Annotated in this window: 88 protein-coding genes, 2 pseudogenes and 1 riboswitch (2 of these 91 cut by a window edge); of the genes and pseudogenes, 33 read left to right on the top strand and 57 right to left on the bottom strand. The window is 40.9% G+C overall.

The window, feature by feature from the left end; genetic code table 11:
• A protein-coding gene (locus DXB58_RS03365) for a 3'-5' exonuclease (RefSeq protein ID WP_122135906.1) crosses the window boundary here: on the top strand, positions 1-363 show its 3' portion. The gene continues 186 nt to the left of window position 1, outside the view; the window shows 363 of its 549 coding nt (coding positions 187-549); its start codon lies beyond the left edge, outside the window; its stop codon occupies positions 361-363.
• Here the strand turns inward: DXB58_RS03365 and DXB58_RS03360 are convergent.
• The 7 genes from DXB58_RS03360 to DXB58_RS03330 all read right to left on the bottom strand — a co-directional run bounded on the left by DXB58_RS03360 (position 341) and on the right by DXB58_RS03330 (position 8,379).
• On the bottom strand, positions 341-2,293 hold the full coding sequence (locus tag DXB58_RS03360) for a sensor histidine kinase KdpD (RefSeq protein ID WP_122135905.1): 1,953 nt from the start codon (positions 2,291-2,293) through the stop codon (positions 341-343). The two genes, DXB58_RS03365 and DXB58_RS03360, sit on opposite strands and share 23 nt — an antisense overlap.
• Positions 2,290-4,128: a sensor histidine kinase KdpD gene (locus DXB58_RS03355; protein ID WP_122135904.1), complete on the bottom strand. Its 1,839-nt coding sequence runs from the start codon at positions 4,126-4,128 to the stop codon at positions 2,290-2,292. The genes DXB58_RS03360 and DXB58_RS03355 overlap by 4 nt, the downstream gene beginning before the upstream one ends.
• A gap of 142 nt (positions 4,129-4,270) precedes the next feature.
• Entirely contained in the window at positions 4,271-5,440 is a 1,170-nt protein-coding gene (gene uxuA / locus DXB58_RS03350; RefSeq protein ID WP_004304108.1) for a mannonate dehydratase, read from the bottom strand.
• 63 nt (positions 5,441-5,503) lie between these two features.
• Positions 5,504-6,316 (bottom strand): SDR family oxidoreductase, encoded by an 813-nt coding sequence (locus tag DXB58_RS03345; protein ID WP_004304110.1) that lies wholly within the window; start codon positions 6,314-6,316, stop codon positions 5,504-5,506.
• Positions 6,317-6,337: 21 nt separating this feature from the next.
• The gene (locus tag DXB58_RS03340) at positions 6,338-7,411 is read right to left on the bottom strand and encodes a substrate-binding domain-containing protein (protein WP_122135903.1); all 1,074 of its coding nucleotides are present in this window, start codon (positions 7,409-7,411) and stop codon (positions 6,338-6,340) included.
• Positions 7,412-7,801: 390 nt separating this feature from the next.
• Positions 7,802-8,089 carry a YtxH domain-containing protein gene (locus tag DXB58_RS03335; protein ID WP_004297124.1) on the bottom strand — a complete coding sequence of 96 codons (288 nt, stop codon included), beginning with the start codon at positions 8,087-8,089 and terminating at the stop codon, positions 7,802-7,804.
• 44 nt (positions 8,090-8,133) lie between these two features.
• Positions 8,134-8,379: a GlsB/YeaQ/YmgE family stress response membrane protein gene (locus tag DXB58_RS03330; RefSeq protein ID WP_004304114.1), complete on the bottom strand. Its 246-nt coding sequence runs from the start codon at positions 8,377-8,379 to the stop codon at positions 8,134-8,136.
• Positions 8,380-8,586: 207 nt separating this feature from the next.
• On the opposite strand from DXB58_RS03330, the gene DXB58_RS03325 reads away from it, so the two are divergent.
• Positions 8,587-9,792 carry an MFS transporter gene (locus tag DXB58_RS03325; RefSeq protein WP_117937556.1) on the top strand — a complete coding sequence of 402 codons (1,206 nt, stop codon included), beginning with the start codon at positions 8,587-8,589 and terminating at the stop codon, positions 9,790-9,792.
• A gap of 92 nt (positions 9,793-9,884) precedes the next feature.
• On the opposite strand, the gene DXB58_RS03320 is transcribed toward DXB58_RS03325, so the two are convergent.
• From DXB58_RS03320 to DXB58_RS03300, 5 genes are all read right to left on the bottom strand, one after another.
• The gene (locus tag DXB58_RS03320; RefSeq protein ID WP_147338715.1) at positions 9,885-10,682 is read right to left on the bottom strand and encodes a hypothetical protein; all 798 of its coding nucleotides are present in this window, start codon (positions 10,680-10,682) and stop codon (positions 9,885-9,887) included.
• Positions 10,683-10,787: 105 nt separating this feature from the next.
• Positions 10,788-11,114 (bottom strand): type II toxin-antitoxin system RelE/ParE family toxin, encoded by a 327-nt coding sequence (locus DXB58_RS03315; protein WP_117937560.1) that lies wholly within the window; start codon positions 11,112-11,114, stop codon positions 10,788-10,790.
• The gene (locus DXB58_RS03310; RefSeq protein ID WP_122135901.1) at positions 11,105-11,362 is read right to left on the bottom strand and encodes a hypothetical protein; all 258 of its coding nucleotides are present in this window, start codon (positions 11,360-11,362) and stop codon (positions 11,105-11,107) included. Before DXB58_RS03310 ends, DXB58_RS03315 begins: the two co-directional genes overlap by 10 nt.
• Positions 11,363-11,543: 181 nt before the next feature.
• Entirely contained in the window at positions 11,544-13,025 is a 1,482-nt protein-coding gene (locus DXB58_RS03305; protein ID WP_122135900.1) for a RagB/SusD family nutrient uptake outer membrane protein, read from the bottom strand.
• A gap of 14 nt (positions 13,026-13,039) precedes the next feature.
• Positions 13,040-16,168, bottom strand: a complete 3,129-nt coding sequence (locus DXB58_RS03300; protein WP_122135899.1) for a TonB-dependent receptor — start codon at positions 16,166-16,168, stop codon at positions 13,040-13,042.
• Between the two features lie 157 nt (positions 16,169-16,325).
• Here DXB58_RS03300 and DXB58_RS03295 point away from each other — a divergent pair, with 157 nt between their 5' ends.
• From DXB58_RS03295 to bioD, 6 genes are all read left to right on the top strand, one after another.
• Positions 16,326-17,435, top strand: a complete 1,110-nt coding sequence (locus DXB58_RS03295; RefSeq protein ID WP_122135898.1) for a DUF4421 domain-containing protein — start codon at positions 16,326-16,328, stop codon at positions 17,433-17,435.
• Positions 17,436-17,527: 92 nt separating this feature from the next.
• The gene (bioA, locus tag DXB58_RS03290) at positions 17,528-19,942 is read left to right on the top strand and encodes an adenosylmethionine--8-amino-7-oxononanoate transaminase (RefSeq protein WP_122135897.1); all 2,415 of its coding nucleotides are present in this window, start codon (positions 17,528-17,530) and stop codon (positions 19,940-19,942) included.
• 221 nt (positions 19,943-20,163) lie between these two features.
• Positions 20,164-21,318: an 8-amino-7-oxononanoate synthase gene (locus DXB58_RS03285; protein ID WP_122135896.1), complete on the top strand. Its 1,155-nt coding sequence runs from the start codon at positions 20,164-20,166 to the stop codon at positions 21,316-21,318.
• Positions 21,315-21,965 (top strand): DUF452 family protein, encoded by a 651-nt coding sequence (locus tag DXB58_RS03280; protein ID WP_122135895.1) that lies wholly within the window; start codon positions 21,315-21,317, stop codon positions 21,963-21,965. The genes DXB58_RS03285 and DXB58_RS03280 overlap by 4 nt, the downstream gene beginning before the upstream one ends.
• Before the next feature lie 82 nt (positions 21,966-22,047).
• Entirely contained in the window at positions 22,048-22,890 is an 843-nt protein-coding gene (gene bioC, locus DXB58_RS03275; protein ID WP_122135894.1) for a malonyl-ACP O-methyltransferase BioC, read from the top strand.
• Complete coding sequence (gene bioD, locus DXB58_RS03270) at positions 22,887-23,540, top strand: dethiobiotin synthase (protein ID WP_122135893.1); 654 nt, start codon at positions 22,887-22,889, stop codon at positions 23,538-23,540. Before bioC ends, bioD begins: the two co-directional genes overlap by 4 nt.
• Before the next feature lie 108 nt (positions 23,541-23,648).
• On the opposite strand, the gene DXB58_RS03265 is transcribed toward bioD, so the two are convergent.
• The 4 genes from DXB58_RS03265 to DXB58_RS03250 form a co-directional block, all read right to left on the bottom strand.
• Positions 23,649-26,006 carry a PAS domain-containing protein gene (locus DXB58_RS03265; RefSeq protein WP_074557983.1) on the bottom strand — a complete coding sequence of 786 codons (2,358 nt, stop codon included), beginning with the start codon at positions 26,004-26,006 and terminating at the stop codon, positions 23,649-23,651.
• 88 nt (positions 26,007-26,094) lie between these two features.
• Positions 26,095-26,619 (bottom strand): biotin/lipoyl-containing protein, encoded by a 525-nt coding sequence (locus tag DXB58_RS03260; RefSeq protein ID WP_004297139.1) that lies wholly within the window; start codon positions 26,617-26,619, stop codon positions 26,095-26,097.
• 44 nt (positions 26,620-26,663) lie between these two features.
• Positions 26,664-28,175 carry an acetyl-CoA carboxylase biotin carboxylase subunit gene (gene accC, locus DXB58_RS03255; protein ID WP_074557985.1) on the bottom strand — a complete coding sequence of 504 codons (1,512 nt, stop codon included), beginning with the start codon at positions 28,173-28,175 and terminating at the stop codon, positions 26,664-26,666.
• Between the two features lie 41 nt (positions 28,176-28,216).
• Positions 28,217-29,761 carry an acyl-CoA carboxylase subunit beta gene (locus tag DXB58_RS03250; protein ID WP_122135892.1) on the bottom strand — a complete coding sequence of 515 codons (1,545 nt, stop codon included), beginning with the start codon at positions 29,759-29,761 and terminating at the stop codon, positions 28,217-28,219.
• Positions 29,762-30,010: 249 nt separating this feature from the next.
• Here DXB58_RS03250 and DXB58_RS03245 point away from each other — a divergent pair, with 249 nt between their 5' ends.
• The 3 genes from DXB58_RS03245 (at position 30,011) to DXB58_RS03235 (ending at position 33,666) form a co-directional block, all read left to right on the top strand.
• Positions 30,011-30,598, top strand: a complete 588-nt coding sequence (locus tag DXB58_RS03245; RefSeq protein ID WP_099147611.1) for a DUF3575 domain-containing protein — start codon at positions 30,011-30,013, stop codon at positions 30,596-30,598.
• A gap of 24 nt (positions 30,599-30,622) precedes the next feature.
• Positions 30,623-32,074 (top strand): DUF3868 domain-containing protein, encoded by a 1,452-nt coding sequence (locus tag DXB58_RS03240; protein WP_122135979.1) that lies wholly within the window; start codon positions 30,623-30,625, stop codon positions 32,072-32,074.
• Positions 32,075-32,166: 92 nt separating this feature from the next.
• Positions 32,167-33,666 carry an L-lactate permease gene (locus DXB58_RS03235; RefSeq protein ID WP_099147612.1) on the top strand — a complete coding sequence of 500 codons (1,500 nt, stop codon included), beginning with the start codon at positions 32,167-32,169 and terminating at the stop codon, positions 33,664-33,666.
• A gap of 956 nt (positions 33,667-34,622) precedes the next feature.
• On the opposite strand, the pseudogene DXB58_RS03230 reads toward DXB58_RS03235, so the two are convergent.
• The 3 genes and pseudogenes from DXB58_RS03230 to DXB58_RS03220 form a co-directional block, all read right to left on the bottom strand.
• A pseudogene (locus DXB58_RS03230) lies at positions 34,623-35,732 on the bottom strand (AAA family ATPase).
• Between the two features lie 2 nt (positions 35,733-35,734).
• Complete coding sequence (locus DXB58_RS03225) at positions 35,735-36,442, bottom strand: RNA ligase family protein (protein ID WP_122135891.1); 708 nt, start codon at positions 36,440-36,442, stop codon at positions 35,735-35,737.
• A 41-nt stretch (positions 36,443-36,483) separates the two neighbouring features.
• Positions 36,484-37,881 carry an RtcB family protein gene (locus tag DXB58_RS03220; protein ID WP_122135890.1) on the bottom strand — a complete coding sequence of 466 codons (1,398 nt, stop codon included), beginning with the start codon at positions 37,879-37,881 and terminating at the stop codon, positions 36,484-36,486.
• A gap of 512 nt (positions 37,882-38,393) precedes the next feature.
• On the opposite strand from DXB58_RS03220, the pseudogene trxA reads away from it, so the two are divergent.
• The 3 genes and pseudogenes from trxA to DXB58_RS03205 all read left to right on the top strand — a co-directional run bounded on the left by trxA (position 38,394) and on the right by DXB58_RS03205 (position 41,595).
• A pseudogene (gene trxA, locus DXB58_RS03215) lies at positions 38,394-38,891 on the top strand (thioredoxin).
• Positions 38,892-39,107: 216 nt separating this feature from the next.
• Positions 39,108-40,325, top strand: coding sequence for a radical SAM/SPASM domain-containing protein (locus DXB58_RS03210; RefSeq protein WP_122135889.1), 1,218 nt, complete (start codon positions 39,108-39,110; stop codon positions 40,323-40,325).
• Positions 40,326-40,344: 19 nt separating this feature from the next.
• Positions 40,345-41,595: a glycosyltransferase gene (locus DXB58_RS03205; RefSeq protein ID WP_122135888.1), complete on the top strand. Its 1,251-nt coding sequence runs from the start codon at positions 40,345-40,347 to the stop codon at positions 41,593-41,595.
• A gap of 93 nt (positions 41,596-41,688) precedes the next feature.
• Here the strand turns inward: DXB58_RS03205 and DXB58_RS03200 are convergent, their stop codons facing one another.
• The 10 genes from DXB58_RS03200 to DXB58_RS03155 form a co-directional block, all read right to left on the bottom strand.
• Entirely contained in the window at positions 41,689-42,837 is a 1,149-nt protein-coding gene (locus DXB58_RS03200) for a metallophosphoesterase (RefSeq protein ID WP_074557988.1), read from the bottom strand.
• A gap of 20 nt (positions 42,838-42,857) precedes the next feature.
• Entirely contained in the window at positions 42,858-44,024 is a 1,167-nt protein-coding gene (locus tag DXB58_RS03195) for a metallophosphoesterase (RefSeq protein WP_117937589.1), read from the bottom strand.
• 24 nt (positions 44,025-44,048) lie between these two features.
• Positions 44,049-45,506 (bottom strand): RagB/SusD family nutrient uptake outer membrane protein, encoded by a 1,458-nt coding sequence (locus DXB58_RS03190; protein ID WP_122135887.1) that lies wholly within the window; start codon positions 45,504-45,506, stop codon positions 44,049-44,051.
• A 26-nt stretch (positions 45,507-45,532) separates the two neighbouring features.
• Positions 45,533-48,910, bottom strand: coding sequence for a TonB-dependent receptor (locus tag DXB58_RS03185; protein ID WP_122135886.1), 3,378 nt, complete (start codon positions 48,908-48,910; stop codon positions 45,533-45,535).
• A gap of 10 nt (positions 48,911-48,920) precedes the next feature.
• The gene (locus DXB58_RS03180; RefSeq protein WP_004300558.1) at positions 48,921-50,090 is read right to left on the bottom strand and encodes a FecR family protein; all 1,170 of its coding nucleotides are present in this window, start codon (positions 50,088-50,090) and stop codon (positions 48,921-48,923) included.
• An 84-nt stretch (positions 50,091-50,174) separates the two neighbouring features.
• On the bottom strand, positions 50,175-50,723 hold the full coding sequence (locus DXB58_RS03175; RefSeq protein ID WP_004304159.1) for an RNA polymerase sigma-70 factor: 549 nt from the start codon (positions 50,721-50,723) through the stop codon (positions 50,175-50,177).
• A gap of 64 nt (positions 50,724-50,787) precedes the next feature.
• Complete coding sequence (locus DXB58_RS03170) at positions 50,788-51,504, bottom strand: LytTR family DNA-binding domain-containing protein (protein ID WP_004300562.1); 717 nt, start codon at positions 51,502-51,504, stop codon at positions 50,788-50,790.
• Positions 51,501-52,580 (bottom strand): sensor histidine kinase, encoded by a 1,080-nt coding sequence (locus DXB58_RS03165; protein WP_004300564.1) that lies wholly within the window; start codon positions 52,578-52,580, stop codon positions 51,501-51,503. Before DXB58_RS03165 ends, DXB58_RS03170 begins: the two co-directional genes overlap by 4 nt.
• Positions 52,577-53,653, bottom strand: a complete 1,077-nt coding sequence (locus DXB58_RS03160; protein ID WP_004300566.1) for a sensor histidine kinase — start codon at positions 53,651-53,653, stop codon at positions 52,577-52,579. Before DXB58_RS03160 ends, DXB58_RS03165 begins: the two co-directional genes overlap by 4 nt.
• A gap of 81 nt (positions 53,654-53,734) precedes the next feature.
• Positions 53,735-56,212 carry a TonB-dependent receptor gene (locus DXB58_RS03155; RefSeq protein ID WP_122135885.1) on the bottom strand — a complete coding sequence of 826 codons (2,478 nt, stop codon included), beginning with the start codon at positions 56,210-56,212 and terminating at the stop codon, positions 53,735-53,737.
• Between the two features lie 278 nt (positions 56,213-56,490).
• On the opposite strand from DXB58_RS03155, the gene DXB58_RS03150 reads away from it, so the two are divergent.
• Positions 56,491-56,970 carry a hypothetical protein gene (locus DXB58_RS03150; RefSeq protein WP_122135884.1) on the top strand — a complete coding sequence of 160 codons (480 nt, stop codon included), beginning with the start codon at positions 56,491-56,493 and terminating at the stop codon, positions 56,968-56,970.
• Positions 56,971-57,106: 136 nt separating this feature from the next.
• Here the strand turns inward: DXB58_RS03150 and DXB58_RS03145 are convergent, their stop codons facing one another.
• The 12 genes from DXB58_RS03145 to DXB58_RS03085 form a co-directional block, all read right to left on the bottom strand.
• Complete coding sequence (locus DXB58_RS03145) at positions 57,107-57,697, bottom strand: sugar O-acetyltransferase (protein WP_199487891.1); 591 nt, start codon at positions 57,695-57,697, stop codon at positions 57,107-57,109.
• A gap of 20 nt (positions 57,698-57,717) precedes the next feature.
• Positions 57,718-58,263, bottom strand: a complete 546-nt coding sequence (locus DXB58_RS03140; RefSeq protein ID WP_122135883.1) for a hypothetical protein — start codon at positions 58,261-58,263, stop codon at positions 57,718-57,720.
• Between the two features lie 191 nt (positions 58,264-58,454).
• Entirely contained in the window at positions 58,455-60,536 is a 2,082-nt protein-coding gene (locus DXB58_RS03135; protein ID WP_122135882.1) for a glycoside hydrolase family 3 protein, read from the bottom strand.
• Between the two features lie 62 nt (positions 60,537-60,598).
• The gene (locus DXB58_RS03130; RefSeq protein WP_004326615.1) at positions 60,599-62,170 is read right to left on the bottom strand and encodes a PKD domain-containing protein; all 1,572 of its coding nucleotides are present in this window, start codon (positions 62,168-62,170) and stop codon (positions 60,599-60,601) included.
• Between the two features lie 298 nt (positions 62,171-62,468).
• Entirely contained in the window at positions 62,469-63,629 is a 1,161-nt protein-coding gene (locus DXB58_RS03120) for an exo-alpha-sialidase (RefSeq protein WP_122135880.1), read from the bottom strand.
• Positions 63,616-65,070: a RagB/SusD family nutrient uptake outer membrane protein gene (locus DXB58_RS03115; protein ID WP_122135879.1), complete on the bottom strand. Its 1,455-nt coding sequence runs from the start codon at positions 65,068-65,070 to the stop codon at positions 63,616-63,618. The genes DXB58_RS03120 and DXB58_RS03115 overlap by 14 nt, the downstream gene beginning before the upstream one ends.
• Before the next feature lie 19 nt (positions 65,071-65,089).
• Entirely contained in the window at positions 65,090-68,380 is a 3,291-nt protein-coding gene (locus tag DXB58_RS03110; protein WP_122135878.1) for a TonB-dependent receptor, read from the bottom strand.
• Between the two features lie 36 nt (positions 68,381-68,416).
• Positions 68,417-69,649 carry an MFS transporter gene (locus DXB58_RS03105; RefSeq protein ID WP_004304167.1) on the bottom strand — a complete coding sequence of 411 codons (1,233 nt, stop codon included), beginning with the start codon at positions 69,647-69,649 and terminating at the stop codon, positions 68,417-68,419.
• A gap of 6 nt (positions 69,650-69,655) precedes the next feature.
• Positions 69,656-71,296, bottom strand: coding sequence for a sialidase family protein (locus DXB58_RS03100; protein WP_122135877.1), 1,641 nt, complete (start codon positions 71,294-71,296; stop codon positions 69,656-69,658).
• A 116-nt stretch (positions 71,297-71,412) separates the two neighbouring features.
• Positions 71,413-72,324, bottom strand: coding sequence for a dihydrodipicolinate synthase family protein (locus DXB58_RS03095; protein WP_122135876.1), 912 nt, complete (start codon positions 72,322-72,324; stop codon positions 71,413-71,415).
• A gap of 35 nt (positions 72,325-72,359) precedes the next feature.
• Positions 72,360-73,376 carry a hypothetical protein gene (locus DXB58_RS03090; protein WP_122135977.1) on the bottom strand — a complete coding sequence of 339 codons (1,017 nt, stop codon included), beginning with the start codon at positions 73,374-73,376 and terminating at the stop codon, positions 72,360-72,362.
• A gap of 47 nt (positions 73,377-73,423) precedes the next feature.
• On the bottom strand, positions 73,424-74,176 hold the full coding sequence (locus tag DXB58_RS03085; RefSeq protein WP_004304171.1) for a FadR/GntR family transcriptional regulator: 753 nt from the start codon (positions 74,174-74,176) through the stop codon (positions 73,424-73,426).
• Between the two features lie 296 nt (positions 74,177-74,472).
• Here DXB58_RS03085 and DXB58_RS03080 point away from each other — a divergent pair, with 296 nt between their 5' ends.
• Positions 74,473-75,036 carry a prolyl-tRNA synthetase associated domain-containing protein gene (locus tag DXB58_RS03080; RefSeq protein ID WP_122135875.1) on the top strand — a complete coding sequence of 188 codons (564 nt, stop codon included), beginning with the start codon at positions 74,473-74,475 and terminating at the stop codon, positions 75,034-75,036.
• Between the two features lie 626 nt (positions 75,037-75,662).
• Here DXB58_RS03080 and DXB58_RS03075 read toward each other — a convergent pair.
• From DXB58_RS03075 to DXB58_RS03060, 4 genes are read right to left on the bottom strand one after another with little or no spacing between them, the layout of a single operon-like run.
• Positions 75,663-78,083: an ABC transporter permease gene (locus tag DXB58_RS03075; RefSeq protein WP_122135874.1), complete on the bottom strand. Its 2,421-nt coding sequence runs from the start codon at positions 78,081-78,083 to the stop codon at positions 75,663-75,665.
• Positions 78,080-78,796 (bottom strand): ABC transporter ATP-binding protein, encoded by a 717-nt coding sequence (locus DXB58_RS03070; protein WP_004304173.1) that lies wholly within the window; start codon positions 78,794-78,796, stop codon positions 78,080-78,082. The genes DXB58_RS03075 and DXB58_RS03070 overlap by 4 nt, the downstream gene beginning before the upstream one ends.
• 12 nt (positions 78,797-78,808) lie before the next feature.
• Complete coding sequence (locus tag DXB58_RS03065; RefSeq protein ID WP_122135873.1) at positions 78,809-80,056, bottom strand: efflux RND transporter periplasmic adaptor subunit; 1,248 nt, start codon at positions 80,054-80,056, stop codon at positions 78,809-78,811.
• Positions 80,057-80,062: 6 nt separating this feature from the next.
• The gene (locus tag DXB58_RS03060) at positions 80,063-81,364 is read right to left on the bottom strand and encodes a TolC family protein (RefSeq protein ID WP_195637176.1); all 1,302 of its coding nucleotides are present in this window, start codon (positions 81,362-81,364) and stop codon (positions 80,063-80,065) included.
• A gap of 326 nt (positions 81,365-81,690) precedes the next feature.
• Between DXB58_RS03060 and DXB58_RS03055 the strand changes: the two genes are divergently transcribed.
• From DXB58_RS03055 to DXB58_RS03040, 4 genes are read left to right on the top strand one after another with little or no spacing between them, the layout of a single operon-like run.
• Positions 81,691-83,055, top strand: a complete 1,365-nt coding sequence (locus tag DXB58_RS03055; protein ID WP_122135872.1) for a sigma-54 dependent transcriptional regulator — start codon at positions 81,691-81,693, stop codon at positions 83,053-83,055.
• A gap of 5 nt (positions 83,056-83,060) precedes the next feature.
• Positions 83,061-84,314, top strand: a complete 1,254-nt coding sequence (locus DXB58_RS03050; RefSeq protein WP_122135871.1) for a PAS domain-containing sensor histidine kinase — start codon at positions 83,061-83,063, stop codon at positions 84,312-84,314.
• Between the two features lie 57 nt (positions 84,315-84,371).
• The gene (locus DXB58_RS03045) at positions 84,372-85,397 is read left to right on the top strand and encodes an AI-2E family transporter (RefSeq protein ID WP_004300618.1); all 1,026 of its coding nucleotides are present in this window, start codon (positions 84,372-84,374) and stop codon (positions 85,395-85,397) included.
• Between the two features lie 56 nt (positions 85,398-85,453).
• Complete coding sequence (locus DXB58_RS03040; protein WP_122135870.1) at positions 85,454-86,626, top strand: glycosyltransferase; 1,173 nt, start codon at positions 85,454-85,456, stop codon at positions 86,624-86,626.
• Between the two features lie 27 nt (positions 86,627-86,653).
• Here the strand turns inward: DXB58_RS03040 and rimI are convergent, their stop codons facing one another.
• The 4 genes from rimI to DXB58_RS03020 all read right to left on the bottom strand — a co-directional run bounded on the left by rimI (position 86,654) and on the right by DXB58_RS03020 (position 91,190).
• Positions 86,654-87,106, bottom strand: a complete 453-nt coding sequence (rimI, locus tag DXB58_RS03035) for a ribosomal protein S18-alanine N-acetyltransferase (protein WP_199487890.1) — start codon at positions 87,104-87,106, stop codon at positions 86,654-86,656.
• A 2-nt stretch (positions 87,107-87,108) separates the two neighbouring features.
• A complete protein-coding gene (locus tag DXB58_RS03030) occupies positions 87,109-88,575 on the bottom strand; it encodes a RimK family protein (protein ID WP_117933914.1) in 1,467 nt (488 codons plus the stop codon).
• 130 nt (positions 88,576-88,705) lie between these two features.
• Positions 88,706-89,950: an ABC transporter permease gene (locus tag DXB58_RS03025; protein WP_199487889.1), complete on the bottom strand. Its 1,245-nt coding sequence runs from the start codon at positions 89,948-89,950 to the stop codon at positions 88,706-88,708.
• A 40-nt stretch (positions 89,951-89,990) separates the two neighbouring features.
• Positions 89,991-91,190, bottom strand: coding sequence for a pyridoxal phosphate-dependent aminotransferase (locus DXB58_RS03020; RefSeq protein WP_004300623.1), 1,200 nt, complete (start codon positions 91,188-91,190; stop codon positions 89,991-89,993).
• Positions 91,191-91,370: 180 nt separating this feature from the next.
• Between DXB58_RS03020 and DXB58_RS03015 the strand changes: the two genes are divergently transcribed.
• Both DXB58_RS03015 and DXB58_RS03010 read left to right on the top strand, forming a co-directional pair.
• Positions 91,371-92,606, top strand: coding sequence for a fucose isomerase (locus DXB58_RS03015; protein ID WP_117933916.1), 1,236 nt, complete (start codon positions 91,371-91,373; stop codon positions 92,604-92,606).
• 26 nt (positions 92,607-92,632) lie between these two features.
• The gene (locus tag DXB58_RS03010; protein ID WP_117934138.1) at positions 92,633-92,848 is read left to right on the top strand and encodes a hypothetical protein; all 216 of its coding nucleotides are present in this window, start codon (positions 92,633-92,635) and stop codon (positions 92,846-92,848) included.
• A 106-nt stretch (positions 92,849-92,954) separates the two neighbouring features.
• Here DXB58_RS03010 and DXB58_RS03005 read toward each other — a convergent pair whose 3' ends face one another.
• The 4 genes from DXB58_RS03005 to DXB58_RS02990 all read right to left on the bottom strand — a co-directional run bounded on the left by DXB58_RS03005 (position 92,955) and on the right by DXB58_RS02990 (position 97,965).
• Positions 92,955-93,803 carry a histidinol-phosphatase gene (locus tag DXB58_RS03005; protein ID WP_117933918.1) on the bottom strand — a complete coding sequence of 283 codons (849 nt, stop codon included), beginning with the start codon at positions 93,801-93,803 and terminating at the stop codon, positions 92,955-92,957.
• Positions 93,804-93,958: 155 nt separating this feature from the next.
• On the bottom strand, positions 93,959-95,827 hold the full coding sequence (locus DXB58_RS03000) for an ABC-F family ATP-binding cassette domain-containing protein (protein WP_117933920.1): 1,869 nt from the start codon (positions 95,825-95,827) through the stop codon (positions 93,959-93,961).
• Position 95,828: 1 nt separating this feature from the next.
• A complete protein-coding gene (locus DXB58_RS02995) occupies positions 95,829-96,629 on the bottom strand; it encodes a DUF3805 domain-containing protein (protein ID WP_117933922.1) in 801 nt (266 codons plus the stop codon).
• Positions 96,630-96,771: 142 nt separating this feature from the next.
• Positions 96,772-97,965, bottom strand: a complete 1,194-nt coding sequence (locus tag DXB58_RS02990; protein WP_004300629.1) for a hypothetical protein — start codon at positions 97,963-97,965, stop codon at positions 96,772-96,774.
• Positions 97,966-98,206: 241 nt separating this feature from the next.
• Between DXB58_RS02990 and DXB58_RS02985 the strand changes: the two genes are divergently transcribed.
• The 9 genes from DXB58_RS02985 to DXB58_RS02945 all read left to right on the top strand — a co-directional run bounded on the left by DXB58_RS02985 (position 98,207) and on the right by DXB58_RS02945 (position 110,005).
• A complete protein-coding gene (locus DXB58_RS02985; RefSeq protein WP_004300631.1) occupies positions 98,207-98,896 on the top strand; it encodes a response regulator transcription factor in 690 nt (229 codons plus the stop codon).
• Positions 98,897-98,923: 27 nt separating this feature from the next.
• The gene (locus DXB58_RS02980; protein ID WP_122135869.1) at positions 98,924-100,705 is read left to right on the top strand and encodes a cell wall metabolism sensor histidine kinase WalK; all 1,782 of its coding nucleotides are present in this window, start codon (positions 98,924-98,926) and stop codon (positions 100,703-100,705) included.
• Between the two features lie 156 nt (positions 100,706-100,861).
• The gene (locus DXB58_RS02975) at positions 100,862-101,806 is read left to right on the top strand and encodes a DUF5106 domain-containing protein (RefSeq protein WP_122135868.1); all 945 of its coding nucleotides are present in this window, start codon (positions 100,862-100,864) and stop codon (positions 101,804-101,806) included.
• A 676-nt stretch (positions 101,807-102,482) separates the two neighbouring features.
• A riboswitch (cobalamin riboswitch) is annotated at positions 102,483-102,683 on the top strand.
• A 182-nt stretch (positions 102,684-102,865) separates the two neighbouring features.
• The gene (locus tag DXB58_RS02970) at positions 102,866-104,908 is read left to right on the top strand and encodes a TonB-dependent siderophore receptor (RefSeq protein WP_122135867.1); all 2,043 of its coding nucleotides are present in this window, start codon (positions 102,866-102,868) and stop codon (positions 104,906-104,908) included.
• Between the two features lie 23 nt (positions 104,909-104,931).
• Entirely contained in the window at positions 104,932-106,905 is a 1,974-nt protein-coding gene (locus DXB58_RS02965; RefSeq protein WP_122135866.1) for a YncE family protein, read from the top strand.
• 36 nt (positions 106,906-106,941) lie between these two features.
• On the top strand, positions 106,942-107,727 hold the full coding sequence (locus DXB58_RS02960; protein WP_004300637.1) for a DUF4465 domain-containing protein: 786 nt from the start codon (positions 106,942-106,944) through the stop codon (positions 107,725-107,727).
• A 288-nt stretch (positions 107,728-108,015) separates the two neighbouring features.
• Positions 108,016-109,389, top strand: coding sequence for a tryptophanase (locus DXB58_RS02955; protein ID WP_122135865.1), 1,374 nt, complete (start codon positions 108,016-108,018; stop codon positions 109,387-109,389).
• An 80-nt stretch (positions 109,390-109,469) separates the two neighbouring features.
• Entirely contained in the window at positions 109,470-109,772 is a 303-nt protein-coding gene (locus DXB58_RS02950; protein ID WP_004316210.1) for a GNAT family N-acetyltransferase, read from the top strand.
• An 8-nt stretch (positions 109,773-109,780) separates the two neighbouring features.
• On the top strand, positions 109,781-110,005 hold the full coding sequence (locus DXB58_RS02945) for a (4Fe-4S)-binding protein (RefSeq protein WP_122135864.1): 225 nt from the start codon (positions 109,781-109,783) through the stop codon (positions 110,003-110,005).
• Positions 110,006-110,166: 161 nt separating this feature from the next.
• On the opposite strand, the gene DXB58_RS02940 is transcribed toward DXB58_RS02945, so the two are convergent.
• From DXB58_RS02940 to mutY, 4 genes are all read right to left on the bottom strand, one after another.
• Positions 110,167-110,799, bottom strand: a complete 633-nt coding sequence (locus DXB58_RS02940; protein ID WP_117933934.1) for a 4'-phosphopantetheinyl transferase family protein — start codon at positions 110,797-110,799, stop codon at positions 110,167-110,169.
• The gene (locus tag DXB58_RS02935) at positions 110,777-112,132 is read right to left on the bottom strand and encodes a gliding motility-associated protein GldE (RefSeq protein WP_122135863.1); all 1,356 of its coding nucleotides are present in this window, start codon (positions 112,130-112,132) and stop codon (positions 110,777-110,779) included. Before DXB58_RS02935 ends, DXB58_RS02940 begins: the two co-directional genes overlap by 23 nt.
• 77 nt (positions 112,133-112,209) lie before the next feature.
• Positions 112,210-112,689, bottom strand: a complete 480-nt coding sequence (locus DXB58_RS02930; RefSeq protein ID WP_117934141.1) for a single-stranded DNA-binding protein — start codon at positions 112,687-112,689, stop codon at positions 112,210-112,212.
• 163 nt (positions 112,690-112,852) lie between these two features.
• Complete coding sequence (gene mutY / locus DXB58_RS02925; protein ID WP_122135862.1) at positions 112,853-113,887, bottom strand: A/G-specific adenine glycosylase; 1,035 nt, start codon at positions 113,885-113,887, stop codon at positions 112,853-112,855.
• Between the two features lie 211 nt (positions 113,888-114,098).
• Between mutY and DXB58_RS02920 the strand changes: the two genes are divergently transcribed.
• Together DXB58_RS02920 and DXB58_RS02915 are read left to right on the top strand one after the other, a co-directional pair.
• Positions 114,099-114,374: an HU family DNA-binding protein gene (locus DXB58_RS02920; protein ID WP_004300646.1), complete on the top strand. Its 276-nt coding sequence runs from the start codon at positions 114,099-114,101 to the stop codon at positions 114,372-114,374.
• Positions 114,375-114,657: 283 nt separating this feature from the next.
• Positions 114,658-115,343 carry the beginning of an Rne/Rng family ribonuclease gene (locus DXB58_RS02915; RefSeq protein WP_099147022.1) on the top strand. It continues 889 nt past the right edge of the window, so the window shows 686 of its 1,575 coding nt (coding positions 1-686); the start codon lies at positions 114,658-114,660; its stop codon lies off the right edge, out of view.

The raw sequence follows: 115,343 nt of genomic DNA, 5'->3' as shown, positions 1-115,343 counted from the left end.
ATGGAAGCCGATGAATTTCCGGAAGTATGGGCGGAAATCAAACCATTGATAGACGGTCTGCCACTTGTAGCGCACAACAGTCCTTTTGATGAAGGGTGTCTTCGGGCAGTTCACGAACTATGGGAAATGACTTACCCTAATTACAAGTTTCACTGCACATGCCGCGCGTCGAGAAAGGTATTTGGAAAAGAGTTACCCAATCATCAATTACATACGGTAGCTGCCCGGTGTGGATATGACTTAACGAACCATCATCACGCACTTGCTGATGCGGAAGCCTGTGCACAGATAGCCATGCATATTATTCCCGAACCGGATAATACCCTATCGGCATCCATGCTTAGCTTTGGTCAAACGAAGTAAGACGCCCTCTAACTGTAAAATAGATATAAGGAGTCTGCGCCTCTGTTTTGCTTTCATATACTCCTTCGAAATGATTAATAATCATGCGATTTATCTCATTGCAAATAATCATATCCTGCGACAGCCCCTGACTAGCCAGTAATGTGCCATATACTTTAATCATCAATTCTGTTTCCTCTTCGTTTACCTCTATAGAAACTTGTAGTTCTTTCCCCGGAATAGCAACAGCAAACAAATTATTGAAAACATTCAGCAATCGCGGACCATCAATGTGCGACCAAAACAAAACTGACTGCGGACACACTACATTTATTTTCCTTCCAGACTCAATTGAATTTCCTGCTACGGCATCCTGAATCAGAGAAAACACTTCGACATCACTCAATACAAAACGCATCATACCTGCTTCTAAACGTGAGAGGTCCAGAATGTTATTAATCAACTGCATCAAATCCGCCGAGGTTTTATTGATAACTTCGGAGATCTCGACACGCTGTTTATCCTCAATCTGCTGCTCTGAAGCTAAAAGTAAAGAACTCTCAACCACCATATCCAAAGGTTGGCTGATAGAAGTGCTGATATTGGACAAAAAACGTTCTTTTGCAGAGTTGGCAAGTTCAACTTCGTAGGCCATTTTACGCATTTCAGCTTCATCCCGTTCTAATTTTCTACGAGCACGATAAGTATAAATTATAAAAACGGTAATTGTGATAATAGAGACAACTAAAAAAGATATGATAATGATCTGTAGATAACGATAGTTGCGATCTTTTTCCTGTTGCAACACATAAACGTCATGTATACTCTTTACTTGCTCCGTTTGTGTATTCAAAAGTTCTATTTGCAAAGAATCACGTCTTTTCTTTGCCACTTTTAATAAATCAAGCGCTTCCGCATCACGCCCCATCAAATGCAAGATTTCCCCACGTTCTTCAAATGCCGCATTATAACTCAAAGGCGATACCGGACGGAATAGCATCATCAACGTATCAACCTGCGGCAAGGCTTTCTCATACTGTCCGGATTTTCGCAAATAATCACTGCTCACCCGTGCATGATACTCCTGATATAATCCTGCTTCCGGTAACGTACGATAAGTACTATCAGCCAAATGATAGTAATATTTCGCCATATCCATGTCTCCCACCTTTGTATAATACGCCACATAGTGGATATACATCATAAGGATGCAACTTTGCAACGAGAAATTCACTTTTGAATGACGTATACTCTCATTTATACAGTCTTCTTCGAGCTTGACATACTTAAGCCATTTAGGATAATCTTTTATCTTTTGAATGACCTCTGTCACCGAATGGATTATTTCAAGTGTTAATGCAGGATTATCAATTTTGCAAGAAAGGACATACGCTTTTTCGTATGCAGCCAATGCTTCTTCATCCCGGTATGTGACAATATATGCATTTCCCAAAGACTGAAGAGCAACAACCATTCCTATCATGCTACCAGCCTTTTCTGCTTCTTGCAATAACAATTTAGATTCACTTTCTTCTTTCTCATAGTCACCACTCAACTGAAAGAAATCGATCACACACCTTTTACCCTGAAACTGTAAATCGTAAAAGTTATTTTTCCTCGTTAAAGGTTCAAGAAGGGAGAACCAATAATGCAATGCCAGGGTATCCAGAGAGTTATATGCCATAAATATCCGATTCAGATAAGCCTGACATTTAAAAAAATCGTTTTTTTGTTTATCCGCCTCCTTCATCAACTGGTCGAGATAATAAATCCGAACCAATGGCTGATACTTTGTAGCCACCGACAACTCATACAAAATAGTAAGGCGGGTAGTATCTTGGGGGGATTTTACTAATTCACGCAATAACTCTTTCTTCCTCGTTTCCTGTGCCCTGACACCTAAAGAAAGCAATAAAAACACGCCAACTAATATATAGAATAAATGCTTCATAAAGTCTGGTTATTAGATAGTGATAATGGATGAGTGAAAATAAATCTTGCTCCTACCGTATATGTAGAATCAATCCATATTTTTCCACCAAAATGTTCGACAATCAACTGACAGATAGATAATCCCAGACCGGCACCTTGCACTCCTTCATGCAATTTTTCAAAACGCCCGAATATATGAGGCTGTTTTTCCAGTGGTATGCCACAACCTGTATCTTCAACTGCAAAAACAGCTTCTTGCCTTTCTGTATCCACATCCAGTCTTAATATAATATTGCCTTGTTTGGTAAACTTGGTAGCATTAATCAATAAATTAATCAGTACTTGTTGCAAACGCCCACTGTCCGTATATAATGACAACTCATCCACAGAAGAGGAAAACTGGATAGCAGCAGATGTCTGCTTGACTTTATCTACCGTATCAACAACCATACGGCAAATGTTTACAACATTATAAGTATTGCAAGTGTATCTTATTTCGTTAATATTCAACTCCGACATATCCATCACATCCTTAATCAACTTCAGCAAAAGATCTGCATTCTGCTGAATGCTTTCACCACACTGCTGTTTCGTTTCTGCATCTATCTCTCCACAGTTCACCAGAATCCCCGAAAAGCCAACAATAGCATTCAAAGGAGTTCGCAACTCATGGCTCATATTAGAAAGAAACATGCTCTTTGATTGAATGGAGCGAGTGGTTTCTTCACGCACGACTTGTAACTTATTACGGGAAACGACCAACATCTTATTCTTCCGCCAAACCATATAAAAGATAGCAATACCACCCAACAGAATGATGGTGCAACAGATGATAGTCCATTTATATAATGAACTGTATACCGATTCATTTTCACTTTTTAGCTGATCGACCAAATAAGTGGTATGAAGATGTTCAATCTGACGTGTATAGCGTTGCATATCCAAGGAGTCTGTCAATTTCCTGACTTCGGTATACATATTACAAGCCTCGGTTATATCGTTCATTTTCTCAAGGAACATGGCTTTATCAATCATTACATTCCGATATTCATTTAAATTACCGCTCTTCCTTATCTCAACCAAATTAGAATCAACAAAAGCCAACGCGCTTTTATAATCCTGCTCCAGCTCATTATATTTAAACTTCACCCAATAATACCAACGCTTATAGAATGGATTGGTATCTTTTATCAAATCTAAACGATCCAAAAGAGCCAAAGCCTTTATCTTATCCTTCACCTCAATCTGATAGAGGGTCTCATAACATAGTGCATAATAATCATAGTACTCATTTGCCACAATCGAAGTATGCTGCAATTTTGAAAGCTTGTCTAAGTAAATATGCATAACGGCCGGTTCCCCCAACAGGTAAGAGACATGAACTATCTGTAAATATAGCCGCACAAGGACCGGGTCCGATTCATAAAGCTTCAGCCGCTTCTCTGCCTCAACAAACGCATCAAAAGCCTGTTTCAGCTGATCCAAACTCATATACGTGCTACCTATTGCCTGAAGTGATAATGCTATTCCTATAGTTGAATTCATTTTCTGCGCATGCTCGTACATAAGTTCCGCTTCATTAGTGGCAACTCCTATATCCCCTTTCAGACAGTAAGAATTTACCTTGATCTGGCCTATTCTGAAATAGTTCTCAAAATCTCCTGCTTTGGAAGCTTCTGACTCAAGTCGAGTGGATAAACGGATTATACTGTCTTCCGGAATTATGCTACTTAAGATAAAATTCTTACCGGATAATTGATAAAGAAGCTCTAACTCTGATGGGTATTTCATAGCATAAGCAGTCATGCTTCCTGAAATGAATAATAATAGAGTTAGTATTAAGTGTTTTATCATCTGTTTCTTTTGTTAGTGTGGTACAAGGGACAAATATAACTAAAAAAGAAACATGTGCAATTTACATAAATAGAAAAATAACCCTCATCCAGCATAATAAGTTGCTGTGATGAGGGTTACTCAAATATAAAAAGTATTCTGCTTACAGAATAGATTTTGCAATACCCATTTCCAAGCCGCGAAGTTCTGCCAATCCGCGAAGACGGCCCAGGCAAGAATATCCCGGATTCGTTTTCTTTTTCAAGTCATCAATCATTTGATGTCCGTGGTCGGGACGCATAGCGATAGAGCATTTACGACGCTGTTGTAGAAGAATAAGGCTCTTCATTACGTTATACATGTCTACATTTCCTTCCAAGTGATTAGCTTCGTAGAAGTTTCCTTCCTCGTCACGTTGTGTACTGCGCAAGTGTACGAAGTTCACACGGTCGCCAAAACGTTCCATCATACCTGCAAGGTCATTATCGGCACGCACACCGAAAGAGCCTGTACACAAGCAGAGGCCATTAGATTCGTTAGGTACGGCTTCAATCAATTTCTTGAAATCCTCTTCCGTACTCAAAATACGAGGCAAACCTAAGATGGTGTAAGGAGGATCATCCGGATGAATTACCAGTTTCACTCCTACTTCATCGGCAACAGGAGCAATTTCTTTTAAGAAGAAAATCAGGTTGGAACGAAGCTTCTCTGCATCAATATCGTCATAACGATCTAATGCTTGCTGAAATTGTTCTACCGTGAAACTTTCTTCCGAACCCGGAAGTCCGGCAATCATATTACGAACCAACAATTTCTTGTCGTCTTCGCTCATCTGTTCAAAACGAGCTTTCGCTTTAGCTATTTCTTCCGGAGTATAGTCTTTTTCAGCATTCGGACGTTTCAAGATGAAAAGATCGAAAGCTACAAAAGCTGCTTTTTCAAAGCGGAGTGCTTTAGAGCCGTCCGGCATTGTATAGGCAAGATCTGTGCGGGTCCAGTCCAATACAGGCATGAAGTTATAAGTAACTACCATCACGCCACACTTCGCCAGATTACGGATACTTTCCTTATAGTTTTCGATGTATTTCATAAAGTCGCCCGTCTGTGTTTTGATATGCTCGTGTACAGGTACACTTTCTACCACAGACCATGTCAGACCCACTTCTTCAATCATTTGCTTACGCTTCATGATCTCTTCTACTGTCCACACTTCACCATTTGGAATGTGATGAAGAGCATTTACTATACCAGTGGCGCCTGCCTGCTTAATATCCCACAAGCTAACCGGGTCATTAGGACCATACCAGCGCCAAGTTTGTTCACATAAATACATATTATTCTTTCCTGATTACAAGTTACTAATTATGATTAAAAACAGAATGATACCATCCCAATATTAGATAGAGAATGCATCAAATCCACCGTCGATAACAGCTACTGTACCTGTTACGAAGTTAGAAGCATCGCTAATCAAATAATGGATTGTTCCATAAAGGTCTTCCGGTTCACCGAAACGGTTGAATGGAGTATGAGCGAGAATGGTCTTTGAACGGTCAGTCAGAGAACCATCCGGATTAGTCAATAACGCACGATTCTGATCGGTCAGGAAGAATCCCGGAGCAATGGCATTTACACGCAGACCGTTACCGAATTTCAAAGCCAGTTCGCCAGCCATATATTTAGTAAAGTTGGCAATAGCTGCTTTTGCCGCACCATAACCTACCACACGGGTCAATGGACGAAGAGCCGATTCAGAGCAGAAGTTTACAATAGAACCTTTCTTCTGTTCTACCATAATTTCAGCAAATACCATTGTAGGCAATACTGTACCGAAAAGGTTCAGATCCACCACTTTCTTGAATGCATCAATCTGCAAATCGAAGAAAGTCTTATCCGGAGCGATAGTTGCACCTGCCATGTTACCTCCGGCAGCGTTCAACAATACATCAATACGGCCATAAGCCTTCATGATTTCTACTTTGTTACCTTCCAGCACTTCCTTATCCATTACATCCGTGTAAAGGAACATAGCTTCATTTCCTTCGGCTTTGATACTATCTACCAATGCTTTTCCTGCTTCTTCACTTCTGTCGAGCACAACTACTTTTGCACCTTCCTTTGCGAGATACGCAGCAATACCTTTACCTAAAATACCAGCTCCACCGGTGATAACAACTACTTTGCCTTTTACGTTAAATAATTCATTCATGGTTCTTACAAATTTATATGTTTATAATTTATTGTTCAGATAATATTTCAGATTCTCTTTGAGAAGAATATCGATAGGCATCAAATTAACCTTTTCACTGCTCTGTTTGAACAACAGATGATTACACAATGATTTAATACCATCATATCCCTGACGCTCCGGACGCTGCGCAATCAATGCGGTTATGACACCTTCGGAAAGCAACTGTGTATTTCTCCCGATAAGGTCATAACCAACCAGTTTAACAGACTGCATTCCTCTCGCTTTCAGGTAATTCCCTAAAATATAACAAGTTGAATTGAAGATAACAGCCCCATTTATATTTGGATTAGCTTCAAATATTTCATCCAGTTTCATGAAGTTATACACTGAATCATTTATTTTCAGCTCCACTTCATGCAGATTTCCATTGAATCCTGTTTGCGTAAGATAATGGCAGAAACCTTCCCGCCTGTTCTTTCCCTGATTAGAGTCATTCTTCCCACTATGAATAATTCGCGCCATCAATATATCGGAAGACGAAGAAAGCCGGTCCATCAACAATCTGGCAGCAATCACTCCGGCATCATAAGACTCCGTTCCGAAATAAGCCAGTTGATGTTGCCCTCCAATGTTGGAGTCAACATACACATAAGGTATTTCATTCCTGTCAAGTTCCTGCGAAAGCCGGATAACAGAATCCGTAAACAAAGTCGCAATCAATACACCATCCACTTTCTCATTCAGCAGATTACGGATGATATCATCAAAAGTCTTGTTATTATATTGATCGAAAAAGAGTTTGGTAATGGTGATGTTATACGATTCCATTTCCGACGCTGCTTTATCTATGCCTTCCGAAATAGCTTCCCAATACTCTCCCTGAACAAAAGAAGGAGTAATCGCAAGAAGATGATATTGCTTTTTGGAGGCCGCCAATGAACGTGCCATCAGATTGGGCTGGTAATGTACCATCTCCAGAATCGCCTGTACCTTTTTCCTGTTTTCTTCAGATACCCTGCCACGATTATGGATTACACGATCTACTGTGCCAACAGAGACACCTGCCATCTTGGCAATGTCTACAATCCGAATATTTGAAAACTCTTTATCCATCTATTGATAAGTATCTTGTTTTTCATTGGCAAAAGTAAAATGAATTATTGAATTAAGCAATAATGTGTGCGCACACACATAACACACTATAAAGAACATACCACTAATAATCAGCAAGTTAACCACAACAGTAAAGAAGTATACATGTTGTTAAACATAAGAAAAAGTAAAGATAGTATAGATAAAAAAGCACTTATCAGATGAGAAACCAGAGGGAAAATAGCTTTTGATTCTTGAAGGAAGTGAAAATAATGGGGAAGATACACCAATATGTGTTCGTGCACACATCATTCAGATAGTGACTGATAAGGCTAGAAATAAAAGATTAAACACATATAAAATAAAACAGGTAACCGATTCTATTTAAATCGATTACCCGTTTTGGAGTTCTTATTTCCCCCACTTATCTTTTGCTTTTCCGGCCACTTTATCGGCTTCATCTGCTACTTTATCAGCAATTTCCGCACCGGCTTCTACTGCTTTAAGTCCAAGATCCACTGCTTTTCTTTCAGCATGAGCAGCAGCTATTTCAGCATCACGACCTATGCGATGGATAGCATTATAAATTTCACTTTCTAATTGTTTTGCTTTTGCTGTACGTGAAAGACGATAAGCTACTGCGCCAAGGATTGACCCAATTCCGAGTCCAATCCAGAAATTTCCATGTCTACATTCCATAATCAAGTTCTGTTTTTAGGATTAAAAATAAATTATATAAATATCTATTTAGATTTCGAGAATAAGGAAGCAATCCACAATACAAGGATAGCTCCTACGGTGGAAGTTATCAAACTTCCGATCAGTCCTGAAGCTGCCAGTCCGAAAAGGGCAAACACCCAACCGCCCAGTACACCTCCAAGAATACCAAGTAATAAATTTATAACAAGACCAAAACCTCCGCCGCGCATTATTTTACCTGCGAGGAATCCAGCCACAATACCAATAATGATATACCATATAAAGCCCATATAATCCTCCTTTTTTATTTAACAACAGTAGGTATGAAGAATAGTTCAGTCACTCAAAACTGAATTAACGACAATTTACAATCCTTAGTCTTAGAGCTTTATTCCTATCATATTGAATTAATCACAGCAAATATATATTGAGAAACGGGAAGTTTCCGTACCTTTGCAGCCGATTTTTCAGGAACACTTCAATAGTAAATAGGTATTATGGTACAGAATCAGGAACAACCCGTAGGAAAAATTACATTTTCCATTTTGATTGCATTGAGTCTTTCGCATTGCCTCAACGATCTTTTACAGTCGGTGCTATCAGCATCTTATCCTTTATTTAAAGATGATTTAGGACTTAGTTTCGCGCAAATCGGACTTATCACACTAGTTTATCAACTTTCCGCTTCAGTTTTTCAACCGATTACCGGAATTTTCTTTGATAAGCATCCCGTCGCATGGTCATTGCCTATCGGAATGAGCTTTACACTGATTGGTTTGATAAACTTAGCATTCTCTGATAATCTATACTGGATATTAGCCTCCGTATTCTTAATCGGAATTGGCTCTTCCGTACTGCATCCGGAAGCCTCCCGTATCACGTTCCTTGCCTCCGGTGGAAAACGTGGACTGGCACAATCACTCTTTCAGGTAGGTGGTAACTTCGGAGGTTCATTAGGCCCTTTGCTGGTTGCTCTGTTGGTGGCTCCTTATGGCAGGCAACATCTCATCGTATTTGCATTTGTGGCTTTAGCTGCTATCGGAGTGATGTACCCAATTTGCAAATGGTATAAATCATATCTAAACCGGATGAAAGCACAGACTGTCAGTGTCAGAAAACCAGTTCATCTTCCTTTGCCTATGGATAAGACAGCCCTTTCAATCGCGATATTGCTGATTCTGATTTTCTCCAAATATATTTATATGGCAAGTCTCACCAGTTATTATACTTTCTACCTGATTCATAAATTCAATGTAAGTGTACAAGATTCGCAGCTATATTTATTTATTTTCCTGGTAGCTACTGCTATCGGAACATTAATTGGCGGACCTGTCGGTGACCGTATCGGTCGGAAATATGTGATTTGGGCTTCTATTTTAGGAGCGGCCCCATTTAGCTTACTAATGCCACATGCCAATCTGCTGTGGACTATTATACTTAGCTTCTGTGTGGGATTGATGCTTTCTTCCGCTTTTCCTGCCATATTGCTTTATGCACAGGAGCTGCTTCCTACCAAACTTGGATTGATATCCGGTTTGTTCTTTGGATTTGCTTTCGGAGTGGCCGGTGTAGCATCTGCCGTACTTGGCAATTTAGCGGATAAAACGAGCATTGAATATGTATATAATATCTGTGCTTATATGCCACTACTGGGATTAGTCACGTTCTTCTTGCCTAATTTGAAGAAGAAAAAGATTGGATAGAAATCTATATAAATAAAACCGCCCTGCTATAATGATTCTAGTGGGGCGATTTATATTATTTATAATCTGAACTCGTCTTCACATTTTTAGCTTCAATATCTACTTAATTGCCCTTCATAGATACGTTTCACAGAAGTGACATTGGGATATGTTTTATTATATATTTTCGTTACATCTTCTACTAACCAACAATACAGTGGGCCAAGAGCGCGAGTAGCATCATCTTCTGATGGAGTTTTTTCCGGAGAGGTGAAATAAAGCACATGGTCTATATCATTATAATTCACATAAATAAAAGAAGTAAATGTCTTTTCATCCGTTTGCCTTATCTCTCTGGTAAAAGAAGCAGTAATAACGTTAGATATATCATCCTTTGAAGGAATTACAGTAAGCGTACCACTATCTTTTGTATCATAAATAAATTTAATTCCGCCAGTTACATGCATATCCGAGCTTGCGATAACTTGATTTTCTAAATCTACTTTCTCATCACCCTCAAGTCCTTCGACTTTTACACTTACTTTCTTTGTAGTAAACGATTTCGTACCTTTGATTATCTTTATATCAATTTTAGCAGTCAGTCCATTCGCATCTTTCACTACAAGAAATGTTGTTCCCAATTGAACGGGAGCTATCATCACATAACCATATTCTTCCTGAATCTTAGCTTTTGCTATCTCTTCATCACCAGTTTCTACAGTATAAGGAGCTACCCCACCTGTCATTCCTACAGCAGCACCATCAGTTATCTCCATTACTATATCACTAATAGGTTGATCTGGGAAATAAATATCATCTATTTCATAAAGAAAGAAACGTTCATCATCGTTATCACAGGATACTAATCCTAAGCCAATGAACAACAATAAAAATAAAAGTCTAGTTTTCATACTTTAATTTGTTAATTTGTGAGTGTGAGTAATAATTATCCTACAAAAATACTAATATTCACCATACGGTATTCCAATAAGTCACTATATTATTTATTCTAATTATTAACGAAGTCTTCCTTTAGCCTCATGTTCTAAAGTTTTGGGATTACGACGAGTGTCCCAAAGGGCGATAATAAAAACACGATCATTCATAACTGCATACACAAGTTTGCATAGTCTATCAACAGGAATAGAGTGTAATTCCATCTCTTCAAAATCCTCCAGCAAAGGCTCTACTTTTCCAAGAAATGGAAACTCACATAAATTCCGAGTAACATGTACAACTTGTTGTCTGAAAAGGCGAGCCTCTTTCATCGAAAACTGGGTTTCAATATAACAAAGGATGACCTCTAAGTCATCCAATGCCTCGTAATCCCATACTATTTCCATCGTTCCGTACGCTTCAACATCTCATCCTGCGAAGCATATTCTCCTTGTTTATAGCGTACTAAAGCACTTTCTGCACGTTTCTTTATACATTCTATTTCATCTTTGCAGGGAGATTCCGCTTCCTGCTCTTTACGCGCAACACGCGATTTGCGACGCAAAGCTTTTAAGGCTTTTAAAGCTTCAGCCGTCAGATCATCATCAGCAATAATAGCAGCCACCTCTTTAAGAAGTGAAGCCCTAAGTTCCATTGTAGACATATTAATTATCTCCTTTCTTTATAATACAAAGTTACAATAAAACAGTTACATAACCTACGAAACTCTATTCTATTAACATACTTAACAGAAGAAAGAAAACGACCGGTATGCATCGTCACGACGTATACCGGTCTACAAGTTAAGGTCAAAGTCAAAAAATTAAGAGAGCTATTTATATGTTAGGGTTAGCGTTTATTTCTTTCTGGGGAATAGCATACAAATAATAGGTGCTATTTACTGTAAACGGTTTACCGTTCGGGAAGTTAAGGAACCAATGTCCCAGAGGATTTCGTTTTTCAAAGCTACCACCCTCCTGCCAACAATCGACTTCTGTCTTCTGCATTTCATCAGATAAAGCAGTACGTACTACGGAACCCTGTGTACGAAGTACATCTGTAATACCGAATCCCTCTCCCCAAAGTTCGCGGCGACGTTCCATCAGAATCTCATTAAGAACATCTTCCTGCGATTTCCCTGTCACGTCATAATCTCCCACTCCACGGGCATTGCGCAACGTATTCAATGGAATGACAGCCTGATTCAAAGCTACTCCATCACGAACTTTCGCCTCCGCTTCTATCAAATACATTTCAGAAGCACGCATCAAGACCAGATCAGCTGTATCATCTGCACGCATGTGGAATTTCTTATATCCCAGATACCCTTCACGCATCCACTGAAACAAAGGCAGACGAATGTCACCCTCAATAAAGGTATCTTTTAGATGAGGATCGGCCATAAAGCTACTATAAGCTCCGACGTATGTTGCATCCAGATAATAGAAGTTGTAGCTGGCATCCGATTGAGAAGGTATTTGAGGAAATCCCCATATCCATTCTTTATTGGAAATATTATTGAAGCCTTCGTATTCGGCTGTCGTTGTCATCAACGCATATCCTGTACGTGCGGCTTCAGCTGCTTTCGCTGCTTCTTCCCACTGCCCTGTCAACAGATAAGCACGAGCCAAGAGGCCATCCACCACGGCAACATTCGGTTTGAATTTCTGGTTATCACCACTCCTGACATAGTTCTTCAAATAATCCTGTGCCAGGTTTAGATCATCAAAAATACGCTGATAAACCTGTGCCACCGTTGATTTTCCTTTCGGAACTGTCGAACTATTACTCGGTTCGGTATATATAGGAACACATGGAGCATCTTTATCTTTCAGATAAGTGAATTGATAATGCTGCACCAAGTGTAAATAACAGAAAGCACGCAGCGCCAATGCCTGTCCCTGCGCCTGCCGGAGTTCCTCCGAATCTCCCTGAATGGAAATGGCAGTATTACAGTTATCGATCGTTTTATATATCAGATACCAAGCAAATTCTGTTCTATTGTTCGAAGGCAACGCTATATCGTTAAACTGATACGAAGAGTTGAAACCGTATTTCGGACGGGAAACAACATCACTTGCCATCATGTCATCCAGACACTGAAGTGCCCGATAACCGATATTGGCATAGGTACTTGAATAATCAAACAGATTATACCAGGCACCATTCACAAGTGCCGCTGCATTTTCGGGCACAGGTACTTTTTCCGAACTTACCGCATCCGTTGGGTCCGTATCCAAAAAACTGCTGCTACAACTCGTTACCAGGAAAAGTCCGGCAACTGCGGCAAGAATGGATTTAATTTTTATTTTTCTCATAATTTAGTCTGAATTTAGAAAGAAACGTTGATACCTCCGGAGATCGTTCGCATAGCCGGATAACGATAATAAGTGATACCGGTAATTCCCTGTTCAGGGTCTAGTCCCTGATTCCGGTGAATGGTAAACAGATTATCTCCTTGTACATATACCTGCACACTGCTCAATGATAACTTACTAATCCATTGTTTGGGTAAGTTATAGGAAAGAGTCAGGTTTTTCAATCGCATATACGAATTATTCTGCAAGAAACGGGTAGAAGCCGAGTTCCAGTTATTAGTGGTAGTACTCAAAGCGGGAACATCTGTATTACGATTGTCGGGAGTCCATCTTTTTAGAATCTCCGTCGACCAGTCGCGTCCTTCCAGACTTCCATTATGCAGAATCATTGTAATATCACGATTGTAGATATATCCACCGATACTATAAGCAAAGATGGCAGAAAGATCAAATCCTTTCCAGGAAAGAGAGGTATTGAATCCACCATACACTTTCGGGAGAGAAGATTTATTGACGTAATAATAGTCAGCCGAACCGTAATCGTTTGTTGTGACACGTTTTCCGGTCGGATTGTGATTTTCATCTTCTTCATCCATATACCACAACGGATCTCCGTTTTCCGGATTTACTCCCGCCCACTCTATCATATAGAAATCATAAACAGAACGGCCTACCTGTAACTTGTTCACTCCACTTTGCGGCATATCTTTCAAAGGAAGGTCCGTCACCTTATTCTTATAATGTGTCAGATTCATCCCCAGTTTCCATACCCAACCATTCTGATTGATAATTGTTCCGTTCAACACCATTTCTATACCTGTATTCTTCAAGGCTCCTACATTCTCGTCAATAGAACCATATCCCAGGGAAGGAGCTATCGGACGTGAGTAAAGCAAATCTTTCGAACGACGTGTAAAGAAGTCAAACGAACCGGAAAAACGGTTGTTGAACAGGGAGAAGTCGATACCCACGTTAAAGTTGAGGTTCGTTTCCCATTTCAGATTCGGGGTCGCCATACGATCGGACACTAACGCATTTTCTCCCAGATTGGAAACAATGGTATAAAGCCCTTTACTCGCATAATACGTACCCAAGTTATCGTTTCCCTGTGCACCATAGCTCATTTTCAGAGTTAAGGCAGACAACCAGTCGGAAGTGCTTGCCATAAACTCTTCCCGGTCGATACGCCAGGAAGTACCCAACGACCAGAAATTTCCCCAACGGGTTTCGGGCGCAAAACGTGAAGAACCGTCGCGACGATAAGATGCCGAGAAGAAATATTTATTTTGATAATCATATAACGCTTGAGTCAGATAACCTACCAATGCATAGTCGATACGATATCCCGAACCTCCGGTCAGCTGTGAGCCGACTACCAATTCCGGCATATCAGGCTGCGCCATTTTGGAACGTGATGCTGTCAGTTCATCGTAACGGTAAGAATAGGCTTCCACACCGGCAAGGACATTAAAATGATGTTCACCGATTGTCTTGTCATACGTAGCGATATTGTTCCACGTCCAGGAGAAAGTGCGGGTATTCATTCGGCTGACGCCGCCTCCGTTCTCTTTAGCCGGACCTAACTTCGGATTCGTATAATCCAGCGTATTATAATTAATCAAGTCAAAATTGAAACTTGTCTTGAATTTCAGTCCTTCAATAATCGTAGCTTCCAGAAAAGTACGACCAGAGACTTCATCTTTCATTCGTTCCGATTTATCCAAAGGCAAAGTAGCGGGCAGGTTCCAGTTTGCCATCGAACCGGAAGGACGATAGGAACCAAAGTCATAAATACGATCTCCACTCTCATCCAATTTGTAGCTACCATCCGTATTCATTTCATAAATAGGATAAAATCCCGGCATGGTACGTCCTGCGGTAATCACATTACTGGTTTTGGAATCGGAAGAAACCGGATAATTCTGCATGGAATGTGCGAAACTCAAGTTGACGCCTCCCTTCAACCAGGAAGTCATCTCGCTGGTGATATTGGAACGAAGATTGAAACGCTGGTAACCGGATTCGAGTGCAATACCTTTATCATTCAGGTATCCGGCAGAAAAGAAATACTGATTCGCTTTTCCACCTCCGGAAACACTTAGATTTAACTCTGTGCGAAGTGCCTGTTGCTCCATGGCGTCACTCCAGTCAGAATTCCATAACGGACGGGCACCTGCCACCAGCTTTCCATCTGTACCGACCGGTTGCGCATATTGAGGACCATAGGGGTTCGGGCCACCTCCCATTAATTTCGTTACCAAGTCTTTGGATGCTTGCGTCGCGGCAGTTGCCGGAGTATAATCCGCACTCTTGGCATACTGATTGCGAAGTGCTTCCCAATATAATTCGAAGTATTGGTCGGTACTGACACGATCATAATCGCGTACGGCACGGTTGGAACCTCCTAACGAAGCTTTCACCTTTACTGTTGCTTTGGTATTCTGGTCTCCCTGCTTGGTCGTGATAATAATCACACCGTTTGCACCACGGGAACCATACAAAGCAGCAGAGGCCGCATCTTTCAATACTGTCATCGAAGATATGTCATCCGGATTGATAGAGTTCACACTACCATCGAACGGAACACCGTCCACTACATAAAGCGGAGCGCTGGAAGCGTTGATAGACCCGATACCACGAATACGGATTTCCGCATCCGTACCCGGCTGGCCGCTTGCCGCACTCGCCTGTACTCCGGATACCGTACCCTCCAATACACGTGATATGCTGGAAGTCTGTAACTTTTCAATCTCACCTGCTTTCATCGTCGAAGCTGCTCCGGTAAAACTATACTTTTTAGCGGTAGCATAAGCTACTACCATTACTTCTTCCAGTTCCTTACTTTCCGATTCTAACGTGACATTAATCACATTCCGGTTATTCACCGGTTGTTCTACCGTTCTCATTCCTACAAAACGGAACACTAAAGTGCCGGTCGCAGGAATCTCAATCGAATACTTTCCATCAATATCGGTAATGGTGCCGGAAGATGCTCCTTTCAATTGTACGGAGACACCAGGCAAAGGTTCTCCTTCAGAAGTCACTGTGCCTGTCACGCGTTTCTCCTGCTGTGCTTCCGCATATACTATATTTCCTGCAAAAAGCAGAAGAGACACGACTAATAAACGTAAATAGATTCTCATAATTTTGTGGCTTAAGATTTATTTGCTTGTTGTAACTAACAGTATATTGAACTTTTTTGTTTAGGAAACGAAACATTTTTTAGAAGATTGCTAGTATAAATCAACGAAAGGTAGTACATTCGTGAAACAAAAAATATCTATACCAACAAAGAACCACATGGGGAAACGGGTTATTCTATATCTTTTTCTGTTATTTTCACTGTCCTTACAGGCACAGACTGAAGAGAAAGTCTCTTTAGGCAACGATAGTACAGAAGTAGATTCCACAGCAACCGCCAAGCCAAGTGCTTTTAAAAGAGCGATCAAGAAGTTTATGAACTTCAGTGATTTCGATACGCTCTATATCAGTCCCAACCGTTATAACTATGCGCTGATGGTTACTCATTTCAGCAACTTTGAGTATTATTCTATCACCAGTGAATTGCCGCAGCCACAGAAACTTAGTTTTTCTCCCAACCCGCACAACAAGATAGGACTGTATTTCGGCTGGCGATGGATTTTCCTGGGATGGTCTGTAGACGTAAACGATATTTTCAAAAAAGGCAACCGAAAGAACAGAGGAACAGAATTCGATCTTAGCCTATACAGTTCCAAACTGGGGGTGGATATCTTCTATCGCCGCACCGGTAATGATTACAAAATACATAAAATCAGAGGATTTTCAGACGATATCCCCTCCAACTATTCCGAAGATTTCAGCGGAATAAAGGTAGATATCAAAGGACTGAATCTATATTATATCTTCAATAACCGTAAATTCTCCTACCCTGCCGCATTCAGTCAGTCCACCAATCAACGGCGCAATGCAGGTACATTTATTGCAGGTTTTTCCATTTCAAAGCATCATCTCAACTTCGACTATACAGCACTTCCGGGATTTATCCAGGAGGCGATGAATCCTGCCATGAAAGTCAAGAATATTAAATACACCAATGCCAATATCAGTTTCGGCTACGCCTACAACTGGGTCTTTGCCCGCAACTGTCTGGCATGCCTGTCTCTCACCCCTGCCATTGCCTACAAAGCCTCCGATGTGGACGCAGAAACAAATGAAGCAAAAGCATGGTACGGTAAATTCAATCTGGATTTTCTGGTTCGTGCAGGGATTGTCTACAACACAGGCAAGTATTACGTAGGTACTTCTTTTGTTGGAAAAAACTACAATTATCATCGCAACAATTTCTCTGTCGACAATGGATTCGGTACTCTCCAAATATATGCCGGATTCAACTTCAACACCCGCAAAGAATACAGGAAAAAGAAATAATTCCACAGAAACTAGAAATCATCAACTTGCTTGCTTATCCAAAGAATCTTTGTACATTTGCCACGTTCTAACGAGCAAAAGTAAAAAAATCAATGAAGCAACAACGCCACATACAGACCACACGTACTCTTCTTTCCCGCTTTCGCTACTGGGGAAGAAAGAACTATGCTGCCTTTGCAAGTATGGGACGCGAATTCCAAATCGGTCATCTGCATACCAATGTAGTGGACGTTGCTCTTCGTAAGCAGAATGCTGCACAAACTATCCCTTATCATACATTTATGACACTTCAGGAAATCAAAGACCAAGTGTTGGCGGGTATCGACATATCACCCGACCAAGCTGCTTGGCTAGCCAACATGGCTGACAGCGAGGCGCTTTATGCCGCTGCGCATGAGATTACCGTTGCGCGTGCTTCGCACGAGTTCGACATGTGTTCCATCATCAACGCCAAGTCCGGCCGATGTCCGGAAAACTGCAAATGGTGTGCACAATCCTCCCACTACCAGACTAAAGCCGAGATTTACGATCTCCTTCCCGCTGAAGAATGTCTTCGACAGGCCCAATACAATGAAGCCCAGGACGTCAACCGATTCTCCCTCGTTACCAGCGGACGAAAACCATCTCCCAAACAGATTACCCAACTTTGCGATACAGTCCACTATATGCGTCGACATTCGTCGATTCAACTTTGTGCTTCTCTGGGACTGCTCAATGAAGAAGAATTGCGTTCCCTGCATGAAGCCGGAATCACCCGTTATCACTGTAATCTGGAAACTGCCCCGTCTTATTTTTCCAAACTCTGCTCTACGCATACACAAGAACAGAAACTGGCTACTCTCGATGCAGCCCGTCGTGTAGGCATGGATATCTGTTGCGGAGGTATCATCGGCATGGGAGAAACGATGGAACAACGGATTGAATTTGCTTTCACATTGGCAGAACTGAATGTTCAATCCATACCTATCAACCTGCTTAGTCCGATTCCGGGAACTCCACTGGAAAACGAGCAGCCTCTAAGCGAAGAAGAAATACTTAAAACCATCGCACTCTTTCGTTTTATCAATCCAACCGCTTTTCTGCGTTTTGCCGGAGGACGTTCACAACTTTCTTCCGAAGCGATGCGCAAGGCATTATATATCGGAATTAACTCGGCTATCGTAGGCGACCTATTGACAACACTCGGCTCCAAAGTATCGGAAGACAAAAAGATGATTCAGGAAGAAGGCTATCATTTCGCCGGTTCCCAATTTGATCGCGAGCACATCTGGCATCCGTACACTTCGACTACCGATCCGCTTCCTGTATACAAAGTGAAACGGGCAGACGGCGCTACCATTACCCTCGAAAACGGACGAACGCTCATTGACGGAATGTCTTCCTGGTGGTGTGCAGTGCATGGATATAATCATCCGGTATTGAATCAGGCGGCAAAAGAACAATTAGATAAAATGTCTCATGTCATGTTCGGGGGACTGACGCATGATCCGGCCATTGAATTGGGGAAATTGTTATTGCCTTTGGTTCCTTCCTCCATGCAGAAAATATTCTATGCAGATTCCGGTTCGGTAGCCGTAGAAGTGGCACTGAAAATGGCTGTACAATATTGGTATGCAGCAGGAAAACCGGAAAAGAACAATTTCGTGACTATCCGTTCCGGCTATCACGGTGATACGTGGAATGCCATGTCTGTATGTGATCCGGTGACGGGTATGCACAGTCTTTTCGGTTCGGCATTGCCTGTACGTTATTTTGTCCCGTCCCCCACTTCCCGGTTCGACGGAGAATGGAATCCGGAAGATATACTACCTCTACAAGAGAGGATTGAAAAACATTCAAAAGAGTTGGCGGCACTTATCCTGGAACCGGTGGTACAGGGAGCAGGCGGAATGTGGTTTTATCATCCGCAGTACCTGCGTGAAGCTGAAAAGCTTTGCCGGAAGCACGATGTTCTTCTTATCTTCGACGAAATAGCAACAGGATTCGGACGTACCGGCAAACTTTTTGCGTGGGAACACGCCGGAGTAGAACCGGATATAATGTGCATCGGCAAAGCACTGACCGGAGGATATATGACACTTTCTGCTGTATTGGCCAGTAACCGGATAGCAGATACCATCTCCAACCATGCACCGGGAGCTTTTATGCACGGACCTACATTTATGGGGAATCCACTTGCGTGTGCAGTGGCCTGCGCTTCCGTCCGCCTATTACTCGAATCCGGTTGGCAAGAGAATGTAAAACGAATCGAAACTCAACTAAAAGAAGAATTGGCACCTGCACGGGAATTTCCGGAAGTGGCTGATGTACGAATACTCGGAGCTATCGGAGTCATTGAAATGAAGCGTCCGGTAAATATGGCCTATATGCAACGACGATTTGTGGAAGAAAGAATCTGGGTACGTCCCTTTGGAAAACTGGTATATCTGATGCCGCCTTTCATCATCACTTCGGAACAATTAAGCAAGCTGACTTCCGGGTTACTTAAAGTTATTCAAAAAAGATGACAGACAAGAAGAAAATTACCGGATTTTCACCCAAGAATCTGTTCCTCGGTGAGCAAAAGGGTGTTCCTCGGTGAGGAACGGGCCTTTCCTCACCGAGGAAGGATGCCTTGGTCGGTGAGAAACTTTCGGAATAGTTCTTCTGATGATAAACATCTTATAAACAACTGATTACATTTTCAATCATTCATATATCAAATACTGATTACTTAAAACAATAATTCATGACATTAGAGTATATAAACCAGAAACTCCAGACCTTGAAAGAGAGAAAGAATTACCGTTCTCTCCCACCGCTAATCCACGAGGGCCGAGATATTCTGCTGAACGGACAACGAATGTTGAACCTATCTTCTAATGATTATCTCGGACTGGCCAATGACATCTCATTGAGGGAGGAATTCTTAAAGACACTCACTCCCGAAACATTCCTGCCTACCTCCTCTTCTTCCCGGTTATTGACCGGTAATTTTAGTGACTATCAGAAGCTGGAACAACAGCTAGCCACCATGTTCGGAACGGAAAGTGCACTCATATTCAATAGTGGTTATCATGCCAATACAGGAATACTTCCTGCCATTTGCAATACTCACACACTGATTCTTGCTGACAAGCTGGTACATGCAAGCCTAATAGACGGAATTAAATTATCATCAGCTAAATGTATCCGGTATCGTCACAATGATATTTCCCAGTTGCAACGACTGATTGCTGAAAATCATAACGCTTATGAGCAGATTATTATTGTTACCGAAAGTATCTTCAGCATGGATGGCGATGAAGCTGATCTTCGCGCTCTCATTCTGCTCAAAAAGAGTTATTCCCATGTTCTTCTTTATGTAGATGAGGCTCATGCTTTTGGTGTACGGGGAGAAAAGGGATTAGGATGTGCTGAAGAACAGGACTGTATCAACGATATAGACTTTCTGGTAGGAACATTCGGTAAAGCCATTGCTTCGGCAGGAGCTTATATTGTCTGCCGACAACTCATTCGGGAATATCTCATCAATAAAATGCGTACGTTTATATTCACCACTGCACTCCCTCCTATCAATATTCAGTGGACTTCATGGGTATTAGAACACCTTTCAGCTTTACAACATAAAAGAACTCACCTGCTACAAATCAGTGAAAAGCTAAAGGTAGCCCTTACAGACAAAGGATATAATTGCCCATCGGTGAGCCATATTGTACCTATGATTATAGGAGCCAGTGAAGATACCATATTAAAAGCAGAAGAACTCCAACGCAAAGGATTCTATGCGTTGCCCGTCCGTCCGCCTACCGTACCCGACGGAACTTCACGCATCCGTTTCTCACTGACAGCGGACATCACAGAACATGAAATTGACCAACTCATCAAACTGATAAACGAATGAAGCAGCATTTTATCATAAAGAATAATCAGAAGCATCTATTGCTTTTCTTCGCCGGTTGGGGAATGGACGAAACTCCTTTCCTGACCATTCATCCTGCTAATAAGGACTGGATGATTTGCTATGACTACCGTTCATTAACATTTGATGCCAGTTTATTGGAAACCTATTCCCAGATTACACTCATCGCCTGGTCGATGGGAGTCTGGGCAGCTTCGCAAATCATGAAGCAGTATCCACATTTGCCTGTCTCCCAACGTATCGCCATCAACGGTACCCTCTATCCCATACACGAAACCAAAGGTATTGCTCCCTCTATTTTCGATGGTACACTCCAAGGATTGAACGAACAAACCTTGCAGAAATTTCAAAGAAGAATGTGTGGTTCAATAGCTGACTATAAAGCTTTTCAAACCGTATCCCCCCAACGTCCGGTTGAAGAACTTAAAGAAGAACTTGCCGCCATACAACAACAATATTTATCATTGCCTCCCTCTGATTTTAAATGGCAAAAAGCTATCATAGGAAAAGGCGACCGCATTTTCCTCCCGGATAACCAATATTTGGCATGGGAAAACCAAGTGGACTCTCTTGAACAAGTGGAAGCGGCACATTACCAACAGGAGCTTTTTAATACAATACTCATGTAGCCGGAGACTGATGCATCCATCATTTTAGAATAAAGTAATTATCATACCATCAGTATATCAGCATATTAAATAAAGATTGATTATGAATAAACGACTAATCGCAGAACGTTTTTCAAAAGCTATCACTACCTATCCAAAGGAAGCAAACGTGCAACGGCAAATAGCAGATAAAATGATTCGTTTGCTTGCGAAACACATATCTTCTCCCTGCTCGAAAGTGATTGAATTTGGCTGCGGAACCGGTATTTACTCCCGTATGCTGCTCCAAACCCTCCATCCGGAAGAGTTATTACTCAATGACCTTTGCCCTGATATGAAATATTGCTGCGAAGACTTATTAGAGAAGAAGCAAGTTTCTTTTCTTCCGGGAGATGCCGAGACAGTCTCTTTCCCCGCCGAAAGCACACTGATTACTTCCTGCTCCGCCCTGCAATGGTTCGAGTCACCGGAAAACTTCTTCGAAAGGTGTAATACCCTGCTCGATAATCAGGGTTATTTCGCTTTTAGCACTTTTGGAAAAGAAAACATGAAAGAAATACGTGAACTTACCGGCAACGGACTTCCTTATCGTTCACGGGAAGAGCTTGAAGCAGCTTTGTCACCCCATTTTGACATACTATATTCAGAAGAAGAGCTTATCCCGCTTTCGTTCGAAGACCCGATAAAAGTGCTATATCACTTGAAGCAAACCGGAGTCAATGGTTTATCAACGCAATCCTCTCCTGCCGGAAAACAAGAGAACGATTTGTGTTCATCAGACGACAATTCAAAAAATAATTCTAAGAACAATCTTCCCCAACAGCAGTGGACTCGTCGTGACTTGCAACTCTTCTGTGAACGTTACACGCAGGAATTTACTCAGGGCACTTCTGTGTCCTTAACATATCACCCTATTTATATCATCGCAAAAAAGAAAAAAGTATGAAACAGAATGTATATTTCGTAAGCGGTATCGATACGGATGCCGGAAAGAGCTATGCCACCGGCTTTCTAGCCCGTGAATGGAACAAGAACGGCCATCGCACCATCACCCAGAAATTTATTCAAACGGGAAATGTAGGTCATTCCGAAGATATTGACCTACACCGGCAAATCATGGGAATCCCTTTCACCAAAGAAGACCAAGAGGGACTAACCATGCCGGAGATTTTCTCTTATCCCGCCTCTCCGCATCTTGCTTCCCAGCTGGATAACCGTCCCATCGACTTTAATAAAATAAAACGTGCAACCGAAGAATTGAGTGAACGGTATGACTCTGTTTTACTCGAAGGAGCAGGCGGCCTTATGGTTCCTCTGACTACCGAACTCTTGACCATTGACTACATTGCTCAAGAGAAATATCCACTTATCTTTGTTACTTCGGGCAAACTGGGGAGCATCAACCATACCCTGCTTAGTCTCGAAGCAATACAAAAACGCGGCATTATACTAGATACCGTATTATATAATTTATACCCTACCGTAGAAGACAAAACGATTCAGAATGATACAATGGAATTTATCCGGACCTGGCTGAAAAAGTATTTTCCGGAAACGAAGTTTATACTGGTTCCGGAAATAAAAAAGAATCTATAGAAAAGCAATCACCGACTACTTTCACTCGACAACAATCGTACTCTTTTGTGGATTATGGCTATCATAAGTAACTTTCACCGGATACATATAGCCATAATCCTTTATTTTTTAAACAGTAGTCGAATATTTATCCAAAGCCTTTCTCAATGATCTTTCCGAAATTGGTTTAGTCACATAATCGTTACACCCCATCTCTAAGGCCTGTTCCTTATCAGTCCCGAAAGCATAAGCGGTCAAGGCGATGATAGGAATCTCTTTAGAATAAGAGCGGATAATGTGGGTTGCTTCCAGTCCATCCATACGCGGCATTTTTACATCCATCAGGATTAAATCCGGTTGGTACTGCTTATACATTTCGATAGCTTCCACTCCGTCTTTAGCCCAAAGCAATGTATATTCCCTGCCAATCAGATTCTTCAGCAAGATGAAATTGCTCTCTACATCTTCTGCTACCAGAATCTTCTTAATCTGTTGTACACGATTGACAGTATTTCCTTTAGATTCCACCTTTGTCTCTTTGAAGAATTTACCGAGTTCTCCGGTTTCTTCATAAGGAATTGTGAAGTAGAAGGTAGAGCCTTTACCCAGTTCGGAAGTCACCCCGATTTCTCCACCGATCTTTTCGATAATCATTTGACAGATAGAGAGCCCTAATCCTGTCCCTTGCGCAAAAGAGTTCAGTTTGACAAAACGTTCGAAGATACGATCCACCTTTTCCGGTTCTATTCCTATTCCTGTATCTTTCACATACACACGAATAGCTTTATCCATCCGTTCAAAGCCAAATCGAATTTCCCCCTCATAGGTAAACTTACTCGCATTAGTCAGGAAATTCGTTATCACCTGCATGATGCGGTTCTGATCTCCCTCAATGAGCAAATCCTCCTCTTCATTGTCCAAAACAAGAGTTACCCCTTCTTTCACACGTTCTTTATGAACAGCATAAATTGTCCGGCAAACCTCTCCCAGATTCATTGGACGTTTGATATATTCAAGTGTTCCAGCCTCTATCTTCGATAAATCCAGAATATCATTAATCAATTGCAACAAGATATCCGAGTTCTGATTGATAATACCCGAATAGAGCTTTTTTTCTTCAGCAGTTTCGGCAGAAGGCAATAATTGGGAGAATCCTACAATAGCATTCAACGGAGTCCGGATCTCATGGCTCATGTTAGCAAGAAAAGCACTTTTCAATCTATCGGATTGCTCCGCTTTAATTCTTGCCTTGATTAGTTCCTGCTCAATATTCTGAAGATTAGTAATATCCCACGAAATGCCAATCAGCAAAGGTTTACGTCCCTCCATCGGTACGAGTGCTTTCAAAGTCTGCACGATACGCGCTTCTCCATTAGCGGACAGATAAGTTTCCTGCATATCAATACGCTTATGAGTCTGGAGTAATTCCAAATCATCCTTACGGAATTTCTCCGCGTCTCCGTGCACCGGAAATATCTCATAATCCGTATGCCCGATAGCTTTAGATGCCGGAATACCCGAATGATCGGCAAATGCCTTATTCCAATATAAATATCTAAGATCATCTTCCGGATCTTTCACAAACAAATAGACCGGAATATTATTTAAAATGCCATCTAATAACAGATTCAGTTCACGGAGTTCATCGCGTTTCTTGATAACATCGGTAATGTCCTGCGTAAAGAACCAGGTGAGTTCCTGATTATTTTCACGAATCAGGAAAGTAGATACCTGATGTACTCTCTCCTTCGTATGCCCGTAAGGTATATAAGCCGCCCGATAAGCCAGACTTCCTTCATGATCGCGTATCACTTGGAGCTTTTGTTCCCATGCCTCCTTGTCGGTCATAGAGACACGCAAATCATATATTTTTTGTGTACCCAACTCCTGCGTTACACCGTATTCTTCTATAAATTGCTTATTTGCATAAACCAGCGTTCCATCTTCCGCCACAGCAAGAATACTGTCACTCACCTTATCAAGCACACTTTTAAAAACTTCCAATTGTCTTTGGGTAGCCACTCGTTCCGTTATATCACGACACATAATCAGCACGTATTCCTCATCCAACGGAAAAATACGGTTCTCATAATAATGGCGTTCACCATTAAAATCCAGTTCGTGATGTGCAGTTGAAACAGTTCCGGTGGTGATAGCCTGACGCATATTGGAGTGAATATTCTGATACGCTTCCGGTGGAACCATATCCTGCATGCGCATCCCTCTAAAATCCTTGTTTGATATTCCTACATGGTTGGTTTCTTCATTGGAAACAACTTCAATGCCTACCTCACTCTGATTGAAGACAGTCAGCATATCGGGAAGAGAGTCTAGTATTCTAACAGCATATTTCTCTTTAAAACTAACAGGACGATCGCTATGCTTCTCATCCCTAAGAACAGAAAGTTCTTTTCTAAGCTGCTCGTTTTCTTTTTTAAGTGCTTCTAACTGTTCTAGTAATGCTTCTTTGCTTTGTTCGATGCTCATGATGTAACGGGGTAAATACGTACTTATCTGCCAAAAGTAAATATTTTTTTGAATAAAAGCATGTATTTACCCCGTTTTTTTCAAAGAATTACTCAATTACCATAATCCTGTCGTTCAATCCCACCTTCATGCCATCTTCCACGAATACTTCTTTCACAACTCCATCCGTCACCGAACGTATCTCATTCTCCATTTTCATCGCCACCAATACACAAAGCGGATCACCCCGCTTCACGAGATCTCCCTTCTTTACATACGTCTTCAGGATAACTCCCGGCATCGGTGCCTGTACCACCTGACGCCCTACGGATTCAGCAGCAGTGCGGGCATTATGTATCTTCTCCATTTCTCCCTGCAATTCAATCTGATAAAGCTCCCCTTTATTCATAATCGTATACGAATTATTGGAAGAAGGAGAAATCTGCACTCCATGCGAATGATGATCGATGATGATCGAATGGATAGAGTCGCCACCCATGTTATAATCGACCTCATATATCTTACCATTGACTGCAATCTTCTTGATTGGTCCGTCCTCCAGAATCTCCACCTTATATTCACTGTCCGGCATATCCTGGAGCTTGGCGTAATATGTAGCTAATGTTGTACCCATAACCAATTCCGTTATTTTTTAATTTTTAATTCTCAATTTTCAATTTAATAATTATTAGCAGTCATCTGCAATTTACCGTAATACTTCCAGAGCGATTCGCCTACTACCGGAAGCGTAGTGGCACGGGAAGCCGCTTCTTTCTCCCTCTCGTAGTGTCTCACTGCGGCAGCAATGACAGCCACTGTCGGATCGGTATTCTGACGACGTTTCAGGTCTTCCTTATCAAAACGCGTATCGATAAATGTCGTATCGTATTCACCTTTCAGGAAAGCCGCATTCTTCAATACACGTTGATGAAAAGGAATCGTCGTTTTGATTCCCAGAATCTTATACTCGCGCAGAGCACGTGCCATATTAGAAATGGCCGAAGCACGGGTACGTCCCCAACAACAAAGCTTTGCAATCATCGGGTCATAATGCAAAGAGACTTCAAATCCCGCATAAGCGGCACTGTCAAGACGCAGGTTACGTCCCTCGGGAGCTTCACGGACAGTAATCACACCGGGAGAAGGCATGAAGTTATTCTCCGGATCTTCGGCGTAAATACGACATTCGATCGCTGCTCCGCTAAACTCAATATCATCCTGTTTATAAGGCAACGGATTTCCGGCAGCAACAGTTATCATATCCCGTACCAGATCAACACCTGTGCATTCCTCCGTCACAGGATGCTCCACCTGCAAACGGGTGTTCATCTCAAGAAAGTAAAAATTCTGGTCTTTATCCATCATAAACTCCAATGTCCCGGCACTGTAATAACCTATTTTCTTACAGGCTTCCACAGCTACCTTCAACATCTTCTTTCTCGTCTCCTCTTTCACAAAAGGAGAAGGACTTTCTTCTATCACCTTTTGGTTACGACGCTGAATGGAACATTCACGTTCATACAGATGAACGACATTCCCATACTTGTCTCCCATGATCTGAACTTCGATATGATGCGGATTCTCAATATATTTTTCAATATAAACCGCATCATTGCCAAAGGACGTCCCTGCTTCGGATTGCGACAAACGGAGAGCTGTTTCCACCTCTTCCTCCGTACGTACCAGACGCATACCTTTTCCTCCACCTCCCGCAAGTGCTTTCAGCATAATGGGATAGCCAACTTCATTAGCGACCTTCTTCACCTCATCAATGCCCTGTACGGGTGTTTCGGTTCCGGGCACAATGGGTAATCCTGCTTCCCGCATAATCTTACGGGCCTCCGTCTTGATTCCCATTTTGGAAATAATATCCGCACTCGGTCCGATAAAAATCACTCCTTCTTCTTCGCAACGGCGGGCAAAATCCGCATTCTCCGACAGGAAACCATATCCCGGATGAATAGCGGCTCCGGTCTTTTTGGCAATGGACAATATCAATTCCGGCTTCAGGTAAGAGGTATCTTCCGGCGAATTGGAAATGCAATAGGCTTCTTCTGCATAACGGACATGCAAAGCCCCGCGATCTACATGGGTATAAACAGCCACTGTCGAGATATTCATCACCCGGCAAGTCCGGAAGATGCGCATCGCTATCTCACCCCGATTGGCTACTAATATTTTCTTTATCATAATCTTTGATTCTTTTTAATAAACACTCACCTATCATCTACCTAAAGCGGAATATTCGAATGTTTCCTGGGAGGATTCGATTGCCGTTTGTTGGCAAGCATCTCGAAACTTCGAATCAACCGCAAACGGGTTACCGCCGGATCGATCACTTCATCCACATATCCCAGTTCCGCCGCCCGGTAAGGATTGGCAAACTTTCCGCGATAATCATCCTGAAGTTCTTTCCGTTTCTCTTCGGATTTCTCGGCTTTATCTATTTCCTTACGGAAAAGGATATTAACAGCTCCATCCGGTCCCATCACCGCGATTTCGGCAGTAGGGAAAGCAAGATTTACATCTCCACGGATATGCTTGGAACTCATCACATCGTAAGCACCACCGTATGCTTTGCGGGTGATAACCGTCACTTTCGGCACCGTAGCCTCGCAATAAGCATAAAGTAGCTTTGCCCCGTTACGGATAATTCCACCATATTCCTGGTCGACTCCCGGAAGGAATCCCGGCACATCTACCAGTGTCAGTAAAGGAATATTAAAAGCATCACAAAAGCGGACAAAACGGGCGGCTTTGATAGACGCATTGATATCCAGTGTGCCAGCAAGCACCAATGGCTGATTAGCCACCACTCCCACTGTTTTTCCATTCAGGCGGATATATCCCGTCACAATATTCGCAGCATATTCTGCCTGAAGCTCGAAGAAACTATTATCATCAGCTACCGCTTCTATCATCTCTTTTATATTATACGGCTGATTCGGATTGGACGGAATCAAATCTGCCAGTTCCGGAGTCAGGCGAGTCGGCGAATCGCTGGTCGCTACAAACGGAGGCTCTTCCATATTATTCCCCGGCAGATAGGAGATCAATTCACGAATATAATTGATGCACTCAATATCGTTCTCCGCAGAAAGATGGGCTACACCGGACTTTGTCATGTGCACGCCTACTCCACCGAGTTCTTCTTTTGTCACTTCTTCCTGTGTCACGCTTCTCACCACATCCGGTCCTGTAATAAACATATAGCCGGAGTTTTTCACCATCAGAATAAAATCGGTCAATGCAGGAGAATAAACAGCACCACCGGCACAAGGTCCCATGATCGCGCTAATCTGTGGAATCACTCCGGATGCCATAGAATTGCGCAGGAATATCTCGGCATATCCGGCCAAAGAACGTACTCCTTCCTGAATTCGTGCACCTCCCGAGTCATTCAATCCGATGATAGGCGCTCCCATCTGCATAGCCATGTCCATCACCTTGCAGATCTTCTTTGCATGCGTTTCCGAAAGAGCTCCTCCAAACACGGTAAAATCCTGTGCGAATACATAAACCAGGCGCTTGCCAATCATACCATATCCCGTCACAACCCCGTCTCCGGCAAATTTCTGCTTTTCCATACCGAAATCGGTACACCGATGGGTTACCAACTTATCCAGTTCGATAAACGAACCTTTCTCCAATAATAAATCGATGCGTTCACGGGCGGTCAGCTTGCCCACAGAATGTTGTTTTTCAATGCGAGCGTCTCCGCCGCCTTTTTCTGCTTTCCTGTTCAGTTCTTCCAGGTTGCTAATAAGCTCTTTCATAGGCTGTAATTATTAAAGTTGTATGTGTGTGTAAAAATAAACAGTAATAAATGAAATCATTGTCATATTGATTACACAAAAGTACTTTTATATAATGAACGCATCATGCGTGGAAATTGTTAGCATTTATGCCTTAAAACATCTTTATCCATTTATTTAGGGAGCTTTTTTTTGCAGGTTGCGACAACAAACTTCCATGCTTTTCTGTTTATCGCTTATCATTTTTAATAAAACCTATACCCTAACAAAATGAGAACAATTAAAATCTTATTAGCAGCCGGTTTCCTGCTCGTGTTCGGTACAAGTATTCATGCACAGGTACAACGGAATGAAACCTATCTACCCAAATTTGCCATCAAGACCAATGCTCTCTATTGGGCCACTTCTACGCCCAACTTAGGAATCGAAGTGGGACTGGCAAAGAAACTGACTCTCGACATATCCGGTAACTACAATCCGTGGAAGTTTGGTGACGACCGTCAAATCAAACATTGGCTCGTTCAGCCGGAATTACGCTATTGGCTCTGCGAACGTTTCAACGGAAGTTTCTTCGGTTTGCACGGACATTACGGAGAAATGAATGTCAGCAATCTGAATATATTCGGAATGGGACATGACCGTTACGACGGCAATCTGTACGGAGCCGGTATTTCCTACGGATACCAATGGATCATAAGCAAACGATGGAGTATGGAAGCTACCATCGGAGTGGGATACGCCCGTCTGGAATATGATAAGTATGCCCGTGGTGACGGAGGTGAAAAGCTGGGACATAACACCCGTAATTATTTCGGCCCGACCAAAGTCGGTCTTAGCTTCATTTATGTCATCAAATAATCGAACTTTCTAAAACTTACAATGATGAAAAGAAAACTTATTTATCTATTTATAGCTCTTGCAGCCACTATCCTGCCGGCTCATGCACAAAAATTCCTGAACGATGCGCTCACTCTCTCGAACGTATCTTTATGGCAACAAGGTAACTCTCTTTATGTCGGCATGACTTTCGACATGAAGAATCTGACAATAGGTTCCGCCCGAAGTTTAAGCCTTATTCCCCTGCTGACGGACGGACAGCATAATGTACCCTTACAAGAAATCATCGTCAATGGTAAAAGACGCGAAAAAGCATATATCCGCGGTCTGGCAATCACTAAACAAGAACCTACCGCCATTATCGTTCCTTATAATAAAAGGGAAACTTTTAATTATACGCAGGTGATTCCTTACAAACCCTGGATGGCTAATGCCAGTTTGCAACTTGTAGAGAATCTATGCGGATGCGGCAATTATCAGGAAATGAATGCACAGGAACTGATTACCAATGATGTATCTACTGAAGCCAAACGTTTAAGTGCCATGTCTCCTATCATTGCCTATATTCAGCCAACCGTAGAAGTGGTCAAAAACCGTAGCGAACAATATGAAGCTCATCTGGATTTTCCGGTCAACAAATCGGTGATCCTTACCGACTTCATGAACAATCATGCTGAATTGGTGAATATCCACGCCATGTTTGACAAAATACAGAATGACCGGAACCTGACTGTGAAAGGTATCAGTATCGAAGGTTTCGCCTCGCCGGAAGGACCTCTTGCCTTCAATGAACAGCTTTCCAAAAAACGTGCGGAAGCTTTGAAGGATTATCTGGTTAAGAACGAAAAAGTGTCTTCCAAACTATATAAAGTGACTTTCGGTGGAGAAAACTGGGATGGATTGGTAAAAGCACTCCAATCTTCTTCGATGAAGGAGAAGGAAACATTCCTGAACATCATCAAAAATACAACTGACGATGCCAAACGTAAACAGGAAATCATGCGTGTAGGCGGCGGAGCTCCTTACCGTAGTATGCTGAAAGAGATTTATCCGGGATTGCGTAAAGTGAACTGCAAGATTGACTATACCGTTGTCAATTTCGATGTTGAACAAGGCCGTATCATTATCCGGGAAAATCCGAAATATCTTAGTCTGAACGAAATGTATCAGGTGGCCAACAGTTATCCGAAAGGCAGCAAGGATTTTATTAATGTATTCGATATTGCTGTGCGCATGTATCCTACTGACGCCGTAGCTAACCTGAACGCAGGAGCCGTCGCATTATCACAAAAGGATTTGGATGCAGCAGTGAAGTTTATGGAGAAAGCCGATCACAATACCGCCGAATTCATAAACAATACCGGAGTCTACAATTTCCTTAACGGAGACATTAACCGTGCCATGGCTGCATTCGAGCAAGCAGCAAAGCTAGGTAATGAAGCTGCCCTTGCCAACTTAAAACAATTACAACAAATTTTAAGTGTGAAGATGAAATAAACAGAAAAATCTATTTATTCAACCGACCAAAGTGGGGCGTTCGTTTGTTATATCAATAATAAACGACGTTCCACTTTTTAAATCTGATAATTATGACCTTGATCCTTGCTGTTATTCCGGTGTTACTGTTGATTATACTGATGGCATTTTTTAAAATGTCAGGTGATAAAAGTAGTATCATTTCTCTGATTGTGACGATGCTGATTGCTCTTTTCGGCTTTGCTTTCTCGGTAGACAATCTGTTTTACTCCTTTTTATATGGAGCATTAAAAGCTGTCTCTCCTATCTTAATCATTATTTTGATGGCTATTTTCAGTTATAATGTATTGCTGAAAACTGAAAAGATGGAGATTATTAAACAGCAATTCGCTTCTATTTCTACCGATAAAAGTATTCAGGTGTTATTACTGACTTGGGGATTCGGAGGTCTATTGGAAGCTATGGCCGGCTTCGGAACAGCAGTAGCTATTCCGGCGGCAATTCTTATCAGTCTGGGATTCAAGCCTATCTTTTCGGCAACGGTGAGTCTGATTGCCAATAGTGTAGCTACTGCTTTCGGAGCAATCGGAACTCCGGTATTAGTATTGGCCAAAGAAACGAATTTGGACGTATTGCATCTTAGTACGAATGTCGTATTGCAATTATCCGTTTTAATGTTCCTGATTCCGCTGGTTCTACTTTTCCTTACTGACTCCAAACTTAAATCGCTCCCGAAAAATATATTCCTGGCTTTATTGGTAGGTGGAGTCTCTTTAGCCAGCCAATATGTGGCAGCAAAATATATGGGTGCTGAATCTCCGGCCATAATCGGCAGTATTCTTTCTATTATCGTAATCGTTGTTTATGGAAAACTTACTGCATCCAAAGAAGAGAAAGCACGAAAAAGTCATCTGAAAACGAAAGATATATTAAATGCATGGAGCATTTATTTACTGATTCTGTTTCTGATTATCCTGACCAGTCCGCTCTTTCCGGGATTGCGTCATACTTTAGAGAACAATTGGATTACGAGAATCAGTCTGCCTATCAATGCGTCCACCGTCAATTATACTATTTCCTGGCTGACTCACGCCGGAGTATTGCTTTTCATCGGTACTTTTATCGGTGGATTGATTCAGGGGGCTAAAGTAAAAGATCTGTTCATCGTTCTTTGGAATACCGTGAAGCAGTTGAAGAAAACATTCATTACGGTTATCTGCCTCGTGGGGTTATCTACTATTATGGATAGTTCCGGAATGATCGCTGTGATTGCCACAGCACTGGCTACGGCTACCGGAAGTTTGTATCCGTTATTTGCTCCGGTTATCGGTTGTCTGGGAACATTTATCACCGGAAGCGATACATCTTCCAACATCCTTTTCGGAAAGTTGCAAGCAAGTGTGGCAGGACAGATTCATGTTAGTCCGGATTGGCTGTCTGCGGCAAATACAGTAGGTGCCACAGGTGGTAAGATTATCTCCCCGCAAAGTATTGCTATTGCTACTTCTGCCGGAAACCAACAAGGAAAAGAAGGTGAAATACTGAAAGCGGCTATTCCGTATGCATTAGTATATGTAGCGATTACCGGAATTATTGTTTATATTTTCAGTTAATTCCCCCAAAATAGAAGAAGATAATAGCACCGTTAACAAAGCGCGATAATGATTGACAATATTTCCGTTTAGCCATTAGATAGCAAAGCATTTAGCTCATTTTCGTACTGATTTGAACACCAATAAAAACTATAACTCTCTGCCACATTTTTGTCTTTTATTCAAGTATTATACGGGGGAAAACAAAAATGTGGCAGTGCTTATAATCAATGACTTGGTTCTAAAAAAGCGTAGAAATAAGAGAAGTTTACAGAAAACGTATATAGAGTTTTTGCTTTTTGGAGAAGATAAAATGCACTTTCTTTTTAATCATTTGAGTTTTAATGTATTGGATGTATCGTTTTATCCTTTTCATCACACTTCGGTCTCAACGCATCCATTTCTTTGTTGTCGGTAAAGATATCTTTTAGATAATCACTGTTTGCTTGCAGTTGAGTAATTTACCGAATGGACAAGTGCTACTTAGCTGTTGCACAAGTGTAGATGAGTAGTTACTCAAGTACAACAGATTAACTTATACGGATGAATTAGCTAAAAGATAAGGAGAAATTAGTAATAGATGCAATATAACTTATTATATCTTCTGCATAATATAACTAAAACATCCAGTCGCTCGTGATAAGTTGTAAAGGTGGAAAAGTATTAATACTCTATCGCTAGGATATTAATACCTGAATTGTCGGGTATATATACCCAACACATTGGACATATATATCCAACACGCTGCGCATATATACCCTATATATTGGATATATATATCCAATAATCTATATGAAAGACATTTTCAGAAGTTTAGTGTTGAGTTTATTGCTATAAGCTCTAAATTATCTAGATTTTCTTTCTTCTTTTTGATTTATATTCTATCTTTACAATGCTCTTTATCAAAGTTCACAGCAGGAGAACCTGCTGTATCAATGTGGCAGGCTTTTTTATGTTTGTCCCATTTTTCTAGTTACTTATACCACATGATATACGACTTCATGCGCTTCCGCCAGTTGAGGAACCTCCAGTTTATCCAACATTTTATCTAAAACAGATTCAGGAAGTGCATATTCCCTGCTTTTATTTTGTTGACGCCAAATGTGGTATGGTTGTTCCAGATAGACTATCTTTACTTTTGCACCATAATCAACAAACAAATCAATCAATTGAGCACGCATCTGACGAGTTATGTTAGTAGCATTCCAAACAAAGTCCTGACCTTTGCGGAGATACGTTCTGGCTTACTCTTTCGCTGTTTGCACTACCCATCCATTCGCAGACTTATCCGTAGGACTCAATTTGTGTTTTCGACGAATGACGTCCAAACTCACCACAGGAACATCTATGCCAGCAGATTGAATATAATAATCCTTCCCCATTCCCGGAAGTCCTGACAACATCGTCACTTCACATTTAAACTGTTCGTGAGGGACATAATCAATATAACTGTCTTCAGTATGGAAGTAATGAAAACGTGCATAATCAGTGGCAAATTCTCTTGGTTTCTTCCAACAATCCTGTTCACGGCAGAAAATCTCAAACAGTTCCAGTGCTTCCAGCAGTTCATTCTTATCTTCACAAATGCGTCCTCTGATATCAGCATCGGCCAACATCTTTAGCAATGAAGTATCTACCCGTAAAGAAGCTTCACAGAGTTTCTTCACAGAGTCAGGCTTCTCCATCAGCCAAACAGGTAATCCATGGTACCGGACTAAAGATGCAATCTGTTCCCGGATATGGAATGGAGCAGGACAATCCCGGTATAAAATAGTGCGGACAGTGTACTCTCCTTTTCTGGCATGTCCTTTAGCAGATACCCGCCCCTCTCCTTCATCCACGGAAGTTGAACGTTTTTCAACATCATGCAACAAGGCAGATGTCCAAATAAGTTCTTTCTCCAAAGTAGAAAGAGAATGATAAGCGGAAGACTGCTGCAATGCCTCCAACACCATACGGGTATGTTCGGCTACACTGCCCTCGACATGATAACGAATATCCTGCTGAACAGTATTCATTTCGCGCACCCACTCGAACTGTTGTTCGAGTGAGCACCACGATTTATCTTCTATCAATTTCCAATTCATCTTTATTCCTCCTTTTCATTATTAAATTCCCAAACAAGCGGGGCACGCTTCCAGTTACGTGTCCAATGCTCGTCTGTTTTAACATGTCCTTTCCGCACATACTTAAATACATTATGTGCAAATTCGCTTACCGGATATTCTCCGACATTGCGGCTGACTACTCCCTCACGGGTACAAACCTCTTTCGTCCACGGATCACAAGAGCCGAAGATAGCCGGTTCTTGTGACATACGGATGATTTCCTGTTTTAATAGTTCCGGTGTCAAACCGGAAACAGGCTCTATCTTCAACTCCGGAACAGTAGGAAAGTCGAATAAAGCTGCATAAAACTTTACTTCTTCCCACGACAGCCACTGATCCATACAGCGGACTGCAAAAACATAAAAATGCGTTTCTAATCGCTGATATTCTATGGAATGTACGGCATATAGATTCTCTCCAAAGATTTCTATATCACCCAAATCATTCTTTATCAATTCCCAACGCTCACGCAGTTGCCTCGTCCAGGGTGAAGTAGTAGGAGCAACATGCGAACGGGCAAAAACACCCCACTGACTTAAACAATTATTCTCTCCATCCAGCTTCTCGGTATGCACCAATGTCCGAATCCGTTGGATGTCCTCCCAATACGTATGGTTAATCCGGTCGTCACTAGTCGTTCCGGGAGAGAACGGATAGTGATAAGTGCGACCATATTTCTCTGATATCATTTTCTTCTTTTTTCAATTAAATACTAATTTCTTTCATCGCATCACTCCTTATTCATTCGAACGATGCGAGGCATAAATTTACCCTGCACTTCCACCAGCGTTTCCTGTGTATACATCACTCTGTCAATATCCTTATATGCCAGTGGCATTTCTTCCACGCTCCCACCAATCAAAGTCACTCCCGCCTGCGACAGTAGTTTCTTCAAAGCCGATTGCGTAAAACTATCTTTTGCCTTCTGGCGGGACATCGCCCTGCCGGCTCCATGAGAAGCCGAATTTAAAGCAGCTTCCATCCCTTTGCCACAAACCAGATAACCTGCAGTAGCCATGCTACCGGGAATCAATCCCGCTTGTCCTTTCTGTGCCGGAGTAGCCCCTTTACGATGCACGATTGCCATACGCCCCGGTGCTATTTCCTCTCTCCAAGCGAAGTTATGATGGTTGTTGACATTAGCAAGCGGCTTCAACCCTAATGCTTTCGCCAAATTCAAATGAATCCGCTCATGACAAGCACGGGCATAATCGCCTGCCAGATTCATACTCATCCAATACTCCTGCCCCGCTTCAGTGTTTAAATCCAGCCAGGCAAAATGCTGTGCTTCACGGGGAAGCCTGCACACTTCACGTGCCAACAGGCTGTAATGTTTGGCAATGGCAGCTCCCAATCCTCGTGAACCGGAATGTGACAACAATGCCAGATAATTTCCTTCCGGAAGATTCAACACGTTATTTTTTTGCAGAGCGATCTCGCCGAACTCTACAAAATGATTGCCACCACCGGAACTCCCCAGTTGACGTACTGCCTTTCCATGCAAATCTCTCAACAAAGGCGTCAAACGGAATTCTTCCCTATCCAACACCTCATGTTCCTGCTCAAAAACCAATCCGCCATCCATACCGAAATGGGTAAAATCTTTCAAGGCTTCTTTCATCTGATAGATATATCGTTTCAAGAAGTCGGCGCTGGCATCAAATACCGTCAGGCTCATCCGACAACCGATATCAACGCCTACGGCATACGGAATCACTACATTATCCGTAGCAAGCACTCCACCGATAGGTAACCCGTATCCGGCATGAGCGTCAGGCATCAATGCTCCGGCCACCGTTACAGGTAAGCGCATAGCCAGGTTCATCTGTTGTTTGGCAAGCGTTTCGATAAATTTACCTCCATAGGTTTTATACATCAACGGCTCATCCAATAAATCATAAGCTATAAACTCTTTTGCTATGATAGTAGGCGAAAGGCGTTCGGCCAGCTTATTCCAAGTTTCATTATTTTTGTAAGATTCGGGATGCTCGAGTATATCGCTCAATGTCATTTCAATCTGTTCTTTAGTGTCGTATTTGCAATGTTTGCTCACAATGTCCACTACCAGACTACGGGCAACATTATCCCGGTATCCCAGTTTGCTTAAATCTTTTAATCGTATTCCCATACTCTTTTTTCGTTCGCATACAGCATTCCCTGTCGGCCTCACCGGCAGACAACAATGCAATACACGTGATACCAATGCTTTGGATATGGATATGAAATACCTCACCACCGCATTGAAGTGATTAATTTAAAATATAAAAAGTGATTGCAGGACTAATCAACGATTACCGCTTGTTAGTAGAATTGCGGTCAATATAAGAACCATAGGTTCAGTGTAAAAACAATAAGTTGCAAAGCCTCATCCTCCCGACGAGACAACTTAGTCCTAATTTGAAAATATTATAGCTCCAACATAATTAATACCCTTTCCATCTGTTTTTAAAGGGTGAATACTCATTTTATCGCGGCAAAAGTAGTGCTTATTTTTATTTCCTCCAAAGAATAATAGACAAATTTTAGCGTTCGGTAACTATCCGAGGGAAGTTTTGCCAAGAGTTTCTGTCAAATTGCTATTTTTTACTCCCTTTATATCCCCTATCTTTGCAACAGAGAAAACAAAAAGAAAGATAGTATATGAAACTAATGAAAGGTTTATTGAGTGCTTTTGCCGTTGTATTGGCAACCACAGCTTGTGCAGGCAACAGCGGAGAAAATAAAAAGAGTAATGAATCAACAAAGGAGGACAATAAAATGGAAGTAGTAGCATTAAATAAAGCAGATTTTTTAAAGAAAGTATATAATTATGAAACCAATCCGAACGATTGGAAATTTGAAGGCAGCCGTCCTGCTATCGTAGATTTCTATGCTACCTGATGTGGTCCATGTAAGGTGATGCACCCGATTCTGGAAGAACTGAGCAAAGAATATAGCGGTAAAGTAGATATCTACCAGATTGATGTGGACAAAGAACAAGATCTGGCAGCGGCATTCGGTATCCGCAGCATCCCTACCCTATTGATGATTCCGATGAAAGAGGAACCTAGAATCATGCAGGGAGCTATGCCCAAAGACCAGCTTAAAAAAGCAATTGATGAATTTCTTCTGAAACAAAATAACGAAGCAAAGCAATAGACTTCGACTTTTTTCTCGTCATGGTGACTGCCCTCTATTCGTCTTTTGAAGATGGATAGAGGGCTAGTTCTTTACAATAGGTTGCCTTATGGTATTCATTTACAGTGAAAAGGTAAGAATTTTACTTTTCACCACTGGACTTCGAATTGAAGATTTATGTACTTTTGTCTCATATAGATATGTATTAGCCAATAATTAAAGCAATATTCTAATAATATGAAGACCAAACGTACAAGAAGTTCTTTTCGTTCTATGAATTCGGAAAGAAAGTTAGAGTCCATCTTTTTATTTGTTACCGGAAAGTGTAATGCCAAATGTGCCATGTGCTTTTATGCCAATGATATGGCTAAGAAAGAAAAGGATTTGACTTTCGAAGAAATCAGGAAAATATCAGAGACGGCCGGAGAAATCAACAAGTTGTGGGTATCTGGAGGCGAGCCGACGCTCCGGGAAGATCTTCCTGAAATTCTTGAAATGTTTTACCGTAATAACCAAATCAAAGATGTCAATATGCCGACAAACGGACTGAAGCCGGATCGTGTCATCGAATGGGTGAAACGGTTCCGCACCAACTGTCCGGATTGTAACATCAATGTCAGCATCTCACTGGATGGATTCGGAGATACACATGATACACAACGAGGGGTACCGGGCAATTTTTATAAAGCGGCAGATACCATACGGAAAGTAAGCGAACATTTTAAAGACGATGGAAAAGTATTGCTCAATGTAGCCACGGTTATCACTAAATATAATATAGACCAGATTAATGATTTCATGACGTGGATGTATGGACGTTTCCATTTATCTACTCATACGATTGAAGCAGCCCGTGGCGTCACCCGCGAAGACGGAGTCAAAGCATTGGACGAATCCACCCTCCGACGGATTCAGGATGAAGCAGCCCCTATATATAGAGCTTATGCCAAACGAATGGTGAGTAACACTTCCGGTTTGCGCAAACCTATCACAAAGTTCTTCTATATAGGTATTATCCGAGCTTTATATGATATCCGGGCAAGTAATATCGACCAGCCAACTCCCTGGGGTATGGACTGTACGGCAGGAGAAACGACATTGGTTATTGATTATGACGGTCGATTCCGTTCCTGTGAATTGCGTGAACCGCTTGGCAACGTAAAAGATTACGATTGCGACGTACAGCAAATCATGAAAAGTGAAGCTATGAAACAAGAAATAGAAGCGATCGGACATGGATATAAAGCAAACTGCTGGTGTACACATGGTTGCTTTATCACTTCTTCCTTAACTTTCAATCCTCGCAAAATGATTAAGAAAGTATATAAAGGTTATCGTGAAGTGAACAAGCTCGACAAACCCATTGATTTCGGCGAGGACAATATGTCTAAAATGGAAGAGCATTACCACCTCGACCGGGAAAAATTACGTCTGCTCGGCATTATCAGGAATTAATCACTATAAACGTTCCGCCATGAAAATACTTTTGGTTACCAGAGGATCACAAGGAGATATCTATCCTTATCTGACCATTGCCTCCGCGCTGATAAAACGAGGGCATCAAGTCACATTGAATCTTCCACAAATATTTGAAAAAGAAGCAAAAGCATATCAGCTGGATTATGTCTTACAGGATTTTGATGATATACAAGGAATGGTATCGAAAGCAGGAGAGAAATCGGAAGGAGCCAAACCTTATCTAAAGTGGATGCGCGATGTGATTGACGTACAGTTCAAGCAACTGATTCCTCTACTGAAAGAGCATGATATACTGATAGCCACCAACTCCGAATTTGCAGCAGCCAGTGTTGCTGATTATTGTCAGAAACCATTTATCCGGACTGCCTTTGCCCCTTTTATACCCGGCAGGCATATCCCCCCTCCTATCTTCCCTTATCCAAAGCCTCATCCAATTTTCACTCCCCGGTTTATCTGGAAGCTGCTCAATATCGGCAACAACTATATGACGCAGAAAACCATTAATAAAAATCGGAAACAGTTAGGACTGAAGCCTTTAAAGAACTGTGGTTATTATTCCACGGAAAGAGCCTTTAATTATATGCTGTACAGCCGTTATCTCGGTAATACAGATCCCGATTGGAAGTATAAATGGGATATTGGAGGATACTGTTTCAATGACGCACTACACTATGATACGGATGCCTATCAGCAACTTCTGGATTTCATTCAGCAAGAACAAAGACCTGTTATCTTCTTTACATTAGGGAGTTGCAGCGCAAAAGAAAGCGATGCTTTTTGTAATCGGTTAATCCATATCTGCCGACAACTGAATTTCCGGCTGATTATCGGCTCCGGCTGGTCGGGTACAGGAAAGTCCTTAGCAAACGATAAGGATATCTTCCTATTGACACACACCATTCCGCACAGTCTGATATTTCCTCACTGTGATGCTGTCATGCATCATGGAGGAAGCGGAACAACACACAGTGTAGCCCGTGCAGGTAAACCACAAGTTGTCATGCCGCTAATCATCGACCAGCCCTATTGGGCTTATCGTGTTCAACAGTTGAGAATAGGACCTAAATGCATCAAAATCAATAAAGTTTCCGACCGGGAATTAAAAGAAAAAGTGAATGATTTGGTGACTAATCCTGTGTATAAAACAAAAGCGACAGAATTAGCCAAACAAATCCGCAATGAAAAGTCTGTAGATAATTTCTGTGATTTTATAGAATCTGTGGTGATGAAAAACAATAGCATATAAATGAATACACTTATATAGAATACCAAAAGTCACAAGAATGATAGAGGTACAATGAAAGCCTCTATTGTTCTTGTGGCTTTAACTTTGGATTTATCATAGTTTTCTCTGAACACCGTCGTCACCAACGACGTAATAAACTCCATTGTCTATCAATACAGCCCGTCCACGCTTTTTCTTCCGATTCTCCTTATTGTCAACATTGACAGCGATGACTTTACCATTATAAAAGGTTGAAATATCCTTGAAGATAGTGTGCCCCACAAGGATATGTTTTACCATATAACGATCCAACATCATTTGTAAAGAGTCCTGTACCAACGGTTTATACTTGGGATCTTCTCTCACCAGACCGCGATACCAGATCGGACCGTCATTGCCATACAGAAAATCAGTCAATGGAGAAAGTGCCTTACGCTCTTTTTTGCTCATGAAAAGTGCCCGGCTCATTTCCTCGTTCACAGTGGGGATATTCAAGTCCTTATCATAGAATAATTTTCCTAATCCGGCATGTACATATAAATCGGTTCCAATAATTTGCATTGTATTACGTGTTGCAAGCCAACGGCCCAATTCGGTATTTGTGCCGAATAATGAAGGATATTCCACTCCCAGTTTTTCTGCCAGCAATTTATATTTATCTTTTGTATAGCGAAGATCGTTAGACAACACCAAAGCCTCATGGTTTCCCAAAAGGAAAGAGACATGACCTCCCGCTTTAACCGCTTCGTCTTCTAATTTATAGAACAGCCAGAAGATCTGCAGTACATCCTTGCCACGGTCGAAAATATCTCCGATAATCACCAAATGATTGCTACCGAAATTCCACTGATAGTTATCATTAATCACTCCGTTTCCTTGCAGTAGGCTAATCACACAATCTAGCCGCCCATGAGGATCGGACATCACAAAAACTTTTTCCGGACGGGTATATTGCCACTCCGGTCTTTTCAATGGATGGAGTTTTACATCAAATGGATACCGTCCCTCATGATCCGTCACACGGAAACTGAAATCTTTAGGTAATGTCGCATAAGTCTTGTCTGTAATCCGTCCTTTCTTATTGACATTAATAACCCGTGTACTACCGTCTGCCTGATAGAGTATATAGGGTCCGTCACCAGACAATTTCTCTTTTTTCTCTTTCTTCTTATCTCCTGAATGATAAGTTCCGGCCTGAATGCCGGAACTTATTAAAACGAGAACAAGAGTAGAAAGAAATAATCTCAAAAAACGAGTGCTCATATTCTTTTCTTTCTTGAAGTTTATTTTTTAATCGTTACTAATTCTCCTTCGTCATTGATGGCTTTAATATCATCTCCTTCAATAACCACGGCACGAGTCTCTTTTTCAAAAGCCTTGGGATGATTAACACAAATATCATATACCTTTTTATTATAGGTATACTTCACACGACTATTTTCCGTATGGCCGATAATAATACGTTTGACATCATATTTAGCCAGAAGTTTATCTACATCCGCTTCCTTTATCGGACTGTACTCACTGCCAGTCTTAACCATTCCACGATACCACAACGGACCGTTATAACTATCACTATAAAGGAAATCGGCAATCTCCGGATATTGTTTTTTCCGTTCCTCTTTTGAAAGGTAAATGCTCTTGCTCACCAGTTCATTGATTTCGGGAATCGTCTCTTCGCGTTCCATAAACGCCTTACTCAATCCTGCATGAACATAAAGGTTTTCACCTACAATCTGAATGGTGTTTTTAGAACGCAGCCAGTTACCCATCACATTCGTCAGTCCCCACATTTTTCCATAGGTCATGTTCATCGCTCTTTGCGAAAGAGTGTTGTACTTGGCATACGTATATTTCAGATTATCACGCATTATCATTTCTTCGTGATCCCCTAAGATAGTTGTCACTCTGCCACCAACAGCTTTCGCCTCAAATTCCAATTTGTATATGAGCCATAAAATAGGAAGTACGTCTGCTCCACGATCGAAAATATCACCATCAATCACCAAATGGTTACTGCCATATATCCATTCATATTTATCATTAATCACTTCCCCTGTTTTCAGAATAGCGGCAAACAAGTCGAAACGCCCGTGAAGGTCGGATACGGCAAATGTTTTAGCATACTCGGTACGGTCTTCCCATGCCGGACGTTCGAAATTCTCAATCTTATTAATGGGTACCTGAAAAAGGAGTTGATTATCATCCGAATACACATCCAGTTTCAATCCGGCCGGTAATCCGGACTCTTCACGAATGTTCAATGCATTATCTTTAGTCACTTCCAGGATTTTAAGTTTACCGTTTTCATAGAAAAGGTAAGGGCCATCATTACGGAAATGAGTGATTTCAGCTATATCCGGTCCCACAGGAGTCAGATCTTCCCCGCACGAATAAAAGGCCGTGATGAACAAACCCAAAAGGAAATAGATGCTATATATCTTTTTCATAATTTCTATACGTTAATGCGTTAATTAATGCAATTCATATTCCGGATTCTGAACCATATTCTCATTGTACTCCATTTCGTGGTTAGGAACAGGAAGAACAATTTTATAATAACTCCAATCAAACTCTACTGCTTCATTGGGAACTTCGCTCAAATAATCTTCACGTATCACTTTCTTGTTATTTCTAAGTAAATCAAAGAAACGTTGTCCCTCTCCCCAGAATTCAATGCGACGCTGTTCAAGCACCAGATCCAGATTTATATCTTCATCTGCCACAGCATCCAGATCCTTACCCGTACGTACATAAATAGGTTTCAGATACTTGCGCGTATTAGGTATATCATTCCTCTTAATCGCAGCTTCAGCCGCATTCAGATAGAGTTCCGACAGACGGAAAACCGGAATATTGGCATCTTCATACGATTTAGAACCTTGTGCCGGATATTTCAAGCAATAAGGTTTACTGCTACTCTCCGTAGACACCATCTTACTACGAACATCATCGGAATTGTCTTTCATGTAGTCTTTCCAATACTTTTCGGTGGCTATCAGATTATACTTGGTGCTAAGATAACCGATGGATGATTTTCCCGGACTATCAGTTGTCAGATTCACAATTTCGAACAACAGTTCACTATTGAACGGAGTAGCCCATATCTTGGCATATTCATCATTGGTCCACAACTTATAGCCTTGTTTTTCTGCACCTTTAATAGCTTCGGCAGCCACATCGTATGCCTCTTTGTCATTCCCCATATAGAGGTAAACCCGGCTTAATAATGTCATTGCCGCCCATTTATTGATTTTACCCTCTTTCTTTACCGAACGAAGCAGCTTCACCGCATCTGTCAGGTCGTCTGTGATGGCCTTATAACATTGGGCAGTCGTATTGCGGGAAGGTTTGATATTCTTATCTTCTACCACTTTATCAATGATGGGCACAGCCAATGATGCCCCGTTATCTTTTAGATAAGGATACCCGTAAATACGTGTCATATCGAACAGCAACAAGGCACGTATTGCCAAAGCCTCTCCTTTCAAGTCATTATAATACTCCTGCTCTGTCAGCTTCTCCAGTTTCGGAGTTGTAATTTCCCGATCGGGAACAAGCTTTATCTTTTCAATATCCCTGAATAAAATGTTCAGGTTCTTACCAATACCGTAGTACATTCCCCAGAAGCCACTAGGTCCATTCGTCTTATTGTACTTGAATGTATAGAAACTGACATTGGTGCTGGAAGACTTATAAGATTTCATGTCATCTCCCCTCAAATCACCATAACAGAACATATCTGCTCCATAATAACTGGATGACTGCATACTGCTGTATGCACCGTTCAGCACAAATTCAAAATCTCTTAATTCGGTCAATGAACCATCGGTTTCTATAGCTGTGGAAGATTGCAAATCCAACCAGTCATTTCCGCAACTACTCAATAAGGTTGCAAAGACACCTAAAGCTATATATTTTATCTTTTTCATACTTATTCATTTATAGATTAATGCACTTAGAATTTCACTTCCAAACCGAATGTATAAGTTCTCATCGGAGGAGTATCCCAACTAGGTGATGAACCCGATTCGGGGTCAATATAATCGTATGCCGCCCAAGTTAACAGGTTATTGCCCGATGCATACAGACGTATATTGTCTATACCCACTTTCCGAGTCCATGTCTTCGGCAGTGTAAAACCGAAAGTCAGATTCTTCAGACGAACATAATCTCCACTGTATAAACGACGTGTGGTAGCATAATCGGTCATGGAAATTGATCTACCGACTACAAAACGTTCAATACTCGTTTCATCCCCCTCCTTCTGCCAGCGTTTCCGGTAATAAATAGGAATATTCAGTGTTCCGTCGCCACCATGTTCCAGTTTGCCTGCCGCGCCGTCATAGTTCCATGCCCCAAAAGAGAAATTCACGTTAAAATTCAGATCAAACCACTTATAAGAGATGCTGTTACCTAGTCCACCGGTGATAGTAGGATCGGCACATTGCAGTATCACTTTTTCCGCACTACGCGGATCTTTAGTAGTTTCTTTGTTCAGATTTCCATTTTCATCTGTCGTATTCTTATAGAACATCGGCTCACCGTCTGCCGGGTCGATGCCTGCAAATTCAATCATATAATAGGTAGAATAGGGCAAACCTACCTTATGAATAGATGTTCCGCTGGTTACTTGTTTCAAATCTCCGTCCAACTTCAGGATTTTATTGGAATTATGTCCCAGATTCAAGCTTGTGCTCCAACGAAAATCTTTTGTCTCGATATTAGTTGAACGAATTTCCAATTCATATCCCTTGTTTTGTAATTTACCAATGTTGGCAAGATAACTTGAGAAACCTGTTGCAAGAGATAATGGCCGGCTGTAAAGCAGATTTTTCGTTGTACGGACATAATATTCAAATGTAACATTCAGTCTGTTGTCGAAGAATCCCAGGTCGATACCGGAGTTGAAGTTATAGTTGGTTTCCCAAGTCAGTTCCTTGTTTTCCAGTTGCGACTGCGTGATACCCGGATTATCGTTATAATTACTGGTCAGACTGCTCAATCCCATATATCCATAATAAGAAGACGGCAGAGTTCCGTTCACACCATAAGAAACTCTAAGTTTCAGGTCGCTTAACCAGTTCTGAAGAGGTTTCATAAAACTCTCGCTACTCACTCTCCATGCACCGGACAACGACCAGAAATTTCCCCAACGATTCTCTCTCGCCAATCGCGAACTTCCGTCTGTTCTCCAACTCGCTCCCAGATAGTATTTGTTGTCATAATCATAGTTGGCACGCGTAATATAAGAAACAATACGCGTCGTACTGTTAGAACCTCCCATACTCTGATACACTACACCATTGTTGACTTCCGGTTTATCCCAGCGTGCAAAATTAGAGATAGTAGTTCCCAATCCATCCGACTCCTTACTGTTGATTTCATAACCAGCCAAAAGGTCCAGATTGTGTTTTTTCTTGATCTTTGTCTGATAAGTCAGAATATTAGACCATGTCATATTGGTAATATCATTATAATCTTTGCTGAAACGTCCGTTATCATCGTCACCGTCACTGGTACGCGGGTCTTTCCATGCACGAGACTTGTTCATCACAAAATCATAACTGAATGTAGACGCAAACTTGATTCCTTTCCAAATGTCGAATGATGCATATACGGTATTGAAAGAACGAGTCGCATATTCTCTCTTAAAATTATAAGAATTTGATAACATCGGGTTACGGTCATCCAATTTGATTAATGCACGGTTCCAGGTGCCGTCTTCATTCCATATAGGGTCAGATGGTGTAGCTCCATTACGCGTACCGTAAATTGGAGAAGTATACGATGTACCCTCCGAATAAGTATCCTGATTCACTTTGGAGAACTGTATCTTTGCACCGATATTCATCCATTTAGCCATCTGATAGTCTACATTCAAACGTGCAGAAATACGTTCCAGACCGGAGTTTATCGTAACACCATCCTGCTTCATATAGCCGATAGATGTATAGTATTTAATCTTTTCCTGTCCGCCGGAAGCTGAAAACTCGTAATTCTGGTGGCTACCGTTACGGAACAGATAATCATCCCAATTCACAAAACCACACCAAGGGATCGGTGCATACTGGTCAATATTCGAATCGGCATAAGCCCATGCTTCATTCTCGGTCATCCCCTGATGAAGTCCTACCTCATCATCGGTCTTACCGCTATAAGTTAAAGCATAATTCCGAAGCCCCTCGTGGATCAGGTTACGACGTTCCTGTCCGCCCATCAATTCGCGGAAAGGCATGGCAAAATTAGAGAATCCCCAATCCGATTTCAATTTAAAGACCGGTTTACCTGCTTTTCCTTGTTTCGTGGTAATAATGACAACGCCATTCGCTGCACGTGAACCATAAAGTGAAGCAGCAGCGGCATCCTTGATAACAGTGATGCTTTCAATATCCGATGTATTCAAAGTAGACATTACATCCAAACCAGAATCACTACCGGATGCACCAATATTACCCGACAATACGGGAACACCATCCACTACATACAGCGGAGAATTGGAGGCATTGAACGAACCCATACCACGGATACGGATGGACGTTGACGAACCCGGTATACCCGAACCGGTATTTACGCTGACACCGGGAGCCGCCCCCTCCAACATCTGTTGGAAAGATACATTAGGCACATCTTTCACAGCATCTGTCTTTACGATACTGGCAGAACCTGCATAAGCCGATTTCTTGAAAGTACCATATCCCGTTACAATCACTTCGTCCAACAGGTTATTATCCACTTTCAGGATTATGCTCATCGGCTTGCCGGGAGTTGCAACGACTTCCTGTGACGTATAACCGATATAAGAAACCATCAGAGTCACTTTCTTGTCTGTAACTTCCAGATGGAAATTACCGTCCATATCAGTCATCATACCGTTAGTTGTACCTTTCACGATGACATTAGCTCCGATTATCGGCTCTCCACTATCTTCAATTACTTTCCCTGTAATCGTATATTTCTCACGTGCAACAGTTTCCGTCCTAACGGGTTCAGCCTTACGGATGGCAATTACTCCATCATGAACCGTATAAGTCAGTCCGCTATTTCGCAGGCATTTGTTTAGCACTTCAGAAATCAGTTCATTCTTCACATCCAGATTTTCCACTCTGACTTTCTTCGCATCATTTGTGCTGTAGATAAAGGTAAAGTCCGTTTGTTTCTGAATTTCCCAAAGAACTTCATTCAGTGTTACATTTCTGAATTTGGCTGTAACCGTGGTCTGTGCGAATACAGATGCGCGCATCAGCCCTGAAGTCGTAATACAGAGAAAAAGGAACATCATACAAAGACGTTTTCCATATTTCCCAAATCTGGCAACATTACGTAGTTTTTCCATAAAACAGGGATTAATGATTAGTGAATATTTTGATAGTTTTTCCTTCTACTGTGACTGTTACTCTACCCGTTTGCTCCAACAATTTCACCAATGGGGTAATCTCATTATAGCGGTTAACATAGCAGCCGAAGCGTAACTCCTTGGTTGCTTCATTCTCATAGACTACATCCATATCATACCATCTGGCAAGAGTTTTCATGATGTCGTCCAATCGCTGATCTTTGAAATTGATCTTTCCATGTATCCATGAAGTATAAAATGCAGTATCTACATTGCGTACATTGATCTGGTTGCTGCCCGGAGTAATGCAAGCCTGTTCCGATGGTTTCAGAATCCGGTTACTTCCATTTTCAGTCTGTACTTTTACCGAACCGCTGACAAGTGTAGTTTGATATTCTTCGTTTGCGTAAGCTGATATATTAAAAGTAGTTCCTAATACTTCTATTTTCATCCCTTTGGTTTGTACAATAAAAGGCTGTCCGGTTTTGCTTACTTCGAAATAGGCCTCTCCCTCCAATTCTACCAGACGGCAATCCTGTGCAAACTGAACAGGAAAGCGGATGGAACTCATAGAATTCAACTGTACCTTGCTTCCATCGCTCAACATTAGCTGATATTCACCACCACGAGGAACGTTTACCTTATTATATGCAAGTTTTTCGGATGTCCGGGCGGGAGCCTGCTGATAATTCAATACGGTAGAATCCACCTGAATGACTGTACCATCTTTTTCTTTCAATTCCACGCCGGAAGTGGACTTCAAATCAATTGCTTCTCCATTATCCAAAATAAGAACGGCTTTCTTACCACCCGGAACAATTTGTTCCTCTACTTGAGATAACGGCTGGGGTTCATTACCGCTCTTATATATTGCCACAGTAGCAATAGCCACCGGAAAAATGAAAATAGCAGCATATTTACATATATTCAGTATCCGATGTCTGAACCGATGGCGTTGGATTTTTCTTTGCACTCCCTCCCATCCGTCCTCTGCATGGAAAGTTTGCCGCTTCTGCATATTCTGCTTTATGTTTTCTTCCTTGCAGATTTCCTGAAAAAGGCGTTCGTTTTCGGGCGATTCATCTCTCCACCGGGTCAGTTCCGCCTGTTCTTCTTCCCCGATTTCATCAGATAAGTATCTGGCAATAAGTCTTGCAATATAGAAATGTTGGTTTATCATAATTCACATGTTTTAATCGTTGTTTATACTAAAACAGGTGAATTGAAAATCAGGGTGTATTAAAAATGATTTTTTTAAAAGAAACTATAAAAAGTAAAAAACCAAGTAGTAATAGTCTTTCAAATATACGCGTAATTTACGGTAGGCAATCTTTTTCTGGGAGTGTACCGTTTCGCCGGAAATATTCAGTGTTTCAGCAATTTCCGGATTGCTTTTTCCCTCAAGCGCCAGTTGCATAATGCTTTTCATCTGCGGCGGTAGTTTTTCAATGGCATCCACTAATATCCGGTAACTTTCTTCTGCTATGACCTTGTCTTGGAAAAAAGAGTCTTTACTCATTTCCTGAACTTTCTGTGCATACTCGTTCATGACCTTGGTATGTTCCAGTTCATTTAAAGATTTATTGCGTACCGACGTATAGAGGAATGATTTAATCTGATGCACATACATGAAATCATCGCGCAACTGCCACAACTTCACAAAACACTCCTGAACAATATCAGCCGCTAATGCATCATTTTCGACATACTGATTAGCAAACATACATAGAGATATGTAATATTTGTCGAATATAGAACGAAACTGAGTCTCATCAGTTAACTTAATACTAATATAGTCTGTTGTGCCAATCACGTATTCTTTATTTTGGTTACAAATATACCATTTGAAAATTATGTAACCAAACAAAAATGAAAAATCACAATCTTTGTTTCATTACAAAACCCTCAAAGAAGTCGTCCCGGTAACTATTACCGATAGCAATTTCATACGATTTGATAAATATATCATTATTGTCAAATGACTCGATGTGATCGGTATTGACAATATAGGATTTATTCACCCGCAAAAAAATAGATTTTGGTAATAAATCGAATATGGCTTTCAGGCTCATGCGAGTAATGATACGCTGGTCGTTCAGTTGAAGAATGACGTAATCTTTCAATCCCTCAATAAAGAGAATATCGGAGAAATTCACCTTGAAATACCGACGCTCTGCCTTTACGAAGAAATATTCAGCGGCAACAATCGTTTCGATAGCTTCTTTCTCTTCTTTCAATAATAGAGAATGATAGGATAACGCTTTATCCACCGCCTTTTGAAAACGTTCCGCTTCGACGGGCTTAATCAGATAGTCGATTGCATCTACTTCATAGCTATCCAGCGCATATTCTGTATAGGCTGTGGTGAAAATAACCAGTGTTTTTTTGGAAATCGTACGGGCAAACTCTATTCCTGTAATCCCAGGCATCTGAATATCCAGAAAAACCAGATCGACTCCCTGTTGTTCCATAAAGTCGGAAGCAGTTGCAGCACTATTAAAGCTGCCTATCAACTGGAGATTATCGGATTCTTCTATCAATAATTTCATGGCCTCACGTGCCAAGGGTTCATCATCTACAATGATACAATTCATAATGTTATACTTAAAATTACAGAATAGAGATTTTCATCTTCTTTTTGTTCCAACTTATAATGTTCAGGATACAGTAATCCTAACCTACGCTGAATATTGGCAAGTCCGATTCCACCGACTTTACCCTGCTGGACTGCAACAGCCGGTTTAGAATTCTCACACCGGAATTCCAGCCGGTGAGCCTCCACCTTAAAAAAGACATGGACATACGAAGAATGCTCACTATCAAAACTATGTTTCACCGCATTTTCCACAAAAGGAATGAATAATAAAGGCTGAATCCAAATGGAATCCACTTCTCCCTCCTGCCTCAACGTAAACTGGAAATTGTCACGGCGTATCTTTTCCAAATTCAGGTAGTCATTCAGGAAACGGATATCCGAAGCCAACGAAACTCTTTCACGCGAACTGTCATTAATCTGATACCGTAGCAAATCTTCCAGTTTGAAAAGTACTTTGGAAGCTTCTTCCGGATTTCTCTTTATCAGGACATTGGCATTATTCAGCATATTGAAAAGGAAATGCGGGTTAATCTGATTCTTCAGAAATGTCAGTTCGGATTGCAAAGTAGTGGACTCAAGTTCGTCAATACGCAGGTTGTAACGCAACCAATGGGTAAACAGTGATATGGCTGCCGAACCTGCGGTAACAAAACCGATGGTCAGTATCCCCGAAAAAGTATTAATGAAAGTAGCGAATCTGCCAGGATCTTTTCCGGGCAGAATTACTTCAAAGAGTAATCCCTGGGTGATTGAAAGGAAGACGATGACTACCAAATTCGTCAGGACAGCCGCCAGGACATAATGACCTAAGCGGTTCTTCAACAGAAAGCAGGGTACTAATATATACAGGTTCATATAGATTACTGTATTAATGGAAACAAAATATGCCAGGAATCCACCAAAACGCCGCCAAAAAGAAACTGACTGCAAAGGTTCGTACCAAAAGACATTAATAGTCATCAAAAGAACTATTATTTGCAGTAACAGATGTCTGCATGTCCGGTAATGAGGACTTAACAAAAAAGCTGTAACACTTTTATCTTCCATTCTTCTATGTTCTGTATTCAGGTTCATACTTCACCTCCTTTCAATTCCAACCAGATGCTTTCTGTCGTCAGGAATAGTCTGTAACGATTGCCATATAATAAGTTCAGTCTTTGGCGGATTCTTTCAAGTCCTTTATCTTCCAAAAGATTCACTTGTAGGCAAAGACAGGTGAATATAATTGTGTTCTCTTCTACTTTCAAATGGATTTTGAGAGAAACAGGGATTGATGTTCGCTGTTCGTTGATTGATTTTACAATATATTGCACAAATGGAATGAAAAGCAAGGGTGGAACCAGTGTTCTATTTACTTCTCCATCCGCAAGCAGTTCATAATTGAATTGTGCCTGGGAATTCTGTTCCAAGGTCAGGTAATTATTCAGGAAATTAATTTCACTACTAAGCAATACCTTTGTTCTGCTGCAATCATATAGTTGATAGCGAAGTAGTTGACTTAATTTCATCAGCATCTTCGAGGCTTTTTCCGGTTCGCTCAATGTCAGTTCCCCCGAATGATGTAATGTTTTGAAAAGAAGTTCGGGGCTGACTTGTTCTTTTAGCTGTTCCACTTCCGAAAGTACGTGAACCTTTTCCATTTGTGAGACACGTTGATGGTCTATCATCCATTCTTTCAGGAGAACAGTCATTGTTCCTCCTATCATGCAGAGTGTGGACAACATGAAAGAAGATATATAATCCATCACTATAGGTATGGAAAAATAAGAGGCACGTTCGTAAAATTCCGGCCAGCAGGAATAAGATACATATTCCGTTGCCATTTGTATTGCCAGGGCAAGCATCATTGCTACTGAAAGTAAGGATATGTAGCTTAGATAGCGTCTTTTCAGCAAAAACTTTGGAAAGAGCCAGAAAAGATTCAGATAAATAACTCCTATATAAGTCAGTAGATATAAGAAAGTGAATGTATAAATCCATCCTCCCAATATATCCCGGTAATCGAGGAATATAATAAAAACCTGATTGAATGATATGGTAGCCAACACCATAATGAGCACCAGATAACGCGCCCATCGAAGTTCCGGGCTAACGAGAAATCGATATAATAAAGTAGATTTATTGTCTGTTGTTATTGTTTCAGCCATCGTGTATTTAATCAGGGAAGATGTTTTATCTCCGGGGACGAAGATAAAACATTTTTCCGGTTGGACTTCTATATCGGTTATCTAAAATTCAAGTTTATAACTCACATTTGTCAATGTTGTAGAACCGTCGCTAACATCAATTTTTCCAGTTTTCACATTATATTCATGTCCATAGTGTTCTTTCGCACCGGTAAAGTTAAGTCCTTTCACTGCAAACTCATGAGAGACTTTCTTCTTGTTGATGCGGTAACTCACGGTATAGTTGCCGATAAGCATGGGAGAATATTGTTTAGAAAATGCTTTCGTTTCGTCATATTGCACCTCTTTATCAGGATGATTCATCGTTGCTTCCCTGTCAATCGGAGAATACCGGTCACCTCCTTGTAAGGTCAATTTCAGATTGATGCTAAGAATATTCTGTCTATTACGTCCCAGCATCCATTCCTTTCCAATCAGTCCGTTGATGACATAATTCCGATTAAACTTCGTATTGTACCACACACCGTCTCCGCCCCGATAGCGGGAATCGAAAAGAGAACCGGAAATCATGTAATAGAGTCCTTTTTCCAGGAAACGTTCTAAAGTGATATCAATACCTATGTTGCGTCCTCTTCCTTTATTAACCAATGCGTCTTCCACATAGAAATCAGAGCGGTTGAGTACGGAATAAGAGCTGTCAGCCATCACAGGCACATCATGGAGAAATTGGATATAAGGTTCTATTTTCAGATTCATGCGATCGGATATTTTGTATCCAAAAGATAACATGACGTGCTGCGCTTTGGTGAAATCGAGTTCCTTGTTGACGGATTTGTCTCCTGTACTTTTCGTTTTCACAAAATAGACGTCCATTTTCTCCATACGGCTGTACATACCATAAGCCAGTGCGAAAGTTGCTTTCGGAGTAGCTTGCCATTTCAAACCAATACGGGGTTCAACAGACCACTTTTTATTCAGGGTCAGAAATTGCCCGTAAATACCTGCATTGAGCGTCCAACGTTCCGTCAATCCTACAGAAGAACTATTGTAGGCAGATATCAGACTCGTATTGCCTTTTCCTTGAGATACGGTTTCCAGTGATTCGGCTTCATAAGGAGCAATGGCAAGGTTCATTTGATAGAACATGGCATTATACGTAAATCCTGTCTTATTAGTAAAACGGTTACTGAATTTACGGTTGAAAGTCGAAGTCAGTATCAAGTTGGTATGTTTCGAGTTAAGATCCATGTAGGGAGTAGATTCCAGAGAGTGGTTAAACATGGTTGCTCCTCCGTCCAGTTGCGAATAAGTACCGGCAATAGTGGTTTTCAATGATGCGTCATTGTTGAAGAAATAACGGTGGCTGATACCTCCGGCAGCCATATACTGTTTGTCTTTTGATTCGCTACGGTCGCTCATATATTCCCATTTATCCGTATTCTTTTCAAAATCACTGCCGAATTTATCAATCAGGCTGGTTCCCCAGATAGAGAATGTTCCTGCTTTCTGTGTCGGGAAATTCAGTTTGAAGTTCAAGTCCTGATAGTCCATCTTTCCGCCCTCCAAGTTCAGAAGTCCCGTTGTGGAATACCGGTAATTGAAAATATAGGATGCTTTGTGCTTCTTGCTTAACGGTCCTTCGGAAGCTACATCAATTCCCATGATGCCCACTTGAAGCGTATTCTCATTCTTCTGGTTATTTCCATTGCGCAATTTCATATCAAACACACCGGATACCGCATTTCCATATTCTGCCGGAAAAGCTCCGGTAAAGAAATCGGAATTACCCAATACCTGCGAACTAAGAGATGAAAGTATTCCTCCACCCAATGTGGCAATATCCGCAAAGTGATTCGGGTTGGGAATTTCAACGTCTTCCAATCGCCACTGCAACAGATGGGGAGCATTGCCATGAATGGATATTCCATTAGAAGATACACTGGGGGCCACTCCGGCAAAGGAGGATACCAAACGGGCAGGGTCGTCAAAACCTCCGGCGTAGCGGCTCGCTTCTTCCACACTTAACATACGGGCCCCGGTAGTAGCCATCTTATTCATCGCCTCCTCTTTATTGGTTCTGGCACGAATCACTACTTCATTGAGTTCGTTTACACTTTCTTTCAAAGGAATTTCCAGATAAACCTCCTTGGCGGAAGTTACCAGTATCTCTCTGAAAATACCCGGCTCATATCCCATAAAGGCTGCCTCTACCGTATGCCGTCCAACAGGAACCTGTGGTATGCTGAAACGACCGAGACTGTCTGTTATCGTACCTGCTCCCTCTTTTTCGGATAATCTCACCGTTGCATACGGTATCGGGTGTTTTGAATCCCCGTCAATAACCATTCCCCGGATTGTCTGTACCGGCCGTCCTTTTCTCTGCGGTGTCTGACTAAACGCCACTGCGGATACCAACAAAGCAACCAACAAAAGTATCCACCCGCCATAACGATGTATTTTCCGGGTTAACTCTTCACTAAGAACTCTTTCAAAGGTTTTGAGTACTGCGCTGCATTCATCTGCGGAGATACCCGACTGAATAGATATTTCTTTTAATAATCTAGTTTTATTCATCTTCATGATTTTATTCTGTTTTTATTTCGTCACGAAGATAGAGTATAGAAGATTGCCGATTTTTGAAATGAGACGAATGCATCCCGTTTGTAGACAAAACGCTAAATTGGTAAGATGAAAAAGTCATTCAATCCATGAAATCTTACCAGAAACAGAGCCTTTAAAAAAAATAAAACTCCATATATTCTGTTTTTAGAAAAAAAATTCTACATTTGCCAAATCAATATACAGCAAAACAACAATAGTGGCTTTATAGCGACACAATCAATTTAATATTTTAAAGTATGAAAAAGTTTTTATTTGTTTTGGTGGCCTTTATCACCATTTTTATGACTAGTGCTGAAGCACGCCGTATAAAAATCAACGTTCCAGCTAACATTCCTAAAGTCGCAACTTTGCCGGACAGTTCCTATTACAAGACAGATGACGGTTCACATTTGGATCTGGGTTATATTGAGAAAGATGGTAGCCGTGTATTAGTGCTGTTTTCAGAATCCAAACCTGATACCTATTATGATATTCCCGACGATTTTATAGAAGCTCTTCAGAAAGACCTCAATGTAGAGGATCTTACCAGTCTCATTCCAGAGCCATCTTTCTGGGATAAATGGGGAGGCAGTATTCTAATCTATGGCTTCGGTGCATTGATCGTTATCGGTATAATAAGTTATCTGAAAGATTTTATCTTTGGTATCCTCGGACTAGGCAAAAAGAAAAAAGAGGAAGAGGACGAAGAAGATAATGATTCGAAAGCTAACAGCTAACGGTTCATCCTAAGATTAAGTCGGGCAACTCCTATTCTGGTTAGTTGCCTTACCTATATAAGAAAAGTCACATCACTTTCAGAACGGTTTATGTCCTCTAAAAGTGATGTGACTTTTTTTAATAGCACACGCCAACCTACCCTAAAAAGTCGGTCTTATCTTTATCCGTGATCTCCCGAATTACTTTACATGGAACTCCTGCAGCGATCACATTTTCCGGCACATCCTTAGTCACTACACTTCCTGCTCCGATTACCGAATTTCTTCCAATGGTAACACCACCCATAATATGGACGCCTGCACCAATCCAGACATTATCCTCTATTACAATCGGATGTGCATAGCAACCTCCCATAACGCGTTCCCGAGCATCAAGTGCATGATTTGCAGTGTACAGTCCGACACGTGGTCCCAACAAGACATTATCCCCTATTGTAATAAGATTCCCATCCAACATGATGCAATCAAAATTAGCAAAGAAGTTGTTTCCTATAGTGATATTAAATCCAAACTCACACCGGAAATTGGGTTCGAAGTGAACATTCTCCCCAATGCCTTTCAACATTTTGCGTAATAATGCTTCACGAACCTCTTTGGGTTTTCCATAAGTAGAGTTATAATCATTAGTCAGAAAAACGACTTGTTCTCTTCTCTGAACCAGTTCTGCAGACAAATCATTATACATAGTCCCCGACAACATTCTTTCATACAATTCTCTATTTTCCATATCTATATCATAATGATTGATTAAAGTCCTTTTGTAATCACTGGTAATCCGAAAAAGCCTTTTTGTAAAGTTAGTATCTTCGGTGCACCTGCCTTGGCCTTATTATAAGTGGAAAGTGACACATGCAATTCTTCCACATCTCCATTCTCAAAAGCTACCTGCAAATAGTATTCCTTACGTATGCCATCCGAAACATAACGATGCCTGCCTACTCTACGGGTCTTCTTGTGTGTTTCTACATATTTTTTCTGTACCATCACTGTTTCTTCGTGTGTGGAAGCAAGATCGGCAAACCAATAATTACCGCCAAGAAACAATACATAACTGATGGCACCGATGCAAGCCAGATGACACAAACAATTAATTACTTTACCATCCATGGTTGTAAGCCATATCCATTTCTTATAGAATGGGATAGTAGCAAGAGCAATCAAAAGCGCCATTCCAACAGGTATCCACCAGGCAGTCAGTGTATCTTCGTAGATAACATATCCGATGCCACACGAAGCAATAAATATCAGAAGCATCAAAAAGCGAAGTATCTTAATAAATAGAGTTTTCATCATATTTCTTTCATTTATACGCAAATATAAAAATAAGCTACTGAAAACACTGATTATTAAGAAAAATACTTGATTCAACCTACTAATTCATGATTAATCAAAAGCCTTTTGCCGATATATCAAGACCTTTTGATTTTCCATCATAACTGAAATTCATGTTTATTGTATCTCCTAATAAGATGACAGCTATACAATCATTCTCTTGTGAAAGAAAGAATATGACTAATATGTCTGGAGGATGTTCCTAATAAAATAGAATATTGACCGGAATTCACTTTCCAATCATGCGTTTCATCATCCCAGAAAGCCAAATCCTCTGGCGTTATTTCAAATTCTACAGTTTGATTCTCTCCTGAATTTAAAAATATCTTCTTAAACCTTTTCAGTTCTTTCTCGGGACGCAACACAGATGGTTGATCTTCTTTGAGATATAGCTGTATAACTTCAGCTCCTTTCTGACTTCCTGTATTTGTAATAGTCACCGAACATCTTATCATTTGGTCATTCATTTTTTTAGATGACAAACGTGGTTTAGTCAATGTAAAAGTTGTATAAGAAAGCCCATACCCAAAAGGATAAAGTGGTTCTATATTTTTTGTATCATACCATCTATATCCCACTAATACACTTTCTCCATAATTCACATCATACACATTGATAAGATGCTCATTTTTAAGTTCATTATAGAGTGACGCCCCTTTAGGTAAGTATCCCCATGCCGGTGAGTCCTCAAATGTTTTTTCTATAGTCATTGGTAACTTACCAGAAGGAGTTACCTTACCTGTGATAATATCTGTGAGTGCTTCAAAACCCGATTGCCCTCCATACCACCCGTAAATCAAACCCGCCAATCGATCATTCCATGCAGACATATCAATAGCTGATCCCGTATTGAGGATAGCAATAGTATTAGGATTATTTTTAGTGACATATCGCATTAATGATTCATCTTCTTTTGGCAAAGCAAATGGACGTTCTATTGCTTCTTTATCTCGCGTACCCATACTTAGCAAAACGATGTCAGCCTCTTTTATATCAGCTACAGTAGGCTTTTCTATATAATACACTGTTCTGCCAAAAGCTCTCTGTAATGCTTCAATCAGACTTACATTATTGTAGCCGATTACTTCTGCAGCTCCATAGCCACGAGGTATTTCATATATAAACTTACCTGTCAATAATATTTTTCTATTCTTTGTTGGATCAAGTGGCAAAATATTATCTCTGTTTTTAAGTAAAACAATTCCTTCTTCCGCCACTTGTCGTGCAATTTTTTCATGCTCCTGATACTTATCAAGCAAAGACAAGTCATATTTGGACCTATCATAAAATCCCATTGCAATACAAGTAGCCAAAATAGGACGCACCATATCATCTAAATCTTTTTCTGTGATTTTTTTCTGATGGTATAAACCCAACACAGATTCTCCAAAATTATATGAACCAGGCATCTCCAAATTCTGTCCTGATTTAATAACTTTCTCCAAATTCCACACCGAATTCCAATCACTCATTACCAACCATTTAAATCCCAATTTTTCTCTAAGAATATTCTTAATAACATACGAACTTTGCCCAGCCCACTCTCCATCAATTTGGTTATACGAGGTCATTACAGACATAGCTCCTGCATCTATTCCTGCCTTAAAACCAGGTAAATAGATTTCATTCATAGCTCGTTCGCTAATGATAGAATTACTCCGTTTACGATAGAATTCGGTGTTGTTCCCATAGAAATGCTTCAAACAAGCCGCTGTGCCTGTACTTTGAAGTCCCGTTACATATTGACTTACCATTTGAGATACTAAATAAGGATCTTCTCCAAAATATTCAAAGTTTCTTGCACATTGAGATTGTCGATAAATATTTAATCCAGGACCCAACAAAACTTCGATACCTCCGGCTCTACATTCCTCACCAATAGCTTTTGCATATTGGTAAGATAGATCTGGAGAAAATGTAGAGGCTAACAATATAGGAGAAGGAAAAGCTGTTGAGCGTTCCAATTGTTTCACCACATTAGGATCAGGCAAATTATTTCGGATATTTACTCCTTGTGTTGCATCCGACAAATAAATGGGAAGTATCCCTTTCTCTTCGAATCCTTTAATAAAGAATTTATTATATCCTCTGACCATGAGTGCCTTCTCTTCTATCGTCAATCGTTCCAATAAGTCATTCGCCTTTTTATATGCCGCAGTTGCGTCCATTATTTGTTGAGCATATATCCCAATGCAACTAATAAACATAAAAACAAGTGAGATAATTTTTTTCATATTATGAAAACTCTTTAATGTAGAACTCCTCTTTATAATAGAGAAGTTCTACCTATTAATATTTAATTATTATATAATTCTTTTATTTCACTTTCTGATAATATTCTTTCGTACAAAATAAAATCATCCAGATAACCATTTAAAAAGTTTTCAGGGGCAAATGCTCCATTAGTAAAGCGATAATTACAACCAATGTAATATGGCCAATTATCAACTACTTTGTCAATAACCCCTTTCTTTTCAATAACTTTTTCTCCGTCTATATAAAGATAACTATCCCTTTTGCCATCAACTTTTTGATAAACACAAACATAATGATGCCATTCACCATCATCCATCCGTTTTCCTTCATATTCAGCCCAGTTTCCAGCCTTACCTTTATATTCTACGCAGAACACAACAGTTTTACCACTAGTATCAAGTCTGAACCAACTTTGTCTTGGGACAGGATCAGTATATGTAGCACCAGGACCAACACCTTGATGGAATATAGCATTCTTTCCAGTCATATTTGAAGTCTTCACCCAGAATGCAACAGTAAACTCACTCTCCGTATAGTGGCTCTTTAACCCTTCTTCAGGAATAGACAATATTGAATAATTTTCTTTATCTCCCTGGAAATGAGCAGCGAATCTACATTCAGCACTTTCGCCAGAAAAACGTGCCGGAGCATTATAGACATTTGCCCCAGTTCCTCCTATAAGTTCTTCAGGGTTCAATTGATTGGGACCTATATCTTTATTATCACCATCGAATGGTAAATATAACACTAGTTTTTCTGCAGAAATGACATATACGTATCCTTCTTTCTCTTTTACGGAACTGTTCACCGAGTTTTTGGCCGTTAACGTCACTTTATATTTTCCAGGATTTACATACTGCACCACAGGATTCTGATCTGTTGAAACAGAAGGATTACCTCCTTCAAAAGTCCATTTCCAGTCTTCCACCATTCCCAATGTTTTATCTAAAAAGTGAATATATCCTCCGGCATATGTATTCCGGCATTGTGCTCCAAAATCTGCGGCAATCGCATTCTTATCAATAACAGTGATATAATCTACCATTACTTTATCAGAAGATGCTTTCGGATTTTTTGCCACTAATTTAACCGTATAAATTCCCGGAGAGAACATCATTTGTGGATTTTGTTCTGTTGAAGTAATAATTTCTCCACCTTCTTTAGGAGTAAAACTCCACAACCATTCATTAGGATAGCCTTTAGATAAATCTTTGAAAGATATAATATCTTCATTTGTTGCAGTAGTCTTATCTGCAGAGAAGTTGGCTGTTATCTGAGATGGGTAGTTGACAGTAATATATTGTTCTTTCACAATTTCATTAACATTGCTTCCTCGTCCAACAGACAAAATGACAGAATAAACTCCAGGTTTATTGTACACAACACTAGGACTGAATAAGACCGAAGTCTCTGGTTCTCCTCCATCAAAATGCCAGTTCCACTTAGTCGGTTCACCGGTAGAAGCATCTTTGAAAGTGACACTTTCACCCATTGTGACTTCCTGAACATTCGATTCAAATGCTGCCTGTAATGATTGCAAATCATCTTCAGAACAAGCAGACAATACTATCATAACGACACACTGTAATAAATATAAAACTTTTCTTTTCATATCAGTGATATATTAAATTCATTGTATTTTATTAATTCTAATTCTCTCAAAACTAATCTTTTCGTATAGCTTTGAGCTGCCATTTTCATATAAAATTCCTATTTCATTATCAGAGAACATTACGATATCAGAATAGGCGAAACCCCACTATATACAACATATCCTGCCGACCATGTTTTACCATTATCCCCACTTTTCTTTATACTCATATTTATGCGTGTTAAACTTATATCTGTATTCTCCTGCACATCAGAACAGGAAAATAAAAACAGTCTGAACAATATGTATTGACACCAATTCATTGTATCGATTTTATATTGACAACTTTAAAAGCCAATCCATCTGTATATCTTTTTTCTCCACCTTCATATATAAGAGCAATCTGTGAATCAGAGAGTTCAACCAAATCCGAATAACCAGAGTTTCCTTCATACACAACATATTGCCCTTTCCAACTTTTTCCACTATCAGAGCTTTTCTTAATAGTCATATTAATACGTTCTGTAGCAGAAGCTGCATTTGAGAGAAAAACAGATTGTCCTATTGATAGTATACTACCCTGACATTTACAATCTATTTGATCGTTGCTAGCCTGAGGATTAGACCACGTTATACCACCATCCTGACTAATACTATTTTTTCGGTAGAATCCTTCATCCGCTCTCATATTCAACATTAAAGTTCCCTCTCCTATTTCAGCAACAGAACATTCGCCAACACCACTAACCGGAGTTGGTTCACCTGGTTTCCATGTCTTTCCGTAATCATCAGAATAAATAATATGCGAATAACTTTTCACTTTTCCATTTTCCCTAGTAGTAAAATAGTTTGGAGCAATTAAACGTCCCCTATTGGTCCCTTTCTGAATTTGAATACCATGACAAGGTCCAGTAGCGTACCAATCCCATTTTTCTTTTTTCACAGCAGAAGTTATCTCAACAGGAGATGCCCAAGTGACACCGTCATCATCCGAATAGGTATAATACGGACGCCGAGTGTTTTCTCCGGTTCCATTGGTTATTGTTCCCCACTTATCTGTTTGATAATTCCATGTCATTAACAAATGTATTCTACCTTTATCATCAACAATCGGAACAGGATTTCCACAAGTATTCTGCCCATCATCCCATATCATTATTTGTTTACTCCATGTTTTTCCATTATCAGACGAACGCTTAACAACAAGATCTATATCTCCACTGTCTCCATTACTTCTAGCTTTTCTAGCCTCTGCAAATGCCAATAAGGTATTACTCTGCGTTTTAACAATAGCAGGTATTCTATAGACTTCATATCCGTCTACTCCCTGACTATAGACATAATCGAATTGGGATGCTGGAACTTCCTCTTCAGGTGAAGGTGGAACCGGAGTATCTTGTGAATCATCATCTTTTTGACAAGCCTGTGTGAATAGGCTCGTCATAAGGAATATACATGTCAGAATCTTATAAGTTTTCATATCCTTGGGTTTGTTTCAGATTAGGATTAATATTCATATCACTTAGTGGAATTGCGAGATATAATGGAATAATAATATTATCAATAGCTTTCTTTTTCAAGTTCGGAACTTCCTGATAGACATCTATTGTTCCACCAAAATGGAATCTGAGAAGATCAGGCCATCTTTTCCTTTCAAGATATAATTCTCTTGCACGCTCATTCAAAATCTCCTTTTCCACTACTTTTTTATCCGTACTTCCATTATAAATACCTATCTTAGCACGATCCCTGACTTTATTTAACTCAATGATTGCCTGAGGTGTCTGATTCAATGCTGCATAAGCTTCGGCCTTGAACAAATACATCTCTGCAAGTCGATAAATGATAATATCCGAATCATAGGTACGATCTCCTTCTGTTTTTGTCCCCTTCATCTTATTATCGAAAATACCGATCTCATTTCCTCCCGCATCCTTAGCTATTATAAAAGATTCTTTTGTTCTAATATCAGTGGGATTAGCATTAAAAAGATCTATTAAAAAAGAGCTTGGTGCATAAGTACTGCGAGCCCCACCTTTTGCATAAGGTATTTCATCTTTATTAACTGCCTTTTCCACAAATACATCTCTTGGCTTCAAACTTTGACTATATTGAGCTTCCTTTTCATAAATCTCAAAGTGAATAGTCCATATCACTTCTTTTCCATACTTAGTACCATAAATATCGGCAAAATTGTCTTCAAAAGAAAGACCTTTACTTGCTAAATCAGCATAAGTGATAACATCCTTCAAATCCTGCTCAGAGCCATTCAAGACTTTCGCTTTCCATAACAAAATATCGGCTTTCAGTGCATAACATGCCGGTTTTGAGGCTCTTCCTTTTCCATTCGTATAACTTTCTTCCGGAAAGAGATCGATTGCTGCATTCACATCACTTAGAGCCCGTTCTAAAACTTGCTCTGCCGGCTCCCTTGCTAATTTAGGCTTATTGGAACTTTCTGTCGGTTCCAGTTCTATAGGAGCATCTCCCCATATACGAGCTACACAGAAATACATATATCCCCTTATGCAATATGCTTCTGCCAACAACCTGTTTTTATCAGATTCCACTCCAAAACTTATTCCAGGTGTATACTTTAATAACATATTACAATGCTGAATTACTGAATAATAACTTGACCAACCATATCCGTTTTGTGAAGTCAGATTCTGTGCCCACAAATTCGATGGACCACCTTCCAGACCTGTTGTAAAAGCATCTCCTCTATCTTCAAAATGAAGAGTTGAATTAGAAGTATCACGTAACTTAGTATAAATACCTATCAAATAGCTTTCTACATCCCCCTTTGTATTCCAGTACCCGTCTCCCGTTATACTTGAAACTGTATCTACATCCAGCAAATTGCATGAATGTAACAAGAACAATGAAATTCCTAATAATATTGATTTAATTTGTTTCATAATTACAAGTCTTATTTAATTAGAAATTAATTTTTACTCCCATATTATATTGTCTTGGCCTTGGGTATACCCCATAATCCACTCCGGTATATATTTCAGGAAACATACCATCATATTTCTTTATATAACCTATGTTATATGCTCCAGCAAAAACTTCCACTCCACTCAATCTTATTTTTCTAACCCAAGTTGATGGTAGCATATAGCTTAAAGACACTTCCCTAAATGCCAGATAATCTCCTTTACTAAAATACAGGCTATTGTTGGTACTCCCACTTTCAGAACTACCTATTTGATTATCCCATCTCATATGATTTCGATATTGATAATCGTAATCACTTTGAACTGTATATTTAGGATATTTCGTTCCATCATTCGCACTTTGCCAGGAATTGGTCATTGCGTCTTTTATGGCATTATTGTTATTACGTGAACTACCCATTATCTGTCCTTTAAAACCATTATCTATCACATGTCCCATAGCCCAGTCCATTACAACCCGTACAGTAAGTCCTTTATATTTGAAAGAGTTGACAATACCTCCCACCTTATCCGGTCGGATATATCCCATGAATTTCATATCTTTAGAGTCCAATTGCCCATCATTGTTCACATCTTCAAATATGGCATCTCCTGCATGTTTCTTTCTACCTTGCGCATTAGGATCATTAGGGGCTTTAGCTGCTTCTTCTTCCGTTTGATAGGTTCCTAAATAATGAAACGCCCATCTTCCACCAAACTTTTCGCCCTCAGCAATTCCCCCAACCTTTTTAGTACCTCCTGTAGCAGGATCATAAATAAAATTACCTCCTACCCGATTTTTCTCCTCTCCATTATCCGGTAAATCTACTACGACTCCTTTATTGTAAGCAAACGTCAATGATAAATCCCATGAAAAATCTTTGGTTTGAATAGGAGTAGCATTCAACTCTATTTCTATTCCGGAGTTTCTTACTGAACCATAATTACTCTTAATCGAACTAAAGCCCGTAGAATTCCATAAAGGTTCATCATACAATCTATCAAATGTCAGTTTATTATAGTAGTCAATTAATAATCCCAATCTATTATTAAAAAATCCGAGATCGACTCCAATATCATACGATTCCGTCGTTTCCCATCGTAATTGAGAATTTTTTAATGTTGTATTTAGTATACCTACTGATCCTTGATAATTAGTATCTGTAATTTTGTACTCACCTCTTGAATTGGCAACACTCAAATTGTTATTACCCGTACGCCCCCAACTTGCGCGCCATTTCCAACGACTCATAATACTTTCTAATGGCTTGAAGAAATTTTCCCTATGCATATTCCATCCAGCTGATACTCCAGGGAAAAATCCCCATTTATTATCTTCTGCAAACCGTGAAGAACCATCTGCACGCATACTGACAGAAACTATATATTTACCTTTATAATCATAGTTTACACGTCCAAAATAACTTAAAGTAGCTTCCATTGTCTTAGTAGAACTTGCTCTTTGTGTACTATCTGCCGTTGCATTTAATGTTGGAATTAAATCTATAGAAGATCCACTACCGCTTGCCGAAAGTCTGTAACTATAATCATGAGTATAACTGGCACCTGCTACAGCTCCTATATTATGCTCCTTGATTTTCTTATCATACGAAAGAACCAAATCTCCCTGCAAATGTCTGTCATAGTTATGCTTAGCTGAAGCAGGACGGATTGTATTTCCAGTCGTCTCATTATCTGCCTGAAAATAATTCTCAATACCTTCAGTTCCAAAATAATAGGCTGTTGGTTTTAAAACTAGCCCAGGTAAAATATTCCAGATTGCACCCAACTGAAAAGTTGTCCTATACACACTAGTATCATCATAATTTGTTTTATAATAAATCTCATGCAATCTACTTCTAAAAGAAGAAATACCTTCTCCGGGGGCTGGAGTTCCATCTTCATAGTACAATCTGTAGGTCGGTGGTGTTAATATACTTCGAGATATAGTATTGACTGTATTTCCACCTCCCACAGCATCTCTAACCTGCAGACTAGCTTTAGTAGACAAACTCCATGCCTCACTTAATTTATAATTTCCATTAAATAAGACACTATAATTTTTATAATTTGTACCTCTAAGTATACCATCCTGATTCAAATATCTTAAACCTACATAATAATTAATCGCCTCTGTTCCTCCACTAATACTAAGATCAACCTCATGCTTTTGTCCTGTTGTGAAAGTTGCTTTCTGAAAGTCATTATCCTGGAAGATGAGCTGTTTTCCCGTAACAGGGTCCGCCATGGTTTGCCAGCCCTCATGTTCCAGTAGATTACTCACATAACCTTGACCATACTTTTGCAAATAAACATCCAAAAATTCAAGTGTATTTTTAGAGTTTCTCGGATTTCCTGTTGACATACCAAAAGAACCACTTAAGAATTTTGCCTGATCTTCCTTTCCATTATATGTCAAATCAGCCTGATTAAATTTCGCAATATTAGAACGGGATAATGTTATATAATCCCGTGCATTCAATAGTGGAATTCTCTGCGGTTGTTGTTCCACTCCATACGTATACCTTAAACTGACAGTAGGTTTCCCTTTCTGACCAGCTTTAGTTTTAACCAAGATTATACCATTAGCAGCTCTGGAACCATAAATAGCAGTAGAAGCAGCATCTTTCAGAACTTCTATCGATTCTATATCTGCAGGATTCATATCTGATATATTTCTAAATCCTTGTGATATTATACCATCAATAATTATTAAGGGAGTATCACTTTCAGGTGAAGTAGAACTACCTCCACGAATAAATATTTGAGGGTCTGCCCCCGGTTGTCCATTAGATATTTGTAAGGATAAACCTGGAACTTTGCCTTGTAATTGTAATAACGGATTCTGTCCTGGTGCTTTTTGAAATTCCTCTTTATTTATCTTAGAAATAGAATTTGTTATTAATGCTCTTGACTGTTTACCATAACCAATGGCAACGACTTCATCAAGTAACACAGAACTCTCTTTCAAAACAATCACAATATTTCTCCGTCCCTTAATATCAACCTCTTTTGTTTCCATTCCGACAAAAGAGACAATCAGAGTTGCATTAGGAGGAACCATTATAGAAAATTCACCGGAAGCATTGGTGATAGTACCTTTATCCATACCTTTTACGGATATTGAAACTCCTGGTAATTCAACTCCTGTCTGGTCTTGTACTACACCAGAGACCTTTATATCTTCAGAATTAATATTATTTGCTTGAATATTTGAAAATACAGATGATAAGATAAATACCATCGATAATATTAATAAATCTTTAGTATGCTTTATTGAGTTTTTCATAAAAAATAAAATTAGAATGAATAAATTATATAAGGATTAATCTTTCATATCAATCGTTTTAGGTCGCAGACAAGTGACCAAAATGACCAGCATAACAAATACCAGTATAGCAAGCAACGCAAAATCGCGTCCCAAATGTCCGGCATCCATCGACTCACCCAGAAGGCTCGTAATAGTAGCTCCGGCAAATACACCACACATATTCATAATACCATAGGCAGTTGCCCTGTAACGTGCAGACACAAACTGACAGAGAATAGGCATATTATTTGCGTCAAACATACCAAAACCTATCCCAAACAGCATAGCCCCCATCACCAGTGCGAAAATAGAATGGCCATATCCGATAAACAACAAGGAAGGTATGATAAGCCCCAAACCCATAGCACCAGTATATACTCTTCCACGTACATTTTTTAATACCCAACGGTCGGATATATATCCACCTGCCAACACGCCGAATAGTGAGGACAAAGCTATAGAAATAGTAGACATAGGACCTGCTACCGAAATATCAATAGATAAGCTGTCAGAGAAAAGAGTCGGTAACCAGTTCTTTGCCGCCCACCCCGGGGTGCCCGGTACACAGAAATAAAATAAGATAATCCAGAAAAAGACATTGGAAAATAACATTCCCAAGCTCTTCAATACAGGAATCTTTTTCATCTTCTGATTTTCTGATACACTTCCTCTCTCTTTATCACGCAGAAGAAATGCCAGAATAACACCATAACCCACACCTATAATACCAAACCAATGGAATGTTGTATGCCAGGAATAGATTGCTGCAAAAGTAGCCCCAAATCCACCGATAGCCTGTCCCACATACAACCCTGTCATATGTATTCCCACAGCCAACGAACGAGTCTTGTCTTTGTGAAAATCGGCAATCAATGACAAAGCAGCAGGCAAATACAACGCTTCACTAATTCCCATAATTCCACGCAACCAGTAGAGTTGATTGAAAGTGGTGGCATATCCCATCAAGTAAGTAACTCCTGACCACACACACAGACTACCTACAATCAACCATTTGCGGCTCATACGATCACCGACAATCCCCGATAAAGGACTCATCAGTCCGTATACCCACAAGAATACAGCCATCAGGCGACCGAAATTGGCTGCTGATTCCAATTCCCGCACATCCTCCATCATTGGAATTCGCATAGTGGAAAGCATTTGCCTGTCCATATAATTCAACAAGGCAACACCCCACAGCAGCCCAACCACTACCCAAGGATATATATTTGAAGTTTTATTATTCATGTCCGTTTACTTTAAAATCTCTATTAAATTGATTTTTATAAAAGCTAAATCCGACTGACTACTCTCATATAATATACCTATTGAATTTTCATCTATGGATGTAATGCAGGAATATCCGGCACTACGATATTGGTCGAAAAGAATCCAATGTTCTTCCGGCCAAGTCATTCCATCATCAAAACTAACTTTTAAAGTCAGATTATCTCTTGTCCCATAATTATTCGGATTTACAAACAGAAGCATGCTTTTCTTCTTTCCTTCTTCCATATACTCATGTCGATGCAGACTTGCCATACAAGTAGGTTCTACGAGTGCTCTCCGTGAAGTTGGATGTTCTTTCCAACTTTCTCCCAGATCAATAGTTGTGCAGATTCTACGACCGTTCACGTCTTTATTTCCTCTGTTCCGGTTATCACGCATGTTCAACATCAAGGCGCCGTCACCTAATTGTACGACACTACATTCCGTAACATCCTGATATGCAGGATTACTGGTCACCCACGTCTTTCCATGATCTTTACTATACGTAATATTCGAGAAAGGAAACCCGTTTTCGTCACGTCCTTGTGTAGGAAATACCAACGTTCCGTCTGTCAACGTAATTCCCTGTCCGGGTGCAGGTGCAAATAACCACCATTCAGGGCGTTTCGTCTTTGAGGTTATATTATCCGGAAAGCCCCAGCTAAGACCATCATCCGTACTTTTTGCTATCATAAACTGGGAAGTTTCTTTTAGCCCTGTTCCTGGTTGAGAACCTCTACCTTTCCATTGATGTGTCCAGTTCGTACTGTTTTCATTCAGACCTTCTATCCACTTTCCGTCTTTATCCAGCAGACCGTGCATCCACAATCCGGCTACATAAATATCACCAGTATTTTTATCTACTAAAATACAGGCATCACTCACTCCATTGTATTTCTGTGGTAAACCTCCCCATTCCCTCATATCCAAAACAGTTTGAATGGGTTGCCAGGTTACTCCCTTATCTGTACTACGATGAAGAGCAATATCTATATTTCCCTGCAAATCACGAGGATAATCATAGCGGGCATCAAAAATGGCCAATAAAGTGCCTTTATTACTAGTAGCTAATCCTGGAATACGTGATGAGATACATCCATCCTGTCCTTTCTGTCGTACAGCTACTCCTACTCGTAAAGGTTTACTTGTTTTATCCAAAATTTTCAGATTGCCTTTCGTGGTTTTCACCCGGTTACAATTAACCTGAACACGATGATCCAGTGAAACCGTATCTTTCAATGTTACGGCTACCCAAAAAGACAAAGAATCCTGATTAACCTGCACTTCATTAGTAAATGACATTTTTTGTGTAGCGGGAAGTGCATTACAAAGTAAACGAGACGTATCTATCAGTCCATTTTTCTTCGCACCATATATGGCAACAGAAACAATATCTGCCACATTCGTGCTCCCCAATAAATCCAGATCTATTTGCCGGATAACATAAGGTTGATTATCTGTCCTGATTAAAGTTATCTTCATTACAGGATTTGTCGGTTTCTTTACCAACACAGGAATAACAGGTCTCTCCAGTACCCATTTTATGTCTTTACCTAAAGATGTGACTGGTGACACCAATAACAAAATCATCGAAAATATGATAAATATTTTCTTACTTACTTTCATAGTATCTTTATTTTAGGTAATTTTGAACGCATTTAACTAGATTGGAGGGGATAGACAGAAAGTAAAGTAGCTTACCCCAGCAATACACTTTTACTGTCATCTCCTCTTTATTATCTTCAGAATTCAAAGAATTTTATAGCATCCAAATCACCTCTTAGTTTTTCATATTCATCAACAGAAAAAGGTTTTATCGGCAACCGGCAAGAACCGCAATCAATACCTATCAGCTTCATAATCGCTTTGCCACCGCGCACTCCGCCACCATATTTAATAATAACCTCCACGGTACGTATGGATTTTATCTGATTGTGGCGAGCCGTTTCCAAATCATTCATTTTCATTGAATAAAAAATAGCCTGATAGACATTAGGTATATAATTATACGTACTCCCAACTCCTGCTACAGCTCCCATAGCCAAGCCAGAAATAAGAATTTCATCATAACCATGCAATACTTCAAACCGATGTTGCTCCAACTCTATGCAAACTCCCATCTCCATCAGGTTATTATGAGTAAACTTAGTACCCACCAGATTAGGTATTTTCTTTTTCCCTTCCACCAAAAACTTATCCACCGGCAAATTAACCCCTGTAATCGATGGCATATTATAATAATAGAAAGGTAAGCCAGCAGCAGAGTGGCAAATAGGTGCAAAAAAATCAACTAATTCATCTACTGTTCCCGGTTTAAAAAAAGAGGGAGCAATTGAAGCAATAGCATCGGCCCCTACTTGTGCAGCATGACGTGCCAGTTCCATTGCACTTCGTTGACAGTTTGAGCCTACATGAGCTATGACTTTGAATCGCTTACGGGCAGAAACGAGCCATTTTTCAAGAATTAATTTACGCTCATCGATCGTCAATGAAGAAAATTCACCGGTTGTGCCGCACACAAATACCCCTTTGATAGGAGTCGATGCTATCCAATCAGCATATTTATCAATAACAGATAAATTTACGTCCCCATTCTCATCCAATGGGGTGAAGGTGGCCGCAACCATACCTTCCAGTTTTTCATAATTGTTCATAGTGCATTTAATTAGATTGTTATTTTACTTTATTTTCAGAAAGTTCCTTTCAAAATTAAGGGAGTTCGTATACCAGGTTGTATTTCACCGCTTACCACGTAAACGTCATTCCCCATATAAACCACATTTGTCGTAACAGGAATAGGATAAGGGCAGTCTAAAGAATCCACCAAAGAATTTGTCTCTGTACTGATGACTCGTAGCTTACGGCTAAATCCCGGATGCTCGGGAGATGTAGGTAGTATTTCTTCAACTCCTCCCAGTAGTATTATCTTGTCTTTTTCATATGGAATAGCAGTCCCCGCCATTACAGGAAAATTACCAGCTATTTTGCTCCATTTCCTGCTACCTGGTTCATATACGTACCCCTCCGTATATTCTACCATCACTTCATTCGGAGCATAACTCCTTCCACTAAAAAGATAAAATCGTCCTCCCTGAACCACACTTACCGCATAGGCGAGCGATGGTCCCTCCCAACCGGGCATCTTCTGCCATCCTTTTTCTTTATGCAATAAATCAAGCATATAAAAATGATTGGTCGACTGTTCATTTGTCATAGTTTCCTGCCCCCCAGCAATATAAATACAGTTATCCCCAATAGCCCCCGTTGCATTTGCCAACGGAACCGGCAAAGCCGGATAACTAACAGAATCTACTACAAATGAAACGCCCTCTTTTTTTATGAGAAAAACTTTATCGCTGCATTGCATACGATCGCATCCTCCAATACATAATAACCCTTCCGGCAAGCATATCGAAACTCCATAAGCTAATGGGCTGTTAAGGAAATCATCATAAACAGTCCACTTCTCCGTATGCAGATCATAACTATATAAAGTAGCCCACCAAGTTTTAACTCCTCCCTCCCAAGGATATTTATCAGGAAAGTTGGCTCCTCCCAGCACTAGTAATTTATCCTCTACTATTCCTGAATATGCACCAGCCAATCCAACGTTTTTCAGCATACCGGTACATCCCGGAAGTAACAATGAGTTTTCCCATTGCATTACTATCTTATTTTCTCCTTTTCTCGAACAAGCCGCATTCATACATGATAAAATTAAAGATAAATATAAAATAAAAAAATACTGTTTTCTCATATACTATCTATCCTTTCTTCTTCGTTTTTCTCTGCCATCAATTCCAAACTCCGGTTCACTTTAAAAATCTTATAAACCTCAAAATGTCTTTCAATGGCATCACGATAGCCTTTCTCGTCTCCTTTTCTTATAAAATCCAATAAATCAGCATGAGTAGCTATTCTGCCGCTTTTACTCATCTCTATATTTATAGGTTTTAAGTAGTCTTTGAACTTTTCTTTCACATAGACAAGTATAGGATGAATGATTTCCTGAAATTCAGATATTATTTTATTTCCCGTAATTTTGTATAGTTTTGTATGAAAAGCCGATTCGCTGATTAACGCATACTCGTTATTCTCGAAAACAATTCCCATTTTCACAATCTCGCTCAATTCCTCAATATCTTTAGGAGTTATCTTACGGAAAATATCACTTGATATTCCTATTTCAAGTGCGATTCTGAAATCCAATAAATCCAAAATTGTTTCTTCACTCAAAACACGAGGATCTATCACTCTTTTCATTCCACCTAAAATGGAAGGTTCAGTCAAAACCATTCCCTTACGAGGGCGCGCATGAATCAGTCCCATCATTTTCAAACGACTCAAAGCTTCTCTGACAACACTTCTTGCAACTCCTAATTCTGCGGCCAGATTATTCTCATTGGGAATAGAATCTCCACATCTCAAATCATTCTTTTTAAAGTAGGTAAGTAAGCTGTCTTCTACCTGATCGATCAATGTTGTTTGATTAATTTCTATCTTCATATTATTAGATTTTATCATTTGTAGTATTTGTCTGACAAATAATACAAATGCAATATTAAAAGATTTTTTTTAGAATGCAAGGGCATTATAATAAGAAAATGCACATTTATGTTGAGAAACATACTTTTAGTACATATTGAGCTCTCATTTAGAACAATAGCAAGAGCAGAGATACTCATTTTAAACATAGTAGCGATATCTACTTATTATAGTGAAGGTATAAATTCATAAGATAGGATACCCCCAAAAATAAGCAATTAAAGATACAGACAAAATCACATATAAAAATCTAGGTTATGTCTATTGTATCTTTTATCTTTGCAACAATCAAAAAAAGCGATTATATGAGTCCTGATTCAGAATATACAGAAACACATGAGAATAAAATCTATGCCACTCTTGACAAACAGGGAATAGCGTATCAAAGTCTACACCACCCAGCCATAATGACTATGGAGGAAGGAGCAGAAATAGCCCAAAAGCTAGGTTGTACTTCATGCAAGAGTCTGTTTCTGACTAATAAACAGCAAGAATACTTCATGCTCTTATTGCCCGCAAATAAAAAATTGAAAACAAAAGAACTTGCCGGGCAGATAGGTAGTTCCCATCTCTCTTTTGCTTCCGAAAAGGCAATGGAAAATCTCTTGTGTACTTTTCCGGGGGCTGTCAGTATTCTAGGTCTTATCTACGATAAAGAGAACAAAGTACAGCTCCTGATTGATAAAGAAATTCTTGAATCAACATATATAGGATGTCATCCATGCGTAAACACATGCAGTCTAAAAATCAAATTGGAGGACATTCTTAAAATACTATTGCCCGAAATCAGTCATCAGAATTTTAATATTGTGGAGTTATAATCCGAAATTACAAAGTCGTACATTCTGCAAAAAAAACGAACATTTAAGCTAGTTTCACGACTTAATTAAAGTACATGTCTTGTTCCTCGGTGAGAAACACATCGTTGCACACCGAGAAACGGGTCGTTCCTTTTAAAGGAACGGGGCTTTGGTTTTAAACCAAAAAATAAACCATATAATCAACTAAATATCAGCGTATTACCAGATTGCTATTCCAACTAATGAGCATATTAGAATTTTATTGACAACTCACGATAGGATGGGAATGATAGAATAACAGAAAGGATAGAAAAATTCATTTTAAACATGGTGACGGTATCCACTTATGATAGTGACGGTATATTCGTGGGATAGGGTAACCATCCCGACCGGATAGTGACGCTATGTTTTTGCTGGGAAAAGAGCATAAAAAAAGGCTATCTATCCCAGACAGCCAATCTTTTGTTAACCTTAAATCTAATACTATGAAAAACACATTGCAAAGATACGGACTTTCTGCATATCTCCAAATTTTCAGGCTCAAGTAGCGTATCTTATAACATGGTTTAATAGAAGTAACAGTTTCGTTAACATTTAACATAAATCCATCGGATATTAACGAATATCCGATGGAGTAGATTCAGAGATTACTCATATCGCAATGAACGAGCAGGTTTGCTCATTATTATTTTCATTGTTTGGAAAGCCACTGTCACAAATGAGATAAACAGCATCAGCAATACAGGTACTATAAAGAACCACGCTTTGAGATCGGTACGGAAAGCATAATGCCTTAACCAGGCATTCATACTAAACCAAGCTACCGGAAGAGCTATAACAACCGCAATCAGAATCAACTGGAAAAATCCTTTAACCAACTGATAGAAAAGATTCCAGCGGGAAGCTCCCAACACTTTACGTATTCCCATCTCTTTGGTGCGGGTGGAACAGGAAAACATGACTAATACCCAAAGTCCGAGACAGGAAATAAAGATTGCCAATCCGGTGAACGAACCGATCATCGCTCCGAAAACCTCGTCTTGCCGATATTGGTGGTCGAAGAACTGATCGAGAAAGAAATAATCAAAGCTGGAATCCGCGAAATACTGATTCCAGATCTCTTGCACTTGAGATACCAGTTCACGGGGATTTCCGGAAGCCATCACAACAGAGATATAACGTTGGGGCAACCAATCAATTTTATCTTTATGAATCAGCATGATAGGTGTATAGTTCTTACTCAACGCCTGCTGATGATAATCTTTCACCACTCCGATAATCTGCATTGGCGCATCGGTACATTCTACTGTTACCAACTCGCCTATCGCCTCATCATTGGAGGCAAATCCCAGATTACGTACAGCCGTTTCATTAATCACCAGTTTATCGACATCATCACCATATTCTTCGGAGAAACTTCTTCCGGCTACTATCTGCAAACCGTATGCATCTGCATAATCAGGATCACAAGCCAGCATTTCATAAAGACGGTTCTGCTTCAAAGCGTCATTGGTGCGACGATTGGAAAGGAATGTGGCCACTTCTTCTCCTGGTACGGCACCGGAGAAAGTAACCCGATAGACCAGAGGAAGACGCGCGATTGCTTTTTTCATTGCTTCCAACTTGATATTCTGCCCCTCTGTATGTCCCGGAAACTTAACCACTAATGTCTGGTTGGTTTTCACTCCCAAAGATTGATTGCGCATAAAATTCAGCTGTGCAAAAACAATCAATGTAACACAAAGTAAAATCATGGAAGCTGTATACTGGACAACCACCAGTACCTGACGGGTCCGGTCGCCTGACTTGCTATGCAAAAACTTCCCTTTCAACAAGGTTATAGGTTTGCGATTCAATAAAGCCAATGCCGGATAATACCCGGAAATAAATATTCCGGCTATGAAAACGAGAACCAGCAAAATCCACCAGTAATCCATGAACCAGACAGAAAACGTAACTGTACGTCCTACCAATTGGTTGAAATGTGGAAGAACCAGTTCTATTAATCCCACAGCTAATATGAAAGCTATCAGATTCATAACCAAGGCCTCAAACAGGAATTGATAAATCAACTGTTGGCGGAAAGCTCCCACTACCCTGCGCACTCCCACTTCTTTAGCACGCTCCATCGAACGTGCTACGGTCAGATTGATATAGTTAATCCAGGCAATAGCCAGAATAGCGACAGCCGCAAAAATCAGGGCGATCATAGCAGAACGATTTCCTTTGGTTTCCGTCTCATAGCCTATCTGTGGGGTGAGATGTATATCTGCCAAGGGAATTAAAGACACGCCCCACGTCTTATTTTTCAGTGCTTCCTCTGTCTTGTATTTCTCCGCCATCACAGGAAATTCTTTTTCTATCTCCGCTTTTCTTTCCGGTGAGTCGAGCAAAACATACGTATAGGCTTCATGCTTATACCAGTATTCCTGCATATATTGAGGCAGAGAGGCATAGGAAATCAGAAAATTATAATGAATGTGTGAGTTGGAGGGCATTTCTTTCATGACTCCGGTCACTTCGCACGATACTTTATCATACGTTCCGGTAAAGATCAGAATTTTGCCGATAGGGTCTTCATCTTTGAAATACTTACGGGCAATACGTTCGGTGATTACCACTTGCCGGGGCATGGAGAGACAAGTCTTTTTATCCCCTTTCAGAAGTTCGAAATCAAAAAGACGGAAGAAGCTCGGATCGGCATAGGCTATCTGATTCTCCCGTAATGTCAGTTCGCCATATTTCACAATCTGCTCCGGTTGGAGATGGGTAGCGATACGGGTATAATCTTCGATTCCGGCAAGATTCTCTTTCATGGCCGAGGCATATCCGAAAGAGCTGGTCGCCCAGTAATCGGTCAGGACTTCCCCTTCATGAAAAGTGCTTTGCACCCGATAGATATGGGCATATTTCGTGTGCATTTTATCAAAGCTGAACTCAAAAGTGACATAGGTTAGCATCAGTAATGCCGATGCCATTCCGATTGCCAATCCAAAGATATTGATGAAACTGAACTTCTTCCGCTTCATCAGATTCCGATAGGCACTATTCCAGTAATTCCCTATCATACGGTTTCGTTTTTAGATGACGTTTTCTTTTCCAGCGGACGGTTGATGTTTTCGGCTACAATCTGTCCGTCCAATAGTTGGATGACCCGGTGTGCATATTTCGCATCCCGCTGTGAGTGGGTGACGATAATGATTGTGGTTCCCTGACGGTTGAGTTCGCTCAACAGTTCCATCACTTCGATGCCATTCACCGAATCCAGATTTCCGGTAGGTTCGTCGGCCAGCAGTAGTTTACATTCAGTCACTACGGCACGGGCAATGGCTACACGCTGTTGCTGTCCGCCGGATAACTGCTGGGGATAATGATTCGCACGATGTAACAGGTTGACTTTCTCGAGCACTTTGTTGACTCGTTCTTTCCGTTGGAGAGTCTTCATACCAAGATAGACAAGTGGCAGTTCCACATTCTCATACACGGTCAGTTCGTCAATCAGGTTGAAACTCTGAAAGATAAAGCCCAGATTGCCTTTCCGCAAAGCAGTCAACTGGTTTTCAGTCATTTTATCGACTTGCTTCCCCTCAAAAAAGTAAGAACCAGAAGTCGGAGAATCCAATGTACCGAGAATATTCAGCAAGGTGGATTTGCCGCATCCTGACGGTCCCATTATCGCTACAAATTCTCCTTGTTCCACCTGTAAGGTGACATCATTCAATGCTTTTGTCTGCACCTCTTCTGTGGTGAAAAGCATAGATAGTTTTTCTGTTTTAATCATAATAATTATTCATTATTTTAGTATTAGTTTCTCATTGTCTCCAAATAATTCATAGCCGGATATGATTACTTTCTCACCCGGAGACAAACCGTCTGTCACCTCGTAATACTGTGGATTCTGCCGTCCTATCTTCACAGGGCGCCGCGTGGCAAATGTACCACTTTCATCGACAACGTACATCCATCGGCCCCCGGTAATTTGAAAGAATCCGCCACGGGGAACCAGAATAGCTTGTGCCGGATCACCCAATTGCAGGTTTATGTGATAAGTCTGTCCGGCACGGATATTCTCCGGTCGTTCGGATATAAAATTGAGGTCTGTACGAAACTGACCGTCTTTCACTTCAGGATAGGGTTTAGTCACTTCCAGTTTATAGGTTCCTCCGTCACGGGTAAAGTCGGCTGGAAGTCCGGGAAGTACCCGTTCTACGTAGTGCTCGTCTATCTGTGCCTGTACTTTAAGGTCGGAAGTGATGATTTGCCCGATATGTTCACCGGCAGAAATAGATTGCCCGATTTGCGCATTCAGGTTTCCTACCTGTCCGTCAATCGGAGCTTTCACTTTCAGGTTTTCCAAGCGCTCACGAACCAATGCCAAGCTCCGTTTCATATTACGTATATTCTCGTCAAGACTGCCTATCTGACTTTCCCGAAAAATATGATCCTGACGGATACGTTCGTCAATAACAGCCAGTTGCTCTTTGGCTGCTATATATTCTTCCTCTGCCTGGCGATAGTCTTCACGTGCTATCAGTTGTTCGTTTACCAAACGTTTATACTGCTCATAACGGCGTTGCTTCCCGATAAGCTCTTTATTCAGGCCGATACGTTCTTGTTTCAGTTGCAACCGTTCCTGCTCCATACTAATCCGGGTATTACGCAACTCGTTTTCCTGATAAGCAAGATCGGCTTCACTCTGCATGATACCGATATTGAGCAATGGGTTGCTAAGACGCAGAATCACATCACCGGCCTTTACCATAGCTCCCTCTTCTTTCAGGCGCTCTTCCACACGACCGCCCTCGATGGCATCCATATAGATAATCCGGCTAGGCATGACCTGACCAATCACACGGATATAATCACTGAACTCGGCCTGCTTGACAGTAGCAATTGTCAGCCGGTCTTTCTCCACTGCCATAGAAGAGGCTGTATCTCTGAAAATAAAATAGGCAATCACAGCAAGTCCGAGCATTACCCCACCGACCCAATAAAGACGTTTGCGATTGATGCCGGGTTTTCGTTCAATAAGTGTATCCATAATGGTTTATAAAAAAGTTCCTTGTCGATAATATTTTTCTAGTTTCATCATCATTTCTATTTGCAAGCGTACACGAACCAGTTCTGCTTTGGCAGCAATAAACCGGTTACGGGCTTCCATCAGTTGAAAGACGGAAATCAATCCCTCTTCCCATTTCCGTTCGGATTCTTTCAGTACCAGTGTTTCAGCGTCAAGTTGTGATAATGCCTGCTGATGTTCACTATATCCGGTGTGAAGAGAAAGGAGTGTTTGCTCAATATCCGTATATAATTGTTGTTTTTCAAGTTCTTCTTCGTTTTTGAGCCGATACATATTCAATTTCAGCTTGCGCTGATTGGTCAGACGTTGCAAACCGCTTAGCAGGGGAAAGGAGATGCCAACACCCACATATTTTCCTATATTATCACGCAATTGCCTGGCCGAGAAAGCTGTATTATAATAATTGGAACCGACGGTGAAACGAGCAAAGACAGAGGGTGAGAAAGCTCCTCCCGCTATCGCATACTCTTTATGAGCTGCTTTTTGTTTCAAATCAATCATACGCATGGAGGGCAATATTTCGATAGATTGTGCGTATAGAGTTTCCACAGTCGAAACAGAATATGGTGGTAATTGGGATGCTGTAATCGTATCCAGAATAGCGAGTGTGTCGCCCGGCTGGATATTCATTAATTGTTTCAGATGCAATAAAGCGATCCGACTGCTATTTCCGCGCGACTGATAACGATAAATATCTCCCTCCCGGCGCGCTTTCACCTCCTGTAAATCGGAGGCTGATTTCAATCCCAGTTCCACGAAGACCTCTGTCTGTTTCAAATACCTTTCGCTCAACCGGCTTTGTTCCAAAGCAAGATCGAGCAATTTTCTCTCCAGAATCAGTTTGTAATAAGCATCCGTCACCTGATAGGCTAGTTCATTCTGTTTCTCTTTCAGCTCCCATTCACTACGTTCTTTGTTCATTTTCCGGAAACGCACCTGATTGATACGCGAAAAGCCTTCAAATAAGGAAAGTGTCATATCGAGTCCCACCGTTCCCTCTTCAAAAGATTCACTGGTATACCCATTGGTGTCAGGATCCAGCGAACGTCCGAATCGTTTGCCTGTTTCCGCATTAACCACTATGTGCGGCAGGAAAGCACCGACAGAAGCTATATAATCTGCTTTCGCTTCCTTTATGCCGATAACTCCGTTACGTACAGCCGGATTCTGTTTATAAGCCAAACGAATGCAATCGTCCAGACTCATAGCGGATTGGGCTAGCAAGAAAACCGGCACTGAAAGCAATAGTAGTAAAAGAAATCTTTTCATCCTTTATAATATATGATTGTGTGATAGCAGGATGATAAAAGCAAATGCAATGCCACTAATCATAAATAATTGATTATAAAACAAATAGAAATTACATAATTCTTCCACCGTCCAAAAATTAAACGCCCTAACGTCCAATAATTGGACATTACCGACGGAATCCCCCTATTTTACCCCGTTCTAACTCGTTCTGACTCATTCCAGCATAAACTTTGTATGAAAACGTCTAATTATTGGACACTCCCTTGCAAAGAAAATCAAAAACAGATACCTTTACCCGGAAACTTAAAAGGAACATTCAACGGACAGAGCCCCCAATCTTGCGTATGGAAACAGGAACGATTTTAATTGTAGACGACAATAAGAGTGTATTAGCCTCACTGGAGTTATTACTCGAGAATGTGTTCAGCACAGTCCGCACAGCCGCCAATCCTAATCAAATCACGACCATCTTATCTACCACTCCGATTGATATTGTAATTCTGGACATGAACTTTTCAGCAGGAATCAACAATGGTAACGAGGGACTGTACTGGCTGAAACATATCCATGAAATCCGCCCATCACTGCCTGTTATTATGCTAACCGCCTACGGTGATGTAGAATTAGCCGTTAAAGCACTGAAGAATGGTGCAACAGATTTTCTACTAAAACCATGGGATAACCACATACTGATACAGAAAATAAAGGAAGCCTATCAAAACAATCGTCCAACCCATCATAAAAACTCTCCTAAATCAGTCCAGAAAGTATCCGGTGATGAAAATCTGAATAAGTCGGAAATGTTAATCGGTCATTCCCCTGCAATGCTACAGCTAATTAAGGTAGTTACTAAAGTCGCCAAAACCGATGCCAATATCCTGATAACCGGAGAAAACGGAACAGGAAAAGAGATGTTAGCCAGGGAAATACATCGCTTATCTTCACGAAACACCCGTCAGTTACTTAGTGTCGATATGGGGGCTATCAGCGAATCGCTCTTTGAGAGTGAACTCTTCGGACACGAACGTGGAGCGTTTACCGATGCTTATGAAAGCCGTCCGGGTAAATTCGAAGCCGCCAATGGTGGTTCGCTTTTTATGGATGAAATCGGAAATCTCCCTCTTGCATTGCAGGCCAAACTACTGACTGTACTACAAAATCGAAATATCACCCGAATCGGAAGCAACAAAGTGATTCCCGTTGATATCCGACTCATCTCCGCCACCAACAAAGACATACCGGAGATGATTAAAGAAGGTTTGTTCCGCGAAGACTTGTTTTATCGCATCAATACCATCCATCTGGAAATTCCCCCTTTGAGAGAACGGGGAGATGATCTATTATTGTTCATCGATGCTTTTCTTCATCGCTTCGCTTCCAAATATCAACGACCGGAAATGCGAATGCATGAGCAAACGATTGAAAAGCTACGCTCCTATCATTGGCCGGGCAATATCCGGGAACTGCAACACACCATCGAAAAAGCGGTTATTTTATGCGAAAGCAACGTGATACGTCCTAAAGATATTCTGGTGAAACAGACTTGGAAACCACAGACAGTCCAAGCGGTGCCCAATCTGGAAGAAGTGGAACGGCAAGCCATCGAGACGGCCATCTTGCAAAATAATGGAAACCTGACTGCTGCGGCCGAACAACTTGGTATCAGCCGACAGACGCTCTACAATAAACTGAAACGATTTAAGCCCTAAGCCGTATGCTATTCAGCCGATATATATATTGGACCATATTAGGACATATCCTATTTATTCTTGCTACCGCAGGAACAGGTCTATGGCTCATTATTTCCCAACAAGGAGTGGTAATAGGGATATTACTGGTTATCTGCTCCTTGTTTCAGATTGGAAGATTAGTGAATAAGCTAAACTCTTTCAACCAAAAATTACGCCTTTTCTTCGATGCGATAGAAGACAAAGACAATATGCTCTATTTCCCTGAAAACAATGTCAGCCGGGAACAGGAAATGCTGAATCGTTCACTCAACCGTATCAATACCCTGCTCATCCGAACTCAAGCTGAATATTCAAAGCAGGAACATTTCTACCGTTCGCTATTGGAAGAAGTCCCTAGCGGTGTGTTGGCATGGGATTCTTCCGGAAAAATAATGATGGCCAACAGTGCCGCACTGACTTTATTGGGATGCCAGCAACTAGCCCAATACGACCAACTGAAACCTATCCTGCAGGAAAAAGAGAAGAAAGAACGACTTAGTCTGTCTCAAAACCAGATGAAATTACAGAACGAAACGATTACCATCTTATCTATCAAAGATATCAGTAATGAACTGAATGATAAAGAGAGTGAATCATGGAACAAACTAAGCCACGTGCTTACCCACGAAATCATGAACACCATTGCTCCCATCATCTCCCTGTCGCAAACATTATCCGCATATCCGGACAACAGCGAAAAAACACTTCGCGGACTTCATATCATCCAAGCACAAAGTGAACGCCTGCTGGAACTTACCGAATCTTTCCGTCGTCTTTCCTATCTGCCCCAACCGGAAAGGAAACGGTTTTCACTAACAGCCCTCCTGCAAAATCTGCAAGAACTCCTGTCTACCGATTTTCAGGAAAATCAGATTCATTTCACACTTACTTGTCAGCCGGAATTCATCGACATGGATGGAGACGAGAACCAGCTATCCCAAGTCCTGCTCAATCTCCTTAGAAACTCCATGCAGGCGTTAGACGGAAGAACGGACGGAGCAATCGAAATTTATGCATATCGGGACGAGCATATATCTATCGACATCACAGACAATGGTCCCGGTATCCCCGATGAACTGCAAGAAAAAGTATTCATTCCGTTCTTCACCACCAAATCCGAAGGAACCGGTATCGGGTTAAGTCTCTGCCGACAAATCATCCGTAACCACAACGGTCATTTGTCTATTTTGGAAAGCCGTCCCGGTAAAACAATTTTTCATATCGACATTTCACTGTAAAACAAACCTTTCACGGCCTTCGAGTGTTTATTATCATATAAACGAATTTTACACGATATGAGCACCAAAGAACAATACTGGAAATATTCCCTCATTGTCATCATCCTGTTTATGGGAGTCATCATCTTCCGCCAAATCACTCCTTTCCTGGGGGGATTGCTGGGAGCACTCACCATCTACATTCTTGTACGCGGACAGATGAATCATCTGGTAGAAAAACGAAAGCTGAAACGAAGCATCAGCGCACTGTTGATTACCGCAGAAACGATTTTCGTCTTTCTTATCCCTTTGGGATTGACAGTCTGGATGGTGGCAAACAAGTTACAGGATATCAATCTGGATCCACAGACCTATATTGCACCTATTCAACAGGTAGCAGAATTCATCAAAGAGAAAACAGGATACGATGTATTGGGAAAAGATACGCTGTCATTCATCATGTCCATACTTCCCCGTATCGGACAAATTATAATGGAAAGCATCAGCAGTCTTGCCATCAACCTGTTCGTCATGATCTTTGTGCTTTATTTCATGCTGATTGGAGGAAAAAAGATGGAAGCTTATGTCAATGACATTCTGCCATTTAATGAAACCAATACGCAGGAAGTCATTCACGAAATCAATATGATTGTCCGTTCCAATGCTATCGGTATTCCCTTACTGGCTATCATTCAAGGAGGCGTGGCTATGATAGGCTATCTGCTTTTCGGAGCACCCAACATACTGATGCTGGGATTCCTGACCTGCTTTGCAACCATCATTCCGATGGTAGGTACGGCATTGGTATGGTTTCCTGTAGCTGCTTATCTTGCCATCAGCGGAGACTGGTTCAACGCCATCGGGCTTTTTGGCTATGGAGCTATCGTCGTATCGCAATCGGACAACCTTATCCGGTTCATCCTTCAAAAGAAGATGGCGGATACACATCCGCTTATCACTATTTTCGGAGTAGTCATCGGCCTGCCGATATTCGGGTTTATGGGAGTCATCTTCGGTCCGTTGCTGCTTTCATTATTCTTTCTTTTTGTGGATATGTTCAAGAAAGAATATCTCGACTTGCGAAATAACCTCCCATCGAGATGACGGAACTACCGAAAAATTGTGTACTTTTGCGGCTGTAAAAACGACACTAAAATTTGATGGAAACATTTACATTCAATACTGTCGAACTGATTCTTTTATCGGCGGCAGGTATTCTTTTTATCATTCAGCTCATTTATTATTTCGGCCTGTACAATCGAATACATGTCCACAATAAGGCTGTAGGCAAAGAAGAGGCGCATTTCACACGAGAACTGCCTCCACTTTCCGTGATTCTCTGCGCACGCAATGAGGCTGAAAATCTTCGTAAAATTCTACCTGCCATTCTGGAACAGGACTATCCACAATTTGAAGTGATTGTCATCAATGATGCTTCCACAGATGATACCGAGGATATACTGGGAGTGATGGAAGAAAAATATCCTCATCTTTACCATAGTTTTACGCCCGAAAGTGCACGCTATATCAGTCATAAGAAACTGGCTCTGACGTTAGGCATCAAAGCCAGCAAACATGACTGGCTGGTATTTACGGAAACAAACTGTATGCCCGCCAGCAACCAATGGCTAAAACTGATGGCACGTAATTTCACACCGCAGACTCAAATTGTGTTGGGATATAGCGGATACGACCGCACAAAGGGGTGGTTGCACAAACGTACTGCATTCGATACTTTGTTCCAGTCTTTGCGCTATCTGGGATTCGCTTTAGCCGGAAAACCTTATATTGGTATCGGACGCAATCTGGCTTACCGAAAAGAACTATTCTTTCAACAGAAAGGTTTCTCCAAATACCTGAATCTGCAACGTGGAGAAGATGATTTATTCATTAATGAGCTAGCTACCTCCTCCAACACCCGTGTTGAAACAGACTTCAACGCTACCACACGAATACAGCCCGTATATCGCTACAAAGATTGGAAAGAAGAAAAGGTTAGTTATATGGCTACTGCCAGATTCTACCACGGAATACAGCGTTACCTACTGGGATTTGAGACATTTTCCCGTTTGTTATTCTATGCTGCCTGTATAGCAGGTATCATATTCGGAATTCTTAATTTCCACTGGCTGGTAGCAGGCATCGCATTCCTGATCTGGCTATTGCGCTTTACAATACAAGCTGTCGTTATCAACCGCACGGCCAAAGAAATGGGTGGAGGACGGAAATACTATTTCTCGTTACCTGTTTTCGACCTTATCCAACCTATACAGTCATTGAAATTCAAACTCTGCCGTTTCTTCCGGGGAAAAGGAGATTTCATGAGAAGATAAACCGGATTTCGTGAAAAGGCAGACTTATTATTGAATCAATCGCTGCATATAAATAGCATCCGAACCATCGTGATAATAGCATGGCTTTATTCCAGCAGGAATAAAGCCATTTTTCATATATAGTCCGATAGCGGAAGTATTGGTCACTTTCACTTCAAGCGTAATCTTTGTAGCCTTACATTCGCCGGCCGTCTGAATCGTCTGATCCATCAATATCTGCCCCAGTCCTCTTCCTCTATAATCCGGGTGAACAGCTATCGAATAGATTCTTAAATAGCGAGTTCCCCCATGAAATAACAGGGAGACATAAGCAACCACCCTATCCTCCTCCATCATCACATAGAAAGTTCCTTTCGAACGACTTATCAGATAGGCAAACTGCTCCCTTGAGAAACTATCTTCCTGAAAACACTCCCACTCTATTTCCAAAATAGCGGGAATGTCTGCCTGCTGTGCTTTACGGACGACTATCGGCTCCATAATCAATAATGTTTCGTTTCTAACACTTGTTCAAAGTGATTCAACAAACGGTAATACATTTCATCACCGATAATGGCATCTTCCAGTCCATGATCGATGCTCGGATTATCATTGATTTCAATTACATAAGCCTTATCATCCACCATTTTCAGATCGACTCCATACAACCCTTTTCCTATCAGATTGGCGGCCTTTACAGCTGTATCCAATACCACACGAGGCACCTGATAAATAGGAATCGTATCTACCAATCCACAACGGCTTCTGCCCGAATCATAGTGACAGTAAATCTGCCAGTGTCCTTTTGCCATATAATATTTGCAGGCATAGAGCGGTACACCGTTCAATAGACCGACACGCCAGTCAAATTCCGTTGGAGTAAATGCCTGTGCCAGCAAGATTGCCGATTTTTCAAACAGTATCTTCAAACTGGCTTGCAGTTCTTCTTCGTTCGACACCTTTTTCATACCAATGGAATAAGAACCATCCGGTATTTTCAGGATAAAGGGAGCGCCTACCTGTTCGCTTATCTGTTCGAACGAATGATGGTTGGATTGAAAAATCAATGTAGACTTGGGAGCAGGTATCTTTTCCTTCTCAAAAAGTTCTTTCAGATACACTTTGTTCGTGCACCGGATGATAGACAGCGGATCGTCAATAACAGCCATTCCGTTTTGTGCAGCCAACTGTGACAAATGGAATGTATAATGATTGAGCGACGTTGTAGTACGAATAAACAAGGCATCAAATTCGAGCAAACGGATAGCGTCATCTTCGGTAATCATCTCCACATGGATATTCATTTTCTTAGCCACCTCCGTCAATTTGTGCAAAGCGCCTTTATTGCTGGGAGGAAATTTCTCCTGTGGATCGACCAATACAGCGAGACTGTAACGAGAAGCCTTTGCCGACTTCGGTGCACGCCATATTTTCTTATTAAAGTTATCCAGCGTATTAGCAAAGAAATCCTGCTCTGCATCATTGAGCTGATTCAGGGGAAGAAAATGAATGCCCTCGATCTGATTTCTGGGATGAGTATTTAAAGCCACTCTTAACAATGGACAAGGGTAATTCTCGAAAATAAAACGCGCAATCCGTTCCAGACCTTTTTCCCGGCATTTGCCAAAGTAGATATTCAGGTACCAGATATCATCCTTGATGTCATTCTTCTGTATCCATTGATAGCAAAGGGCTTGCAGACTACGATCCATCCGCACCCCCGTTCCAGCCTCCATTTTGTTGATGATATCAACATCCGGAATGACTTTCTGTCCTCTCGTTTGGGCTAGCAGCGAACAGTAATACCCTTCAGAGTTATAGCTGTAATCATTGCTAAGATTAATAACTAACTTCCGGTCTTTTTCCACCGGCTTGTTTTTTAGATAGTCGGAAACAGTCAGGACACTACTTGTCTCATAATACGGTTTCCAGTCATCCAGATTATCCAACAGAATTAACACATTATTCATAATGGTTAAAAATTAAACCTACAAGAGGATATTAAGTAAATTGGGCGCAAATATAGACATATTATTCACTCCACATCACGCAATGGACCAAATTATTTTTGCAGTAAAAATCAGATAGGAAAAAAGAGGATTATTCGTATCTCATGGAGCTTGCCGGATTGATCTTAGTGATAAGAAATGAAGGACCAATCAGCATCAATACAGATGCAAACAAAGTGCCGAGATTAATCAAAACGAAAAGTAATACATGAAAGGAAACCGGAACAGTATCCACATAGTAAGTCTCCGGATCAAGTTTAAAAAGTCCGAACTGTGACTGAAGAATACAGAAAGTCAAACCAATGGCATTGCCCCAAAGCATTCCTTTACCAATCAAAAAGACTGCAAACCAAAGAAAGGTTCTACGAATCGTGAAATTGTTGGCTCCCAATGCTTTTAGAATACCAATCATATTGGTACGTTCGATGATGATTATCAACAGACCGGAAATCATAGTAAAACCGGCCACCCCTATCATCAGAAACAGGATGACCCATACATTCAAATCCAACAAGTCGAGCCAAGCGAAGATCTGCGGATTCAACTGTTCGATATTACGCACATAATACACACCGCCCAGTTTATCCATCTGGTTGTCTATATCGGTTGCGATTTCATACGTTATGTCCTCCAGTTTATCATAATCTTTCACCTGTAACTCTACACCGGTCACCTGTTCCGGTTGCCAGCCGTTCAATCGATTCACCAGATTAAGATCCGTCAATAAAAAGAGATTGTCGTATTCGGAAAAGTTCGTTTGATAAATTCCGGCAATTGTCAGACGTCGTGCACGGATATCGTCCTGTATATAATAGGTGTATATCTTATCTCCCAGTTTCAACTTCATCTTAGTGGCCAATGCCTTGGAAATAAGCACCTGATTGGAAGAAACAGAATCACTGAAAACAGGTATCTCACCTTCCACCAAATATTCCTTTATAAAATGAGGGTCAAATTCCGGACCTACGCCTTTTAATACCATTCCCTGAAAAGCATCCTCCGTCTTAATCATTCCCGGTTTGGTAGAAAAACGCTGTACATGGCTTATCTCCGGATAATTAGCAAGAGCAGTCATCATGCTGTCTCCTACCACAATCGGATGAGTTTCGTAAGAACTGACCGCATCCAGATTGGTAATCTGGATATGCGATCCGAACCCTATAACTTTATTTCTCACTTCACTTTTAAACCCGATGACTACCGCCACCGCAATAATCATTACAGCCAAACCAATAGCAATACCCGCCATGGCAATGAGGACCGCAGGACGTGAAACCTGCTTTCCGCCATCGCTTTCACGATAGATACGCCGGGCTATGAAAAGTGATAAAGACAATTTGTATAAATACTTAATACCTGATACTTAATACTTGAATTTATTCCGTTCTTCCCGGATACACTTCCAAAGCCTTCTGCAAGACAAAAAGAGCACGGGTTAAATCTTCTTTTTTCAATACGTAAGCAATACGAACCTCATTGATTCCAGAACCCGGAGTGGTATAGAAACCGGAAGCCGGAGCCATGAATACAGTCTGACCTTCATACTCAAAATCAGAAAGACACCATGCGCAGAACTTATCGGAGTCATCTACCGGAAGTTTAGCCACTGTATAGAAAGCTCCCATCGGAATGGGCGAATAAACGCCAGGAATACGGTTCAAACCGTCAATCAAACATTTACGACGTTCTACATACTCATCATACGTTTCACGTGAATATTCTTCCGGAGCATCCAAAGAAGCCTCTGCAGCAATCTGGCCAATCAACGGAGGACTCAAACGAGCCTGACAGAACTTCATGACAGCATCGCGTATCTCCTTGTTTTTGGTAATCAACGCACCAATGCGGATACCACATTCGGAATATCGTTTTGATACCGAATCAATCAGTACCACATTATTTTCAATACCTTCCAGATGGCAGGCAGAAATATAAGGAGAACCGGTATATATAAACTCACGATATACTTCATCAGAGAAAAGGAATAAATCGTACTTCTTTACCAAGTCACGAATCTGATTCATTTCACGACGTGTATATAAATAACCGGTAGGATTGTTTGGGTTACAAATAAGAATCGCTTTCGTACGCTCATTAATCAGTTCTTCAAACTTCTCTACTTTCGGAAGGGAAAAGCCTTCTTCAATGGTCGTAGCAATAGTGCGAATCTTTGCTCCGGCAGAGATTGCAAATGCCATATAGTTAGCGTATGCAGGTTCCGGAACGATAATTTCATCTCCCGGATTCAGGCAGGAAAGGAAGGAGAAAAGCACGGCTTCCGAACCTCCCGATGTAATGATTATATCGTCTGCTGTAAGATTAATATTAAATTTGGCATAATATCCCACTAATTTCTCGCGATAGCTACGATAACCGGCACTGGGGCTATATTCCAGCACTTTACGATCAATATTGCGTATCGCGTCAATCGCGGCCTGAGGAGTGGGCAGATCAGGCTGTCCGATGTTCAGGTGAAACACATGGACTCCGCGTTGCTTGGCAGCGTCTGCCAAAGGAGCCAGTTTTCTGATAGGAGATGCAGGCATCTCGTTTCCGCGAATGGATATGGTTGGCATAATTTTAACTACAAATTACTAATTACTATTTACTTTTTCTACTTGGAGCTGCAAATGTACGCAATAATTTGAATACAGAGACATAAAAACTTTAAAAACCTTAGCAAGGTTAAAATCGCTATGGTAAATTGAAAAGAAAGCTATACATTTGTCATACGGAAAACTTAAAACAATATCATAATGACCATACACCTTATCTCATTCGCTTCAATACTTCACAAACAAGTCTCGCTACGTAGCTCGCACGAAGCTATTTTGAGTGAGATTGAAAAATATTATACTGTAAAGTTCGTCGACTATCAAGATATGGACAAACTGAAAAGTGACGATTTCAAAATCATTTTCGTCGCTACCGGTGGGGTGGAAAGACTGGTCATACAGCACTTTGAGAATCTTCCCCGCCCTGCCATTTTACTGGCCGACGGTATGCAGAATTCTCTTGCTGCCGCACTGGAAATTTCCACCTGGTTACGGGGACGCGGAATGAAAAGTGAAATTCTGCACGGTGAATTACCAGCTATCATCTTACGTATCCATACACTTTATAATAATTTCCGTGCACAACGCTCCTTGTTCGGCAAACGTATCGGAGTTATCGGGACTCCTTCTTCCTGGTTAGTTGCCAGCAACGTGGACTACTTGTTGGCAAAACGTCGTTGGGGAATTGAATATGTAGATATTCCATTAGAACGGATTTATGAACAATTTAAACAAATCACGGATGACCAAGTCGGAGCATCATGCGCGGCTGTAGCATCGCAAGCTCTTGCCTGCCGCGAAGGAACTCCCGAAGATTTAATCAAAGCGATGCGATTATATCGGGCAATAAAAAAGGTCTGTCAGGAAGAAAATCTGGAAGCACTGACATTAAGCTGTTTTAAACTGATTGAACAAATTGACACTACCGGATGCGTGGCATTATCTTTATTGAATGATGACGGGATAATAGCAGGTTGTGAAGGAGACCTTCAATCTGTATTTACACTATTAGCAGTTAAAGCACTTACGGGTAAAGACGGATTTATGGCAAACCCGTCTATGATTAATTCCCGTACGAATGAGCTGATATTGGCACATTGCACCGTAGGTCTCAAACAAACGGAGAGATATATTATCCGTAATCATTTTGAAACAGAAAAAGGAATTGCCATACAAGGGTTACTTCCGACAGGGGATGTAACGATTATAAAATGTGGCGGTGAATGTCTGGATGAATATTACTTGTCTACAGGAACATTGACTGAAAACACCAATTATATTAATATGTGCCGTACACAAGTACGCATCCGCATGAATACTCCGGCCGAATACTTCTTAAAAAATCCACTGGGAAATCATCATATTATGCTTCATGGTAACTATGAAGATACGTTAAACGAGTTTTTCCAGGCAAATGCTTGCAAGAGGACGGAATAAAGGCATCTATAAAAAACGAAAGATTTATGATAGGAGAAATTTCATGTGCTATAAATAGAGTTGAAGAGCAAATAGAGCAGCTCTTTGACGAAAAAGAGGAGTTTATCATGGCCAATGAAGATGTGCTACCTAGAACTATGTATCTGAAGAAATTGGCTGAAATTGATTCACGAATAGACGAGCTAAAAAAGACATTGATTTCGTTGAATGAAGAGAAACAAGAGATCCTGGATATGGAATAACTTATCCTACATTCTTACGAACTTTCCCCCTAACTTCACTATGAACCGACATTCATAATGAACACTATCGCTTTGTTTTGATTATTTGTACCACTTCAATATTGCCTCATTCCTTTTCTCCTATAGGAATATCTTCCCATTTCCCCCCATGCCATTCTACCACCGAAGTAAAACCTGCTTTCTTTAAAGCGGCTAATCCTTCGAAGCGAGCATTATTTATTCTTTCAGGGTAGTGCGCATCACTATTCACCTGTACCCGAATACCCAATTCTTTCAGGAAAGGGAAATAACGTTCATTCGGATAGAATGTACCCAGCTCATGATAAGACTTGGTATTGATTTCCACCATATAACCACGTGCGGCAATCACCGCGAAGTAATCGCGGACCAACGTGTCATACCATGCTTCATCAAGCAAACCCGGACGATAACAGGAAGCGTTATAATGCATCTTGTCAGCATGACCGACAATATCAAATCCTCCCAGCTCTACCATACGGAGCAGATTCTTATAATACAGGTGGACAACAGAATCCAAGTCACCATCGAAATGCCTATCTACCAATTGACGGAAAAGATCTGCCGGGGTATCAATATCTACGATTTTCCCTTCTGGAGAATACAGCATATGCACAGAACCTATCCGGTAGTCAAGTGGTAGTTTTTGAAAACAAGGCAAAGAGGGATTGCTTTCTTCATTCAGGTAGTCAATTTCGAGACCGATGGCAAGCTCTATCTTACCTGCATATTTCTTTTTCAGACGAGAGAATTCGGAAAGGTAATCTTCCATTCTATCCCACTCCATCGTCCATGCGGTAGAAAATGGTAGTGGAGCATGAGAAGAAATGCCATAGGAAGTAAAACCTTCACTGATAGCAAAACGAACAAAATCGTCCATATTGGCTCGTCCGTCGCAATACAGGCAGTGGCTATGATAATTGGTTAGGTTTGTCATACTAGGCTATATTGTCTGGGGGTATATTATCATTATTTGGTTATCCGGGAATATAATAAACTATACTTGTGCCATCGAAGTGGCACAACTGTGCCAGCGTGTTGGCACTGCTATGCCAAAGAGGTGGCACAAAGGTGCCAATATAGTGGCACGAATCAGCCTTCTATTTCGCTAAGTTCCAACCAACGCATTGTCTTTTCGTCAATCATATCATTGACTTCGGGCAAACGTTTTGACTTTTCAGTCAGTTCATCAACGGAAAGTGTGCCGCTACAAAGAAGTTCCTCTATTTGTGTTTTTTCAGCTTCCAGTTCGGCGATTTCTTTTTCCAGTTGCTCGAATTCACGCTTTTCTTTAAAGCTCATCTTACGCTTGTCGTTCAGACGGACACGGGCGGTCTTTTCTTCCTGCGGCTTCTCTGCTTCTTTCTCTTTTTGTTCCTTTGCTTCTTTCCAGTCACGATAATCACTATAATTTCCGGGGAAGTCGCGAATATCTCCCTGTCCGTTGAATACCATCAGGTGATCTACTACTTTATCCATAAAGTAACGGTCATGGGAAACGACAATCACACAGCCTTTGAAGTTCTGGAGATATTCTTCGAGTACATTCAGCGTGATAATATCGAGGTCATTGGTAGGTTCGTCCAATACCAGGAAGTTAGGATTACGCATCAGGATGGTACAAAGGTAAAGACGGCGACGCTCTCCCCCACTCAATTTATAGACATAGCTATGCTGGGTTTCAGGAGTAAACAGGAAATGCTGCAGAAATTGAGAAGCGGTCAGTTTCTTTCCATTACCCAGTTCGATGACTTCGGCAATATCCTGTATCACATCAATCACTTTCATCTGTTCGTCAAACTGAAGTCCGTCCTGCGAATAATAACCGAAACGAACTGTTTCGCCAATATCCACTGTTCCACTATCAGGTTTGACTTGTCCCATCAATATCTTGATAAAAGTAGATTTTCCGGTTCCGTTATTTCCTACAATTCCCATCTTCTCATAACGAGAGAAGATATAAGAGAAATCATCCAGAATCTTCAGATCTCCGTAACTCTTGAAAAGATGGTCGGCTTCGAATATCTTACTTCCGATATACGAGGCTTTCACTTCCAGCTTTACATTATCGTTGTTGAAACGTTGCTTGGCTACCTTTTCCAGTTCGTAGAAAGCATCCTCCCGGTAACGTGCCTTATGTCCGCGTGCCTGCGGCATCCGGCGCATCCAATCAAGTTCCGTACGATAGAGATTATTGGCACGTTCTATTTCTACGCTCTTAGATTCGATACGCTCCTGGCGTTTTTCGAGGTAATAGCTGTAGTTACCTTTATATTGGTAGATTTGTTGATTGTCTATTTCGATAATCTCGGAACAAACACGGTCAAGGAAGTAACGGTCGTGAGTCACCATCAGCAAGCTAAGGTTGGTACGACGCAAGTAATCTTCCAACCATTCGGTCATATCCAAGTCCAGGTGGTTGGTCGGCTCATCAAGGATTAACAGATCCGGTTCGGTAATCAAAGCGTTTGCCAAAGCAACACGCTTCAACTGTCCGCCGGACAGTTGCTTCACTTTCTGATCGAAGTTACGGATTTTGAGTTGTGAAAGGATTTGCTTGGCTTTCTGTTCATATTCCCAAGCTTTCTCCTGATCCATACGTGCCAAGAGGTTTTCCAATCCCGGATGACCTTCGGTTTCCATGCAGCGTTCGTACTCCTTTATCAATTCCACCGTGCTGTTACCATGATGGAAACAGGCTTCGAGCACTGTCAGTTCTTCGGGATATTGCGGATCCTGTTCCAGGTAATCCACGCGAAGATCACGACGAAAAACAATATTACCGCTATCATAGCCTTCCTTTCCGGCAATGATATTTAGTAAGGTAGTCTTTCCACTACCGTTCTTTGCTATTAATCCTACACGCTGACCTTCGGCAATGCCCAAAGATACATTTTCAAAAAGAACCAAGTCACCGAAAGACTTGGTCAGGTTATCTATCTGTAAATAAGGTACTGCCATTTTAATCCAAACACTTCTTATATTCTTCTATCACATTGCAGGGCTCTCCCGCCTTTACTTTACTCCAAACGAGCTTCATCGGGTCGATGGTGCGATCTTTATATTGGAGAACAGGAGTTTCCCGGTTGCCGTCAATCAACGTTTTCCATTCCATGCCATCCACTTCATTTGCCAGAATTGCACAAACAGTGATACCAATAGCCAACCATTCCTCTTTCTTTTTCGAGCCAATCTTACCGCTATCAATCACTTGCTGAAGTTTCTCCAAGTCCTCTTCTATTCCTTGAAAATCCTTTTTCAGTTCCTGCTTCACGGTCGATACCACCCATTCATATCCCTCATTAATCAAATAAATTTCAGAAAGACGTACAGGAATCAATTCAGCAGGGTACTTTTGCGCTTCTTTACGTACCTCCAAAGTAGCGATTACATCTTCCGCCTCCTTCACAACTCCACCTTTAGGCACGGTGAAAGAACATTCAAAAGCAATATCGTCAACGCCTGTAATCCACAAATGGGAAGTATAATAAGTTCCCTCCTCCTGAAACATTTCTTTGCTATACGCACATTCCCACGTTCCGACTTTCACCAACGAAGCCGAATCGTTCTCTTTCAGTTCCTGCCGGATGGCATCTTTGCCATAACCAGCTTTTCCTTTAAATGCGGATATACGAAAATTCCCCGTCCATACATCGGGATTATAGAAAAGAAAAGAGCCTTCGCCATCTTCAAACTCATTCCAGTCTGATGGATAGTTCATAGAAAACCATGCTCCGGGAGAGATAAATTTCTTGCCTTGCATCCTTTTACTTTAAAATGATTACTTGGCAAAAGTACAAATTAAATACGAATTTCAGGCACGGATTACACGGATTTCACGGTTTTTCAGAAAGATAATTACATAAAGCAACAGCGTAATCCGTGTAACCCGTGCCTACAAAACATCATTTCCCTATTGGCTGTATTTTCCTCCGCACATCTTTAGAAATTTCCAGAAACATATAATTCAATTTCCCGGAATGAATACCTTCTTCGTTCTCCTTATACTTCTTATTAGCATATTGCTTCGATTTCTCGAAAGTCAATAGCGACATTTCATTCTGCGACTTACCTACCATTGTGGAGTCCAGCTGTTCATCCGGAAAAAAGTCATCCAGATCGACATCACCAATCATTGTTGTTTCCAGGAAGTTCTTATCTGTATGTGAATTATCGGTATAGTACCCCACAAACATGTGTCCCGGCGTACGTACCAGAATAGGATCGATATTTATAGCCCGAAGCAGTGATGCAAACAGTACGCTACCGTCCACACAATTAATCTGCGAAGATTCCAGTGCATCATCAAACGTACGAACCCGTTGCGAGAAAACAACATTGCTCGAAAGGCTGGTGTTGGAAACAGAACTGTAACGGAATTTACGTTTCTGCAATATATTCCAAAGAGCATACACCTGCTTGTCCACCGCCCCTTTAGCCTTACTCTGATAGCCAAGGAAGCGATTGACAATACGAGTATTCAATGCTTCGCGAAGCAACTGGTCAATCATCGGATTCTCTTCATTGACATAGGCAGCGAAGAAAATACTTGTATCATGGAATTTGGTTCCATTCGATACATACCCCAACAGACATTCATTGATACTGCGCACAGAGAATGTACGCACCCGTTGCCCCAAATCCTTTCCATTCATCTCGACAGTAATAGCCACACTTACCGGTTCTGCCTGCACCTCATTTTTCAGAGCTTCATAGTTCCAGATGATATCAGGATAAATCGTATATTCCGTTCGAGGCTTGTTTAGTACAAATTCCGACACCGAACGGGAGAAAAAAGGCGTTTCAGCCACTTCAATCCGTACCCGGCTATAGGCTGTCTTCGACTTCACCCGAACAGCAATACACGATTTCGGATTCCCCAAATAATTTGAATCCGACGGAACAATCACCTGCGCATCAGTAGTGGCAACAGACAAAATCGCTGAAGGAAATATATTCCCGCCCAGATCATCCACAATCTCAAAACCGGAATTGAATGAAGTATATTTAAACACAGACATACCGCCAAGGAGAATTAACAGTACCACCACAGATCCTATTATTTCCTTCCGATGCCGTTTTAAGTCAATTTTTATCATTGTTTGTAGTTTCTATAATCAAACGTTTCTATTGTATCTCGCTAACAAAGATAACAAATAGTGAGCGGTTTTTCCTCTTACAATCAACAAAAACTTCCATATTCCTCATCAATTCTCGGAATTCCCGGAATGTAACACGATTGTAACGTCTGTTTCATCTGCCCGTAACAAAGTCTCCTCATCTTTGCAAAGGATAAAATAAAAACGTAACTTTGTCATATCACATTAATATATATATCTTATGAACGATTACCGTATTCTAGTTGTCGACGATGAAGAAGACCTCTGTGAGATTCTGAAATTCAATCTTGAAAACGAAGGTTATGAAGTTGATACTGCAAACTCTGCTGAAGAAGCAATGAAGATGGACATCAGCAGCTATCACTTGATTCTCCTCGATGTGATGATGGGAGAAATCTCCGGATTCAAAATGGCGAACATCCTGAAAAAAGACAAGAAAACAGCGAAAGTGCCTATTATCTTTATCACAGCAAAAGATACCGAAAACGATACTGTGACCGGATTCAACCTGGGAGCAGACGATTATATTTCAAAACCTTTCTCGCTGCGTGAAGTCATCGCCCGTGTGAAGGCCGTATTAAGACGCACAGTAACAACGGAAACGGAAAGAGTCCCCGAACGCCTAACTTATCAGTCGCTCGTTATTGACATCACAAAGAAAAAAGTAAGTATCGACGATGAAGAAGTACCATTAACCAAAAAAGAATTTGAGATCTTGCTTCTGCTGGTACAGAATAAGGGACGTGTATTTTCCCGTGAAGACATCCTGGCCCGCATCTGGAGTGACGAAGTGTACGTGCTCGACCGTACCATCGACGTAAACATCACCCGTCTGCGTAAAAAGATTGGGGTATACGGCAAATGCATTGTCACCCGTCTCGGATATGGATACTGTTTCGAAGCTGAATAAATAATTATGCCGAATTAAATAGTTATTATGAACCTGCCTGTAACTCAAAAGCATTTTCTTTCTTTTAGCCGAAAACTTTTCCTTTCGGTTATTTCACTATTCCTGGTATTTGCCATTTGTTTTATTGCGTACCAGTATCAACGTGAACGGGAATATAAAATAGAACTGCTAAACACCAAACTGCAAGATTACAACAGCAGGCTCTACGAACAACTGGAGAATCAACCTCTTGACAGTGAGATCATCAACGGTTATATCAATAACCATATCCTGGAAGACTTGCGTGTAACCCTTATTGATGCTCAAGGAAATGTTGTTTACGACAGCTATCCAAGTCATAATAACCAGATGGAGAACCACCTGAACCGTCCGGAAGTACAGAAAGCCATAAAGCATGGCAACGGATATGATGTACGCCGTACTTCCGAGACAACCGGAGTTCCCTATTTCTATTCGGCCACTCATTATAAAGATTATATTGTCCGTTCGGCTTTACCTTACAATGTCAGCCTCATCAACAACCTGCAAGCAGACCCGCACTATTTATGGTTTACCGTAATCGTGACCTTATTATTAATGATTATCTTCTACAAATTCACCAACAAACTGGGGACTTCCATCAGTCAGCTCCGTGAATTTGCGATGCGCGCTGACCGGAACGAGCCTATCGAAATGGCTATGCAATCCGCTTTCCCGCACAACGAACTGGGAGAAATATCACAGCATATCATTCAAATCTACAAACGACTGCACGAAACCAAAGAAGCTCTCTACATCGAGCGTGAAAAGTTAATTACCCACCTTCAAATCTCACACGAAGGACTAGGTATATTTACTAAAGACAAAAAAGAGATTCTTGTCAATAATCTTTTCACCCAATACAGCAACCTGATTTCAGACTCCAACCTGGAAACAACAGAAGAAGTCTTTGCCATCAGCGAACTGCAAGAGATTATTCATTTTATCAATAAGAACCAGCAAGAACGTTCGAGAGGAAAAGGTGAAAAACGAATGTCTGTCACCATCAATAAGAATGGACGGACATTTATCGTAGAATGTATCATCTTCCAGGATGCCAGCTTCGAGATTTCCATCAACGACGTTACCCAAGAAGAAGAGCAAGTAAGACTTAAACGCCAACTGACCCAGAATATCGCCCATGAGTTGAAAACTCCCGTCAGCAGTATCCAAGGGTATTTGGAAACCATTGTCAGCAATGAAAATATTCCACGCGAGAAGATCAACGTATTCCTCGAACGTTGTTATGCACAAAGTAACCGTTTAAGTCGGTTATTACGCGACATCTCCGTACTCACCCGCATGGATGAAGCCGCCAGCATGATCGACATGGAACGGGTAGACATCAGTGTGTTGGTAGGTAACATCATCAACGAAGTATCGTTGGAGCTTGACGAAAAGCATATTACAGTCGTCAACTCCTTAAAGAAGAGTATACAAATCAAAGGAAATTACTCACTACTATATTCCATCTTCCGTAATCTAATGGATAATGCCATTGCATACGCCGGAAGTAATATCCAGATCAATATCAACTGTTTCCGTGAAGATGAGAATTTCTACTATTTCAGCTTTGCCGACACAGGTATTGGAGTATCTCCCGAACATCTGAATCGTCTCTTCGAACGTTTCTACCGGGTAGACAAAGGTCGTTCACGGAAAGTAGGTGGAACAGGACTGGGATTAGCTATTGTGAAGAACGCCGTCATCATCCATGGTGGTAACATCTCCGCCAAGAACAATCAGGGAGGCGGACTGGAATTTGTATTTACATTGGCAAAGGAGAAGTAAAATCAAGAGTTATCCTGCAAAACTTGTCTAATCAAAAAACGAACAGAAAAGAACGCAGCAAAATAAAAGGAAGAAAAATTCTTTGAATAAAGTAGAAAGGGCATTATCTTTGCCACCAATGTAATCTACATAAGTTCAATGTAATAATTGTTAGTTATGAAAACAAACATCTATATTCTTCCAGCTATATGCATCCTTTGCCTTTGTGCCTGCAAAAGTGGCAACGCTTCCAGTCTGAACAAAAATGATGTAATACAAGACACCATTAAAACCTTTACATTGCCTGCCATCCCCCCAATGATGACAGCCCCTGAACAACGGGCAGACTTTCTGGTGAAACATTATTGGGATAACGTCAACTTCGCCGACACCAATTACATCCACCACCCCGAAGTGACCGAACAAGCTTGGGCGGATTATTGTGACATACTGAATCACGTTCCGTTGGAAACTGCACAAGAAGCCATGCGGAAAACAATCGAACAAACGAATGTAGACAAAAAAGTATTTACCTACATCACCGACCTGGCGGATAAATACTTATACGACCCCAACTCCCCCATGCGTAACGAAGAATTCTATATTCCCGTATTAGACGCCATGTTAGCTTCTCCCTTGTTAGAGGAAATAGAAAAAGTACGTCCTAAAGCCCGCCGGGAATTAGCACAGAAAAACCGTATCGGAACCAAAGCCCTGAACTTCAGCTACACATTAGCTTCCGGCGCACAAGGCTCCCTCTATCAACAGCAAGCCGACTATATCCTCCTATTCATCAACAACCCCGGTTGTCATGCCTGCACAGAAACGATAGATGCCCTGAAAAACGCACCTATCATCAACCGACTTTTGGGACAAAAGAAACTAACAGTCCTCTCCATCTACCCTGACGAAGAGTTGGACGAATGGAGAAAACACCTGAATGAATTCCCCAAAGAATGGATCAACGGATACGACAAGAAATTTTCCATCAAAGAACAACAACTATATGATTTGAAGGCTATTCCTACCCTCTACCTTTTAAACAAGGAAAAGATCGTGCTCCTAAAAGACGCCACCGCACAAGCTATCGAAGAATACCTAACTAATGTTGGATTAGAGTAAAAACGGTACAGAAATGAACTAATTCATTTCTGCACTGATTGCAATTATTCCCTTTATGTGCTATAATTATTCCGGAGTTATACTAAATATAATCACTCCGGATACATATATTTATTCGTCGGACTATAGTCCGACGCAAAGTTGACTATAGTCTTTCTTTCGAAGCACTATAGTCCAACGAAAGGTAGACTATAGTTCGACGAATTAATATATGCATATAGAGATATTATTTTCTACAGAATTGGAATGTAAATTTAGTACTTGAATTCCTTGTCTAAAACATTTGATTCATATCGGTGCAGTAAGGAACAAAATAGGTGGATATCGCTGCATCCACCTATAAAAAACTACCAATTATGTTTCAATAAATCTGTTTCATACGTCCAACGTTGGACATAGACAAGGATACTTTTTAAAAGCTAATCTTATATCAAACAAATAAAAAAAGGCGGGCAACTCAATACCCGCCTCTAAAATCCGCTAATTTGGTAAATTTTGTAATAAGTGGCAGTCTCATTTACAAAAATACAAAAAATATCGAAGAAAACAAGTAAGAAGCAACAAATAATCGGTCCTTGCACGGCTCCTCCAATCTCGTTCTTTTTGGTTCTTTTTCTTTCGTATCAAGACAAAAGAAAAAGAACATCCCCCAACTTGGAAAAAACAAATAAACTCCCTATCTTTGTCGCGCATTGGTTTGCGACTCCCATGCGGGGGAAGCAATTAAAAGGGAATCAGGTGTAAATCCTGAACAGTCCCGCTGCTGTAAGTTCCATGCATGTTACAAGCAATTCACTCATTGCCACTGGAGACTAATCTGGGAAGGCGTTTGTAACAGGAATAAGTCAGAAGACCTACCATGCAATTATGTTTCACTGCTTTCGAGGAAAAAGCGTTGAGTCTAATGAACCGGACAAGTCGTCTATCATTTCATTCATCACTCTAATTCAGAGAAAGTGTGTTAAAACGAATAAACTCTGCCAAGTTTATTTATGCGTGTCCGGTCGAAGGGATTTCGCCCGGACACTTTTAAATAGCAACAGACAGAAAAAGAACTAAATGAAAGAGAGAACATTTAAGAAAATGATCTTTGCAGTATTCTGCTGCCAATTCTTATCCATACCACTTTTTGCACAACAGCAAAAGGTAGATACGACACATACATATTCTATTCCTGAAGTAACTGTATCAGATATCTATCAGACTCGCGAAGTACGTTCTACCGCTCCCCTGCAAGTATTCTCCAAAGACGCTCTGAAAAACCTGCACGCCCTGCAAGTATCCGACGCAGTGAAACACTTTGCCGGAGTGACCGTAAAAGACTACGGAGGTATTGGCGGACTAAAAACTGTATCCATACGAAGCCTGGGAGCACAACATACCGCTGTTGGCTATGACGGAATAGCCCTAACCGATTGCCAAACGGGACAAATCGACATCGGGCGTTTCTCACTCGATAACGTAGACAGACTTTCTCTAAACAACGGACAAAGCGATAACATCTTCCAACCTGCCCGCTTCTTTGCGTCAGCAGGCATCTTGAATATCCAGACACTTACCCCACAGTTCACAAAAGACAAAAAGACCAACATAGCAGGAGCTTTCAAAACAGGTTCCTGGGGATTAGTCAATCCCTCCCTCCTGCTGGAACAACAATTCAATAAAACATGGAGCATGTCAGTCAATGGCGAATGGATGTCTTCTGACGGACATTATCCATATACACTGCGCTATGGAAGTGCAGAAGGAGATCTGTCCTCACGTGAGAAACGGAAGAATACAGACGTACAGACATTCCGTGCTGAAGCCGGACTTTACGGTAACTTCTCCGATAAAGAACAATGGCGGTTGAAAGCCTATTACTTCCAGTCCTCCCGGGGACTACCCAAAGCTACCACTTTCTACAACGACCATTCTACCCAACACCTGTGGGATAAAAACACTTTCATACAAAGTCAATACAAGAAAGAATTCAGCCAACAATGGGTATTCCAAACCTCTGCCAAGTGGAATTGGAGCTATCAACGTTACCTGGACCCCGACACAAAGAACTCATTAAAGAAAACAGAAAACAGCTACTACCAGCAAGAATATTACCTTTCCGCTTCTGTACTATACAGACTGTTGAGCAACCTCTCATTCTCTCTTTCCACAGACGGAAGTATCAATACCATGAATGCCGATCTAAACAACTTTGTACATCCCACGCGCTATTCATGGCTAACGGCATTCGCCGGCAAATACGTGAATGACTGGTTAACAATCTCCGCATCCGCATTGGCAACTGTTATCAATGAAGATGTAAAGAAAGGCGGCAGCGCCGGCAATCACCGTAAACTAACCCCTTATGTAAGTGCCGCATTCAAACCTTTTCATAATGAAGAATTCCGTGTACGCTTCTTCTATAAAGACATTTTCCGCCTGGCAAGTTTCAACGACTTATATTACGAAGAAGTAGGAAACACACAACTAAAGCCGGAAAAAGCCAAACAATACAATATCGGACTGACATACAGCAAGAATGTATGCCCGTTCCTACCCTATTTGTCAGCAACCGTCGACGCTTATTATAATAAGGTAACAGATAAAATCATCGCTTACCCTACCAAGAACCTTGCAGTATGGAGCATGAAAAACCTGGGACAGGTTGACATCAAAGGCATTGATGTTACAGGAAGCCTCTCCCTCCAACCTTGGGAAAAAATCCGCATCAACCTCTCGGGTAACTATACATACCAACGAGCATTAGACGTTACCCCACCCGATCCAAATACGTATGAATCAACATACAAACACCAGATAGCCTACACTCCCCGCGTCTCCGCTTCGGGGCAGGCAGGTATCGAAACACCATGGATCAACCTGTCTTACTCATTCCTATTTTCAGGAAAGCGTTATGCGTTGGGACAAAACATTGCCGAAAACAGATTAGATAGTTATAGCGATCACAGTATTTCTGCAAGCCGTGATTTCCTGATAAGAAAAATCACCACCTCTTTCAGCTTGGAAGTACTGAACCTGATGGACAAGAATTACGAGATTGTGAAATACTTCCCAATGCCCGGACGATCTGTAAGAGCAACAATAAAAATAAGATATTAAATATTATAAAATAAGATATTGACGTGAAAAGGAAATTAATATATATATTCTGGTGCTGGCTGTCATCGATCTTGTTATTCATGGCATGTGATGACATGGAAGACAAACCTTTCACATCAGGCATTATGGGTGATCCGACAGAAACGGGTACCGCTGAATTATATGTATTATGTGAAGGGCTGTTCAATCAGAATAACAGCTCATTGGCACGTTTCTCTTTCGGTAATCAACAAATGGTTCGTGATTACTTCAAAGCAGTCAACCACCGGGGATTAGGAGATACAGCCAACGATATGGCTATTTACGGAAGCAAGGTATATGTCGTAGTCAACATCTCCAGTACAGTAGAAGTGATAGATTTTCGTACAGGAACCTCATTGAAACAAATTCAGATGCAGGCAGAAAATGGGAGTTCCCGCCAACCACGCTATATCGCTTTTCATAAAGAAAAAGCATACGTATGTTCCTATGACGGAACCGTTGCGCGTATAGACACAACTTCCCTCTCCATAGATGCCATCACATCAGTGGGACGTAACCCTGACGGCATTTGTGTACAAAACGAAAAGCTATATATTTCCAATTCCGGCGGATTGGATTATTCATCAAGGCTGGGTGTAGATAATACAGTATCCGTTGTCGATATTGCCACATTCAAAGAAAGTAGCAAAATTATAGTAGGCCCGAATCCCGGTAAAATAATAGCAGGTCCGGATGAAACCGTCTATGTAGCCACCCGTGGCGAAGATATAGAAGCCGGAGATTATAATTTCGTCAAGATAGACTGCCGGACAAACAAAGTCACTCAATCTAACGAGAAAGTGCAAAACTTCGCCATCGACGGAGATATAGCCTATCTATACAATTACAACTATACCACACAAACTTCTTCTATCAAGATGTTCAATCTGAAAACAGAAGAAACAATCCGTGAGAATTTCATAACCGATGGAACTGTGATAAAGACACCTTACGGTATCAATATCAACCCTTACAGCAACAATGTATATATCACCGAAGCACGCGATTACACCACTTACGGCGACTTACTTTGTTTCAACCAACAAGGACAACTCATGTTCCGCCTGAACAACATCGGACTTAACCCGAATACCATCGCATTCAGTGACAAAGCCTCACAAAGCAATATTGACGATAATGACGATGACACGGAAAACCCTCTAGCTTTCGCCAATAAAGTATGGGAATACCGTCCTGCTCCCGGACAATTTATCAATACTACCACATCAGCATACAAGGATGGATTTACCTACGATGAAATATTGGAAGAAGCAACCCGCAGAATCCAGCAAAAATCGCTTATTACATTAGGAGGATTCGGTGGCTACATTGTTTTAGGATTCCCACAGCCCATTCCGAATGTAACGGGAGAATATGATTTCAAGGTAAGAGGTAATGCTTACTACAATTCCAAAACCGGAACAGGAAAACTAGGAGGAAGTGCCGAACCGGGAATTGTATTCGTATCCAAAGATGCAAACGGCAATGGAAAACCTGATGACGAATGGTATGAACTGAAAGGCAGCGAATACGGGAAAGATACAGAAACCCGAGGATATGAAATAACTTATTACCGCCCGAACCCAGCCAACCAAAATGTTTTCTGGAAGGACAATAAAGAAAACGAAGGATATATTCTCCGCAACAGTTACCATAATCAGGAATCCTATTATCCACTTTGGGTAGAAGATGATGAAATCACATTCCAGGGAACACGCCTAAAAGATAATGCTGTCTTGGAAAATGGATTATGGGTAGGATATTGTTATCCATGGGGATATGCAGACAACCATCCCAACACCAAGGAAGGTAGTAATTTCAAGATAGATTGGGCTGTGGACAGTAACGGTACACCAGCCGACTTGGATCAAATAGATTTCGTTAAGATTATGACTGCAGTTAACCAAGACGCAGGACAAATGGGTGAAATATCAACCGAAGTCACAACCGTTGAAAACTTACATTTCAAAAAATAATCAACAATTTATTAATAACTAAAATTAGAAAAGAACATGAAAAAATTATCCTTATTATTACTATTATCAGTATTTATATTTTGTGGCTGTAGCGATGATGACGATACAAAAACATACATACTTAGCTTGCCTAATTACGAAACTCATACACTCGACATGGGCGATCAAGAAAATCCGGATGATTCATGGTCAGTAAGTAGTGAGTGGGGAACAACTAACTATAAATACAATCTGTTAACTGACGCAAGTGGAATCTTTGAATTTGACTGTGTATCTTCAACATACGGTTTCTATTCAGATAGCTTTGCATTTACGAATTGTACAGTAGAAGATTGTCCAGACTTCGCAAGCTATGATTATCGCGCTATCACCAAAAAAGGGGTAATCAATAATACATACGTTATCGTTGGAGCTGCCGGATATAAAATCGGAAAGAATTCTGATAAAGAAGCCGCAATACGATTCAGAGATCACGACAACCCTAATGAACTGGAAGACTATAGAGTAAAAGGACTATATGTAACAAACAGTGTCTATGCTTATAGCAGTATGAAAGAAGGAACTGGATATTATGGTGAAGAAGAAATATTCGGAAGCAACGACTCATTCAAACTTACTATCTACAATTATGATAAAACAATGCACGTAGATTGTTATTTGGCAGAAGGAACCAATCTCCTCGATCAATGGAAATGGGTAGATCTAACTTCATTGGGAGAAACGAAAGGACTAAAATTCTCATTAACATCTACCAAAAAGAATGAATACGGTCCATTGACACCGACCTACTTCTGTCTTGACGGTATCACTATTGAAGACTAAATAGCCACTGCTCGATTGACCTCAACCGATTATATATTTATTTTTAATCAGCCTATTGATTACCAATAATCAAACTTATAATCATACTCAATCGAATGCATAATTTTAAAGAGCCGGATATCCTTTTAAGGGATCCGGCTCTCTTTATATCTTCTTACCACAAATTGATATATCACTAGCCTACGGAGAAATAATTCCATCAGCCACAACTTACAAAAAGTCATCATATATTTGTTAATCACACAGATTTTAGCTACATTCGTCGATCTAAACTATAAATCTACAACAATGGAATTACCTTTTGCTGAATCATGGAAAATCAAGATGGTAGAACCCATCCGGAAAAGCACACGTGAAGAGCGTGAGCAATGGATTAAAGAAGCACATTATAATGTCTTTCAACTCAAATCAGAACAAGTTTATATAGATCTCATCACAGACTCCGGAACCGGAGCGATGAGTGACCGCCAATGGGCGGGAATGATGCTAGGTGATGAAAGCTATGCCGGAGCAACCTCATTCTTCAAATTGAAAGAGATGATTACGAAACTAACAGGATTTGAATACATCATACCAACCCATCAGGGACGTGCCGCTGAAAATGTTCTTTTCTCTTATTTGGTACATGAAGGAGACATTGTGCCCGGCAACTCACATTTTGACACCACCAAAGGGCACATCGAGGGACGTCATGCCATCGCATTAGACTGCACCATTGATGCAGCCAAACAAACCCAACTAGAAATACCGTTTAAAGGAAATGTAGACCCTGATAAATTACAGAAAGCCCTCACAGAATACGCTGAACGGATTCCTTTTATCATCGTCACCATCACCAACAATACAGCCGGAGGACAACCCGTCTCCATGCAAAACCTGTACGAAGTACGTGCCATCGCCGACAAATATGGCAAACCCGTACTTTTCGACTCTGCACGTTTTGCCGAGAATGCCTACTTCATCAAAATGCGCGAAGAAGGTTACCGAGACAAAACTATCAAAGAAATCACACGGGAAATGTTCTCTCTTGCCGATGGCATGACAATGAGCGCCAAGAAAGACGGAATCGTCAATATGGGCGGATTTATTGCCACGCGGCGTGCAAACTGGTATGAAGGTGCAAAAGGCTTCTGTGTACAATACGAAGGCTATCTTACCTACGGAGGCATGAACGGACGGGATATGAACGCCCTCGCCATCGGACTGGACGAAAACACCGAATTCGACAACCTCGAAACCCGTATCAAACAAGTGGAATACCTGGCAAAGAAACTGGATGAATACGGAATCCCTTACCAACGCCCAGCCGGAGGACACGCCATCTTCATTGACGCGCCTAAAGTGCTGACACATGTTCCTCAAGAAGAATTCCCGGCGCAGACGCTAACCGTAGAGCTCTACCTGGAAGCCGGTATCCGTGGATGCGAAATCGGTTATATCCTTGCTGACCGTGATCCGGTGACCCATGAAAATCGCTTTAACGGCCTTGACCTACTCCGCCTCGCAATCCCCCGCAGAGTATATACCAACAATCACATGAATGTAATAGCTGCCGCCCTCAAAAATGTATATGAACGCAGAGAAAGCATCACTCATGGAGTACGTATCGCCTGGGAAGCTCCCTTAATGAGACACTTCACAGTTCAATTGGAAAGATTATAAACTTGGAGAATATTTGTTCGCGTAAAACAAAAGTGTTCCCCAAGTGTTTATATTATAATCGAACTTAATACGTAAAAATTATGGCAGAAGATTATAAATTAATAGACAACGAAGAAAAACATCGGTATGAGTTTCAGATCGATGGCAAAATAGCTGAAATAGACTATATCAAATCAAACAATGGAGAAATATACCTTGTACACACCGAAGTACCCGCTTCATTAGGCGGCAAGGGAGTAGGCTCACAACTTGCAGAAAAAGCATTGACAGACATCGAGCGACAAGGTCTACGCCTGGTACCGCTTTGCCCGTTTGTAGCCGGATATATTCACAAACATCCGGAATGGAAGCGAATTGTAATGCGTGGTATTCATATTAAATAAATACATATATGGGAAAAAAAATTGAATATACCAATGGTGAACTGACCATTGTATGGCAGCCTGAATTATGTCAGCATGCCGGAATATGTGTAAAGATGCTACCTAATGTTTATCATCCCAAAGAAAGACCCTGGGTACAAATCGAAAATGCGACAACAGAAGAATTAATTGCACAAATCAGCAAATGTCCGTCAGGAGCATTGAGCTATCGACTTAATAAAAAAGAGAAATAACCCAATAGTGAAAGACTTCGCCCGAAAGGCTTTGAATTCATAAAAATGAGATTGCTTCAAAATAAAAAAATGAGGCAGTCTCATTTTTCATTTTAGAAAGACACGACATTCGGACCATGATAACACACCGAGAAAAGAGCTTCACATACTTCTTCGTCCGTTCAATTCAATGTCCACGTCAATACAAAGTCCGGACAAATACGATAACCGACAGAATAAAGTTCTTGCTGCTCCGTAGCCAACTCCTGAACCTGAAACGTCCCCTCCCCTTGAGGAATAAAATGCGTCAGCCGGAGTTTACGAAGATCCGCATCCGCATTTTCCATCCGCTTGAAAACAGCTTCCTTTGCCGACCAATACAATAGCAGCCCCCAGGTTATATCCCCCTGATAAGATTCTACTTGCTCGTCAGGACGGACATAGCGGTCGGATACCTTGTGAACCCGTTGGGCATATTGCTCAATGTCAATGCCTACCGGAACCGAAGAAGCAAGCATCACTGCCACATAACCTTTCGTATGAGAAATACTGATAAAAGAAGAATGATCTGTGAGATAAGGTTTCCCCTCGGGAGAATAACCAATTTCCTTGTCTTCCTGCAACATGGAATACAACAGAACACGAACCGACAACCATTCCATCTTACGACGTTCGGAGACAAAGCGATTCAATTCCTGCTCACAGAAAGCTCTTCGCGCACCGGGCAAAAGAAGCAATAAAGCATCCAAAGACTCTTCCATCTTCCAAACAGCCCACTGTATGCCATTTGTCTTATACTGCAGAAACAACGCCATCTTCCATTTCCTTCGGCAGAATTGTAAACTTAACTTTCAATATACGGCGACTATCCATCTCGAGCACTTCAAACTCATAATTGTGATACGTCACTTTCTCATGCAGCGCCGGGAATTCACCTTTAATTTCGAGCAACATACCTGCCAATGTATCTGCATCTCCCACCACCTTTTCAAATTCGTCTTCGTCTACTTTTGCAATCTTATAGAAATCCGTCAATTGCGTTTTCGCTTCAAATATCCAGGTATGGTCATTCAAGACAACGTATGTACGCTCTTCATCATCGTATTCGTCGTGAATCTCACCTACAATCTCTTCGATAATATCCTCCATCGTTACCAGTCCGGAAGTTCCTCCAAACTCATCCACAACAATAGCAATATGAATCTTATTCGCTTGGAAGTCACGCAGCAAATCATCAATCATCTTCGTCTCCGGCACAAAATAAGCCGGACGAATCAATGACTGCCAACGGAAATTATCCCCCTTATTGACATGAGGCAGAAGGTCTTTAATATACAGCACCCCTTTGATATTGTCCCGTGAACCGGAATAGATAGGAATACGTGAATAAGCATTTTCAATGATACATTGCATCACCTCCTTGAAAGACGTACGAATATCCAAATCGACCATATCCAGGCGTGATGTCATCACCTCCTTCACGGTTTCCCCACCGAAACGGATAATTCCCTCCAGAATATTATTCTCTTCAGAAAGCTCCGCTTTATCCGTCAGTTCCAACGCGTGCGACAGTTCATCCACAGAAATATTGTGACTCTTCTTCACAAAATGCTTATTCAGAAAAGTTGTCGAACGCACAAGCACAGTAGCTATCGGACGGAATACCTTTTCCAGAAAGTAAATTCCCGGTGCCGAAAAACGGCAAAAGGCCAATGTTTTCTGTGCCGAATAGATCTTAGGCATAATTTCACCGAACAACAACAGGAGGAAAGTCAGGATGACGGTCAGTATCAGGAACTCTGCCAACGGAGAATGGAAAACAAACACATTCATAAAGAAGAAATTGCAGAGCATGATAATGGTCACATTCACAAAATTGTTCGTAATCAAGATCGTTGCCAAGAGGCGTTCTGAATCACCCAGCAGGGCACTTATTTTTTCATCGGAAGGATGATTGTGTTCATCAATATCATTCCGGTCGGAAGGAGTAAGTGAGAAAAAAGCTATTTCGGAAGCCGAAGCAAAGCCGGAAGCAAGCAGGAGCACACCTGCCAGCGCTATGGCAATAATAGCAGAGATAGAAGGAGTGTTTACGGTAATACCGTTGAAAATGTCAGCCAATTGGCTTAAATAACCATCTGAGTCCAAAGAGTTTATATTTTAGTTAAACAAAAGATAATGTGCCAATGAGTTAGAAAAAATCGATTGGCACACTATCACATTATTTAGAACGGCAAATCATCTGCCGGATTATCTTGTACAGGTTGCGCCTGCGACTGCTGCGTTTGTTGCGGCTGGCCGGCAACCGGTTGTTGCTGCTGTCCCATAGCAGGCTGTCCGGAAGCAGAAGCTCCCGCACCCGGATTGGCTCCTTTCGGAGACAACATTTCCATATTATCCACATAAATTTCGGTGATATAGCGCATAGCACCCGACTGATCGCTGTAAGAACGCGTTCTTATCTTCCCTTCCAGATACAGTTTGTCACCTTTGTGCACATATTTATCTACAATCTCCGCCAAACGGTTAGATGCAACGATATTATGCCACTCTGTTCTTTCGGGAATCTGGGTTCCATTAGCCAACGTATATCCACGATCCGTCGTAGCCAATGGGAAAGTTGCCACTGCCGAACCTGTATCGAAGTATTTCACCCGAGGATCTTGTCCTACATTTCCTATCAATATCACTCTATTTACTGACATATCTGTATCAAGTTTATGATTCTTAAAATTAAATCTGCTGCCAAAATTAAACAGAATAACAATAGGATGCAAGAATTTTAAGTATTAAAGTTTTAAGTATTAGGTATTAATCAAGTATTAGGCTGTGCCATAAACTAGATGGTTAATACTTAATACCTAATACTTAATACTTGATTAAGTTTTGCACCAACTTTGAAATAGCGTACCGTTCCAGTTCCTCTACTTTTATTCTCTGGAAATTACCGAAAGAAGTCAAATTTTCAGATAATGTTACTTCATACAGATTAGCATAAATCACCCGGTGAGACAACACATGCTTCACTTCCCTGCAAACAGAACGCACCACCGGCACTTCCCCCGACGCAAAGAATGCACGGAATTCCGGCAAAGCAAGAAACTCTTCCTCCGAAAGAGCTGTCGGAGTCTCTATCAATGGCAATTCGAACAGATTCTTCCAAATATCATTTCCTGTTCGTTTATTTATAAAGGTATACGCGCCCGCACGTACATAAATATAATTAAAGTAACGGTTGGTAGTCTTTGTCTTATGCTGTTTCACCGGAAGCTTTGTCACTACCCCCTTTGAAAGCGCCGAGCAACCGCCTGCCAACGGACAGAACAAACAGTTGGGCGACTGCGGAGTACACTGAATCGCTCCGAAATCCATTATCCCCTGATTGTAAACAGCCGGATGCTTCTTATCCAACATCTCATCTGCCAATGCTGCAAAGAGTTTTTTTCCTTCCGTCGAATCAATCGGAGTATCTATACCGAAATAACGCGAAAGTACCCGATACACATTGCCATCCACCACCGCATAAGGCATGCCGTAAGCAAACGAACAGATAGCTGCCGCCGTGTACTCTCCCACTCCTTTCAGAGCCAGCACTTCCGGATAGGTTTTCGGGAAAACACCATTCATGCTTTTAGCGGCAGCATGAAGATTGCGGGCACGCGAATAATATCCCAATCCCTGCCAATACTTCATCACCTCATCCTCATCCGCAGCAGCCAAAGTCTGTACATCGGGAAAACGCTTGATAAAACGAAGAAAATAATCATACCCCTGCGCCACTCTAGTCTGTTGAAGAATAATCTCCGAAATCCAGATCAAATACGGATCGGCAGACTCCCTCCAAGGCAATTCACGTTTATTCTCTTCATACCACTCTACAATCGTTTTCGTAAACTCGTTCATATCCTCGTTCCTAATGTATTATCTAACATTTATCTTGTATATCCTACCCAAAAGGCACACAAAAGTAACTCTTTTAGCTCTAAGAAAACCCTATGCCACTATTTTTTTAGAAAAATGTGCAGAATATATTTTTTTAGGAGCTTAAAAAGCTATATATTTGCAGTCCAAAAAATTAGCAATAACATAGTAATAATATTTTTTTTAAGGAAAAATGACTAAAGCAGATATTGTAAACGAGATTACAAAGAAAACTGGGATTGATAAGCAGACAGTTCTTACAACAGTTGAGGCATTTATGGATGCAGTAAAAGATTCACTGTCTAACGATGAGAACGTATACCTGCGTGGGTTTGGTAGTTTCGTAGTAAAGAAAAGAGCACAGAAAACTGCTCGTAACATTTCTAAAAACACTACGATCATTATTCCGGAGCACAATATTCCGGCTTTCAAACCGGCTAAGACATTTACAATTTCAGTAAAGAAATAATAAACAAGAGTATTAACCCATAAAATGTGAAGCTATGCCAAGCGGAAAAAAGAAAAAAAGACATAAAATGTCTACGCACAAGCGTAAAAAAAGACTAAGAAAGAACAGACATAAAAGCAAAAAATAATTTTTAAGTCTGGATCACACAGAAATAAAGAACAAACTTGCGAAGCTAATGTCTTTCAAGTTTGTTCTTTGTTTAAGTAGCTAACCCAAAATGAACAATTTGTAAAAAAAGTTGTTCATATAAATGAGATTCAATCAATAATAAGGAAACAAAACAGTGACAAGTGAACTAGTAGTTGACGTACAGCCCAAAGAGGTCTCCATCGCCCTTCTCGAAGATAAGAGCCTGGTGGAACTTCAAAGCGAAGGAAGAAATATTTCTTTCTCTGTGGGCAATATGTATTTGGGACGTATCAAGAAATTGATGCCCGGACTAAATGCATGCTTTGTAGACGTCGGTTACGAGAAAGACGCTTTCCTTCATTATTTAGACTTGGGTCCTCAATTTAACTCACTCGAAAAGTTTGTAAAGCAGACTTTAAGCGACAAAAAGAAGCTGACCTCCATCAGCAAAGCAACCCTGCTTCCCGACCTTGACAAGGATGGAACTGTATCCAACACCCTCAAAGTAGGACAAGAAGTAGTGGTGCAAATCGTTAAGGAACCGATCTCCACTAAGGGACCGCGACTGACGTCCGAAATTTCATTTGCCGGACGCTATCTCGTACTGATCCCTTTCAATGATAAGGTTTCTGTTTCACAAAAAATTAAATCGAGCGAAGAGCGCGCCCGCCTTAAACAACTGCTGATGAGTATCAAGCCTAAAAACTTTGGTGTCATTGTCCGCACGGTAGCCGAAGGCAAACGCGTAGCCGAACTCGACGGAGAGCTTAAAGTCTTGGTTAAGCATTGGGAAGATGCGATGGTAAAAGTACAAAAAGCCACCAAGTACCCGACGTTGAT

Origin of the sequence: Bacteroides sp. OM05-10AA (assembly GCF_003439055.1) — a bacterium.
Taxonomy (GTDB): domain Bacteria; phylum Bacteroidota; class Bacteroidia; order Bacteroidales; family Bacteroidaceae; genus Bacteroides; species Bacteroides intestinigallinarum.
This window is presented reverse-complemented; position numbering and strand designations above follow the sequence as displayed.

Excerpts from the sequence above, each read along its gene's own strand:
- DXB58_RS03360 (WP_122135905.1), bottom strand. The coding sequence starts at position 2,293 with ATGAAGCATTTATTCTATATATTAGTTGGCGTGTTTTTATTGCTTTCT.
- DXB58_RS03355 (WP_122135904.1), bottom strand. The coding sequence starts at position 4,128 with ATGATAAAACACTTAATACTAACTCTATTATTATTCATTTCAGGAAGC.
- uxuA (WP_004304108.1), bottom strand. The coding sequence starts at position 5,440 with ATGTATTTATGTGAACAAACTTGGCGCTGGTATGGTCCTAATGACCCG.
- DXB58_RS03345 (WP_004304110.1), bottom strand. The coding sequence starts at position 6,316 with ATGAATGAATTATTTAACGTAAAAGGCAAAGTAGTTGTTATCACCGGT.
- DXB58_RS03340 (WP_122135903.1), bottom strand. The coding sequence starts at position 7,411 with ATGGATAAAGAGTTTTCAAATATTCGGATTGTAGACATTGCCAAGATG.
- DXB58_RS03335 (WP_004297124.1), bottom strand. The coding sequence starts at position 8,089 with ATGGAATGTAGACATGGAAATTTCTGGATTGGACTCGGAATTGGGTCA.
- DXB58_RS03330 (WP_004304114.1), bottom strand. The coding sequence starts at position 8,379 with ATGGGCTTTATATGGTATATCATTATTGGTATTGTGGCTGGATTCCTC.
- DXB58_RS03325 (WP_117937556.1), top strand. The coding sequence starts at position 8,587 with ATGGTACAGAATCAGGAACAACCCGTAGGAAAAATTACATTTTCCATT.
- DXB58_RS03320 (WP_147338715.1), bottom strand. The coding sequence starts at position 10,682 with ATGAAAACTAGACTTTTATTTTTATTGTTGTTCATTGGCTTAGGATTA.
- DXB58_RS03315 (WP_117937560.1), bottom strand. The coding sequence starts at position 11,114 with ATGGAAATAGTATGGGATTACGAGGCATTGGATGACTTAGAGGTCATC.
- DXB58_RS03310 (WP_122135901.1), bottom strand. The coding sequence starts at position 11,362 with ATGGAACTTAGGGCTTCACTTCTTAAAGAGGTGGCTGCTATTATTGCT.
- DXB58_RS03305 (WP_122135900.1), bottom strand. The coding sequence starts at position 13,025 with ATGAGAAAAATAAAAATTAAATCCATTCTTGCCGCAGTTGCCGGACTT.
- DXB58_RS03300 (WP_122135899.1), bottom strand. The coding sequence starts at position 16,168 with ATGAGAATCTATTTACGTTTATTAGTCGTGTCTCTTCTGCTTTTTGCA.
- DXB58_RS03295 (WP_122135898.1), top strand. The coding sequence starts at position 16,326 with ATGGGGAAACGGGTTATTCTATATCTTTTTCTGTTATTTTCACTGTCC.
- bioA (WP_122135897.1), top strand. The coding sequence starts at position 17,528 with ATGAAGCAACAACGCCACATACAGACCACACGTACTCTTCTTTCCCGC.
- DXB58_RS03285 (WP_122135896.1), top strand. The coding sequence starts at position 20,164 with ATGACATTAGAGTATATAAACCAGAAACTCCAGACCTTGAAAGAGAGA.
- DXB58_RS03280 (WP_122135895.1), top strand. The coding sequence starts at position 21,315 with ATGAAGCAGCATTTTATCATAAAGAATAATCAGAAGCATCTATTGCTT.
- bioC (WP_122135894.1), top strand. The coding sequence starts at position 22,048 with ATGAATAAACGACTAATCGCAGAACGTTTTTCAAAAGCTATCACTACC.
- bioD (WP_122135893.1), top strand. The coding sequence starts at position 22,887 with ATGAAACAGAATGTATATTTCGTAAGCGGTATCGATACGGATGCCGGA.
- DXB58_RS03265 (WP_074557983.1), bottom strand. The coding sequence starts at position 26,006 with ATGAGCATCGAACAAAGCAAAGAAGCATTACTAGAACAGTTAGAAGCA.
- DXB58_RS03260 (WP_004297139.1), bottom strand. The coding sequence starts at position 26,619 with ATGGGTACAACATTAGCTACATATTACGCCAAGCTCCAGGATATGCCG.
- accC (WP_074557985.1), bottom strand. The coding sequence starts at position 28,175 with ATGATAAAGAAAATATTAGTAGCCAATCGGGGTGAGATAGCGATGCGC.
- DXB58_RS03250 (WP_122135892.1), bottom strand. The coding sequence starts at position 29,761 with ATGAAAGAGCTTATTAGCAACCTGGAAGAACTGAACAGGAAAGCAGAA.
- DXB58_RS03245 (WP_099147611.1), top strand. The coding sequence starts at position 30,011 with ATGAGAACAATTAAAATCTTATTAGCAGCCGGTTTCCTGCTCGTGTTC.
- DXB58_RS03240 (WP_122135979.1), top strand. The coding sequence starts at position 30,623 with ATGAAAAGAAAACTTATTTATCTATTTATAGCTCTTGCAGCCACTATC.
- DXB58_RS03235 (WP_099147612.1), top strand. The coding sequence starts at position 32,167 with ATGACCTTGATCCTTGCTGTTATTCCGGTGTTACTGTTGATTATACTG.
- DXB58_RS03225 (WP_122135891.1), bottom strand. The coding sequence starts at position 36,442 with ATGATATCAGAGAAATATGGTCGCACTTATCACTATCCGTTCTCTCCC.
- DXB58_RS03220 (WP_122135890.1), bottom strand. The coding sequence starts at position 37,881 with ATGGGAATACGATTAAAAGATTTAAGCAAACTGGGATACCGGGATAAT.
- DXB58_RS03210 (WP_122135889.1), top strand. The coding sequence starts at position 39,108 with ATGAAGACCAAACGTACAAGAAGTTCTTTTCGTTCTATGAATTCGGAA.
- DXB58_RS03205 (WP_122135888.1), top strand. The coding sequence starts at position 40,345 with ATGAAAATACTTTTGGTTACCAGAGGATCACAAGGAGATATCTATCCT.
- DXB58_RS03200 (WP_074557988.1), bottom strand. The coding sequence starts at position 42,837 with ATGAGCACTCGTTTTTTGAGATTATTTCTTTCTACTCTTGTTCTCGTT.
- DXB58_RS03195 (WP_117937589.1), bottom strand. The coding sequence starts at position 44,024 with ATGAAAAAGATATATAGCATCTATTTCCTTTTGGGTTTGTTCATCACG.
- DXB58_RS03190 (WP_122135887.1), bottom strand. The coding sequence starts at position 45,506 with ATGAAAAAGATAAAATATATAGCTTTAGGTGTCTTTGCAACCTTATTG.
- DXB58_RS03185 (WP_122135886.1), bottom strand. The coding sequence starts at position 48,910 with ATGGAAAAACTACGTAATGTTGCCAGATTTGGGAAATATGGAAAACGT.
- DXB58_RS03180 (WP_004300558.1), bottom strand. The coding sequence starts at position 50,090 with ATGATAAACCAACATTTCTATATTGCAAGACTTATTGCCAGATACTTA.
- DXB58_RS03170 (WP_004300562.1), bottom strand. The coding sequence starts at position 51,504 with ATGAATTGTATCATTGTAGATGATGAACCCTTGGCACGTGAGGCCATG.
- DXB58_RS03165 (WP_004300564.1), bottom strand. The coding sequence starts at position 52,580 with ATGAACCTGAATACAGAACATAGAAGAATGGAAGATAAAAGTGTTACA.
- DXB58_RS03160 (WP_004300566.1), bottom strand. The coding sequence starts at position 53,653 with ATGGCTGAAACAATAACAACAGACAATAAATCTACTTTATTATATCGA.
- DXB58_RS03155 (WP_122135885.1), bottom strand. The coding sequence starts at position 56,212 with ATGAAGATGAATAAAACTAGATTATTAAAAGAAATATCTATTCAGTCG.
- DXB58_RS03150 (WP_122135884.1), top strand. The coding sequence starts at position 56,491 with ATGAAAAAGTTTTTATTTGTTTTGGTGGCCTTTATCACCATTTTTATG.
- DXB58_RS03145 (WP_199487891.1), bottom strand. The coding sequence starts at position 57,697 with ATGGAAAATAGAGAATTGTATGAAAGAATGTTGTCGGGGACTATGTAT.
- DXB58_RS03140 (WP_122135883.1), bottom strand. The coding sequence starts at position 58,263 with ATGATGAAAACTCTATTTATTAAGATACTTCGCTTTTTGATGCTTCTG.
- DXB58_RS03135 (WP_122135882.1), bottom strand. The coding sequence starts at position 60,536 with ATGAAAAAAATTATCTCACTTGTTTTTATGTTTATTAGTTGCATTGGG.
- DXB58_RS03130 (WP_004326615.1), bottom strand. The coding sequence starts at position 62,170 with ATGAAAAGAAAAGTTTTATATTTATTACAGTGTGTCGTTATGATAGTA.
- DXB58_RS03120 (WP_122135880.1), bottom strand. The coding sequence starts at position 63,629 with ATGAAAACTTATAAGATTCTGACATGTATATTCCTTATGACGAGCCTA.
- DXB58_RS03115 (WP_122135879.1), bottom strand. The coding sequence starts at position 65,070 with ATGAAACAAATTAAATCAATATTATTAGGAATTTCATTGTTCTTGTTA.
- DXB58_RS03110 (WP_122135878.1), bottom strand. The coding sequence starts at position 68,380 with ATGAAAAACTCAATAAAGCATACTAAAGATTTATTAATATTATCGATG.
- DXB58_RS03105 (WP_004304167.1), bottom strand. The coding sequence starts at position 69,649 with ATGAATAATAAAACTTCAAATATATATCCTTGGGTAGTGGTTGGGCTG.
- DXB58_RS03100 (WP_122135877.1), bottom strand. The coding sequence starts at position 71,296 with ATGAAAGTAAGTAAGAAAATATTTATCATATTTTCGATGATTTTGTTA.
- DXB58_RS03095 (WP_122135876.1), bottom strand. The coding sequence starts at position 72,324 with ATGAACAATTATGAAAAACTGGAAGGTATGGTTGCGGCCACCTTCACC.
- DXB58_RS03090 (WP_122135977.1), bottom strand. The coding sequence starts at position 73,376 with ATGAATGCGGCTTGTTCGAGAAAAGGAGAAAATAAGATAGTAATGCAA.
- DXB58_RS03085 (WP_004304171.1), bottom strand. The coding sequence starts at position 74,176 with ATGAAGATAGAAATTAATCAAACAACATTGATCGATCAGGTAGAAGAC.
- DXB58_RS03080 (WP_122135875.1), top strand. The coding sequence starts at position 74,473 with ATGTCTATTGTATCTTTTATCTTTGCAACAATCAAAAAAAGCGATTAT.
- DXB58_RS03075 (WP_122135874.1), bottom strand. The coding sequence starts at position 78,083 with ATGATAGGGAATTACTGGAATAGTGCCTATCGGAATCTGATGAAGCGG.
- DXB58_RS03070 (WP_004304173.1), bottom strand. The coding sequence starts at position 78,796 with ATGATTAAAACAGAAAAACTATCTATGCTTTTCACCACAGAAGAGGTG.
- DXB58_RS03065 (WP_122135873.1), bottom strand. The coding sequence starts at position 80,056 with ATGGATACACTTATTGAACGAAAACCCGGCATCAATCGCAAACGTCTT.
- DXB58_RS03060 (WP_195637176.1), bottom strand. The coding sequence starts at position 81,364 with ATGAAAAGATTTCTTTTACTACTATTGCTTTCAGTGCCGGTTTTCTTG.
- DXB58_RS03055 (WP_122135872.1), top strand. The coding sequence starts at position 81,691 with ATGGAAACAGGAACGATTTTAATTGTAGACGACAATAAGAGTGTATTA.
- DXB58_RS03050 (WP_122135871.1), top strand. The coding sequence starts at position 83,061 with ATGCTATTCAGCCGATATATATATTGGACCATATTAGGACATATCCTA.
- DXB58_RS03045 (WP_004300618.1), top strand. The coding sequence starts at position 84,372 with ATGAGCACCAAAGAACAATACTGGAAATATTCCCTCATTGTCATCATC.
- DXB58_RS03040 (WP_122135870.1), top strand. The coding sequence starts at position 85,454 with ATGGAAACATTTACATTCAATACTGTCGAACTGATTCTTTTATCGGCG.
- rimI (WP_199487890.1), bottom strand. The coding sequence starts at position 87,106 with ATGGAGCCGATAGTCGTCCGTAAAGCACAGCAGGCAGACATTCCCGCT.
- DXB58_RS03030 (WP_117933914.1), bottom strand. The coding sequence starts at position 88,575 with ATGAATAATGTGTTAATTCTGTTGGATAATCTGGATGACTGGAAACCG.
- DXB58_RS03020 (WP_004300623.1), bottom strand. The coding sequence starts at position 91,190 with ATGCCAACCATATCCATTCGCGGAAACGAGATGCCTGCATCTCCTATC.
- DXB58_RS03015 (WP_117933916.1), top strand. The coding sequence starts at position 91,371 with ATGACCATACACCTTATCTCATTCGCTTCAATACTTCACAAACAAGTC.
- DXB58_RS03010 (WP_117934138.1), top strand. The coding sequence starts at position 92,633 with ATGATAGGAGAAATTTCATGTGCTATAAATAGAGTTGAAGAGCAAATA.
- DXB58_RS03005 (WP_117933918.1), bottom strand. The coding sequence starts at position 93,803 with ATGACAAACCTAACCAATTATCATAGCCACTGCCTGTATTGCGACGGA.
- DXB58_RS03000 (WP_117933920.1), bottom strand. The coding sequence starts at position 95,827 with ATGGCAGTACCTTATTTACAGATAGATAACCTGACCAAGTCTTTCGGT.
- DXB58_RS02995 (WP_117933922.1), bottom strand. The coding sequence starts at position 96,629 with ATGCAAGGCAAGAAATTTATCTCTCCCGGAGCATGGTTTTCTATGAAC.
- DXB58_RS02990 (WP_004300629.1), bottom strand. The coding sequence starts at position 97,965 with ATGATAAAAATTGACTTAAAACGGCATCGGAAGGAAATAATAGGATCT.
- DXB58_RS02985 (WP_004300631.1), top strand. The coding sequence starts at position 98,207 with ATGAACGATTACCGTATTCTAGTTGTCGACGATGAAGAAGACCTCTGT.
- DXB58_RS02980 (WP_122135869.1), top strand. The coding sequence starts at position 98,924 with ATGAACCTGCCTGTAACTCAAAAGCATTTTCTTTCTTTTAGCCGAAAA.
- DXB58_RS02975 (WP_122135868.1), top strand. The coding sequence starts at position 100,862 with ATGAAAACAAACATCTATATTCTTCCAGCTATATGCATCCTTTGCCTT.
- DXB58_RS02970 (WP_122135867.1), top strand. The coding sequence starts at position 102,866 with ATGAAAGAGAGAACATTTAAGAAAATGATCTTTGCAGTATTCTGCTGC.
- DXB58_RS02960 (WP_004300637.1), top strand. The coding sequence starts at position 106,942 with ATGAAAAAATTATCCTTATTATTACTATTATCAGTATTTATATTTTGT.
- DXB58_RS02955 (WP_122135865.1), top strand. The coding sequence starts at position 108,016 with ATGGAATTACCTTTTGCTGAATCATGGAAAATCAAGATGGTAGAACCC.
- DXB58_RS02950 (WP_004316210.1), top strand. The coding sequence starts at position 109,470 with ATGGCAGAAGATTATAAATTAATAGACAACGAAGAAAAACATCGGTAT.
- DXB58_RS02945 (WP_122135864.1), top strand. The coding sequence starts at position 109,781 with ATGGGAAAAAAAATTGAATATACCAATGGTGAACTGACCATTGTATGG.
- DXB58_RS02940 (WP_117933934.1), bottom strand. The coding sequence starts at position 110,799 with ATGGCGTTGTTTCTGCAGTATAAGACAAATGGCATACAGTGGGCTGTT.
- DXB58_RS02930 (WP_117934141.1), bottom strand. The coding sequence starts at position 112,689 with ATGTCAGTAAATAGAGTGATATTGATAGGAAATGTAGGACAAGATCCT.
- mutY (WP_122135862.1), bottom strand. The coding sequence starts at position 113,887 with ATGAACGAGTTTACGAAAACGATTGTAGAGTGGTATGAAGAGAATAAA.
- DXB58_RS02920 (WP_004300646.1), top strand. The coding sequence starts at position 114,099 with ATGACTAAAGCAGATATTGTAAACGAGATTACAAAGAAAACTGGGATT.